General features: G+C 61.3%; 109 protein-coding genes and 1 tRNA gene. 56 read left to right on the top strand and 54 right to left on the bottom strand.

The features are described from left to right. Nucleotides 1-47 precede the first annotated feature (47 nt). Both BB347_RS04165 and BB347_RS04170 read left to right on the top strand, forming a co-directional pair. Entirely contained in the window at nt 48-830 is a 783-nt protein-coding gene (locus tag BB347_RS04165) for an HAD-IIA family hydrolase (protein WP_076578114.1), read from the top strand. A gap of 92 nt (nt 831-922) precedes the next feature. Beyond that, complete coding sequence (locus BB347_RS04170) at nt 923-1162, top strand: glycine zipper 2TM domain-containing protein (RefSeq protein ID WP_076578112.1); 240 nt, start codon at nt 923-925, stop codon at nt 1160-1162. Between the two features lie 311 nt (nt 1163-1473). Here the strand turns inward: BB347_RS04170 and BB347_RS04175 are convergent, their stop codons facing one another. Beyond that, a complete protein-coding gene (locus tag BB347_RS04175; protein WP_076578110.1) occupies nt 1474-1920 on the bottom strand; it encodes an acyl-CoA thioesterase in 447 nt (148 codons plus the stop codon). 350 nt (nt 1921-2270) lie between these two features. Here BB347_RS04175 and BB347_RS04180 point away from each other — a divergent pair, with 350 nt between their 5' ends. The 3 genes from BB347_RS04180 (at nt 2271) to purM (ending at nt 5818) form a co-directional block, all read left to right on the top strand. Further along, complete coding sequence (locus BB347_RS04180; RefSeq protein WP_076578108.1) at nt 2271-4037, top strand: TraB/GumN family protein; 1767 nt, start codon at nt 2271-2273, stop codon at nt 4035-4037. A gap of 17 nt (nt 4038-4054) precedes the next feature. Then, entirely contained in the window at nt 4055-4696 is a 642-nt protein-coding gene (locus tag BB347_RS04185) for a zinc metalloprotease (protein ID WP_076578106.1), read from the top strand. 123 nt (nt 4697-4819) lie between these two features. Continuing rightward, nucleotides 4820-5818, top strand: coding sequence for a phosphoribosylformylglycinamidine cyclo-ligase (gene purM / locus BB347_RS04190; protein ID WP_076578104.1), 999 nt, complete (start codon nt 4820-4822; stop codon nt 5816-5818). A gap of 95 nt (nt 5819-5913) precedes the next feature. Here purM and BB347_RS04195 read toward each other — a convergent pair whose 3' ends face one another. Beyond that, nucleotides 5914-6426 (bottom strand): macro domain-containing protein, encoded by a 513-nt coding sequence (locus tag BB347_RS04195; protein ID WP_076578102.1) that lies wholly within the window; start codon nt 6424-6426, stop codon nt 5914-5916. A 136-nt stretch (nt 6427-6562) separates the two neighbouring features. On the opposite strand from BB347_RS04195, the gene BB347_RS19215 reads away from it, so the two are divergent. Continuing rightward, the gene (locus BB347_RS19215) at nt 6563-6727 is read left to right on the top strand and encodes a hypothetical protein (RefSeq protein WP_168170927.1); all 165 of its coding nucleotides are present in this window, start codon (nt 6563-6565) and stop codon (nt 6725-6727) included. A gap of 129 nt (nt 6728-6856) precedes the next feature. Beyond that, nucleotides 6857-7249 carry a hypothetical protein gene (locus BB347_RS04200; protein WP_076578100.1) on the top strand — a complete coding sequence of 131 codons (393 nt, stop codon included), beginning with the start codon at nt 6857-6859 and terminating at the stop codon, nt 7247-7249. Between the two features lie 150 nt (nt 7250-7399). Here BB347_RS04200 and dpsA read toward each other — a convergent pair whose 3' ends face one another. Further along, a complete protein-coding gene (gene dpsA, locus BB347_RS04205) occupies nt 7400-7945 on the bottom strand; it encodes a DNA starvation/stationary phase protection protein DpsA (RefSeq protein WP_076578098.1) in 546 nt (181 codons plus the stop codon). Nucleotides 7946-8153: 208 nt separating this feature from the next. On the opposite strand from dpsA, the gene BB347_RS04210 reads away from it, so the two are divergent. The 10 genes from BB347_RS04210 to BB347_RS04255 all read left to right on the top strand — a co-directional run bounded on the left by BB347_RS04210 (nt 8154) and on the right by BB347_RS04255 (nt 19494). Next, entirely contained in the window at nt 8154-9623 is a 1470-nt protein-coding gene (locus BB347_RS04210) for an aldehyde dehydrogenase family protein (RefSeq protein WP_076578096.1), read from the top strand. Between the two features lie 111 nt (nt 9624-9734). Beyond that, a complete protein-coding gene (locus tag BB347_RS04215) occupies nt 9735-10916 on the top strand; it encodes a YhjD/YihY/BrkB family envelope integrity protein (protein ID WP_076578095.1) in 1182 nt (393 codons plus the stop codon). A 72-nt stretch (nt 10917-10988) separates the two neighbouring features. Further along, nucleotides 10989-11411 carry a hypothetical protein gene (locus BB347_RS04220; RefSeq protein WP_076578093.1) on the top strand — a complete coding sequence of 141 codons (423 nt, stop codon included), beginning with the start codon at nt 10989-10991 and terminating at the stop codon, nt 11409-11411. A gap of 136 nt (nt 11412-11547) precedes the next feature. Next, on the top strand, nt 11548-12225 hold the full coding sequence (locus tag BB347_RS04225; RefSeq protein ID WP_076578091.1) for a hypothetical protein: 678 nt from the start codon (nt 11548-11550) through the stop codon (nt 12223-12225). 171 nt (nt 12226-12396) lie between these two features. Continuing rightward, a complete protein-coding gene (locus BB347_RS04230; RefSeq protein WP_076578088.1) occupies nt 12397-13764 on the top strand; it encodes a metal ABC transporter solute-binding protein, Zn/Mn family in 1368 nt (455 codons plus the stop codon). 93 nt (nt 13765-13857) lie between these two features. Next, nucleotides 13858-14598 (top strand): metal ABC transporter ATP-binding protein, encoded by a 741-nt coding sequence (locus tag BB347_RS04235; protein WP_076578086.1) that lies wholly within the window; start codon nt 13858-13860, stop codon nt 14596-14598. Beyond that, nucleotides 14598-15608, top strand: a complete 1011-nt coding sequence (locus tag BB347_RS04240) for a metal ABC transporter permease (RefSeq protein WP_076578083.1) — start codon at nt 14598-14600, stop codon at nt 15606-15608. Before BB347_RS04235 ends, BB347_RS04240 begins: the two co-directional genes overlap by 1 nt. Nucleotides 15609-15723: 115 nt before the next feature. Next, a complete protein-coding gene (locus BB347_RS04245; protein WP_076578080.1) occupies nt 15724-17835 on the top strand; it encodes an acetate--CoA ligase family protein in 2112 nt (703 codons plus the stop codon). Further along, nucleotides 17832-19070 (top strand): phosphotransacetylase family protein, encoded by a 1239-nt coding sequence (locus tag BB347_RS04250; RefSeq protein ID WP_076578077.1) that lies wholly within the window; start codon nt 17832-17834, stop codon nt 19068-19070. Before BB347_RS04245 ends, BB347_RS04250 begins: the two co-directional genes overlap by 4 nt. A 130-nt stretch (nt 19071-19200) precedes the next feature. Beyond that, the gene (locus tag BB347_RS04255; protein ID WP_076578074.1) at nt 19201-19494 is read left to right on the top strand and encodes a PRC-barrel domain-containing protein; all 294 of its coding nucleotides are present in this window, start codon (nt 19201-19203) and stop codon (nt 19492-19494) included. Between the two features lie 535 nt (nt 19495-20029). On the opposite strand, the gene BB347_RS04260 is transcribed toward BB347_RS04255, so the two are convergent. After that, nucleotides 20030-21478: a DHH family phosphoesterase gene (locus BB347_RS04260; RefSeq protein WP_076578071.1), complete on the bottom strand. Its 1449-nt coding sequence runs from the start codon at nt 21476-21478 to the stop codon at nt 20030-20032. A gap of 172 nt (nt 21479-21650) precedes the next feature. Between BB347_RS04260 and BB347_RS04265 the strand changes: the two genes are divergently transcribed. Further along, nucleotides 21651-21724: transfer RNA gene (locus BB347_RS04265), tRNA-Lys, on the top strand. A gap of 344 nt (nt 21725-22068) precedes the next feature. On the opposite strand, the gene BB347_RS04270 is transcribed toward BB347_RS04265, so the two are convergent. Beyond that, a complete protein-coding gene (locus BB347_RS04270) occupies nt 22069-23562 on the bottom strand; it encodes a hypothetical protein (protein ID WP_076578068.1) in 1494 nt (497 codons plus the stop codon). 392 nt (nt 23563-23954) lie between these two features. Here BB347_RS04270 and BB347_RS04275 point away from each other — a divergent pair, with 392 nt between their 5' ends. The 5 genes from BB347_RS04275 to BB347_RS04295 all read left to right on the top strand — a co-directional run bounded on the left by BB347_RS04275 (nt 23955) and on the right by BB347_RS04295 (nt 28283). Then, complete coding sequence (locus BB347_RS04275) at nt 23955-24620, top strand: MBL fold metallo-hydrolase (protein ID WP_076580111.1); 666 nt, start codon at nt 23955-23957, stop codon at nt 24618-24620. Between the two features lie 118 nt (nt 24621-24738). Further along, nucleotides 24739-25062 carry a HalOD1 output domain-containing protein gene (locus BB347_RS19220; protein ID WP_076578065.1) on the top strand — a complete coding sequence of 108 codons (324 nt, stop codon included), beginning with the start codon at nt 24739-24741 and terminating at the stop codon, nt 25060-25062. 468 nt (nt 25063-25530) lie between these two features. Beyond that, nucleotides 25531-26199: a helix-turn-helix domain-containing protein gene (locus tag BB347_RS04285; RefSeq protein ID WP_076578062.1), complete on the top strand. Its 669-nt coding sequence runs from the start codon at nt 25531-25533 to the stop codon at nt 26197-26199. A gap of 228 nt (nt 26200-26427) precedes the next feature. After that, nucleotides 26428-27195, top strand: a complete 768-nt coding sequence (locus tag BB347_RS04290) for an enoyl-CoA hydratase/isomerase family protein (RefSeq protein ID WP_076578060.1) — start codon at nt 26428-26430, stop codon at nt 27193-27195. A gap of 95 nt (nt 27196-27290) precedes the next feature. Then, a complete protein-coding gene (locus tag BB347_RS04295) occupies nt 27291-28283 on the top strand; it encodes a hypothetical protein (RefSeq protein WP_077202626.1) in 993 nt (330 codons plus the stop codon). A 138-nt stretch (nt 28284-28421) separates the two neighbouring features. On the opposite strand, the gene BB347_RS04300 is transcribed toward BB347_RS04295, so the two are convergent. The 3 genes from BB347_RS04300 to pyrB form a co-directional block, all read right to left on the bottom strand. Next, entirely contained in the window at nt 28422-29261 is an 840-nt protein-coding gene (locus tag BB347_RS04300; protein WP_076580109.1) for a hypothetical protein, read from the bottom strand. Nucleotides 29262-29679: 418 nt separating this feature from the next. Beyond that, nucleotides 29680-30165, bottom strand: a complete 486-nt coding sequence (gene pyrI / locus BB347_RS04305) for an aspartate carbamoyltransferase regulatory subunit (RefSeq protein ID WP_076580107.1) — start codon at nt 30163-30165, stop codon at nt 29680-29682. Further along, nucleotides 30158-31090, bottom strand: coding sequence for an aspartate carbamoyltransferase (gene pyrB, locus BB347_RS04310; protein WP_076578055.1), 933 nt, complete (start codon nt 31088-31090; stop codon nt 30158-30160). The genes pyrI and pyrB overlap by 8 nt, the downstream gene beginning before the upstream one ends. 232 nt (nt 31091-31322) lie before the next feature. On the opposite strand from pyrB, the gene BB347_RS04315 reads away from it, so the two are divergent. Further along, on the top strand, nt 31323-31949 hold the full coding sequence (locus BB347_RS04315; RefSeq protein ID WP_076578052.1) for an RAD55 family ATPase: 627 nt from the start codon (nt 31323-31325) through the stop codon (nt 31947-31949). Nucleotides 31950-32117: 168 nt separating this feature from the next. Here the strand turns inward: BB347_RS04315 and BB347_RS04320 are convergent, their stop codons facing one another. Further along, entirely contained in the window at nt 32118-33077 is a 960-nt protein-coding gene (locus BB347_RS04320; protein ID WP_076578049.1) for an FKBP-type peptidyl-prolyl cis-trans isomerase, read from the bottom strand. A gap of 93 nt (nt 33078-33170) precedes the next feature. Between BB347_RS04320 and cyaB the strand changes: the two genes are divergently transcribed. Further along, complete coding sequence (gene cyaB, locus BB347_RS04325; protein ID WP_076578047.1) at nt 33171-33716, top strand: class IV adenylate cyclase; 546 nt, start codon at nt 33171-33173, stop codon at nt 33714-33716. 143 nt (nt 33717-33859) lie between these two features. After that, nucleotides 33860-35065 carry a methionine adenosyltransferase gene (locus BB347_RS04330; RefSeq protein ID WP_076578045.1) on the top strand — a complete coding sequence of 402 codons (1206 nt, stop codon included), beginning with the start codon at nt 33860-33862 and terminating at the stop codon, nt 35063-35065. A gap of 55 nt (nt 35066-35120) precedes the next feature. Here BB347_RS04330 and BB347_RS04335 read toward each other — a convergent pair whose 3' ends face one another. Then, nucleotides 35121-35804 (bottom strand): DUF4336 domain-containing protein, encoded by a 684-nt coding sequence (locus tag BB347_RS04335; RefSeq protein ID WP_076578043.1) that lies wholly within the window; start codon nt 35802-35804, stop codon nt 35121-35123. A gap of 223 nt (nt 35805-36027) precedes the next feature. On the opposite strand from BB347_RS04335, the gene BB347_RS04340 reads away from it, so the two are divergent. From BB347_RS04340 to BB347_RS04350, 3 genes are all read left to right on the top strand, one after another. Continuing rightward, entirely contained in the window at nt 36028-37257 is a 1230-nt protein-coding gene (locus BB347_RS04340; RefSeq protein WP_076578041.1) for an MFS transporter, read from the top strand. A gap of 87 nt (nt 37258-37344) precedes the next feature. Then, nucleotides 37345-38523 carry a tRNA sulfurtransferase gene (locus BB347_RS04345; RefSeq protein ID WP_076578039.1) on the top strand — a complete coding sequence of 393 codons (1179 nt, stop codon included), beginning with the start codon at nt 37345-37347 and terminating at the stop codon, nt 38521-38523. Between the two features lie 66 nt (nt 38524-38589). Further along, nucleotides 38590-39186, top strand: a complete 597-nt coding sequence (locus tag BB347_RS04350) for a DUF5804 family protein (protein ID WP_076578037.1) — start codon at nt 38590-38592, stop codon at nt 39184-39186. A 63-nt stretch (nt 39187-39249) separates the two neighbouring features. On the opposite strand, the gene BB347_RS04355 is transcribed toward BB347_RS04350, so the two are convergent. Together BB347_RS04355 and BB347_RS04360 are read right to left on the bottom strand one after the other, a co-directional pair. Beyond that, on the bottom strand, nt 39250-39900 hold the full coding sequence (locus BB347_RS04355; protein WP_076578035.1) for a hypothetical protein: 651 nt from the start codon (nt 39898-39900) through the stop codon (nt 39250-39252). 60 nt (nt 39901-39960) lie between these two features. Then, nucleotides 39961-40944: a PLP-dependent cysteine synthase family protein gene (locus BB347_RS04360; protein WP_076578033.1), complete on the bottom strand. Its 984-nt coding sequence runs from the start codon at nt 40942-40944 to the stop codon at nt 39961-39963. A gap of 343 nt (nt 40945-41287) precedes the next feature. Here BB347_RS04360 and BB347_RS04365 point away from each other — a divergent pair, with 343 nt between their 5' ends. Then, on the top strand, nt 41288-41656 hold the full coding sequence (locus tag BB347_RS04365; protein ID WP_076578031.1) for a thioredoxin domain-containing protein: 369 nt from the start codon (nt 41288-41290) through the stop codon (nt 41654-41656). Nucleotides 41657-41757: 101 nt separating this feature from the next. Here BB347_RS04365 and BB347_RS04370 read toward each other — a convergent pair whose 3' ends face one another. From BB347_RS04370 to BB347_RS04405, 8 genes are all read right to left on the bottom strand, one after another. After that, nucleotides 41758-42573: a hypothetical protein gene (locus BB347_RS04370; protein ID WP_076578029.1), complete on the bottom strand. Its 816-nt coding sequence runs from the start codon at nt 42571-42573 to the stop codon at nt 41758-41760. Beyond that, on the bottom strand, nt 42570-43388 hold the full coding sequence (locus BB347_RS04375) for a WbqC family protein (protein ID WP_083687679.1): 819 nt from the start codon (nt 43386-43388) through the stop codon (nt 42570-42572). Before BB347_RS04375 ends, BB347_RS04370 begins: the two co-directional genes overlap by 4 nt. Before the next feature lie 373 nt (nt 43389-43761). Beyond that, the gene (locus tag BB347_RS04380) at nt 43762-45939 is read right to left on the bottom strand and encodes a thioredoxin domain-containing protein (protein ID WP_076578027.1); all 2178 of its coding nucleotides are present in this window, start codon (nt 45937-45939) and stop codon (nt 43762-43764) included. Nucleotides 45940-46199: 260 nt separating this feature from the next. After that, complete coding sequence (locus tag BB347_RS04385) at nt 46200-46799, bottom strand: HdeD family acid-resistance protein (protein WP_076578025.1); 600 nt, start codon at nt 46797-46799, stop codon at nt 46200-46202. 125 nt (nt 46800-46924) lie between these two features. Beyond that, on the bottom strand, nt 46925-49651 hold the full coding sequence (gene acnA, locus BB347_RS04390; RefSeq protein WP_076578023.1) for an aconitate hydratase AcnA: 2727 nt from the start codon (nt 49649-49651) through the stop codon (nt 46925-46927). A gap of 226 nt (nt 49652-49877) precedes the next feature. After that, a complete protein-coding gene (locus BB347_RS04395; protein ID WP_076578022.1) occupies nt 49878-50435 on the bottom strand; it encodes a dihydrofolate reductase in 558 nt (185 codons plus the stop codon). Continuing rightward, a complete protein-coding gene (gene thyA, locus BB347_RS04400; RefSeq protein WP_076578020.1) occupies nt 50432-51448 on the bottom strand; it encodes a thymidylate synthase in 1017 nt (338 codons plus the stop codon). Before thyA ends, BB347_RS04395 begins: the two co-directional genes overlap by 4 nt. 175 nt (nt 51449-51623) lie before the next feature. Further along, on the bottom strand, nt 51624-51869 hold the full coding sequence (locus tag BB347_RS04405; protein ID WP_076578019.1) for an antitoxin VapB family protein: 246 nt from the start codon (nt 51867-51869) through the stop codon (nt 51624-51626). Between the two features lie 116 nt (nt 51870-51985). On the opposite strand from BB347_RS04405, the gene BB347_RS04410 reads away from it, so the two are divergent. The 3 genes from BB347_RS04410 to purD all read left to right on the top strand — a co-directional run bounded on the left by BB347_RS04410 (nt 51986) and on the right by purD (nt 57733). After that, nucleotides 51986-53653 (top strand): ribonuclease H-like domain-containing protein, encoded by a 1668-nt coding sequence (locus BB347_RS04410; RefSeq protein ID WP_076578017.1) that lies wholly within the window; start codon nt 51986-51988, stop codon nt 53651-53653. Nucleotides 53654-53656: 3 nt separating this feature from the next. Then, entirely contained in the window at nt 53657-56353 is a 2697-nt protein-coding gene (locus BB347_RS04415) for a DEAD/DEAH box helicase (RefSeq protein WP_076578015.1), read from the top strand. Nucleotides 56354-56440: 87 nt separating this feature from the next. After that, the gene (gene purD / locus BB347_RS04420) at nt 56441-57733 is read left to right on the top strand and encodes a phosphoribosylamine--glycine ligase (protein ID WP_076578013.1); all 1293 of its coding nucleotides are present in this window, start codon (nt 56441-56443) and stop codon (nt 57731-57733) included. Nucleotides 57734-57738: 5 nt separating this feature from the next. On the opposite strand, the gene BB347_RS04425 is transcribed toward purD, so the two are convergent. The 5 genes from BB347_RS04425 to BB347_RS04440 form a co-directional block, all read right to left on the bottom strand. Next, nucleotides 57739-58131: a hypothetical protein gene (locus BB347_RS04425; RefSeq protein WP_076580103.1), complete on the bottom strand. Its 393-nt coding sequence runs from the start codon at nt 58129-58131 to the stop codon at nt 57739-57741. An 84-nt stretch (nt 58132-58215) separates the two neighbouring features. Further along, nucleotides 58216-59508, bottom strand: a complete 1293-nt coding sequence (locus BB347_RS04430) for an MgtC/SapB family protein (RefSeq protein ID WP_076578011.1) — start codon at nt 59506-59508, stop codon at nt 58216-58218. Nucleotides 59509-59719: 211 nt separating this feature from the next. Continuing rightward, nucleotides 59720-59995 (bottom strand): PadR family transcriptional regulator, encoded by a 276-nt coding sequence (locus BB347_RS04435; RefSeq protein ID WP_076578009.1) that lies wholly within the window; start codon nt 59993-59995, stop codon nt 59720-59722. A gap of 456 nt (nt 59996-60451) precedes the next feature. After that, a complete protein-coding gene (locus BB347_RS19225) occupies nt 60452-60598 on the bottom strand; it encodes a hypothetical protein (RefSeq protein ID WP_168170928.1) in 147 nt (48 codons plus the stop codon). 454 nt (nt 60599-61052) lie between these two features. Next, entirely contained in the window at nt 61053-61865 is an 813-nt protein-coding gene (locus BB347_RS04440; RefSeq protein WP_076578006.1) for a hypothetical protein, read from the bottom strand. Between the two features lie 272 nt (nt 61866-62137). Here BB347_RS04440 and BB347_RS04445 point away from each other — a divergent pair, with 272 nt between their 5' ends. Together BB347_RS04445 and BB347_RS04450 are read left to right on the top strand one after the other, a co-directional pair. Continuing rightward, nucleotides 62138-63160, top strand: a complete 1023-nt coding sequence (locus BB347_RS04445) for a lysylphosphatidylglycerol synthase transmembrane domain-containing protein (RefSeq protein ID WP_076578004.1) — start codon at nt 62138-62140, stop codon at nt 63158-63160. A 95-nt stretch (nt 63161-63255) separates the two neighbouring features. Then, nucleotides 63256-63981, top strand: a complete 726-nt coding sequence (locus tag BB347_RS04450; protein WP_076578002.1) for a DUF7117 family protein — start codon at nt 63256-63258, stop codon at nt 63979-63981. Between the two features lie 39 nt (nt 63982-64020). Here BB347_RS04450 and BB347_RS04455 read toward each other — a convergent pair whose 3' ends face one another. Continuing rightward, nucleotides 64021-64914: a bifunctional methylenetetrahydrofolate dehydrogenase/methenyltetrahydrofolate cyclohydrolase gene (locus tag BB347_RS04455; protein WP_076578000.1), complete on the bottom strand. Its 894-nt coding sequence runs from the start codon at nt 64912-64914 to the stop codon at nt 64021-64023. A gap of 189 nt (nt 64915-65103) precedes the next feature. On the opposite strand from BB347_RS04455, the gene BB347_RS04460 reads away from it, so the two are divergent. Next, on the top strand, nt 65104-66555 hold the full coding sequence (locus BB347_RS04460) for an APC family permease (RefSeq protein WP_076577998.1): 1452 nt from the start codon (nt 65104-65106) through the stop codon (nt 66553-66555). Between the two features lie 157 nt (nt 66556-66712). Here BB347_RS04460 and glyA read toward each other — a convergent pair whose 3' ends face one another. Continuing rightward, the gene (gene glyA, locus BB347_RS04465; protein WP_076577996.1) at nt 66713-67960 is read right to left on the bottom strand and encodes a serine hydroxymethyltransferase; all 1248 of its coding nucleotides are present in this window, start codon (nt 67958-67960) and stop codon (nt 66713-66715) included. A 225-nt stretch (nt 67961-68185) separates the two neighbouring features. On the opposite strand from glyA, the gene BB347_RS04470 reads away from it, so the two are divergent. The 7 genes from BB347_RS04470 (at nt 68186) to BB347_RS04500 (ending at nt 75270) form a co-directional block, all read left to right on the top strand. Beyond that, nucleotides 68186-70294 carry a hypothetical protein gene (locus tag BB347_RS04470; RefSeq protein ID WP_076577994.1) on the top strand — a complete coding sequence of 703 codons (2109 nt, stop codon included), beginning with the start codon at nt 68186-68188 and terminating at the stop codon, nt 70292-70294. A gap of 390 nt (nt 70295-70684) precedes the next feature. Beyond that, nucleotides 70685-71503: a transcriptional regulator TbsP gene (tbsP, locus tag BB347_RS04475; RefSeq protein WP_076577992.1), complete on the top strand. Its 819-nt coding sequence runs from the start codon at nt 70685-70687 to the stop codon at nt 71501-71503. Nucleotides 71504-71847: 344 nt separating this feature from the next. Beyond that, nucleotides 71848-72552 (top strand): RNase P subunit p30 family protein, encoded by a 705-nt coding sequence (locus tag BB347_RS04480; protein WP_076577990.1) that lies wholly within the window; start codon nt 71848-71850, stop codon nt 72550-72552. Next, nucleotides 72536-73177, top strand: a complete 642-nt coding sequence (locus tag BB347_RS04485) for a class I SAM-dependent methyltransferase (protein WP_076577989.1) — start codon at nt 72536-72538, stop codon at nt 73175-73177. Before BB347_RS04480 ends, BB347_RS04485 begins: the two co-directional genes overlap by 17 nt. Next, on the top strand, nt 73174-73659 hold the full coding sequence (locus tag BB347_RS04490) for an Rpp14/Pop5 family protein (RefSeq protein ID WP_076577987.1): 486 nt from the start codon (nt 73174-73176) through the stop codon (nt 73657-73659). The genes BB347_RS04485 and BB347_RS04490 overlap by 4 nt, the downstream gene beginning before the upstream one ends. A 4-nt stretch (nt 73660-73663) precedes the next feature. After that, entirely contained in the window at nt 73664-74422 is a 759-nt protein-coding gene (gene psmA / locus BB347_RS04495) for an archaeal proteasome endopeptidase complex subunit alpha (protein WP_076577986.1), read from the top strand. 122 nt (nt 74423-74544) lie between these two features. Beyond that, nucleotides 74545-75270 carry a ribosome assembly factor SBDS gene (locus tag BB347_RS04500; protein ID WP_076577984.1) on the top strand — a complete coding sequence of 242 codons (726 nt, stop codon included), beginning with the start codon at nt 74545-74547 and terminating at the stop codon, nt 75268-75270. Nucleotides 75271-75344: 74 nt separating this feature from the next. On the opposite strand, the gene BB347_RS04505 is transcribed toward BB347_RS04500, so the two are convergent. Beyond that, the gene (locus tag BB347_RS04505; RefSeq protein WP_076577983.1) at nt 75345-75659 is read right to left on the bottom strand and encodes an FUN14 domain-containing protein; all 315 of its coding nucleotides are present in this window, start codon (nt 75657-75659) and stop codon (nt 75345-75347) included. Between the two features lie 343 nt (nt 75660-76002). On the opposite strand from BB347_RS04505, the gene hflX reads away from it, so the two are divergent. From hflX to BB347_RS04520, 3 genes are all read left to right on the top strand, one after another. Next, nucleotides 76003-77304, top strand: a complete 1302-nt coding sequence (gene hflX, locus BB347_RS04510; protein WP_076577981.1) for a GTPase HflX — start codon at nt 76003-76005, stop codon at nt 77302-77304. A 90-nt stretch (nt 77305-77394) separates the two neighbouring features. Beyond that, on the top strand, nt 77395-78555 hold the full coding sequence (locus BB347_RS04515; RefSeq protein WP_076577979.1) for a thiolase family protein: 1161 nt from the start codon (nt 77395-77397) through the stop codon (nt 78553-78555). Next, nucleotides 78552-78911, top strand: a complete 360-nt coding sequence (locus BB347_RS04520; RefSeq protein WP_076577978.1) for a nucleic acid-binding protein — start codon at nt 78552-78554, stop codon at nt 78909-78911. The genes BB347_RS04515 and BB347_RS04520 overlap by 4 nt, the downstream gene beginning before the upstream one ends. Here BB347_RS04520 and BB347_RS04525 read toward each other — a convergent pair. Then, the gene (locus tag BB347_RS04525; RefSeq protein ID WP_076577976.1) at nt 78908-79747 is read right to left on the bottom strand and encodes a DUF7547 family protein; all 840 of its coding nucleotides are present in this window, start codon (nt 79745-79747) and stop codon (nt 78908-78910) included. The genes BB347_RS04520 and BB347_RS04525 overlap by 4 nt on opposite strands. A gap of 152 nt (nt 79748-79899) precedes the next feature. On the opposite strand from BB347_RS04525, the gene BB347_RS04530 reads away from it, so the two are divergent. The 3 genes from BB347_RS04530 to BB347_RS04540 all read left to right on the top strand — a co-directional run bounded on the left by BB347_RS04530 (nt 79900) and on the right by BB347_RS04540 (nt 81925). Further along, on the top strand, nt 79900-80562 hold the full coding sequence (locus BB347_RS04530) for a DUF7504 family protein (protein ID WP_076577975.1): 663 nt from the start codon (nt 79900-79902) through the stop codon (nt 80560-80562). Between the two features lie 125 nt (nt 80563-80687). Then, entirely contained in the window at nt 80688-81440 is a 753-nt protein-coding gene (locus BB347_RS04535; RefSeq protein ID WP_076577973.1) for a ribonuclease H-like domain-containing protein, read from the top strand. Nucleotides 81441-81511: 71 nt separating this feature from the next. After that, complete coding sequence (locus BB347_RS04540) at nt 81512-81925, top strand: acyl-CoA thioesterase (RefSeq protein ID WP_076577971.1); 414 nt, start codon at nt 81512-81514, stop codon at nt 81923-81925. Nucleotides 81926-81957: 32 nt separating this feature from the next. Here BB347_RS04540 and BB347_RS04545 read toward each other — a convergent pair whose 3' ends face one another. The 8 genes from BB347_RS04545 to BB347_RS04580 form a co-directional block, all read right to left on the bottom strand. Beyond that, complete coding sequence (locus BB347_RS04545; RefSeq protein WP_076577969.1) at nt 81958-82251, bottom strand: HalOD1 output domain-containing protein; 294 nt, start codon at nt 82249-82251, stop codon at nt 81958-81960. Between the two features lie 349 nt (nt 82252-82600). Continuing rightward, a complete protein-coding gene (locus tag BB347_RS04550) occupies nt 82601-84436 on the bottom strand; it encodes an acetyl-CoA carboxylase biotin carboxylase subunit (protein WP_076577967.1) in 1836 nt (611 codons plus the stop codon). A gap of 320 nt (nt 84437-84756) precedes the next feature. Further along, complete coding sequence (locus BB347_RS04555) at nt 84757-85590, bottom strand: carbon-nitrogen family hydrolase (RefSeq protein ID WP_076577965.1); 834 nt, start codon at nt 85588-85590, stop codon at nt 84757-84759. Nucleotides 85591-85655: 65 nt separating this feature from the next. After that, nucleotides 85656-86102 carry an SRPBCC family protein gene (locus tag BB347_RS04560; RefSeq protein WP_076577963.1) on the bottom strand — a complete coding sequence of 149 codons (447 nt, stop codon included), beginning with the start codon at nt 86100-86102 and terminating at the stop codon, nt 85656-85658. Between the two features lie 89 nt (nt 86103-86191). Continuing rightward, nucleotides 86192-86416 (bottom strand): DUF7123 family protein, encoded by a 225-nt coding sequence (locus tag BB347_RS04565; protein ID WP_076577961.1) that lies wholly within the window; start codon nt 86414-86416, stop codon nt 86192-86194. A gap of 92 nt (nt 86417-86508) precedes the next feature. Then, nucleotides 86509-86697 carry a DUF7525 family protein gene (locus BB347_RS04570; RefSeq protein ID WP_076577959.1) on the bottom strand — a complete coding sequence of 63 codons (189 nt, stop codon included), beginning with the start codon at nt 86695-86697 and terminating at the stop codon, nt 86509-86511. Between the two features lie 131 nt (nt 86698-86828). Further along, on the bottom strand, nt 86829-87197 hold the full coding sequence (locus tag BB347_RS04575; RefSeq protein WP_076577957.1) for a hypothetical protein: 369 nt from the start codon (nt 87195-87197) through the stop codon (nt 86829-86831). A 2-nt stretch (nt 87198-87199) separates the two neighbouring features. After that, complete coding sequence (locus tag BB347_RS04580; RefSeq protein WP_076577955.1) at nt 87200-88744, bottom strand: acyl-CoA carboxylase subunit beta; 1545 nt, start codon at nt 88742-88744, stop codon at nt 87200-87202. Nucleotides 88745-88948: 204 nt separating this feature from the next. On the opposite strand from BB347_RS04580, the gene BB347_RS04585 reads away from it, so the two are divergent. Continuing rightward, nucleotides 88949-90322 carry a sodium-dependent transporter gene (locus BB347_RS04585; RefSeq protein WP_076577953.1) on the top strand — a complete coding sequence of 458 codons (1374 nt, stop codon included), beginning with the start codon at nt 88949-88951 and terminating at the stop codon, nt 90320-90322. An 18-nt stretch (nt 90323-90340) separates the two neighbouring features. Here BB347_RS04585 and BB347_RS04590 read toward each other — a convergent pair whose 3' ends face one another. Further along, on the bottom strand, nt 90341-91060 hold the full coding sequence (locus BB347_RS04590; protein WP_076577950.1) for an SDR family oxidoreductase: 720 nt from the start codon (nt 91058-91060) through the stop codon (nt 90341-90343). Between the two features lie 69 nt (nt 91061-91129). Then, nucleotides 91130-91579 (bottom strand): response regulator, encoded by a 450-nt coding sequence (locus tag BB347_RS04595; RefSeq protein ID WP_076577947.1) that lies wholly within the window; start codon nt 91577-91579, stop codon nt 91130-91132. Nucleotides 91580-91876: 297 nt separating this feature from the next. On the opposite strand from BB347_RS04595, the gene BB347_RS04600 reads away from it, so the two are divergent. Continuing rightward, nucleotides 91877-92536 carry a glycerophosphodiester phosphodiesterase gene (locus tag BB347_RS04600; RefSeq protein ID WP_076577945.1) on the top strand — a complete coding sequence of 220 codons (660 nt, stop codon included), beginning with the start codon at nt 91877-91879 and terminating at the stop codon, nt 92534-92536. Between the two features lie 49 nt (nt 92537-92585). Here the strand turns inward: BB347_RS04600 and BB347_RS04605 are convergent, their stop codons facing one another. The 6 genes from BB347_RS04605 to BB347_RS04630 all read right to left on the bottom strand — a co-directional run bounded on the left by BB347_RS04605 (nt 92586) and on the right by BB347_RS04630 (nt 101930). After that, nucleotides 92586-92990, bottom strand: a complete 405-nt coding sequence (locus tag BB347_RS04605; protein ID WP_076577943.1) for a secondary thiamine-phosphate synthase enzyme YjbQ — start codon at nt 92988-92990, stop codon at nt 92586-92588. 62 nt (nt 92991-93052) lie between these two features. Continuing rightward, nucleotides 93053-94102: a HEAT repeat domain-containing protein gene (locus BB347_RS04610; protein ID WP_076577941.1), complete on the bottom strand. Its 1050-nt coding sequence runs from the start codon at nt 94100-94102 to the stop codon at nt 93053-93055. A gap of 77 nt (nt 94103-94179) precedes the next feature. After that, complete coding sequence (locus tag BB347_RS04615) at nt 94180-96213, bottom strand: SpoVR family protein (protein WP_076577939.1); 2034 nt, start codon at nt 96211-96213, stop codon at nt 94180-94182. Between the two features lie 35 nt (nt 96214-96248). Beyond that, complete coding sequence (locus tag BB347_RS04620) at nt 96249-97580, bottom strand: YeaH/YhbH family protein (RefSeq protein ID WP_076577937.1); 1332 nt, start codon at nt 97578-97580, stop codon at nt 96249-96251. Further along, nucleotides 97571-99856, bottom strand: coding sequence for a PrkA family serine protein kinase (locus tag BB347_RS04625; RefSeq protein WP_076577935.1), 2286 nt, complete (start codon nt 99854-99856; stop codon nt 97571-97573). The genes BB347_RS04620 and BB347_RS04625 overlap by 10 nt, the downstream gene beginning before the upstream one ends. Before the next feature lies 1 nt (nt 99857). Continuing rightward, nucleotides 99858-101930: a PrkA family serine protein kinase gene (locus BB347_RS04630; RefSeq protein ID WP_076577933.1), complete on the bottom strand. Its 2073-nt coding sequence runs from the start codon at nt 101928-101930 to the stop codon at nt 99858-99860. A gap of 608 nt (nt 101931-102538) precedes the next feature. Between BB347_RS04630 and BB347_RS04635 the strand changes: the two genes are divergently transcribed. The 5 genes from BB347_RS04635 (at nt 102539) to BB347_RS04655 (ending at nt 105942) form a co-directional block, all read left to right on the top strand. Next, nucleotides 102539-102961: a DUF5820 family protein gene (locus BB347_RS04635; protein ID WP_076577931.1), complete on the top strand. Its 423-nt coding sequence runs from the start codon at nt 102539-102541 to the stop codon at nt 102959-102961. Between the two features lie 87 nt (nt 102962-103048). Continuing rightward, a complete protein-coding gene (locus BB347_RS04640; RefSeq protein WP_076577929.1) occupies nt 103049-103495 on the top strand; it encodes a UPF0179 family protein in 447 nt (148 codons plus the stop codon). A 161-nt stretch (nt 103496-103656) separates the two neighbouring features. After that, nucleotides 103657-104343, top strand: coding sequence for a PHP domain-containing protein (locus tag BB347_RS04645; RefSeq protein WP_076577927.1), 687 nt, complete (start codon nt 103657-103659; stop codon nt 104341-104343). Continuing rightward, nucleotides 104340-105524 (top strand): asparagine synthase C-terminal domain-containing protein, encoded by a 1185-nt coding sequence (locus BB347_RS04650; protein WP_076577925.1) that lies wholly within the window; start codon nt 104340-104342, stop codon nt 105522-105524. Before BB347_RS04645 ends, BB347_RS04650 begins: the two co-directional genes overlap by 4 nt. Before the next feature lie 160 nt (nt 105525-105684). Then, nucleotides 105685-105942, top strand: coding sequence for an amphi-Trp domain-containing protein (locus tag BB347_RS04655; protein WP_076577923.1), 258 nt, complete (start codon nt 105685-105687; stop codon nt 105940-105942). A gap of 42 nt (nt 105943-105984) precedes the next feature. Here BB347_RS04655 and BB347_RS04660 read toward each other — a convergent pair whose 3' ends face one another. The 9 genes from BB347_RS04660 to BB347_RS04695 form a co-directional block, all read right to left on the bottom strand. Beyond that, nucleotides 105985-107076, bottom strand: coding sequence for an Mrp/NBP35 family ATP-binding protein (locus BB347_RS04660; protein ID WP_076577921.1), 1092 nt, complete (start codon nt 107074-107076; stop codon nt 105985-105987). Between the two features lie 114 nt (nt 107077-107190). Continuing rightward, a complete protein-coding gene (locus BB347_RS04665) occupies nt 107191-107475 on the bottom strand; it encodes a hypothetical protein (RefSeq protein ID WP_076577919.1) in 285 nt (94 codons plus the stop codon). 136 nt (nt 107476-107611) lie between these two features. Then, nucleotides 107612-107950 (bottom strand): hypothetical protein, encoded by a 339-nt coding sequence (locus BB347_RS04670; protein WP_076577917.1) that lies wholly within the window; start codon nt 107948-107950, stop codon nt 107612-107614. Next, the gene (gene nrfD / locus BB347_RS04675; protein WP_076577915.1) at nt 107947-109314 is read right to left on the bottom strand and encodes an NrfD/PsrC family molybdoenzyme membrane anchor subunit; all 1368 of its coding nucleotides are present in this window, start codon (nt 109312-109314) and stop codon (nt 107947-107949) included. Before nrfD ends, BB347_RS04670 begins: the two co-directional genes overlap by 4 nt. Beyond that, a complete protein-coding gene (locus tag BB347_RS04680; RefSeq protein WP_076577913.1) occupies nt 109311-111062 on the bottom strand; it encodes a 4Fe-4S ferredoxin N-terminal domain-containing protein in 1752 nt (583 codons plus the stop codon). Before BB347_RS04680 ends, nrfD begins: the two co-directional genes overlap by 4 nt. 378 nt (nt 111063-111440) lie before the next feature. Then, on the bottom strand, nt 111441-112115 hold the full coding sequence (locus BB347_RS04685) for a helix-turn-helix domain-containing protein (RefSeq protein ID WP_076577911.1): 675 nt from the start codon (nt 112113-112115) through the stop codon (nt 111441-111443). Between the two features lie 97 nt (nt 112116-112212). Beyond that, nucleotides 112213-113127, bottom strand: coding sequence for an alpha/beta fold hydrolase (locus BB347_RS04690; protein WP_076577909.1), 915 nt, complete (start codon nt 113125-113127; stop codon nt 112213-112215). Between the two features lie 44 nt (nt 113128-113171). Further along, entirely contained in the window at nt 113172-113327 is a 156-nt protein-coding gene (locus BB347_RS19770) for a DUF7576 family protein (protein ID WP_449289606.1), read from the bottom strand. A 96-nt stretch (nt 113328-113423) separates the two neighbouring features. After that, nucleotides 113424-114401, bottom strand: a complete 978-nt coding sequence (locus tag BB347_RS04695; RefSeq protein WP_076577907.1) for a transcription initiation factor IIB — start codon at nt 114399-114401, stop codon at nt 113424-113426. Nucleotides 114402-114619 lie beyond the last annotated feature (218 nt).

Consider the following 114619-nt stretch of genomic DNA (forward strand, 5'->3'; position numbering starts at 1 on the left):
GCGTTCCATCCAAACACTCAACTCCGTACTCGGCCTTTACTCGAGGGATGACCGACTACGAGGCGGCGATTCTCGACGTCGACGGAACGATCGTTCGCGGCGACGAGTTGCTCCCGAACGTCGCCGACGGACTCTCCGCGCTCGAGGACGCCGACGTGTCTCGTCTCCTCTTTTCGAACAATCCGACGCGAGCCAGCGGTCACTACGGCGAGATGCTCGCGCCCTACGGAATCGACATCGATCCGGAGTACGTCCTCACCTCAGCGACCGTGTCAGCCGCGTATCTCGAGGAGACGCACCCCGATGAGACCGTCTATCTGGTCGGAAGCGACCGACTCGAGGGGACTCTCGAAGCCACCGCGATCGAGCTGACGGACGACCCCGACGCGGCCGACGTCGTCGTCGGCTCGTTCGACACGGACTTCTCGTTCGGCACGCTCTGGGAGTCGCTCCGGGCGCTCGAGGACGACACCGTTCCGTTCTACGGGACGGACCCGGATACGACGATTCCGATCGAAGACGGCGAGATTCCGGGGTCGGGAGCCATTCTCGCCGCAATGGAGTCCGTCGCGGGCCGCGAACCTGACGCCGTCCTCGGCAAACCATCTCCGATCGCGGCCGACGCAGCACTCGAGCGCCTCGGGTCGGCTCCCGAACGAACGCTCGTGGTCGGCGATCGCCTTGACACCGACATCGAACTGGGCAACCGGGCCGGGATGACGACGGTGCTCGTCGAAACCGGTGTGAGCGACGACGACGACCTCGAGTCGGCGACGACTGAACCGGATTACGTCCTCGAGTCGCTCGCCGAAATCGACGCCATGCTGTAGTGGCCTCGAGTGACGACATTCCCGTGACAACTCGCTCACAATTTGCGATATCAACACTCATTTTTATCAGTGAGACTCACGAATGTCAATGTATGAAAGATCGTCTAACACAGATCGTACGTCGTGCCCGCTACGCTGCGCTCGGAGCCGCTGTCGGCGCTGCACTCGGGTCACTCATCAGTCGAAACGCCGCGAGCACCGGCGGCGCGTTCGGTGCAATGGTCGGTGTAACGGTTTCAGATACCCGAGATTCGGCGAGTGCGCTCCTCGAGGAAGCTCGCGAATCGGAGCTCGGATCGGTGAGCGAAACGAAGACCAACGAAGAGTCCTGAAGTCGGTTTTCACCGTTTGGGGTCGATCGTAGCCACTGTACGTCAGTGAGCACCGAATTGGAATCCGGTTTGGCGATCAGTGTGTTCTCCGTTTCAGTTGGCACTATCATTCGAGACGACCACGACGAATCACGAGTGTCTTCGATTGGAGCAATTCGGACGCACCGATCGGCTTCGACCTCGACTTTGGCCACACCTGGCCGACGACGCCGATTCCGATCGGGGGCCGCATCAAAATCGATCCACGCCGGGAGACGATCCAATTCGAGTGACACGCGGAGACCATCGGAGACGCCGTTCCCGTCAGTCACTCAGGAATCGCCGTTCTCGCCCTCGAGCGCGAGCGTTCGACGCTGTTCACCCTCCTCACTGGATACCGTCAACTCCGGGACGGACGTCGGCTCGTTGTCCTCGTCGATGGCGACGTAGACGAAGTAGGATTCGGTCGTCTGCTCTCGCTCTCGCGTCCGGAGGTCCTCCCGTTCGGTTACCAGTCGAACCTTCACGCTCGAGGTCCCGGCGTCGTAGACGTAGGCCGTGATGAACGCCGTGTCGCCGACCGCGATCGGTCGCTCGAAGTTCATCCGGTTGACGCGAGCGGTGACGCAGTTCTCTCCGGAAAATCGCATCGCGGACATCGCACCCACTTCGTCCATCCACTTCATCACGTTCCCACCGTGGGCCGTCTCGAGCATGTTCGCGTGGTTGGGTTGAACCATTTCGCGATTCTCCACGAGCGTCTCCATGAGATCGGTCATCGCTCGCCCTTGTGCGGGAACGTGAATTACTCTTCTCGTCGACGCCCGCCGGCAACTCGGCTCGAAACGGTGTATTCCGGCCTGGAACCGGCTGGGTGATATCGGGGGCATTCGGCGGTCGAACTGGCCACGATCGGTCGGCTGTAAATAGATCACTGTTGTACACGGAACTGGCCGGAGACGTGACGGAAAGAACGTCTTGGCCCCCTCGAGAAAATCGGTCGTGGGTGGAGGGATCGTCGCTGAGTCGTCGCCGTCCCCTCGTATATACATACAGCAGCAAACGAACCGAATTTATTATTTCTTCTGAGTTCGATACTGGTAAAAGTCCTCACCGAGTTGACCCGCTAATGAGCGATGTAGGCGACGCCGACGTGCCGGACCCCCCGGAGCCATCGGCGGACGAAGAGGGCTCCGTCCACGTTCTCGGGACGGCACACGTTTCACAGGCGAGCGTCGACGAAGTCCACGAAACGGTCGATCGCGAAGAACCAGACGTCGTCGCCGTCGAACTCGACGAGAGTCGCTACCGCCAGATGCAAGGCGGCACACCCGACGACATCGAGGCGAAGGATCTTCTCTCGGGCAATACGGTCTTTCAATTTCTGGCGTACTGGATGCTCTCGTACGTCCAGTCGCGACTCGGCGAGCGCTTCGATATCGAACCCGGGTCGGATATGCGAGCGGCAATCGAGGCTGCCGAACGCAACGAAAGCGGCGTCGCACTCGTCGACCGGGACATTCAGATCACTATCCAGCGCTTCTGGCGACGGTTGTCCATCGTCGAGAAGCTAAAGATGATCGGCGGGTTGGCTCTCGGCGTCACCAACCCACGGACCATCGGACTTGCATTCGGTGCAGCCATCGGTCTCTTCGTCGGCTTCGTCTTCGCTGCGTTTCTCTCACCGCTGTTCGGGCTGGGAGACATGCTATTGCTCGGCATCACCGACGCCGGCACACTCCAGTACGCTGGTGCCCTGATCGGCGGCGGCGTCGGTGGCGCACTCCTCGGAATGCTCTTCTTACCCTCGCTCGGCTCGAGCGACTCGAGTGGTGCGATCGACGGCTTCACGATCCGACTCCTCGCCGGGGTCATCCTCGGGATCGGCGGCTGTCTCGCCCTCGTCGCGACCGAGACGTTCGTCGGTCCGTTCTCGGCGGGTGCCTTCGAGAGCACCGGCACCTACGCGATCCGCGGCACGGTCGGCGTCGTCGCTGGAGTCGGAATCGGCGTTGCAGTCGGTGCACTCCTCGGCATCATTCTCGACGCGCTCAGCGGTGACGTCGAAGACATCGAGGAAGTCGACATCGAGGAGATGACCGACGGCGACGTCGTCAGAGCGATGATGGAAGAGTTCCGCCAGTTCAGTCCACGCGGCGCGAACGCCCTGATCGACGAACGCGACGCCTACATCGCGAATCATCTGCAGAAACTCAAGGCGCAGGGCTACGACGTCGTCGCCGTCGTCGGTGCCGGACACAAAGCCGGTATCGAGCGACACCTCGAGAATCCCTCCGAGATCCCGACACTCGAGTCGATCTCCGGCACCGCGTCTGGCCGTCGGTTCTCACCGCTGAAGATTCTGGGCTACCTGATCATGCTCGGCTTCATCGGGTTCTTCTTCCTGCTCATCATGGCCGGCGTCCAGGACACGTTCCTGTTGCAACTCTTCGGCGCGTGGTTCCTGTTCAACGGCTTCTTCGCGTTCACGCTCGCCAGACTCGCGGGTGCCCGGTGGTCGAGTGCCGGCGTCGGTGGCTCCGTCGCCTGGCTCACCAGCATCAACCCGCTTTTGGCACCCGGTTGGTTCGCGGGCTACGTCGAACTCAAACACCGGCCGGTCAACGTCGGCGACATCCAGCGACTCAACAACATCATCGGCGACACCGAACGGCCACTCGAGGACGCTCTCTCGGAGATGTTCGACGTGCCCCTGTTCCGACTCATCATGATCGTCGCGTTGACCAACATCGGGAGCATGATCGCGACGTTGCTGTTCCCCGTCGCCGTCTTGCCGTGGCTGGCACCCGAAATCGGCGGCGTCGACGCGCTGATGGGCGAACTACTCAACGGCGCAGAGAACACACTCGAGTTGCTTCGGAACCTGTTGACGTGAGTTGACGCGATACGTACATGGATACGAACACCCCCACTCGAACTCGTCGCGAACCGGAGTTGACCTTCTCCAGCAAGGAGTTGTTCGACCTCGCACTCGCCTGGGTCACGCTCTCGGTCGCATTTGCACTATTTATTGAGCCAGTTCATAGTGGAGAAGCAGACATTCAACATTTTGTTCTAATGGTTGGATTGAGTTTTATTACAGTTGGTGTTGCCTTCTTGTTACACGAACTCGCACACAAAATTGTCGCAATAGAACATGGTCAAATAGCAGAATTCCGCGCGGATTATCAAATGCTATTTCTAGCAATTATGATTGCCTTGCTCGGTTTCCTCTTTGCTGCACCCGGTGCGGTTTATCACCGTGGACAGATTACGAAACGCGAAAATGCGATGGTAGCACTCGCAGGCCCGGTCACTAATCACTTGCTTGCGTTAATGTTCCTCCCACTCTTAATCTTCCCAGATCCGCTTCGGACGATTGGTGCAATGGGTGTAACAATCAATCTCTTTCTCGCCGCTTTCAACATGATCCCATTCGGCCCACTCGATGGAAAGTCGGTCTGGAATTGGAATAAAGGAGTCTGCTTACTCGTCTTTATTCCGAGTTTGACATTGGCACTGCTTGCTCTCGTCGAGATAGGTTTGTTCGGTTAAAATGTTTTCTGAGGGGATTCGGCGCCTCCAAACCACCCACAACTACATTCTGAATAAGCTACTAAACGGTTTGATCATCACTGGACCGGTGGTCTTTTGCTCACCCCGAGAGGTCGTTCAGACATGACCGATCCAGCGGACGACGAGAGCGAGGAGGACCGGCTTACGTACGCCGAGACGGGCGTCGACATCGACGCCAGCGAGGACGCGACGGCGGCCTTGCTCGAGGCCTTCGGCAGCGATCTGATGACCGAGTACGCGGGCCTACTCGACATCGGGGACCGATACCTCGCGCTGGCGACCGACGGCGTCGGCACGAAACTCCTCGTCGCCGAAGCGATTGCGGACTTCTCGACGATCGGAATCGACTGCATCGCGATGAACGTCAACGACCTCGTGGCCGCGGGCGTCGAACCCGTTGCCTTCGTCGACTACCTCGCGATCGACGAACCCGACGACGTCCTGACGAACGAGATTGGCGAGGGACTCGCAGTGGGGCTCGAGGAGTCGGGCATGACCCTGCTCGGCGGAGAGACGGCCGTCATGCCCGAAGTCGTCTCCGGATTCGATCTCGCGGGGACCTGCGTCGGCCTCGCCGCGAAAGACGACGTGCTCGAGGGCGAGGCCGAGGTCGGCGACGTTCTCGTCGGTTTCGCCTCGGACGGCATCCACTCGAACGGCCTGACCCTCGCTCGCGAGGCCGTCACCCGGGAGCACGAGTACACCGATCCGTTTCCCCACGCCGGCGACGGTCGTTCGATCGGCGAGGAACTTCTCCGCCCGACGCGGATCTACACGGACCTGCTCGAGGCGATGCACGCTCACGACGTTCGCGCAGCGGCCCACATCACGGGTGGTGGCTGGACCAACCTGCTTCGGATGGGCGAGCGAAAGTACGTCGTCGACGATCCGTTCCCGGCCCAGCCGATCTTCGAGTTCGTCCAGCAGGAAGGCAACGTGAGCGACGAGGAGATGCACCGCACGTTTAACATGGGAACTGGCTTCGTCGTCGCCGTCCCCGAAGACCGTGCTGAGGACATAGTCGCCGAAACCGACGGTCGCATCATCGGTCGCGTCGAATCGGGTTCAGAAGTCGAGATTCGCGGCCTCTCGCTCGAGTAGTGACTCGAGGTCGGACCCAGTGACCAGCACAGCGTATTTGAACGGACGCTCGGACGAAAATCGAACGTGAATCCGTCGACGGCCGACACAACGAGTTACGCTGTCGACCCCGTCTCGCCCGTCGCCCCTCGAATCGTCTCGTACTCCTCGTGACTGTAGGCGATGAGCCGAACGTCCTCGAGCGTCTCCGGCGCGTAGGAACCGATCGTTTCGCCGATGATCTTCGCGCCCTCTTCGAGGTCGAATCCGGCGACGCCACAGCCGAGTGCGGGCAAGACGAGCGACTCACACTCGAGGTCGTCCGCGGTTTCCAAGGTATTTTGCGTCGCGTCGCGGATGCTCGCCTCCGTCGCTCGTCCGTCGCCGTAGTGGGGCATCGCCGCGGCGTGAATTACGTAGTCGGCCTCGAGGTCGTAGGCGTCGGTCACTGCAACCCCACCGAGGTCTACCGGCCCCTTCGCAGTGGCTTCTCGATCGAGTTCGTCGCCCGCTTCGGCGCGAAGCGCACCAGCGACACCCGACCCCATCTCGAGGCTGGTGCCAGCGGCGTTGACGAGCGCGTCGGCTGACTGTGCGGCGATATCACCCTGAACGATCTCGTACTCCATACGCGTGCGTACGTCCTGGGGGACTGTGAATGGACAGCACGTTGAAGCAGCTGAAACAGTCACAATGGGTGATACGCGCTCGAGTGAGCGGCTCGACCAAAACGTTTTTAGATTTAGGCCCACCTAACTTCTCCTGATGGACGTACCCGCCCGAAGGGAGACAGTCGATTCCGACGCCCACGAGGTGCCGGCGGCGATCGTGAGCGCGCACGAGACGCGCCCCGGCAAACTCGTGTTGACCGAACGCGGAAACACCGACGGTTGGATCGCGACCAACCTCGCCGTCACGCTCGAGCGATAGCGCTATTGCCATAGCACTGTCGGCCCTCCACGACCAGAGATGGTGTGGCCGCTCGAGCCGTGAATCTATCTGTGCCGAAACGGACAAGAATCAGAGGGATTTTGCGCTGCTAACGTGGATTGTCTCACTGTGAATCCGACTCGAGAGTCACTCCTGAAGGGCGTCCTCGCCGCGCTCGCGTTTTTTCTGTTCACCGGCGTCGTCACCGGAGTCGTACAGACGCCGCTCTTCGAGCGGATGGTCCCTCGGACACCCCTCGATTACGCGTTTCTCGTTCTCACGTCCCTCCTCGTCGGTGCGTACGTATCTCAGCGAACGATACAGCCTGATTGTGGTAGCGATAGCTGTGCGTACGGCGGTGCACTCGGGGGCTTCCTCGCCGTCGCCTGTCCTCACTGCAACGCGATTCTCGTCGCCCTCTTCAGTTCGTCGTGGTTAGCGACGTACGTCGATCCGATCCGGCCGCTCTTTGGGCTGCTCGCGGTCGGAGCGCTCGGCGGAATTATCTACTATCGTCGCTGAGTCGCGCCGAGTCGCTCTCACGTTCCAGCATATTGCTCGAGCCCTGTATCACCACTCGAGGAACGTACTCGACGGTCGAAAATCGTTAGATCGAAGAAACTACGAACGATCGCTCGAAAAATACCCGCTCGACAGCGCCGTCGTTGTCTGTTACTTCGTCGCTTCTTCGAGGACGAGGGTGTCGTCCTCGAGGTAGTGTTCGAAGTGGTGGCCGTCGTCTTCGAGCGTCACGAGAATCTCACGCAGAATCTCGGCGGTGGCGTAGTCGCCGAGGTTCTCCGCGAGTTCGATGCTGTCGCGCATCGACTCGATGATGTCGCCGTACATCTCGAGGTCGTTCTGGAACATCGTTCGGACGTCGTAGACGTCCTCGCCCTCGAACTCGACGGTCGCTCGCTGTTCTTGGTTCGTCGGGCCGGAGACCGGGACGCCACCGAGGGCCTGTGTGCGCTCGGCGATGACGTCAGCGCCCTCCTCGACGTGTTCGTAGGCCTCCTCGAGGAACTCGTGGAGCGGGAGGAACTCGGCACCCTCGACGACCCAGTGGTGCTTTTTGAGCTGGTGGTACAACACGTAGGAGTTCGCGAGCTCCGTGTTGAGCGCCTCGACGATCTGCTCGGCCTTTTCTTGCTCGAGACGGAGTTCGTTCTCCTCGACGGCGTCTGCACGTTGGCGGACGGTCTTTTGGGTGCTCATCGTATCTATACGATACGCTCGCATCCCACTTAAAGCCTTCCCATGACGAAATAATTTTTTGGGAGGCAAAAACTTTCGTTAGCTCATGCGGCTAACTTTCTTGTATTACCCGTGTTGTGTGCCACCGGACGGACTGGTCGTTGGTCCACCAATGTTATTTTTTCGAGAATGAGTAAACATTTTCTGTGTGGCCGACGTACGTGCTCGTATGGCAACGAGAATCGCACAGCGACGAGAGCAGAGTTACGTCGCCGGAGAGTGGCTCGAGTCCGAAAACACCATTTCGGTTTCGGATCTCGCCGATGGCGGCACCTTCGCGCAGGTCGCCGCTGCCGACCGAGCCGTTGCCGAGGCGGCACTCGAGGCAGCCCACGAAATCAAGCCCGAGCTTCGAGAGACGACGGTCGTCGAACGCGCCCAGTGGTGCGAGGAAATCGCCGCTGGCATTCGTGAGCGCGAGGAGGAACTGACGGAGGTCATCGTCCGCGAAGCTGGGAAGCCGATTTCCTCTGCTCGCGGCGAGGTCGAGCAGGCCGCAACTCGGTTCGATCGAGCCGCGGAAGAGGCCCGCAATATCGTCAGCAAGGGCGAGTATCGCGAGGGCTCGACCGAGGGCCACGAGGGCTGGCAGGCCATCGTGAAACACGAACCGATCGGCTCGGTGTTGTGCATCACGCCCTACAACTACCCGCTGGCGACGACGGCGCTCCAGGTCGCACCCGCGCTCGCGGCCGGCAACAGCGTCGTCCTCAAACCGGCGAGCAAGACGCCTATCTCCGCGGCGATCCTCGCGGCCGTGATCGCCGACGTCGACGGCATTCCAGACGGTGCGTTCAACTTCGTCCCCGGCGAGGCCAGCGAAATCGGTGACGTACTCGCGGGCGACGACCGCATCAACGCAATTGCCATGACCGGCTCCTCGAGCGCCGGGAACCACATCGCCCGCGAGAGCGGGATGGTCAACCTCCACATGGAACTCGGGGGTAACGCGCCGGCTATCGTCTTCGAGGACGCGGACCTCGCGGACGTCGCAGGAAGCTGCGCTAAAGGATCGTTCAAGTACGCCGGCCAGCGCTGCTCGGCTATCTCGCGCGTGATCGCCCACGAGTCGATCCACGACGACCTCGCTGATCTCATCGAGGGCCAGATGGACGCCTGGCAGGCGGGTGACCTCTTCGACGAGGACACGGCTTTCGGCCCCCTCATCAGCGAGGAACAAGCCGACTGGGTCGAAACACTGGTCGACGACGCCGTCGAGAAGGGGGCGGATCTGATTCGCGGCGGCAGCCGTCGCGCTCCCGAGGGCGTGCCGGAGGAACTCGGCGAGCAGTTCTTCGAGCCGACGCTGCTCGCGAACGTTCCCCACGACGCCAGAATCGTCGACGAAGAGCAGTTCGGTCCCGTCGCAGCGATCACCACGTTCGAAGACGAGGACGAGGCGCTCGAGATCGCGAACGGCTCCGACCTCGCACTGGACGCGTCCGTCTTCACGAGCGACCACTCGAGAGCGATGTCCGTTGCAGATCGAGTGGATGCGGGTGCCGTTCGCATCAACGGCCCACCGAGCCACGGACTCGGCGACATTCCCTTCGGCGGGAACAAGGACTCGGGCATCGGCCGGGAGGGCCTCGACGCCTCGATCCACGAGATGATGCGAAAGAAGAGTATCGTCCTCTAACGGCGATTCCGGCGACTCGAGGGGGCCGTTCCCCCGCTCGTTTTTCTCACCGCTTCCCTCGTGGTGGATGCAAGCCGACCTGCTATCGGTATTCAGGCCGATTGGTAGCTCATGTCGAGCGATCTTCGTGACGGTCTCAATTTCGCCAAAACGGTCGTCGAGGGTATTCAAGAGAAGAACGTTCCGTTCATGGCTGCAGGTATCGCTTACCAGGCGTTCATCTCACTCATTCCGTTGCTCGTGCTCGTTTTCTTCTTCGTCACGCTCGCCGGAGACGAACAGTTCGCGGCGCAGGTCACCGAGACGACGGAGGGAGCACTCCCCGAAAGCGGCCAGTTGCTCATCGAAGAGTCGCTCGAGGACTCGCCAGCCACCGCGGGATCGACCGTCATCGGCGTGGTCGTCCTCCTATGGGGGTCGCTGAAGATATTCAGGGGGCTCGATACGGCGTTTTCGGAGATTTACGACTCGACCGCGGAGAGTTCGTTCCTCGACCAGATCCGTGATGCGCTGTTGGTCTTCGGTGCGATCGGTGGCGCGCTCATCGCCGCAACCGCCGCCGGAATCGTGTTCGCGTTCCTGCCCGATATTCCCGGACTTGGACTCTTGCAGTCGCTGTTGCTCGTCGTCGTCCTTACGGGCGCGTTCTACCCGATGTACTACTACTTCCCGGACGTCGACGTGACCAAGCGTGAAGTGATCCCCGGCGTGCTGGTCGCAGCCGTCGGCTGGATGGCCCTCCAATCGCTCTTTCGCGTGTACGTCGCCTTCGCCGCCGAGTCGGAGGGAGCGGGAGCAGTCGGTGCAATTTTACTGTTGCTGACGTGGCTGTACTTCGGCGGCCTGATCTTGCTCTCCGGAGCCGTCGTCAACGCGATCGGAACGGGCTACCTCGAGCCGGGGAGCGACGAAACCGAACAGGGTGCGGACGACTCGAGGGAGCCACTCGAGGGCTCGATCGCAGCGACGGGAAGAGCGCCACTCGGAGCCGAGACGGCGAGTGAGTACGAGTACGACCACCTTCGCGATCGTGCGAACGCGCTCGAGCGCGAGCGAAACCAACTCCGACTCGATCGGGACGCCCAGCGAAAACGACGATACCGTCTCGAGGATCGCGTGCGAGCGCTCGAATCCACGAACCGGGAGCTCGAAGCGACCAACGACCGTCTGCAACGAGCGCTCGAGGAACGCGAGCGGGACGAAACGCGCTCCGGTTGGCAACGCGCGCTTCGGACGGTGACTCGACACGTGCGGACGATCAACGTCGGGTCGGTCGATCGTGGCCGCGAGTGAGGCTCAGAGGATGGATTTGTGCAGTCGGTCGGAGTCGAGACACATTAGTACATCCCGGTCGCATTCGGATCCGTGTCGTATCCGGTTCGAAGCGCTCGCCAGCGAATTCAGGCGGAACACGCCGCGGTCGTGGAGGGAGTCGACCGCGTCGCAACACGGATCGCGGAGCCGTGGGATACCGCGCGAACGACGGATCGCAACGCGGTCGTCGACGGTCTCCACGAGGGTCTCGAGATGGCCGGCGTGCTCGAGTACCTCCCTCGAGTCCTCGTCGATGTCGTGGAGGCAATCGGATGTGAGCTTCGGGCACAGCCGGTCGCCGCCCCACCGTACGTGGTCGTCACGAGTTGTGGCCCGATACTCCGCGCGACGATCGACCCGGGCCGATTGGTCATTCGATTCGATGCGTTCGAAGTCGTCCGCAATTGTGATCCGCGCCAGCCACCGGCGTACCGCCGGCAAGACGGCGTTCGCGTTCACGTGTCACTCGAGTAGGCCCGCGAACTCGTTTTCGTAGGGAGATTCGATCCCCCGAATCAGACGCTGCTATTCACCACTCCGCAATTGTTCCTCGTTATTAATACCGTTACACTCATTACTAATCAGTCGTAACTCTGCGTCGAGAACTAACATGACCACGAATCAACGTTCGACGTCTCGTCGCACACTGCTCGCATCGTCCGGTTCGCTCGCACTCCTCGGCCTCGCCGGCTGCCTGGGCGACGATGACGGCGATGATGGTGACGACGGCGATGACGATGGAGACAACGGAAGCGACGATAACGGCTCCGACCTCGAGGTCGAAGAGTTCCAGTTGCTCGACCGCGATCACGACGAGGACGTCATCGCGTACGTCCACGGCGACCACTGGGACCACGGACCGCTCGTGGTTCCGGAGGGAGACAACGTCTCTCTCGGTGCGCGCATCGAAGACGAAGACGGGGAAGAAATCGACCTCGAGGAAGCGGGTCTCGACCTCGAGGGCGAACTCGTCGGCGATGGGGACGACACCGTTTCGCTCGAATCACACGGCGACCACATCCACGTCGAAGGGGAGGAAGAAGGGTTCGCGGACGTCGTCTTCCAACTCGTCGAGGACGACGAGGTCGTGTACGAAACTCCCGGCGACGACGAACACCCGCTCGAGGTCGAAGTCGGTGACGGGGACCAAGAGTACGTCGACGAGGACGACGACCACGACCATGACGACGACAACGATCACGATGATGACGGCCACGACCATGACGACGACAACGATCACGATGATGACGGCCACGGCCATGACGACGGCCACGATGACGACCACTAACTGAGAGCGGTCGACAGAGCGCGTTTCGGGCAGGTGCCTTCTGCCGCACCGACTTCCGTCGAAACCCGAGACGTCTCTGTGTTACTAATGCACAGGTTCACAGTAGCAGCTGTTATTAATAGTACAGGGAGGAATAATAACGTTTTTATTCACCCGCTGGCACCATTCGGTATGGAACGCACACGTCGATCGGTGCTCCAGGCAGGGGCTGGCGCACTCGCACTCGGCACGCTCGCCGGCTGTCTCAGCGATCCCGTAAGCGGCGAGGCCGACGGTGGGTACGCCTCGTTTTTCGCCCTCTGGGACATGGCATCCGAAATCGGCGGCGACGAACTCGAGTTCGAAAACGCCGTTCCCACGGGGGATATGGGTCACGGGTACGAGCCCTCGAGCGATCTGCAACGCGATATCGCCGATTCGGACGTCTTCGTCTACTTCGAGACCGACGAGTTCGGCTGGGTCGAAGAGTACGTCGTCGACTTCGAACGGGACTACGACCACCTGACCCTGATCGACGCCATGGACGGACTCGAAGATCAGTTCCTCGAGATGGACAGCGACACGGCAGCCGATCAGGAACCCGACAACTTCGACGACGACCCCGAATCGGTTTCGGTGGTCGGATTCGAGCTATTCGAGCGCCGGAGCGGGGAGGAACTCGCGTGGTGGCACAACGACCACTGGCACGGCGGCCTCCCCGACGTCGCCGTCGGCGAGACGCTCGAGGTCGAAGCCGTCGTCGAGGACAGCGAGGGTCGAATCCTCCCCATCGGTTCGAACGAACTCTTCCAACTCGAGGCGACGACCGCCGACGACAGCGAGGGCGAGACCGTCGAAATCGACTCCCAAGGAGATCACGTTATCTTCAGCGGTCTCGAGGAAGACATGTCGCGGGTCGTCTTCGAACTCGTCGCGGACGACGAGGTCGTCTTCGACACGAGCAACGACAACGCGCGACTCGAGGTCGTCGACGAGGTCGAAGATAGCGACGTTCCGGAGATGTACGACCCTCACGTCTGGGTCGATCCGGTTCTGGTCCGTGACATCGTCGGGACGATCAGAGACGGCCTCATCGAGGCCGACCCCGACAACGAAGACGTTTACGAGGAAAACGCCGCAGCGTACATCGACCGGATCGACGACGTTCACGAACAGCTTCAGGGTCTCTTCGAAGATGCTGACCGGGACATCGCCGTCCTCGCCGGCCACGACGCCTTCCAGTACCTCGAGGCTCGCTACGATATCGAGTTGCACACGCCGGTCGGCATCTCACCCGACGACAACGTCTCTCCCAACGATATCAGCGATACGATCGAGATCATCGAAGAGAACGACATCGACACGATCCTCTACGATCCGTTCGACGACATGAGCAACGTCATCGACGAGGCGCTCGCCGAGACCGACGCCGAGGATACCGCGCGGCTCTCGCCACTCGAAGGCACGACCGAGGAGTGGGAAGACGACGGATACGGCTGGGTCGAGCAGATGGAGGAAGTCAACATTCCGGCGCTTCAGGCCGCATTCGGTGCCGACTGATTTGGGCATGATCGGCACAATATTCGTACCGATCTGTCGAGCCAAAGTAGAAGAGATAAACCACTCCGTGCCCGAACACCAAGTGAATTCACCGTGAGTGCAGTCGTCGATATCCAGAACGTGTCGTTCGCGTACGGCGAGAGCGTCGCCGTTCGGGACGTCTCGTTGACGATCGACGAAGGCGACTTTTTGGGACTCATCGGCCCGAACGGCTCCGGGAAGACGACGCTACTTCACCTGATGTTGGGTCTGCACAGCCCAGATAGCGGTTCGATCGAACTCTTCGGCGACCCGGTCGACGAGTTCGAAGCCGGCGAGCGAATCGGCTACGTCTCCCAACAGGCGACCAGTCGCGGCGGAACGATGCCCGTCACCGTCCGCGAAGCCGTGACGATGGGTCGATTCGCCCACGCCGGCTTCGGTCGACTTTCCGACGCCGACGAAAAAATCGTCGACGACGCACTCGAGACGGTCGACATCTCCGACCTCGAGACTCGACGCGTCAACCAGCTCTCGGGCGGCCAACGCCAGCGAGCCTACATCGCCCGGGCGCTCGCCTCCGAGGCGGATCTGCTCGCACTGGACGAACCGACCGTCGGCGTCGACGCCGAGTCTCGAGACGAGTTCTACCAACTGCTCGATTCGCTCAACGACTCGGGAATTACGATCGTCCTGATCGAACACGATATCGGCGTCGTCACGGACCGTGCGGATCATATCGCCTGTATCAATCAGGAACTGTACCACCACGGAGACACGGAATCGTTCGTCGAAAGTGACGCCTTAGCAGCGGCCTACGGCTCGACCGGGCAGGTCGTTCATCACCACCATTGATGGGACCGAGTATTCGCCGTTCCGTCGAGTTCGCGGGTCTCGCCTTGACGGCCGTGTTGGCCGTCGTGATGATCGGATTCGTCACCGTCGAGTCCCTCCGTTCGCTCGCTGTCGGGGAGTTCCTCTACGGGCAGTTTATCACCACCGGCCGGTGGATGGACTACTACCTCGGGACGAACGTCTTCAGCCACGGCTTCATGTGGCGCTCGATGGCGACGACGGTCCTCATCGGCATCATCGCGCCGGTCGTCGGAACGTACCTCGTCCACAGAGAGATGGCCCTGATCGGCGAAACGCTCGCTCACACGGCGTTCGCCGGCGTCGCTATCGGACTGTTGTTCAGTACGACGACGGACTGGGACGGCAGCCTGCTCACCGCGGCGCTCGTCGTCGGTATCCTCGGCGCGCTGGGCGTCCAGTGGCTGGCCGAACGGACGAACACCTACGGCGACGTGCCCATCGCGATCATGCTCACCGGGAGCTTCGCCGTCGGGACGATCATCATCAGCTACGGGCAGGGACTCTCGGGTGTCAGCATCGAGGACTACCTCTTTGGCAGCGCGGCAGCGGTTCCGACGGAAGGCGCTCAACTCGTCGTGGTCCAGACGATCGCCGTCCTCGGCGTGATCGCGATCACGTACAAACAGCTGTTGTTCATCACGTTCGACGAGCAAGCCGCACGCGTCGCTCGCCTCAACGTCACCGGCTACAACACGCTCTTGATCGTGATGACCGCCGTAGTCGTCGTCGGCGCGATGCAGATTCTCGGCGTCATCCTCGTCGCCGCGATGCTCGTCGTTCCGGTTGCGGCCGCCTCACAGCTCGCGAACAGCTTCCGGGAAACGCTCGTCCTCTCGGTCCTGTTCGGCCAGATTTCCGTCATCGTGGGCTACGGACTCTCGGTCCACCAGAGTCTCCCGCCGGGTGGCTCCATCGTCGTCGTCGCGATCGTGGTCTACCTCCTCGCGATCGCCGCCTCGAGTCGTTCTGCGGCGCTGTCGATGCACTGATTGCGTGCGTGTCAGCTGTAGCGATTATCTGTCAGCCGTTTTCTCTCGCCTCGAGTCTGGCACACGCGTGTGTCAGGGTACAGCTTTACTTCGCCGCGAGTTGAGAGACCGTGTGATGGGCCGGCTGTCTGCGCTCTTCGATCCGGAATCCGTTGGTGTCGTCGGGGCGACCGACCGCGAGGGGTCGGTTGGGCGGGCGATCCTCGAGAACCTGCAGGAGACCTACGACGGTGAGATCGTACCCGTCAACCCCTCGCGCGAGCAGGTGCTCGGACTCGAGTGCTATTCCACCGTCACGGCAGCGCCGGCGATCGATCTCGCGGTGCTCGTCGTTCCACCCGACATCGTCCTCGAAGTACTCGATGATCTCGGTGAGACCGACACCCGCGCGGTGGTCGTCGTGACGGCCGGGTTCGCCGAGTCGGGCGAGGAGGGGGCGACGCGCGAACAGCGCCTGTGCGAACGCGCCGAGCGCTACGGTCTCGAGATCGTCGGGCCGAACAGCCTCGGCGTCATGTCGACGGCCAACGGCCTGAACGCCACCTTCGGCCCCGACTCGCCGCGCGAGGGGTCTATTTCGTTTCTGAGCCAATCCGGCGCGTTCGTCACGGCCGTCCTCGAGTGGGCCGACGAGCAACGAATCGGCTTCCATCACGTCGTCTCCCTCGGGAACAAAGCCGACCTCGACGAAACGGACTTCCTCCGAGAGTGGGGCGACGACCCGGGGACAGACGTCATTATCGGCTACCTCGAGGGAATCGACGACGGCACTGCGTTCCTCGAGACTGCGCGTGAAGTGACGGAAGACACGCCGATCGTGCTCGTCAAAGCCGGCCGAACGGACGCCGGTGCGCAGGCCGCCTCCTCGCACACCGGCGCGATCGCCGGCAGCGAACGAGCCTACGAAACCGGCCTCGAGCAAGCCGGCGTGATCCGGGCGCACTCCGTCCAGGAGCTATTCGACTTCGCTCGAGCGCTTTCTGGCCTGCCGGAACCCGACACCGACGGCGTCGCCGTCGTGACGAACGCCGGTGGACCGGGCGTGCTCGCGACCGACGCCGTCGGCGACTCGCGACTCGAGATGGCCTCGCTGAGCGCACAGACGACGGACCGACTGGCGGACGTCTTACCGGAGGAAGCGACCCGGTACAACCCGGTCGACGTGATCGGCGACGCCAACGCGGACCGATTCGGCGACGCGCTCGAGACCGTCCTCGAGGACGACGCCGTCGGTGCGGCGATCGTCGTCAGTGCACCGACGGCAGTTCTGGGATACGACAGACTCGCCGAGACGATCATCGAGAAGCACGAAGATTACGGCAAGCCGATCGTGGCGTGTCTGATGGGCGGCGAGCGCGCGCGGGCCGCAGAGCAGGTCCTCCGCGGGTTCGGCGTGCCGAACTTTTTCGACCCGACTCGAGCGGTGGCCGGACTCGAGGCGCTGACCCGATACCGAGAGATTCGCGAGCGAACGATCGACGAGCCGACGACGTTCGACGTCGACCGCGAGCGCGCACAAAAAGTACTCTCGCGCGCCGAGCGATACAGCGACAATCGCGTCGGCGTCGAGTCGATGGAGTTGCTCGAGGCCTACGGCATACCGACGCCGGCGAGCGAAGTGGTATCGGACCCTGATCGGGCGTCCGAGGTCGCGAGGGCCATCGAGGGCGACGTCGTGATGAAGATCGTGAGTCCCGACGTGTCCCACAAATCCGACATCGGCGGGGTTCGAGTCGGCGTCTCGGACGACGAGGTGGCCAGTGCGTACGAGGATATCGTCGCTCGCGTGCGTACGTACCAGCCCGACGCGACGATTCTCGGCGTCCAGATTCAGGAACTCGTCGAGATGGAAGACAGTACCGAGACAATCGTCGGAATGAACCGCGACCCGCAGTTCGGGCCGCTCGTCGTGTTCGGCCTCGGCGGTATCTTCGTCGAAACGCTCGAGGACACGGCGGTTCGCGTCGCACCGATCGGCGAGTCGGAGGCCCGCGACATGATCGACGAGATTCAGGCGTCGCCGTTGTTGCGCGGCGCTCGCGGACGTGAACCCGCACATATCGACGCCATCACCGAGACGATCCAACGGCTATCCCAGCTAGTCGTCGACTTTCCGTCGATACTCGAACTCGACGTCAACCCGCTGGTCGTCGCTCCGGAGGGTGTACAGGCGATCGATCTCAGCCTCACCGTCGACACAGACCGACTCGAGGGAGACGAGCCATGACTGACACAGACACCGAGACAGACACATCGACAACAGCGAACGATCGAAACTCGACCGAGAGCGAGCGGACTGGAGCCGAACAGCCCGAAACCGGCGATCGCGACGCGAGAGAAGCGGCGAGTGAGAGCGAAGATGACGAGACCGCTCACGAGGTGCGCGAGCGGGAAATGGAGACGATTCTCGTCAGTTCGATCGAATCGGGGATCGGAAAGACCGCGATCACCATCGCACTCGCGGGCATCGCGCGAGATGGCGGTGCACGCGTCGGCTACATGAAGCCGAAGGGAACCCGTCTCGAGAGTAACGTCGGGAAGACGCTGGACGCCGACCCGCTACTCGCACGAGATATCCTGGGGCTCGAGGCGGAACTCCACGACTTAGAGCCCGTCGTCTACTCGCCGACGTTCATCGAACAAACGCTTCGGGGCCGAGAGGACCCCGACGAAATTCACGAGCGAGTCGAGGCGGCGTTCGAGACCGTCTCCGATGGGTGTGATCGACTGTTCGTCGAGGGCGGCGGCGAGTACACCGTCGGCGGGATCGTCGACCTCACCGATCCCGACGTTGCGGATCTCTTCGACGCACGCGTCGTCCTCGTCGCGCCGTACTCGATCCCCGGCGACGTCGACGACGTACTGGCCGCAGCAGACGCCTTCGGAGATCGACTCGCGGGCGTCGTCTTCAACAACGTCGAGAACGCCGCCCACGACACGCTCGAGTCGACCGTGGTCCCGTTCCTCGAGAGCCGCGGAATTCCGGTCTTCGGGATCATGCCCCGCATACAGGTGCTCTCGGGAGTTTCGGTCGACGAACTGGCTTCGGAACTCGGCGCGACGGTACTCGTCGAGGGCGAAGACAGCTACATCGAGCGCTTCAGCGTCGGCGCGATGGGTGCAGACAGCGCGCTTCGATACTTCCGGCGAACGAAAGACGCCGCCGTCATCACCGGCGGTGACCGCGCCGGCATCCACACCGCAGCACTCGAGGCACCCGGCGTCACGTGCTTGATCCTCACCGGTGGCCACCGCCCGTCGAAGACCATCATCGGCGAGGCTGCACAACAGGGGCTCTCGATCCTCTCCGTCCAGACCGACACGCTCACGACGGCCGAACGCGCCGAGAGCATCGTTCGCAGCGGCCGCACGCGCGACGAATCGACCGTCGATCGAATGGAGGACTTGCTCTCCGATCACGTCGACGTCGAATCGATCCTCGAGGGCACCTCGGGCGCGTGACTCGTGAGAAACGCAGGAATCGCGCTCGGCGTGCGTTCGTGTTTCGTTTCACCGAGGACTGGTGTCTCCTCTCGGTCGTCGTGAATGCGTCTGACCAACAATTAAGAGTCCGCCACGCATGAGCCAAGTCATGGACGACACTCCCCAAGAAATTACCTCTCTCGTCGGTCGCGAGGTATACTCGAACAACGGCGTTTTCGTCGGCGAAGTCGAGGATCTTCGTTTGAACGTCGACGGCGAAGCCGTCACCGGACTCGCTCTGGGCCAGCTCAACACCGAACTGTTCACCGACACCGCTCGCGGAACGCAAGGCGTCATCGTTCCCTACCGCTGGGTCCGTGCCGTCGGAGACGTCATCCTGATCAACGATGTCGTCGAGCGCGTCAAACAGCCCGACGAGGAAGAGCAAGAAGTCGTCGCCTAACGTAGTAGTCCACCACCATAGACTGTCGTGTGCCTCTTACGTAGCTTCTGCACTATTGATTATTTCTGCTTCCTGGATGTGTTTCGTGTCTCGCAGGTAGTGACAGTCTTTGTCTATCTGATTGCAATCTCGCAGCTATCTGTGAAGATTACGACGGTACCGTTCCTCGCTAATATTTTAACCTATGTTATGATGAAACCAATATATGCGCGAGAGAGATTGTATAGTTCATTGTTGGCATGGATCGAAAAAGCGTAGTCGAATTCGCAACACTAGTTTCTGGAATAACGTTGGGTATACTCTCCCTCGTGAGTTTCACTGTCAACCATGTGCTCGTTGCAAGCTTCTTTTTGGTCGCAATAGTCTCGGCAGTGCAGTGGAGTTCAGAAACTGCCAGAGATATTTTTGACGAACATCCTGAAGCGTATCACGTGTTACTCGGAGCGATCAGTATGATCGCGATCGTGGGCCTGCTTATTGAAATTCTGTCGCTGAACTGCAATGGTTTGAGCCGAGAAGGTCCACGGAATGCACCTCAGTTTCCGTTCGATCCTTCGCTGCCGTCGACGCCCATCGCGTCGAAGAGCGTCCGTTTGACGGCCTCTTCGGTGAGGTCAAGCAGCGTGTCACGCGTCTCCTCTGAAATCTGGATGCCGGTGAAAATCCCCAGCGGGATTTCGGCGCTGGCCTGCGTCGAGTGGCCCGCCGTCTCGCCCATCTCGCCGTAGGCGTCCTCGAGTACCTTGCCGATGTTGATTCGGATGTCCTTCGAGCGACCCGCGAGGAAGATGGTCTCGTCCGCGATGCCGAAGACGGCAGTCGTGGTGACGCCCTCGAGATCCAGCAGGTGACTCGCGGCCTGGGTGAGCGCCTCGCGGTCGCGGACGAGTCCGGCGTTCGAGACGAGGTGACTACCCTGGACGTCTCGGTTGGTGATCGCCTCGGCAAGCACGTCGAGCGTTTCGGGGGACATCGACGGCGACTCGACTTGTTCTAAGGTGTCGTGGTTGGCGAAGGGGTAGAGATACGCGGCGGCGGTGAGATCCGCGGGGGTAGTGTCGCGTTTGAAATCGAGCGTCTCCGCGCGGATACCGTACAGTAACGCGGTGGCGACCTCCTCGGAGACGTTCATGTCGAACTCCTGTATGTACTTCGTCATTATCGTCGACGTGGAGGACATGTTCGGTCGGATGTCGACGAATTCGGGTTCGTACTCCACTTCGGGTTCGTGGTGGTCGACGACAATGTCGACGTCGAGGTCCATCTCTGCGGACGTCGCGTGATCCACCATGGCTGCCGTATCGTAAATGGCGTGATCGCCGATTTCGTCCCACTGCACCAGATCAATCCCGAGGAGGTTGACGAACGCGCGATTCTCCTGGTGGCCAACGTCACCCAGATAGATGATATCCGATTCGACGCCGAGGTGGGACGCAATCGCCTGCAACGCGGCCGCGCTCGCGATCGAATCCGGGTCGGGGCTGTCCTGCGTGACGATTGCCAAGCGCTCGTCGGTCGTCTCGACCAGCTGGGCGAGTTTCCCCGCGTTGTACTCGAGTTCCCCCGACTCGAGGGCGCGGAGGGCGGATTCGGCGATCACCGACGACGGGTTGATGACGATGTCGGCACCGGCTTCCTCGAGTTCGTCGCCGGAGACGGGATCGCTCGCGCGTGCGACGACGAACTGGGTATCGTCGACGGCGCGGATGTGTTCGACGGCCTGTTTGTTAGATTCGACGTCGGAGGCGAGGATGAGGACGACGTCGCGGTCGGTGACGAAGTCTGCGGTTTCGGGTTCGCTGATGTCTGCCGTGCGAGCGTCGAGGTCCTGATCGCGGAGGGACTCGACGCGGCTTTCGTCACGGTCGATGATCAGGACGTCCTTTCCCTGCTCGACGAGTTCTTCTGCGACGGCGTAGCCGACGCTCCCACATCCCAAGATCGCATAGTCAGAAATCGACGAGATGGTAACCCCCGTACTCATTGAACGTGTGGTGGGACCGACCACACTTAACGCTCCCGAAGATTGTTACCCGATGAAGTGCTCGATCAGTGACGAACAGCGCCGAAAGGTGCGGAGTAGTGTGTGTTCGTCCCTGTCACGACGAGTTCTAAGGGAAACGTATTTCACTCGTCGCAGAAAAGTCGCGGGTACAGGGCCGGTAGCTCAGTTCGGCAGAGCGTCTGACTCTTAATCAGACGGTCGCGTGTTCAAATCGCGCCCGGCCCGTGCAACGAACTGGTGAGCGCAGCGAACCAGAGAGTGAACCGGACGGAAGCGATTTGAATGCAGGGAGGTCGCGCGCAGCGGAGCGAGCACGTCCGACCGTGTGTTCAAATCGCGCCCGGCCCGCTTTTGCCACGAGCAAACTCGCGAGTGGCAAAACGGCCCCGCGGTTTGAAGTAGACGAGTCACAGCCCGGGAAGCGAGCGTAGCGAGCGACCCGGAATGTCTCGGCGTAGTTCATAATCGCGCCCGGCCAGGGTATCGCCACTCGAGCCACGCCGTCTACTAATTTCGTACCAGGCACTCGAGAAACGTCAGGGGGACCTGTTCAGGGGGCGGCGAGACAGTTATCGGTCGTCTCGGACGCCGTCGGGGAGATCGTTGTTCGTCCGGGAGACGGTGCCAGTGCTGTCGAGAATGCGAAGCGAGTAGCCGTCGACATCGACAGTTGCGGTTGTGTCCTCGAGCGTGACGCCGTCTGCGTCGTTGAGGGTGATCGCGGTGTCGGTCGTCTCGAACTCGCTGTCGGTGATGATCGTGTCGGATCCGCGGAGGTCGATCCCGCGTCGGTTGTCCGGCCCGAGTTGCTCGACCTCGAGGCCGACGAACTCACAGCCGTTTCGTTCGCAGAAGATCGCTTCTCGGTTTCGAGCGCCGCTCGCGTCGCCCGTGATGTGGACGTCCTCGAGTTCGACGGCGCCGGCATCGGAGCCGAGGATTCGGACGGCGTTGGCGCTGCCGTTGATGTCGATGTCGACATCGTCGATAGTCGTCGCGCCGGCCGACGGATCGATTCGGACGGCGGCGTTTGGCTCGTCGCCGACGGTGATTTCCGAATTCGTGATCGAGGCGCTGTCGACGGGGTCCATGATTCGAATCGCGTCGCCGTTCGGTTCGGGCACGTCGACGGTGATGTCCTCGAGTTCGTGTTCGCCGTCGTCGAGTCGGATTGCGTGTTGACCGGCGGAGTCGTGTGAGTTTTCGTCGACGACGACGGTTGCGCCCTCGACCCGGCCGGTCGATCCGCTGAGACGGATCGATGCGGTGCCGCTGTTCTGGTAGGTGCCACCGTCGACACCGATTCGGCCGGTTTCGTTCGAGGCGTAGAGTCCGTTGTCCGGGTAGTCACCCAGTCGGCAGTTCTCGAAGATGAGCGAACCGCGGTGGTGTTGGTCGACGGCAAAGCCGGTCGCTCCGCGCCACATGTTCCCGGCGTTTGGCGTCTCGTCGATGTGATCCGCGCCGTCGTCTGCGAAGAAGCAGTAGACGTGACCCTCGCCGTCCGGGTCGGTAATGTTGAACAGTCCTGGTCCCCAGGTGCCGCTGTCGTGGCGACCTTCGACGGTAACATTTCGGACGGAGAGCCCGTCCTCGACCTCAGCACTGATTACGCGAATGCCCGTATCCTCTGCGGTTTGGTCGACGTCGAAGCCCTCGAAGAGGAGGTTTCGTCCCGGATCCTCGTGAGTACCAAGTCGGAAGAGGCGATACTGTGGTCCGTCGAACTCGTAATAAGAAGCCGGGACCAAGGTCGCACCGTGGCCGCTGAAGCCGACGTTCTCGAAGTTAGTGAGGCGCAGTTGTTCGTCCATGTAGTATCGCCCCTCCGGGAACTCGAGAAGAGTATCGTCGCCAACGTGCTCTCGTAATACAGGCGTGATGGACTCGTTCCCCTCGGGGTCCGCGCCGGCTTCGACGACGTCGACGACTGTCTCGTATTGGTCCTCGAGTGCCGTGGCGCTTGACGTCCCGGCGACCGTGAGCGTCCCAAGCCCAACGAGGCAACCCTTTATGTACGACCGTCGATCAATGCTTCGTTTCCGTGAATCGTTTAGAGACACGGCCAGTCCTCACCGTTAACGGTTATTACGTATATCCCAAGTAAAATAATACCAGTCCAGACACAGATTTCAAACGCCATCAAAGTCGCGACCAAAATACTGAAAGTCAGGACAAAGCGAACGTAATTCTATGAAACGCAACGCAAGCAGTTCTTGCCCGGACCGTTGGAAACGACTCAACCGAGGGGCTGGACCCGCCGAGACGGAAACAACAGTTGCGCTCGAACGAAAGAACCGTTTGAGAGACTTTCATGGAATGGTACTATCGGACGCATTCCGCCGCTCGAGGTCGCTCCCGAGGACATTCGAGCAACGGCGTGGATCGATTCACCCGAGCGCGTTACTGGCTGCCGGGAGTATAAGTCAAAACCCGTCGTATGGTCCGCGTGACGATGTCCATCACATACGAGGGAATTACGTTCGAACGGATCGGCCACGCGAGCAAGCGACTCGAGACGGACGATGGAACGGTTATCTACATCGACCCCTGGGAGGAGGTCCTCGAGTCTGAACCGGGAGACGGCGATATCGTCTTCGTCACGCACGACGACTTCGATCACTACGATCCGGCGGGGATCGACGCCGTAGCGAAACCGGATGGGACGGTCGCCGTTTACGAGGCGGTCGACACGAGCGACCTCGAGCGCGATGTCGTCGACTTGCCAGCGGACGGCGAGACGACGGTCGACGGCGTTACCGTCCAGACGGTGCCCGCGTACAACGACCCGGATGGGGAACACGTCGACGACGACGGAAATCCGTTCCACGCCGAAGGCGAAGTGATCGGAATACTCGTCGACCTCGATGGGACCTCCGTCTTCTGTCCGTCGGATACGGACTTCCTCGAGCACCACGAGTCGATCACTGCGGCGGTTTTCATTCCGCCGATTGGTGGGCACTTCACCATGGACCGACACGAAGCGGCGGACTTCGCTCGCAGCGTTGACCCGGAGCTCGTCTTGCCCGAACACTACGATACGTTCGAACCGATCGAGACGGATGCCGAGGCCTTCGCTGCTGAACTCGAGGACGACGACATTCGCGTCGAGTTGTTTTGAAGAAAGATTGAGACACGATTCCTGAGCGCACAACGAAACGAATTACCAGTGACTGAGACGGTCACTGCCCTACGCATTTTGGAACAAGTCTCTTTGAAAGACAATCGCGAATTTGTGTATGGTCTCCCACGATGACCGCCCTCGACTACACGACGACTGCGTAGAGATCCGGACCGTTCGCGAGGACGGTGAATCTGTGACACACATGATTCTGCGAGGACTGGCTCGAAGCAAAAACGTACCCGTGTCACAACTCGATTCGCTCTATGACGACGTCGAAACGGAGTCGGTAGGTGATTTACTCACCCATTCGAGAGAAACTAATTCGAACGTCAGTGTCACGTTTACAACCGACGACCATACCGTCGTTGTCACCAGCGAGGACTGCATCTGTATTCGTGATCCTGATCGAGCAAACTCGCATTTCAGCGAGAAAAACTAGGGCTCTCTCGAGTGGTTCGCTCGCTTTCTTGCCGGGTGCAAGCCCTCCATACCGCGACATCGTACACGCTCTCTGAAGAGACGAGATAGTGGCGAACGAGCGCCTCACAGACCGTATTCGATACGATGATTGTCTCGATAGTCAATATATTGGTGTTCAACCTGTGACAGGAACTTGCACTCGAGTCGGTCTGCCCGTTCTATTGCACAAGTGACGAATACGAGACGCACGCCGTGTGAACGGTAGCTACGTCCACTCAACAGCACCTGCGTTCCACTCAACTTCACTTCCGGTCCATCCGACTACGGACAGCAGTGGTTAGTTCAGACCGATGAACGTATACTGATAGTCCGATGTAAATGACTCCCTATCGTAACCCTTCACGGAGAGTGTAATTCACCGTCATCGCCTCTAATCTCTTTGGAAACGGGGTTATCCGACTCCTCGTTGTATCCTTGATTGAGAATTATGACATCGATCGCAGACATCGAGATTTCGGCAGACGGGACTGGAACAGGTGAATTGTTCGACGCAATTCCATCGCTCACCTGCGAGATGGAACGGGTAATCGCTTCGAGCGGCCACGGACTCTGGCTCTCGGGGCCTTCACAGGAAGCAATCGAGGACGCCCTGACGGAAGCGTCAGGCATCGAAGCGTACACACTCATTTCCGACGATGACGGTCGGTGGCTGTACGATATCCAGTTCAACAACGCTACGACCGACGTCTTCGAGTTGATCCTCGAGGAGCAGGGAACGGTCCTGAGCGCGTCGGCCTCGAGTGGCACGTGGCTGTTGAGCATTCGATTTGCCGACCGGGAGAGCGTCAGTTCGCTCTACGACAGACTCGACGAGGCGGAGATCACGCCGACGATCGTTCGCCTGTTCGACCTCGCAGAGGAGACGCACACGCAGTGTGGACTCACGGCGCGACAGTACGAAACGCTCGTGGCGGCGATCGACCACGGCTACTTCGAAATTCCGCGTGAGGTCTCGATGCAGGAGCTCTCGGAGGAACTCGGCATCTCACACCAGGCCCTCTCGGAGCGACTCCGCCGGGCCTACCGCGCACTCGTTACCTCGGAACTCAACGTCTCCGAGGACGAAACCGTCGCCCCGCCGATGCCATCGGACTGATCGAACCGATTGCGCTGACCACCTGATTACCCAAACGACGACCAATCACCGGCTATCGATGCCGGCTTCACTCGATGTTTTCGCGGCGCAGCGAAGGTAGATCCCGTCGCTCGAGTCGCGACGGGAGCCGACCCCACGAACGAATTTCGATCGTTCGTATTCCGGTTGACGATCCGTATCCGAGACCGAACGGGTACCGTTATGTTCCGTGCCAGACATACCCTGCCTATGCACGTCGAACGCGACGACGGAGTCCGCCGAATTTTCTTCGACCGACCAGCGGCACTCAACGCGATGACGAAAGAGACCGCCGTAAATCTCGCGGAGACGATCGAGGAGACGTCTCCGGACGAGTGTCACGCAATCGTCCTCACGGGAGAAGGTGACGCGTTCAGTGCCGGCGGCGACCTCGAGTCGCTCTCTGACTTTCCGGACACGGCGCGAGACGCGTACGAGTCGGTCTCCGACACCTTCGGCCGCGTCGTTGAGGCAATGCTCGAGTCGAACGTCCCGATACTCGCGAAAGTTAACGGCGATGCAATCGGTGCGGGACTGGCACTCGTCGCCCTCGCAGACATCGCCTACGCGAGCGAGGACGCGACGTTCTCGTGTGCGTTCGTCCGCGTTGGACTCATTCCTGACACCGGCGCCACGTTCATGCTGCCCCACATCGTCGGTCTTCGGGCCGCGAAGAAACTCGCGTTCACCGGCGAGTTTTTCGACGCCGAACGGGCGGCCGACCTCGAGTTGATCAACGAGGCCGTTCCAGCCGACGAACTCAACGAGCGCGTCGAGCAAGACGTCGCTCGGCTTCGAAAGGCACCGACGGCCATCGTCGGCATGATGAAACAGGCGATGCACGAGAACATGACGCGTCACTGGTCGGAAGCTCTCGATTACGAGAATCAACTGCAGGTACAGGCCCGGACGTCGGACGCCCACGAGGAGGGGGTCACGGCGTTCCTCGAAAACCGGGAGCCAGAATTCGACACCTAAGGCGCTGTTACTTACGGACTACTCCGTTAATACTCGAATCGCAAGCCACCGCAAGCACCACCAACTTCCACCGGTTCGCCGTCTAGTCGAGTGTAATGTCTCCAGAATTTACTGACGACGACATCGGCAAGACCGTCGTCAACGCAAACGGCGAGGAAGTCGGCTTGATCGCGGGCATCGAACACGGCACCGCACACGTCGAGCCAGACCCCGGAATCGCAGACACGATCAAAGCGAAACTCGGCTGGGGCGGTGCCGACGACGACACCTATCCACTCCAAGAGAGCTCCGTCGCCGAAGTGACTACCGACGAAATTCGCCTCGAGAGTGATCTCTCGGGGAGCGCCGGCGGCGGAGCGACCAGCGCCGGCGGCGAATCCGACCTCGACGCGGGTGGAACGGACACCACAGAGATGGGGTCCTCGAGCGACCGAGCGGGAGCCGGTGGCGCTGCCGGAGCCAGTGCAGGCTCGGCCGGCGCCGGTACTCAATCGGGTCGAGAAGGGCGAGACGACGATGACGGGTTGATGAGCGATGATGACGATGACGGATTGATGGGTGACGACGATGATGATATGATCGGTGATGACGACGATAGCGGACTCATGGACGACGACGGTGACGACATGATTGGAGACGACGACGATGGATTCCGAGACGATGACGACGGCCTGATGGACGACGATGATAGCGGCGTTAGAGACGACGATGACGGCCTGATGGACGACGATGATGACATGATCGGCGACGATGACGATAGTGGGTTGATGGACGACGACGATGATGACATGATCGGCGACGATGACGAAGGGCTCATGGACGACGATGATGACGACATGATCGGCGACGACGACGACAGCGGACTCATGGACGACGATGATGACGACATGATCGGCGACGACGACGACAGCGGACTCATGAACGACGATGATGACGACATGATCGGCGATGACGACGACAGCGGACTCATGGACGACGATGATGACGACATGATCGGCGATGACGACGAAGGGCTCATGGACGACGATGACGACGACGACCTCATCGGTGACGACGATGACGACGTCGACAGTCGAGATACCCGATAACCGCGATTTCCACCGACTCGAGTCACGATGGCGGTGATTCGGCTGGTCATTTCGGTTTTTCGAACGAGAGTACGCGAACCGAAAACCCTCCCTGGAGACACCGAGTAAACGGGTAGTGCCAGCACCGCTCGAGTCCGTTCAGGATTCAGAATTCGGATCGCCGTGTGTCACGCCGTCGCGCTCGTCGGCACGCATCCGCCTCAGTGTCGCTCGAGCGTTGCTCGCTTCGTAGCCGAAGAACACGTCGTTGCCGTACTCGCTTGCAACCTCCGTGGCGTGGACCAAATTGTCGATATCGATGTTGATCGCGTACAGTTCGATGCTGAAGGTCGTCTCGAGTGCGCTCTCGAAGCCACGAGCGATGGTCTCGAGCCAGTAGGTCGTCTCGTAGGCCATGTCGTACAGCGGGACGACGAACTCGTCGACGTGTTCCTCGAGGGCCTCGAGATCGATCCCCGCCCGTTCGTAAAGATGACCTGGGTACGGATCGGGATAGACGGTCATGTAGACGCGACCAGGGATTCGCTCGACGGCTTCCTCGACGAACTCGGTGATAACGTTCGCTCGCCACTCGTATCGATCCTCGAAACGGCTGTTCTCGAAGGACTGTTCGCAGACGCCACAGCGACAGTACTCGGCGCGCGGAAAGCCGATATCGTCGAGTCTGACGTCCTCGTTCGCCTCGACGCAGTCGTCGATGATCTCGAACAAGCCCTCGCGGTAGTCCTCGCGAGACGGGCAGACGTAGGCCCAATCGAAGTACGTCCGGTCTCGAGTGGCCGGGCGACCGAGGTCGTCGACGGGAACGAGTGAGGGGTCGGCGTCCGCCGCAGCGTTGTCACCGAAACACGACACCATGTTCACGCCGTTCTCGATCGGTTCGGCCGACCGGCCGGTCACGTCCTTGACTTCGTAGAACCCCCGGTCGAACTCGGGCCAGTTGACTTCGTCTTCGTTCCGCGTGACGACGCCGTACATAGTGAACGGTTCGTCGCCGACGCCGTAAGCCGTTCGGAACGCACCGTGTTCACCGCACCAATCAGTACCGTGTTGGCAGGATTTGTACACGCGAGTAGCGATACAACTCGGCGATCGAGACGCCGAAAAATGACGGTTGTCGGGGACTATTCGACCGGTTCGTACTCGACTTCTTCGATCTCGACGTCGGAAGAGCCACCGAGGACGACCTTCCAGAGAACGGCGATGACGAACAGGGCGAGCAGGAGTTTAACTGTACGAGACATGTACATCTCCACGTTCTTTTGATAGCTACTTAGCTATTCTGGACAGTTCTCTCGAGGTGAAAAAAGTCTCAGTAACGAGACCATTCGTGTAGATCACCACGGATCACCGAAAGACGACGGATAGAAACGGGACTCGTGTGCGCCAGTGGCGTTCAGGTGTCGATTAACGAGGCGATTCCGGTGCGGACGATCGTCTCGCAGTACGCACATCTGACTCCATCCTCGAGCACGTCGAACGTGGACGTAACCGGTTCGTCGCCGGTCGTAATACACTCCGAATTTGGACACGAGAGGACACCTTCAACGAGTTCCGGGCGATCGACGCGGTGTTTTTCGATCACGTCGTAATCCCGAACGATGTTGATCGTCGACTCGGGGGCGATCAGCGAGAGCACGTCCACTTCGTCCTGGCTAAGCTCTCGCCCTTCGACTTTGACGATGTCTTTTCGCGCGAGCCGATCCGAGGGGACGTTCATTCCGATCGAAAGCTCCTCACCCTCGCTGCCGTCGATGCCGAGAATCGCCAGCACGTTCAGCGCCTGCCCGCCGCGGACGTGATCGATGACGGTTCCGCTTCGAATCTTACTGACGCGCAACTGGTGGTCGCCGCCTGTCTCGCCGCCACCGTCGTTACTCATCGAGATCACCCCCATCCGCGAGCAACAGATCCAGCAACGCCATCCGAACCGGTACCCCGTTGTGCGCCTGATCGAAGTACGCCGCGTGAGCCGTATCGTCGATCTCGGGTGCGATCTCGTCGACGCGGGGAAGCGGATGCATCACCGTCAGGTCGTCCGCTGCTGCCTCGAGCGTCTCGAGGTCGATCTGGTACTCGCCCGCGACCTTCTGGTACTCGGATTCGTCGGGGAAGCGTTCGCGCTGGATTCGGGTGACGTAGAGGACGTCGAGCGAGGGCAATACCTCCTCGAGTGTCTCGTGTTCGCGGATTCCCGGACCGTCGTCGGATTGATGAAGGTCGTAGACGACTTCGCGGGGCAATTGGAGGCTCTCCGGGCTGATGAAGTGCTGGCGCGCGTCGAAGTTCGTCAGCGCGTGGGCCAGCGAGTGAACCGTCCGGCCGTACTTCAGGTCACCCATGATTCCGATCGTCAGGTCGTCCAATCCGGCGTTCTCGCGGATCGTGTAGAGATCGAGCATCGTCTGCGTCGGGTGATGCCCCGCGCCGTCGCCGGCGTTCAACAGCGGCACGTCGACGAACTCGCTGGCCATCGTCGCCGCCCCTTGACGAGGATGGCGCAAGACGAGCGCGTCCGCGTAGCCTTCGATGACGCGGACCGTATCGGCGAGCGTCTCGCCTTTCTTGACGCTCGAGGATTCGATCGAACCCATGTCGACGACGTCGCCGCCGAGGCGTTTCATAGCGGTTTCGAAGCTCATCTTCGTCCGCGTACTCGGCTCGAAAAAGAGCAAGCCGAGCAACGTGTTCGCGTGTCGATCGGCGACCGCCGACGGGTCGGCATCGATCTCGGCCGCCCGATCGAGGACCGTCTCGATGTCCGCCCGCGAGAGTTGTTTGCTCGTGATGAGGTGATCGTGGCGCATTCGTTCGTGTTAGCTCTTGGCGTCCCCTTGAATCTCCCCATTCGACGTCGCGTATTGCCGAGCGAAAACAAACGATACGCGATCGGAAAGGTCAGCCAGTACCGAACCGATAGTGACGGGAAAACACCCGTAGTGGCGCCCGCAGAGACGGGGTGCTACACACACCTCGTTTCCAGTGAATGTACTGAAGCCAAAGAGTTATGCGGGCGCTGGGGTAAGTACGCGCAATTGCATGGCGGGTCGGCTGGAGACTGGAATCGACGTGTTGGATCGGAAACTCGAGGGTGGGTTACCGACAGGGTGTGTCGTCGCCTACACTGCCGAGCCAGCGAGCCAGTCGGAACTCCTCTTGTACGAACTCACGGCCGCCCGCGGGACCCTGTACCTCTCGACCGAACGCTCCGACGAGGCAGTCGATCGAGCAATCGAGGCCTCACCGTCATCAGTCGGCAGTCCGACCGTTCGACACGTCACCAGCGAAGACCCACTCGAGGAGGCGACCCAGTTGATCGGCGCATTGCCCGACGGCGCGAATCTCATCGTCGACACGATGGACCTCCTCGAGCGAGCCGACCCGACCGAGTACGTCACCTTTCTCAACGAACTCAAGACGCAGATGATCGAGACCGGTTCGATCGCCATCTTACACTGTCTCAAAGGGAACGACGTCCCTAACAGTCGGCCACGGACACTCCACGCCGCGGACGCCGTCTTCGACTTGCGAACGAAAATTGCGGGAACGGAACTCGAAAATCATCTCACGATTCCAAAATTCCGCGAGGGCAAACAGCCGACCGAAGCGATCAAACTCGAACTCGTCGAAGAAGTCGCGATCGACACGAGCCGAGATATTGCGTAACTCGCTCGAGACGGGACGCGAGTCGATTCGGGTCTCACAGCGATACTCGCTCGCGTCGCGCTAAACGACGGGTCACGTGCGTCGTCCTCCTCGAGCACACGCGGTGCTGAGTGAGGTGGTCCGGTAAAAATGCGTTCGTCGACAAATGCCGTTTAGTACCGAGTGACGTTACTCTTCTGCGCCTTCGAGTTCTTCGACGATTTCGTCGGCGTCGACGTCGGCGTCCTCGAGGGCCTCCTCGATGTCGCCGCCGCCCATGCCGCCCATACCGCCCATCATGCCGCCCATTCCGCCCATACCCATGCCGTCGATGACTTCCTGGACGATGACGCGGTCAACACCGATCTGGTCGATGACCTGCTGACCGATCTGTTGTTTGCCCATCATCCACTGCTGGTTCATGGTCATCTGTGGCGTGGCCTCGAGGTAGAGCGTCTCCTTCTCGACGACTTCCGTCTCGAATTCCGGTTCGGCGTCTTCGTCCTCGTCTTCGTCGGGTTCGACAGGGACCTCCTCTTCGACTTCGTCGGTCTCGATCCAGAGGTCCGGTTCCATGCCGAGGAACATCTCGAACAGGCCGGAAGCCTGCTGTTCTCTGTCGTCGACTTCCTCGAGAATCTCGTACTCGTACTCGACGTCTTCACCCGCGAGCGGGTGGTTGAAGTCGACGCGAGCACGACCGCCGATGATCGTGCTGATGTAGCCCTGCTGACCGTCGACTTGCACGTTCGCGCCGGGGTAGCGGTCGTCCTCGTCGATCTTGTCGGCGCTAACCGTCTGGACGTCGTCGGGATCGTACTCGCCGAATGCCTCTTCGGCGTCGATCGTCACGGTGCCGGAGTCGCCGGCTTCGCTGCCGGTGAGGGCCTCCTCGACGCCTTCGAAGATGTGCCCTTCACCGATAACGATCGTTCGGGGCTTGAACTCCTGGCCCTGATCGTCGACGCCTTCTTCTTCGGCGACCTCGGGATCCGTCGTGTCGACGAGTTGCTCGTCCTCGACGGTGTATGCGGTGTAGTCGATCTGGACGAAGTCGCCCGCTTGAAGCCCGTCCTGAGCGTCTTCGTCTGCTGTTTCGTCAACGTCATCGGCCTGCTCCTCGAGTTCGGCCTCCTGATCCTCGGTCATACGTTGTACGTCCCGCCGTCTACATTTAAGGGACACGTTTTCGCGCGGGCACGGAGCGACCGATACTTACTCTCGGTGCTCGTGGCCTCGAGTATGTACGAAGTCGAAGTGAAGGTTCCCGCCGACCTCGAGCCCGTTCGGACCCGACTCGAGGCACTCGAGGCGACGCGGGAGGGGACGCTCGTCCAGCGAGATACGTACTACGACGCGCCACACCGGACCTTCGCCGAAACCGACGAAGCGCTGCGAATCCGTCGAGAGTCGAACGCCGAATCGGGCACAGACGAGACGCGAGTGACCTACAAGGGGCCCCTGCTCGACGACGAATCCAAGAGTCGCGAGGAGTTCGAAACGGGCGTTGGGAACGACGACACGTTCGATTCGATTCTCACGAACCTCGGGTTCGAACCCGCCGCGACGGTTCACAAGGAACGCGAGCGGTTCGAACTCGAGGGATTCACAGTTACGCTTGACTCGGTCGTCGATGTCGGCGAGTACGTGGAAGTCGAGGCCGAAGTCGAGGACGAAGCCGACCTCGCGTCGGCCCGCGAAGCGGTGTACGCGGTGCTCGAGCGACTCGAACTCGATCCGGACGAACAGATTCGAACGTCGTATCTGGGGCTGTTGCTCGAGGCGTGAGGAATCGACGCACAAATACGCGTAACAGAGCTCAGAAAGGGGCCAGAGACGCCCGATTTCGCTCAGCACTATAACCTGCAAGCATTTTTCGAACCGATTCTGTTTCCGCAAGTTATAGAACCACGCTTCGCTAACTCCGGGGTATGAGCGAGCGGAACATTCGGATCGAGCCAATCGACCGTCGAGCAGTCGAAGACCAGGACGTCGAGATCGTCGAGCGAAAGGGAATCGGGCACCCCGATTCCATCTGTGACGGCATCGCCGAAGCCGTCGCCGGAGCGTTGGCCCGCGAGTACTTAGATCGCGTCGGCGAAGTGCTTCACTTCAACACCGACGAGACGCAACTCGTCGCGGGCGAAGCCGCACCCGCATTCGGCGGCGGCGAGGTCGTCGACCCCATCTACCTCCTGATCGTCGGCCGCGCGACCAAACACTACGAAGGCCAGACGATCCCGGCCGAGACCATCGCGCTCAAAGCCGCTCGAGCGTACCTCGAGTCCGAGATCCCCCACCTCACCTACGGCGAGGACATTGTCGTCGACGTCAAACTCGGCGAGGGAAGCGGTGACCTGCAGGAGGTCTTCGGAGAAGACGAAGTGAGCGTCCCGATGGCCAACGACACGAGTTTCGGCGTCGGCCACGCCCCGCTCAGTGAAACCGAACAGATCGTGCTCGAGGCCGAGGCCCGGCTGAACGGCGAGTTCGCCGACGAAAACCCGTATCTCGGCACCGACGTGAAGCTGATGGGCAAGCGCGAGGGCGACGAGATCGACGTCACCGTCGCGGCGGCGATGATCGACGAGCACATCGCGGACATCGACGCGTACGCGGAGGCCGTCGAGTCCGTCCGGGAGTTCGTCGAGGACGTGGCGAGCGAGCACACCGACCGGTCGGTGGACGTGCACGTCAACACGGCCGACGACTACGAACAAGGCTCGATTTATCTGACCGTCACCGGCACCTCTGCCGAGCAAGGCGACGACGGCTCCGTTGGTCGGGGCAACCGCGCGAACGGCCTCATCACGCCGAATCGCTCGATGTCGATGGAAGCCACGAGCGGCAAGAACCCGGTCAACCACATCGGGAAGATCTACAACCTGCTCTCGACTGAGATCGCAGAACAGGTCGTCGACGAGGTCGACGGCATCCGCGACCTGCGCGTCCGCCTTCTCTCACAGATCGGCCGACCGATCGACGAACCCCACGTCGCCGACATTCACATCGTCACCGACGACGGCGTCGAACTCGGCGACGTCGAGGACGATGTCGAAGCCATCGTCGACGACGAACTCGCCAACGTCACCGACATCACTCGCCGCGTGATCGACGGCGAACTCTCGACGTTCTAAGGCCTCCCCTCGAGTCGCGATGCGTTTTGAACCGACGCGAGTAACCAGCGAAGACCTACTCGAGCAGCCAGCCGTAGCCCTCGATAACGGCCGATTTGCCCCCAGTCTCGACGATCGTTCCGTGCCCGGGAATAACACGATCGAAGTCCCACGCGAGGACGTCCCGTATCGATCGTCGGAAGGTCGCCTCGTTCGCGATCGTCGCGCGCAATTCGATCGGCGGGCTCACACGCCTGTACATTCGCAGGGCTCGAGCGACGAGACGGGTTTTCAGCGGGTGATGCTCGTCGATGTGAAACCCGATGTCACCGAGAATGGCTGTTCGACTCGGTCGGTGAAAGTACGCCACTTCGGTGAGCCAGCGGTGTCCGGACACGACAACCTGATCGATATCCATTCCCCAGCGCGGATCAGGAGTGTCACCGAGAACTTGGTCGAAACGCAGGTCCGATCGTCTCGCTGGAAGGCCGGGCGCAGCCAGTAGTTCGACGTCGGGATAGGCTGCCCTGTACTGTTCCATGTACAGGTGGCCGTGGAGTTTGCTCGCCGGGGCGACGAACCGAACCTCGCCGAGGTCCGCGAGCGCCGCTCGCAACTTCGGCGTCAATCTGGCCGGCGACTGGACGAAGAGGCCGCCACTCGAGAGCTTCATCACGGACATGATCCGACCGATTTCGACGCCGAAGAATTGCAGCGGCTCCTCGTACGTCCAGAGCCGTTCACCTCGCTTCGTCAACATATTCCGAGTGGTCACTGGCGGAGACGATAAACTACACGGTGGCTCCAGTACGATGGTCGAACGACGGGTGCGCTCCACCAGGACGAGGTATCTCCGTATCGTGCTCGTGACTGTCCAAATCGCACCAAAATGGGGATCTCCGCTTCCAACAGACCCATTACGCGAACGCTCGTGATACACTGATACCACGTTTCGACCCGGCGAACCTCGAGAGCGATCGTCAGTGTCCCTTCCATCTGCCAGTTCGAATCGGATCGTCCTCGCCGTCGTCGCGAGTACCTTCTTCGTCGGGTTCGGCGGCGGCGTCATCTTTCCTATTTTGCCGAACCTCGGCGAGGTGCTGGGCATTTCGGCGTTCATGGTCGGGCTCATCCTGAGCGCGAACCGGTTCACGCGACTCGTCGCGAACGCGCCGGCCGGCGTGCTCGTCGATCGAATCGGCACGCGAAAACCGTTCGTCGTCGGGCTGGCGATCGAAGGCGTCGCGACGTTCATGTACGTCGTCGCGATCGTCTCGCCGATGCCGGAGGTCTGGTTCATGGTCGCCAGAATCCTCTGGGGAATCGGCAGTGCGCTCGTCTTCGCGACGGCGTACACGATCACCGCCGACGTCAGCGAGGCCGACTCGAGGGGAACGAGTATGGGAATCGTCCGCGCAGGCATCACGTTCGGCTTCCCCGCGGGGCTCGTGCTGGGCGGTGTCGTCAGTGATCTCTGGACGAATACGACGGCGTTCGTCCTCGCAGCCGCATTTGCCGCCCTGGCGAGCGTCATCGCCTATTTGATCGTCCCCGAGACGCACGTGGAGTCCGAGCAGGATTCGGTCAAACCGTGGGACGTGGACACGAGCATGCCCACGGTCACGATCGGGCTCGTCAACTTCGGACTCTACTTCGCGTACATCGGCGTCCTCTTTTCGACGCTGGTGCTCTTGCTCGACGCGCGAGCGATCTCGATCTTCGGCCTCGACGCGCAGGGCTCCTCGGGCATGCTCATGGCCATCACGGTTCTCTCGGGTGCGGTGTTCACGCTTGGCGGCGGCTACCTGAGCGATACGGTCGGTGCGCGCGTTCCCGTCATGATCGCATTTTTGACCACCTCGTGTCTCGGCTTCGCCGTTCTCGCCTTCGGCTCGAGCTTCGAGGTGATGGTCTTCGCGTGTCTGCTGATCGGCGCGGGTCAGGGCGGGGTCGGCGGCCCGCTGACGGCCCTCCTCGCGGACCTGACGCCCGACGAGCGCGTCGGCCGCGCCATGGGGACGAACAACGTCCTCGGAGACGTGGGCGGTGGACTCGGACCGCTCGTTTCGCTCCCTCTCGTCGAGTCGATCGGCTTCCAGATTATCTACGGCGTCAGCGCGATCGTCCCGATGCTCGCCGGCGCGGTGCTCGTCGTCGGCATCTACGCCCACACGGGCCGGGTGAGTCCGACGATTAGCGAATCGACTGGATAAGGGCGGTCGTCTGCCTCGACTATCCGCTCGTCCGCTCGAGGCCCGTCCTCGTAACCCCCTTATAGCTCGGCCCAACTATCCACGTCCATGCACCCGCCGGGAGCCGATACCGTCCTCATCCGTCACGGGGACGTCAACACCAAGAGCAACACCGTCAAGCGGTACATGGAGGAGATCCTCGTCGAGAACCTCGAGGCGCTCCTCGCCGAGCGCTCGATCCCCGGCGAGGTCGAACGCCGGTGGAACCGCCCGCTGATCCACACGACCGAAGACGCCGTGGAAGAGGCGACTGCGGCCGCGGCCGACACCTTCGGCGTCGTCTCGGCGAGCCCGGTGGCAACCGTCAGCACCGAAAAGGAATCAATTATCGAGATTCTCGAGGAAACGGCGCGCGAGCACTACACCGGCGGCGCGTTCGCGGTCGACGCCCGCCGCTCGGACAAGACGCTGCCCTACGAGAGCGAGGATCTCGCTCGAGCGGGCGGCACGGCCATCTGGGAGGCCGTCGAAGACGAGTTCGAACCCGAGGTGAACCTCGACGACCCCGACATCACGTTCGGGGTCGAGGTCCGCGAGGACTTCGCGTTCGTCTACCTCGAGAAAGTGCCCGGCCCGGGCGGGCTTCCACTCGGCGCACAAGAACCCGTCGTCGCGCTAGTCAGCGGCGGCATCGACTCGCCGGTCGCCGCCTACGAGTTCATGAAACGCGGTAGCCCGGTCATTCCGACCTACGTCGACCTCGGAGACTACGGCGGCATCGACCACGAGGCTCGCGCGATGGAGACGGTTCGCCTGCTCTCGGACTACGCGCCGAACTTCGACATGCAAGTCTACAAGATCCCCGGCGGCGAGACGGTCGACGTGCTCGTCAACGAGATGGAGCAGGGTCGAATGCTCTCGCTCCGACGATTCTTCTACCGTGCCGCAGAGACGCTCGCCGAACGCGTCGACGCGAACGGCATCGTTACCGGCGAAGCGGCCGGACAGAAATCCAGTCAGACCGTCCGTAACCTGGGCGTCACCAGTCGGGCGAGCAGGCTGCCGATTCACCGCCCGCTCCTCACGCTCGACAAACAAGAAATCGTCGCGAAGGCCCGAGAAATCGGCACCTACTCCGACTCCACGATCGACGCCGGGTGCAACCGCGTGGCCCCCGACCGCGTCGAGACGAACGCCCGCCTCGAGCCACTGCTGGCGGCCGAGCCAGACGACTTACTCGAGCGTGCAAAAGCGGCTGCGCGAGAGGCCGAACTGGTCGAACCCTGACGGCGAGGATCGCGTGCGTCGGCAGGAGCGAAACCCACATTACGCAGTCGAACCGATGCACAGTCAGTGACGCGCGTCTGTCTCATCGGGACGGCCGACTGCAATCTCCAGTACGAACTCCTCTCCCGAGAGACCTCTCGAGACGCCCTCGCGACGTACGATCTCGAGCGGCCGTTCGAGAACTCGATCGCGCTGCGAACCGTCAGCATCGGCGCTGCCGTCTCGCTGTTGAACGACCTGAACTGGTATCTCACCCGATTCGTGGACGTGGCACTCGTTCAAGAACCGAGCGTCAGCGACGACGAGTGGCTCTCGCGCTCGCTCGCCACCGACCTCCGAAACGGCACCCTCGAGCCCCGCGAAACCGACAAGTTCTGTACAGTCTACGGCCTCGAGCGCGTCGGTTCTGAGCCCGAAAGTGATGCGGAACGCGGCGGTGAGCAGCCCTTTGACGGAGCAGAACGCGAGCACGTGGGCGAGGGGGACGACGTCGACGGTGCGGACGCAGACTCGAGCGACTCACCCGGAACCGTCCCCACCCAGTGGCGACTCGTCGAGCCGCTGTACGTGCGCAGAACCGACGGAGAGTTGCCGGAGTACGACCTCCGCGACGTCGAGGAAACGCTGGTCGTTCGCCTGACGGAGAGCGAGCACGCGCCGTAGGGACGCGGTAAAATTCGATCTCTCGAGAGAGACTGGCCCAGCCTCTGGAAGGGGAGTCAACCCTCAGTACTCGGGGTCGAGGTCGTGCTCGTCGCCGTCGGCGTCCGTGATCGTCACCGACGCGCTGGCGATCGGTTCGCCGTCGAGCGAGGCCCGAACGAGGTGGCCGACGGAAACGATCTGCTGTGCACACGCCACATCGTCTTCCTCCTCGGATTCGACGGTCGCCTCGAGGACGAGCTCCGATTCGTCCTCGTCGATCGACTTCTCCTCGAGCGTCATCGTGTAACAGAGGTTCGGCCCCAGCGCTTCGATAGCGGTCAGCACCGACGTGTCGAAGTCGATCCCGTCGACGAGGTCGGCGACGTCGCCGTCCTCGAGTTGGTGGTCCTCGAGCCAATCGTCGAGTTCGTCGGTGGTGTCGAGGATCGTCGCGGTGGGTTCGGACGGCGGGTCGGAGTGGGCGAACGAGACGGACTCGAGCGGTTCCCCGTTCTCAGACGAGTCGTCGGAGTCGTCGGAATCGTCAGTGTCACCGTCGTCAGTGTCGCCATCGTTCCCGTTTCCGCCACCGCTTTCACTCCCACTTCCGGGATCGTCATCCGTTCCGGTATCGTCGTCCGATCCGGAGTTCATCTCGTCGAGACAGCCGGCGGAGAGGGCGACGAGGCTTGCGGTACCGTACAGGACGGTTCGTCGTGAACGACGTGTCATCACCCGAACGTACTCACCGACGTATCAAATGAATGTGGCAAGCTAAAATGATTTTTGTCGTTACGAGTCGAGGTCGAACAGCCCCGTCGAGAGGTAGCGCTCGCCGCTGTCCCAGAAGACGGTGACGACGAGCGGGCAGTCGGCCTTCTCGCCGCCGTCGGGTTCGGGCGCGGCCACCGATTCGTCGAACTCGCTTGGCGGCTCCGGACACTCGAGGCCCGGATCGGCGATTTCGCGAGCGATTCGCTGTGCGACGAGACTCGTCGCGCCACTGGATTGGCCCACGAGCAGCCCTTCCTCGCGAGCCAGCCGCCGACACTCGTCTTCCGCGTCCTCGAGTCGAACCGTTTCGACGCGGTCGACGAGGTCGCGGTCAAGATTGTCGCTCACGAAGCCGGGACCCATTCCCTGGAAGTCGTCGTCGCCGGACTCGCCGGTCGAGAGAACGGCGTTTCGATCCGGTTCGACGGCGATTATCTCCATCTCGGGGAACTCCTCGCGAAGCCTGCGGCCGGTGCCCGAAAGCGTGCCGCCGGTGCCGACGCCGGCGACGAACGCGTCGATCGCTCGCTCGCCGACCTGTTCGACGATCTCCTCGCCGGTCGTTCGGTAGTGTGCCTCCGGGTTGGCCGGGTTCTCGAATTGGCCCAACTGGATCGCCCCGTCTTCGACGAGTTCGTCGGCACGCTCGCGGGCGGCTTCCATGTTGCCGTCGACGAGTTCTAGCTCGGCACCGTAGGCGGCCATGATCTGCTGGCGCTCCGTCGATTTATCTGCGGGCATGACGATCGTCAGGTCGTACTCTCGAGCGGCACAGACCAACGCGAGGCCGATTCCGGTGTTCCCGCTGGTCGGTTCGACGAGCCAATCGCCGGGTTCGATAGCTCCCTCGCGTTCGGCCGTGCGGATCATCTGGAGCGCCGGCCGATCCTTGGCCGAGCCGCCGGGGTTGAAGGATTCGACCTTCGTCGCGACGGTCGCTCCCTCCGGCGAGTCGACCTGGACGAGCGGCGAGCCGATCGTGTCCAGGATGCTCCCTTTCATTGACCCTCCGTAGCAGGCCGAGCCATAAACCGCTGCTGGACACAGGCAGGACCTGCCGGCTAGTCGGAGAACGGTAGTTTTGCTGTGTCTCGAGACCGACAACTGCCTCGAAAGCCTCCGGTTCGGTCCCACCCGTGGGGTGAGATGGTCCGTTATCGAGCGGTGGGTGGATAGGGATCGGTGAGCTGATTGGTTGTCAGTCAGTGCACACCTGATCGCCAGACGGTTCGGCTATCAGTGTGTGAGACTTTCAGTTGGCATTATTTGAGTGAATATAGGTGGAGGTCGGTAGGGACCTGCCAGAAACATCGTCGTTAAGCCATCGGAGCAGTAACCCGTGTGTATGAGTCTCGAGACATTGCGACCGAATCCGACGTGGGACGAGGCGTCGTACCAGGATGCCGTCGACACGCTCACCGCACACGACGACCTCGTCTACAAGGTCTGGGGTGGCGACTGGTGTAAGGACTGCCGAAAGCTCCTGCCGAATCTCGGCGCTGCACTCGAGGCAGCGGAGGTCCCCGATGAGCGGATCGAGGAGTACGCCCTCGACGAGGACAAGCAGGGCGAGGGCGTCGAGGAGTACGATATCGAGTACATTCCGACGGTCGTCGTCGAAACCACGGACGGCGATGAAGTGATCCGGTTCGTCGAGTCCGAGGACCTTCCGCCGGCCGTCTGGCTCGCGACCCAACTCGAAGCACAGCGATAGAACGTCCGAGGGCCTGGCTATTTCTGCGTGGATCACCAATCAGAGCGACGCTCCACGCTGTGACGACCGCGTGACCTAACGGTGGGAGAATCGAGTGGTGGCTAGCTCAGCTGTGAGTGCTCGAGTCGCGTCGCCAACGACGGATAGATCGCGACGAGTTCGTCGTACACGGCCTCGTTCGTCACGTCGAATTTCTCGGCGACGGCGTCCAGTCGATCGATCGGCTGAACGTGTTCGTGACCCCACCAGACGGGGTGAGTCAACAGCTGAAACGAGTCGGCGTCGGACACGGCCCGTACCGAATCGATCGGCGGCCCCTCTCGCCATCGGCCTCCCGAGTCTGAGATATACGCCGAGAGGAGTTCCGAACTGTAGGCGTTGACCATTCCGCTAATCGTGGGTGGCCCGCCGAGGAGTTGCTCCGCTGGCCGATGAAACGACATCGATTCGACTGGGCCGACACCCACTGCCTCGAGACGCGACCGTGCTTCGTCGATCGTCGCCCGTTCAGCCGGTCCGAGCCCCCCCTCACGACTGGCAGTCCGTTCAGCCCGGTCGCGTGTAGTGCGAATTCCAAGATCGCAGTGCAAGCCGATCTCGTGACCGAGCGCTTGAATCTCGAGGAGAATGTCTCGCTGCGCCTCGAGATCGTACAGTGGTGATCTGGGAAAGACCATGTACGTCGTCGAGATACCCAGTTCGTGCTCGACGTAGGCTAACTCGAGTGCCTCCTCGAGACAGACGTCGACATCGTGACGGACGAACGCGGTCCGTGATGCGTTCGACCGGGACTCTGGGTACGCAGAGAGCGTGCGGAGATCGAATCGAGTCTCGAGCGTGTCGATTAGCTGTCGGTAGTAGTCGTAACTGAAATCCTCGCTCCACTCGACGTTTTGGATGTGGTCCGTTCGACTCATGGGTCGTCCAGTTGTGCAAGGAGTTCGGCGGTCTCCGCTGTGCCAACGTTCAGGAGCGGATCGACGATGGACAACTGCGGGACGAACTCGTCGAATCGCTGCTCGTAGCGGGGATGGGTCACCGACTGATACTCGAGTGAAATATCGGCGTCCTCGAATCGATCGTGCTCGAGGTACGAGCGCGCGCCGGTGCCCGAGAAGTACCGATCTGCGTCCACTTCCTCGCAGAGACGAACGATCCGGTCCGTTTTCGACGCGTCAACATCGAGTTCCGACGAGCGGACGAACGTACACTCGAGATCGAGGTGATCTGCAATCGTCCGAACGAGGTGAATATTCAGCTCACACAGCGAGTCCCACGACTGCGCATAGACGTCGTCGAAGATCGGCCACCACTCTTCGAACGCCGACGCTTTGCCGTAATTCTGCCTGAGACTCTTTCGGTGCGTGTCCCGCCAATCGTCGTTCGCGATGTCAACGCTCGAGATTTCGCCACTCGATCCGGCGACGGGGACGGTGAGCCACGACCAGCCGTCCGGCGTCTTGATCTTGTTCCGGTTGATCCAGGAACTGGACGTGTATTCTACGTCGTCGAGGAAGACGAACACGTCGCTCGTCTGGATCTTGTGGAAGTAGCCGAGCCACGGCAGGTAGTTTGGCTGGTGAATCGCGACTGTGCGTTCACGTTGACGACCACTGCCTGTCGAGTGCGTCGCGGATTCGGATTCTGTCGGCGCTGACGATGACTCCGGACGTGTGGAGCGATTCGCTGGCCGTTCGTCTCGATCGAGAGACTGTCGGTTCAGATCAGTCATCGTATTGGTTCCTCACGCTGTTCTACTTGCGCAGGGTGGCAGTCGTTGCGTTCCACAGCGACCGCGCCGTTCAACGCCGTTGCCACGAAGCGGGGATTCATCGAAATTCAGCTGAATAACACTCATCAGGTAGTATTGTTAATCGCCGCTAACCAGACGGTAGCACGTAAATAATTTGCAGATATTCAGCGATGTGAGTACGTCTACCCGTTCGCTTCTGAAGAGCTATCCGAGACGGACACAACACGAGTAAGTCTGTGCAGGTACGACGCCAGCGTAGAACAGTCGACGTCCTGTGGAGCCCGTATCGAGAAACTCGACGTGAGACAATTCACCTCGAGTGTGAGCACACTCGAGTGAAGGTGAAAGGCCGTTAGAAGGGGCTTTCCGGTTCGTCGGAACCGTTCTCAGTCGACTCAGCGTTCAGTTCGCTCTCGCCGAGCCACTCGAGTGCGTCCTCAACGTCGTGCGTCGGCGGCGAGCACGTCCGGTCCCGGCAGACGTACAGCGTGGGTTCGTCGTCACGGGCCGTTCGACCGGCCCAGATCGGCGGTTCTTCCGAAAGGTCGAGCCGTTCGAGCCACGCCTCGAGTCCGTCTTCGGCCGGCGGTCGACGCGCGAACAGTCGATCCGGATGGTACGATTCCGCGAATCGGTCGCGCCACTCCTCGGGAAGTTCGTCGGCTGCGACCGTGACCTCGAGTGCACCCGCCTCGAGTCGATCCGCCGCGAGACAGAGCGAGGCGTGCTGGAGGGCGTTCGCTTCGATTCGGTTCGCGTGGGTCTCGAGGACCGTCGATGCAATCGTTTCGAAGTCCTCGCGGGCGAAGCTATCGAGGGCGAGCAGCGTCTCGACGGCCACCCCGGTCGCCGAGGGCGTCGACTGATCGTCCAGTTCCTGTGGGCGCGTGACGAGCGACTCGCCGCTCTCGGGCGTAAAGTACAGCGTCCCGCGGGCTTCATCCCAGAACTCGGTCTCGATGGTTCGGGCGAGTTCGAGGGCGAACGCGAGGTGCTCGACGGCCCCGGTCGCTTCGTAACACCGCAGTGCCCCCCGCGCGAGAAAGGCGTAATCCTCGAGGTAGCCGTCGACGGCGACGTCTCCGTCCTTGTATCGCCGCGCGAGCCGGCCCTCGTCCTCGTCCCAGAGTTGCTCTCGGACGAACTCGAGGGCGTCGACGGCTAATTCGGCGTACTCGTCGTCTCCGAGCACGAGGGCGGCCTCCGCACAGGTATCGATCAGCATGCCGTTCCAACTCGCGAGGACCTTCTCGTCCCGATTGGGGCGCGGGCGGGACTCTCGGACTTCAAACAGCTGTTCGCGGGCGGTCTCGAGTCGCTGCTCGACGTCACGTTCCTCGAGGGCGTACTCCTCGGCGAGGTTGGCAATCGAACGAACCCGGTTCGGCTGGTTCGTCCCTTCGAAATTCCCCGACTCCGTGATGTCGTATCGGTCACAGAAGAGGTCTGCCGTTTTCTCGTCGGAGACGGCGTCGTGAACTTCTGCCGGCGTCCAGACGTAGAACGCACCTTCCTCGCGCTCGCCCGTCTCCGGATCCTCGCTCTGGGCGTCGAGCGTACTGAAGAAGCCGCCCTCCTCGTGAGTCAGCTCTCGGTCGACGAACTCGAGGGTCTCCTCGACGATTTCGGCGTAACGCTCCTCGCCGGTCAGTTGATACCCCGCGAGGAACGCGCGCGGAATCGACGCGTTGTCGTAGAGCATCTTCTCGAAGTGCGGAACCGTCCAGTCCTCGTCGACGCAGTAGCGGTGGAACCCGCCGCCGACGTGGTCGTAGAGCCCGCCTTCGGCCATCGCGTCGAGCGATTCCTCGAGCACCTCGAGATACTGTTCTCGGCCAGTTCGATCGTACGCGCGAGCGAGGACGTGGAGGCGAGACGGTTGTGGAAATTTCGGCCCGCCGGAGCCAAAACCGCCGTGCTGGCGGTCGGCACTCCTGAGCGCAGCGTCTGCTGCTGTCCTCAACACCTCACTCGAGGGCGGGTCGGCTGCAGCAACGGAGTCGGGGGTCTCCTCGAGTCGGTCTTTCGCCGCGTCGGTCCACTGTTGTGCGCGGTTTTCGACCTCGTCTCGGTCCTGTTCCCACGAGGTCGTAAGCTGCTCGAGCACGTCGAGAAAGCCCGGTTGGCCGCGTTTCGCTTCCTTCGGGAAGTACGTCCCGATGTAGAAGGGCTTTCCCTGTGGCGTGAGCCACGCGGAGAGGGGCCAGCCGCCACGTCCGGTGACGAGTTGGGCGACGGTCATGTAGATGCTATCGACGTCCGGGCGCTCCTCGCGGTCGACTTTGATCGGGACGAACTCCTCGTTGAGGACCTCGGCGACGTCCTCGTCCGCGAAGCTCTCCTCTTCCATGACGTGACACCAGTGACACGCCGAGTAGCCGATCGAGAGGAAGATCGGCACGTCGTGCTCGCGAGCCGTCTCGAGTGCCTGTTCGTCCCACGGCTGCCAGTTGACGGGGTTGTCGGCGTGCTGGCGCAGATAGGGACTCTCCTCCTCGTCCAGACGATTTCGCCGGGTAGGCGTGCTCATGTAACGGGATACAGCCTCCCGGCCTAAAAGCCCCGCGTCGAAACGCGACGACCGAGTAGGGTGTGCTTGAATTCCCGACGGACCACTGGGACGGACGCGATACGACGGTCGTACTGACCGTTTTACGCGTGGGCGGCGGGAATCGGACGAAAATCACAGATGCCGATGTCGATTCTGAACTCCGTCGAACCCGTCGGAAAGACGATGAACCCTCGCTCGAGTGACGCACTGACGGCGTCGAAAAATGAACGATGTTGGTCTCAGGTCCGTGGAGAGTCGGCGACGTCTCTCTCGAGGCCTCTCGCGGCTCGTCGGCCAGTCATGGAGACGAGGACCATCGAGAACCCCGTCACGAGCAAGCTCACGCCGAGGAGCACTCCGATCGCCCACGTCGCGTCGGCGGGGAAACCCGCCCAGAGCAGGCCCGCGAGGACGAGCGAAATGATCCCGCTGACTGCGACGTATGCCATTCCGTCGTGGCCTCGCATTCGAACGCTCGCCGCGAGTTCGGTCAGCCCGTCGACGACCAGAAAGGCGATGACCAAGAGCGTGAGCGTCGCGAGACCGACGATCGGGTTCACGAGCAAGAGGAGTCCCGCGACGACTGCGACGCCAGCGAGGACGACCTGCCAGAGCGTTCCGCTCCAGCCGCGATTCGCGTGTGCGGTAATCGCGTGTGCGATACCACTCGCGACGAGTAGCGCCCCGAGAAGGTAGGTTATCGACAGGCCCGTCACGAACGGGAACGCGATCGCGAGGATGCCGAGGAGTGCGATGACGCCACCGGTGATTCCGACCAGTTGCCAGTCCACGTCGAGTGGGAACGGATCGACGGCTGACTCGTTGGGTGTAGATTCCATGGCTCTCGTCTCGTATGAACGACACGAGCGGCTATATACGTCGCTGACAATTTTTCCGTCAATCAGCGCCGTAGACCAGTCCACGGGCGCGAAAATGGGAGAATCAGGAGATTGCCGTTCGGTCGTTACTCCGTCAGCATGCGTCGAAGCACGAGGTGGAGCACGCCCCCGTTCTCGACGTACTCGACTGCAGCAGGCGTACCGACCTGCGCGGTCACGTCGAACTCGGTCGTCTCGCCGTCGCCAGCCTCGGCGACGACGGTGAGTTCGGCGTTCGGCTCGAGGCCGTCGTCGAGGCCGCGAATCTCGAACGTCTCCGAGCCGTCGAGGCCGAGTTCCTCCCAGCCGTCGCCGTCCTCGAACTGCAGGGGCAAGACGCCCATCCCGAGGAGGTTGTCACGGTAGATCCGTTCGTAGCTCTTGCCGATCGTCGCGCGGACGCCGAGCAGGTCGGTTCCCTTCGCCGCCCAGTCGCGACTCGAGCCGGTGCCGAGTTCGTCGCCGGCCATGACGACGAGTGGGGTGTCGTCCTCGCGGTAGCGCTCGGAGGCCTCGAAGACGGTGGTTTCCTCGTCCGTCGGGTGGTGGATGGTGTACCCACCCTCCTTGCCCTCGAGTAACTGGTTCTCGATGCGGACGTTCGCGAAGGTGCCACGCATCATGACCTCGTGGTTGCCCCGACGGGAGCCGTAGGTGTTGAACTCGTAGGCTTCGACGCCGCGCTCTGCGAGCCACTGGCCGGCGGGCAGGTCCTCGCTGAACGGCCCTGCCGGACTGATGTGATCGGTCGTGACGGTGTCACCGAGCATGAGCAATCCGCGTGCACCTTCGATGTTCTCCACGCCGGGTTCCTCGAGCGGGAAGTCCTGGAAGAACGGCGGCTCGCGGATGTACGTCGACTCGTCGTCCCAGTCGTAAACGTCGCCCGTCGGCGCGTCGAGTGCCTCCCAGCGCTCGTCGCCCTCGAAGACGCTCGCGTACTTCTCCTCGAACAGTTCGGCGGAGACGTTCTCGTGGATCGTCTCCCGAACCTCTTCTGGGTCCGGCCAGACGTCCTCGAGGTAGACCTCCTCGCCGTCGTCGTTCGTGCCGATCGGCTCGTTTTCGAGGTCGATGTCCATCTTGCCCGCGAGACCGTAGGCGACGACCAGCGGCGGGCTGGCCAGGTAGTTCGCGCGGATATTCGGGTGAATTCGGGCCTCGAAATTGCGGTTGCCCGAGAGGACGCTGGTCGTCCAGAGATCGTGCTCGTCGATGGCAGCCTCGATCGGCTCGGCGAGCGGGCCAGTGTTACCGATACAGGTCGTACAGCCGTAGCCGACGACGTGGTAGCCCAGTTCCTCGAGGTCCTCGAGGAGATCAGCCTGTTTGAGGTACTCCGTGACGACCTTGCTGCCGGGTGCCAGGCTGGTTTTAACGTACTCCGGGATCTCGAGTCCCTGCTCGGCTGCATTACGCGCGAGCAGGCCCGCGGCGACCATCACCGACGGGTTCGAGGTGTTCGTACAGCTCGTAATCGCACTGACGAGAACGGAGCCGTGACCGATCTCGACGTCGGTGCCGTCCTCGAGCGTGACGGGAACCTTTTCGTCGAGTCCGGGCTGTTCTTTCTCGACGAGTCCGCCGTCGCTCTCTGCGGCTCCGGAGTCGATCACACCCTCTTCGGCGAGCAGCGTCGGGAAGTGCTCGTCGAGATCGCCCATCGGGATGCGGGCGTGGGGCTTCTTGTGGCCCGCGAGGCTGGGTTCGACGGAGCCCAGATCGAACTCGACTGTCTCGGTGAACTCGGGGTCGTGGTCGCCAAAGAGTCCCTGAGCCTCGAGGTACTCGCGGACGAGGTCGATGTGGTCCTCGTCGCGACCAGTGAGCTCGAGGTAGTCGAGCGTCTTCTCGTCGACGGGGAACATCGAGATCGTACAGCCGTGTTCAGGCGACATGTTCGAGATGGTCGCGCGGTCGGCGACGGAAAGCTGGGAGACGCCCTCGCCGTAGAACTCGACGAATTTGTCGACGACGCCAACCTGGCGGAGCTTCTCGGTGATGTGAAGCACGAGGTCCGTCGCGGTTGCGCCCTCGGGGAGTTCGCCCGTGAGCTCGACGCCGACGACCTCGGGCAGCGTCATCGTGATGGGCTGGCCCAGGAGGGCGGCTTCGGCTTCGATCCCGCCGACACCCCAGCCGACGACACCGATGCCGTTGATCATCGGCGTGTGGCTGTCGGTGCCGACGAGGGTGTCGGGCAGGAGCCACTGTTCGCCGTCTTCTTCGCGTGCGTGGACGACTTCACCGAGGTGCTCTAAGTTGACCTGGTGAACGATCCCGGTCCCCGGCGGGACGACGTTGAAGCCGTCGAAGGCCTGTTCGGCCCACTTGATCGCGCGATAGCGTTCCTCGTTTCGCTCGTACTCGAGTTCGACGTTCTGTTCGTAGGCGTCTTCGCTCCCGAAGTAGTCGACCTGGACGGAGTGGTCGATGACGAGGTCACAGGGGACTTCGGGTTCGACGACCGAGGGATCCTTTCCGGCCCGATCCGCGGCCGAGCGGAGGGCGGCGAGGTCGACGACCGCCGGAACGCCGGTCAGGTCCTGCAGGACGACGCGGGAAGGCTGGAAGGGCACCTCGACGTCCGGCACGTCCGGTTCCCAGGACGCTGCGTTTTCGACGTCCTGTGCAGAAATCGTGTCGCCGTCTGCGTTTCGGAGGACCGCTTCGAGTAGCACGCGAATACTCACCGGCAGTGTCTCGAGGTCACAGAGTCCCTGTTCCTCGAGTACGGTGAGGTCGGCCATCTTGTACGTCTCGCCGTCGTGGTCGAACTCCCGGATTGCATCCGAGAACTCATCGATTGCCATACAGTGACTTCGGGGCGGGGGGTTTTGAATCTCCCGAGAACTCCCTGTAGGGCGCAGTTACGCCCAATATTTGTCGTATATTGGTATGTGATTATATGGATGGTTCGCCAATATCACGCGAACGCCGACAGACAACGAACGGGAATAGACACCCTGTCGATAATACAGCGAGTTGTTATCGGTAATATAAACTGCATGTCGAACGTGTGTTTCTACTTCGACGACGTTACTCGCGACGCACGTACTCGAGAAACGAAAACTCGTCGTGGGCGTCACGCGAGCGTTCCTCCCACCCACCGTCTCGATCCCACTCTGGGAACACGGTATCGCCGACGGGGTCGTCGTGCACTTCGGTGACGACGAGTCGATCGAGGGCGGGCAGGAACTGTTCGTAGACGGTTGCCCCACCCGCGACGAAAATGCGGTCGGTGCCGTCGTGGTGTTCGTCGGCCGCTCGCTCGGCTTTCTCGAGCGCCTCTCGAAGATCGTTCGCGACGACGGCGCTCCCGTCGTCGGGCGTCTCGAGGTCCCGACTCGTCAACACGACCGTCGTTCGGCCGGGAAGGGGCTCACCGAGTGCCTCGAGAATCCCCTCGTAGGTGACCCGACCCATGATGACCGGGTGAGCCATCGTCGCCTCCTTGAAGTGGGCGAGATCCTCGGGGATGTGCCAGGGCATGTCGCCGTCTTTGCCGATAACGCCGTTTTCGGCGACGGCGACGATTCCGACGAGTTCGCGGTCGGTCTCGAGGTCCGTCTCGGCCGTCGACTCTGTCGCCGTCATTCTGCCACTGCGAACTCGATGCCGTCGTGGGAGTCGTACCCCTCGAGCGTGACGTCTTCGTAGCGCAGTTCGTCGATCGAAACGTCACTCACCTCGAGCGTCGGTCGCTCGAGTGGCTCGCGGGCGAGTTGCTCGAGCATGCCGGGCACGTGATCGAGGCGTTCGTCACCCTCGGCCTCGGCGGGGGCCTCGGACTCGAGCCACGTCGCGACCTCGCGGTACTCCTCGCGGTCGTCGACCGCGGCGAGTTTGGACTGGAGGTTCTCGAGGTTGTCTCCGTACCACTCCCCTCGAGCGCCTCGTCCACAGTAGACGTGCGCGTCGACGACCGTGTGGGCGAACGAGCCGGGTTCGAAGCCGGTTTCCTGTGCGATAACCTTCGTGAGCAGGGCGTACGCCGCAATATTGAACGGAACGCCGAGTGCGATGTCCCCCGAGCGCTGGGTCAGGTGGCAGTTCAACCGATCACCTTGCACGTTGAAGACGAACGAGTAGTGACACGGCGGCAGCGTCGAGACGGCCGCGTTGGCCGGATGCCACGCGTTGACGACGAGTCGCCGGGAGTTCGGCGAATCGGAGAGCGTGTCGATCACGTACTGCAACTGGTCGAACGTCCGGGTGCCGTCGGCCTCTTCGGTGACCCACCGGTGGCTCTCGTCGGGCCAGGACTCACCCTCGAGTCGGTTCGATTCCTCCGGGACGGGGAACCGTCGCCAGAAGCGCCCGTACGCGGTGTCGAGTTTGCCTTCCTCGTCGGCCCACGCGTCCCAGATCTTCGTCTCCTCGCGTAGCGTTCGGATGTGTTCCTCGCCGGAGAGATACCAGCAGACCTCGTGGAGCATGGAGTCCCAGCGGTAGCCGTCCATTTGTTTGGTCGTCAAGAGCGGGTACCCCTCCTGAAGATCGACCTCGTAGTGCTCGCTGAACGAAGAAATCGTGTCGACGCCGGTGCGATTGGGTTTGTACGCCCCCTCGCTCAGAGCCGCGTCGACGAGATCAAGGTACTGTTGCATTATCCACCCATTTTGGCCCCTCGTTCTTTAGCGTTGACTTCCACGTATCGACGTGACAAACTATCGTCGGGTCTGATTTTATTGCTGGAACTCACGGACGCAATATCAATTAAGAGAGCTGTTCGTTGTTAACTCCCGTCTGACTCCGATCCGAGAAGAACGTCTGTATCGGCAATCACGGGTCCATTCGACCGGTACATCGATCGAGGTACTCACGCGATTTGTCTTCCTGTTCTTGAATTGCATCACGCATTTCGTCGACTTCGTCTTCTGTAAAGGTTCCCGTGAGATCAAGCAGCGACCGTTTGCCCGCCAGACGTTCGACCACCTCAGAGAACGACTCTCCAGATTGCTTGTGACTTTTGAGTTTCCTGTACGCATCTTCGGTAAGCCTAATAGTTCGATACTCGGTATCACCCATCACACATCTCTGTGCAGTTTCCGCTTAAATATTCCTCCAATTACACATAACCGGTTCCGATCACTTTCACTTCGCTGTCCAAACCCTCTTTATTCCCGCGGGCGTCCCGACGAGCGATGACCGCTCGAGTCGGTGTCACCGTCCTCGCCCTCCCACCGTCGGCACTCGAGAACCGACCCGTCGCGACGCTCGAGGACCTCGCGAGCACCCGCGAGCCGGACGCCGTCTGGGTGCTCGGCCCGTCTCGAGAACCGCAGGCGTTCGCCCGCGCCAGGAGCGTCTTCGAGGTGGCAGTGTTCCACCCGCCACTCGAGACGACCGGCGATGGGCCACTTCAGCGACAGCCACTCGAGGGGGGCGAGAACGAGGCTATCGAGGAGCGTGACGCGCTCGATCTCACCGTCGCACCGAGTCTGCGAGCCATGGACGCCGATCGAGAGACCGCCTCGAGCACGCTCGCCCGCAGATCCGTGGACGCAGATAGTCCGCCGCTCATCTGTGACGACGTGACGACGACCGTTCGACCGACGGCACTCGCGGCCGAACTCGAGGGCGCGAAAACGCTGGCATCGGTCGCGCCGACGGGGGCCGTAACGACCGTACTGACCGGCAGCGAACCGGCCGGGTACGACGCCCTCTGGCACCTCGAGGCCGAGTCCGGATCGGTTCGAGCCGTCGACCACGACCCGATCGGTACCGTCGATCCACTGGATTCGGAGTCAGTTTCGGTTCGCGTTCGGGGAGCGGGGCCTGCGGAGGGGTACGGCGAGAGTCGTTCGATCGCGACGCTGAAACTGGACGCGAACGGGGTTTCGTCCGTCGACACCGACGACGTGACCGATTTCGGTCTCGAGTCAGTCTCCGGAATCGGCCCGAAAACGGCCACCAGACTCGCTGAGCGAGGGGTAACGACGCGGACGGGCTTGCTCGAGGCCTCCCTCGAGACGCTTGCGTCGCTCTCGGGCGTCGGTGCCGAACGCGCCCGGACGATGCACCGGCACGCGCGGGTGCTCGAGACCGGCGAGGCGCGCCGGCTGACCGACGAGTCGCTGCCGGGAGAGCACTGGTCGACGCCCCCGCTGTGTCTCGATATCGAGACCGACGGCCTCTCGCCGACGATTCTCTGGCAGATCGGCGTCTACGACCCCGCGGCCGACGAGTATCGCGCGTTCGTCGAACGCGAGGACCCCTCCGATCCGGGACCGGTGCTCGAGGCCTTTTGTGACTGGCTGCTCGGCGTCCATCCGAATCGCGCGCTGCTCACGTGGAACGGCTGGGGGTTCGACTACCGGCACCTCACCTCGTTCGTCGCGAAGCACGCCCCGTACTACGCCGAAGAGTGGGAATCCATCCCGAAGTTCGACCTCTACTGGTGGGCCGCGAAGAACGAGCACGCGTTGCTCCCCGGCCGGACGAACGAACTCGGGGTCGTCGCGGACGCGATGGGCTTCGACGGCGCGAAGACCGGCCTCGACGGGGCGCAAACTGCCGCTGCCTACCAGCGATTCATGCGAACCGGGGAGCCACTCGAGTGGGAACGCCACGAAGCCTACTGCGAGGACGATTGCCGGGCGCTCTGGCACGTCTACGAGCGCCTGCAGGATGCGCCTCGAGACGATGGGGCTTCTGCGGACGAGTCGACCACCGCCCCGGTGACTCGAGACCCAGCGACTCGAGACGCGAGTCGTGCGGACTCGAGTGAGGGTGGATCCGACTCGAGTTCAGCTGCCACGGCGACGACAGAGGCGGACGAAACCGAGCAAAGCGGCTTGAGTGATTTCTAATCCATGAGCGACCAACGACAGTCGCGTTCTGCGGTCCCGGTCACCGGCGACGAGCTGGTCGAAACCTTCCCCGGCTCGCCCGGCAGTGCGACCATCCTCGAGCGCCCGGGCCGAGACGCGACGCGAGTCCCGAGCGAGAACGTCCTCCGAGCCGCCCTCGCCGACTCGCTCGAGCACGACCTCTACTCCCATCAGGCTCGCGCGCTCGAGGCGCTCGCACGCGAGGAACACGTCTGCATCGCGACGAGCACCTCCTCGGGAAAGACTCGCGTCTACGCGCTCCAAATCGCACGAAACTACCTCGAGGCGCAGGCTCGAGGCGAGGAGTCGACGGCGTACCTGCTCTATCCGACGAAAGCCCTCTCGCGCGATCAAGAGGCCAGTTTGAACGACCTCTTCGAGGAACTCGGCCTCGACATCACTGTCTCCGTCTACGACGGCGACACCGAACGCGGGACGAATCGCAAACGAATTCGCGAGGAGGCGGACGTCATCATCACGAACTTCGCCGGCGTGAACACGTACCTCGCCGACCACGACCGCTGGGCGCGGTTTCTCGGCGCGTGCGATCTCCTCGTCATCGACGAATCACACACTTACACGGGCGTCCACGGCATGCACGTCGCCTGGATCGTGCGGCGGCTCAAACGTGTGCTTTCGTACTACGGGGCTACACCCCAGTACGTGCTCACAAGCGCGACGATCGGCAACCCCGGCGAGCATTCGCGGGCGCTGATCGACGAATCGGTCACCGTCGTCGACGAGGACGGCTCTCCGCGCGGACCGCGGGATCTGGTCCTCTGGAATCCGCCGCCGCGGACTCGAGACGACACGGCCGACGAACGCGACGAGTGGCGCGACGGCGACGAGAACGTCGCCGATCACGCTGCGAGTGACGGCGAGGATGGCATCCTCGAGCGCCTGCCCGCCACCGTCGAAGCGCCGCGCGTCTTCTCACACCTCACCTATCACGACGCGCAGTCGCTGTTGTTCACCCCCTCGAGAAAGCTCGCCGAACTCTCCATCAAACGCGCCACGAAGTATCGTCACGACCGGCAGCGATACTACGCGAATCCTGACCGAGGGAGCGCGCTCGAACCCTACCACGCGGGCCACTCGCGGCGCAAACGCCACGGGACGGAACACCAGCTCAAGACGGGCGTCCTCGACGGCGTCGCCTCGACGAACGCCCTCGAGTTGGGAATCGATATCGGCGAGATGGACGCGACCGTGCAACTCGGTTACCCCGGCCAGCGTCAGTCGTTCTGGCAGCAAATCGGTCGGGCGGGTCGGGGCGAGAATCGAGCGCTCTCCGTCCTCGTCGCCGAGCACCGCACGCTCGATCAGTACGTCGTGAACACGCCGGAGTACCTCCTCGAGAACGACGTCGAGGACGCCGTCGTCGACGTCGACAACGACGCGGTTTTCGCCCAGCACCTGCGTTGTGCTGCCAGTGAACTCGCGCTCGGGGAACGCGATATCGACTCCCTCGCCGAGCGCGAGCGACTCGAGCGAGCCGTCGAGATGTGGCGACGAGCGGGCCAACTACAGGGCCACCTCGAGACGGGCGTCTCCTACGTCGGCCCGCCGCGGCCCCAGCGATCGATTTCGCTGTACGCGACGACCGGCAAGGAGTACGAGGTCGCACTCGAGGAGGGATACGACGGCGACGCCGACCCGGAGATGGAGCCGTTGGCGAAAGAACGGGTGCTGCGGGACTTCCACGAAGGCGCGGTTCGGTTGCACCAGGGCCGACAATACGAGGTAACCGCCGTCGACCACGACTCGCCACAGCCGTCGGTGACGCTTCGGCCCACGAACGCGGACTACTACACGCGCACGCAAACCGACGTAACCGTGCTCGACGCGGTCTCCGAAGAGTCTCGAGAAATCGGCGACTTCACGCTCCACTTCGGGCGCGGGCGAGTGCTCGTTTACCACGGCACCTACGACAAGGTCGCCATCCACGGCGGACAGAAAGAAGAGCAAGCGATTCCGACCGACAACCCGCCCCTGTCGATGGACACGCAACTGTGCTGGCTCGAGGTGCCCCAGGCCGTCGAGGACGCCCTCGTCGAGAAGTACCGCGACTTCTCGATTCCCGAACTCGAGGGCGGCTTCGCGGGCACGGCCCACCTCGGCTACGCGGGCGGCCTCCACGCCGCAGAGCACGCGACGATCGGCGTCGCGCCCCTCGAGTTGATGGTCGACAAACGGGATCTGGGCGGCCTCGCGACGCTGACGATCGATTCCCACCTGGACCCCGACGGGGAGTCGGGTGAAGATGAACGACGCGAGAGACGAGCAACGGAGGAGGACGCACCGAAGAACATCGCCGCGGCCGAGGCCACCGTCCGCGAGATCGCGATGGGCCTCGAGCACCAACCGGCGAGCGGCTGGTTCATCTACGACGGCATCGAAGGCGGCCTCGGCTTCGCTCGAGCCATCTACGAGAACTACGAGGCCGTCGCCGAACGCGCACGGGATCTCATCGCCGACTGCGACTGCGGCAACGTCGGCGGCTGTCCCGCCTGCGTGATGGACGAGCAGTGTGGCAACGACAATCAGCCCCTCCACCGCGGCGCGGCAGTCGACGTACTCGATCAACTGCTCGGGAACGCGGATACCGAGACGCTCGAGGAACACGCGTCCGAGGAGGGCCACGGCGGAGACCGACGGCCACCGTTATTTTACGCGTGAGTCTCAGCGTCGGGTACTCATATCCGTGCATAGGTTCGACTCGAGAAAAGAGCAACACTTACAGGTTCGTGCGTTCCGCTATCGACCATGCCAGAGACCGTGCTCCTGATCGGCGGCGGCGGTCGCGAACACGCCATCGCCCGCGCGCTCGACGACAGTGAGGCCGACCTCTACGCCTGCGCCGGGAATCGAAATCCCGGCATCGCCCGTATCGCGAGCGAGTTCGAAACGCTCGAGACGACCAATCCGAAGGCCGTCGTCGAGTTCGCCGAGGAAATCGGCGCGACGATCGCCGTTATCGGTCCCGAAGGCCCGCTCGAGGCCGGTGTCGCCGACGAACTCGAGGCCGCCGGCATCTACGCCTTCGGCCCGAAGCAGTCGGACGCCCGCATCGAGACGGACAAGGCGTTCCAGCGCCGGTTCATGGACGAACACGACATTCCCGGCTGCCCGGACTTCGAGACGTTCGACGACATGGACGCAGCCTGCGAGTTCGTCGACGAGTACGACGGCGACCTCGCGATCAAACCCGCTGGCCTCACTGGCGGGAAGGGTGTGAAGGTCATCGGCGATCAGGTGACGCCAGAGGAGGGCAAAGCGTACATTCGGGAGTCGGGGTACGACCGGATCGTCCTCGAGGAGCGACTGATCGGCGAGGAGGTCACGATTCAGGCGTTCGTGGCCAACGGCGAGTTCCGGACCGCACCCGCCGTCCAAGATCACAAGCGCGCGTACGAAGGAGACGAGGGGCCGAACACCGGCGGCATGGGCAGTTACTCCGCGGCGACGAACGAACTGCCGTTTATGACCGACGACGACTACGAGACGGCCGTCTCGATCATCGAGGCGACCGTCGACGCCCTCGAGGACTACCGTGGTATTCTCTACGGGCAGTTCATGCTCACCAGCGGGGGCCCGAAAGTCATCGAGTTCAACGCCCGCTTTGGCGACCCCGAGGCGATGAACACCCTCCCCGTCCTCGAGACCGACTTCCTGGACGTCTTGATCGCGGCTCGAGACGGCGACGCGCCGCCGGAACTCGAGTTCGGCGGGCAGGCGACGGTCTGTAAGTACGCCGTCCCGGACGGGTATCCAACGGACCCGGAGGCCGGTGCGAAGGTACAGATCGACGAAGAGAGCGCCGGAGACGCGTATCTGTTCTACGCGAGTGTGGATGAACGCGACGACGGCATCTACACGACGACCTCGCGTTCGTTCGCCGTCGTCGGACTGGCGGACTCGATTACCGAGGCCGAAGCAATCGCCGAAGACGCCCTCGCGGTTGCCGGGGACGACGGATTACACATGCGCCACGACATCGGTAAACCCGACCTCGTCCAGCAGCGAATCGACCACATGGACGAACTCCGAAGCGAGTAATCGTCTCAGCCTCCTGCTTGTTGGCCGTACTCGTCGTCGTACTCGTCGAACTCCTCAGAGAACTCCTCGGAATCCTCTGGAATCGACGACTCCACATCCGATCGGACGTCGGACAAATCGACGTTCGAACGCAGTTCGTCCGTATCGATCGCCTCCTCGAGCGTCCCGACGTTGGTCACCGCCTGGATCCCGTTCTGATCGATCGCGCGTTCGATTTGTTCTGCATCGATCGCCGCACCGATCGAGTCCTCGTCGGCCTCGGCCGCCCCACGGAGCGCTCTCCGGACGGCAAGGTACCCGACAAGGACGATCCCGCCCGATGCAACTGCCCCCGGAAGGCCGTAGCGTTTGTACCCGAACGTCACCGCCTTTTTGCCGACCGTTAGTGCCCCAATCATCATCCACGATACTCGTGTCGAAGCGATAAGACGCCGAGGCTTTCGTATGACGACGTAACGCGCGACGGATCGCGACGTTTCGTCTCAAACAACGATTACGAGAGACGCGAGCGCACCCCCCAGTAAGAGCATCCCGCTGTAGGTTGCCACCTGCCTACGAAAGTTCGTGTTCGTCGACGTCGCTGCGAGTAGCGCCTTGACGACGATACTCGAGACCGTGGCGAGGAGGATAGCGATCGTCGCTTCGGTCGCCCCGAGTTGGCCACCACGATAGAGGACGACCGCCGAGGTGGTCGCTCCGGCACTCGAGACGAACCCGCTCGCGACGGCAGTTGCGTAGAACCCAAGCGTGCCGAACCAGGTTTCGGCCAGCGAACCGAAGACGAGCACCACGAGGAAGACGGCACCGAACGCGAGCGAGTTCTTCAGCGAGAACGGACTCTCGAGTTCGATCGGACCGGATTCACGCCAGTCTGCAGTCATCGCGGCGATGGCGAACGCGAGCACGATAACTGCACCGAGCGGAATAATTGACTCGAACAGGATCGCCGTCTCACCGCCCATCGTAAATCCCACGGCGATAGCGAGATTACGCGACGCCATCGCCGCGTTCGCGAGGAGAATCGCTGCGACAGCGTACGACGCGGCATCGGGGCGCTGTCGGACGTGATCGAGCATCGTCCCGACGACTGCCGTCGAGGACGCTAACCCGCCGAAAAACCCCGTGACAGCGATTCCACGGCCGCCGTACGTCGAGACGATCGCGTAGTTGACGATACCGATCCCGGCGACTGCGACGACCATGAGCCAGATGACCTGTGGCTCGAGTGGAATCGTGAGACCGGCGATTTCGGGCGTCCACTCCGCCGGGAGGAGCGGATAGACGACGAACGCCAAAATAGCGAACTCGGTCGTCGAGCGCATTTCCTCTCTGGAGAGCCCCCACGCGAACTCGTGGAGTTCTCGTTTGAGCACGAGCAACAGCGACGAGAGGACGGCGACGGCGACGGCTTCGACGACGAAGTCGGCTGCGACCAGTGCACCAACTCCGTACGCGACGAGCATCGAGACCGACGTCGTGAGTGACAACCCGGCGTTTTCCTCGCTCAGTAGCCCCTGAATTGCGAGCATGATTCCCTGGACGATGACGAGGATGCCTCCGAGGACGAGCAACCCTTCACCGAGTTGTGTCTCCGTCGCGAGCAGCGTAAAGACTGCTCCGAGCAAGCTAATGAGTGAGAACGTGCGAATACCCGCCGATTTCTGAGACCACTCTCGCTCCAAGCCGAGGAACATACCGAGTGCGCCGGCGAGCGCCAGCCGAACGACTGTCTCCTCGAGTGGCGCTTCGACGAGTTGTAACGTCACCTCGTTCACTAGCGGTGGTTCACCACGAGTCCATATATGTACGGTGGCGAAACGAGCACCGCCACCTCTCGAGAAGTGCAATCCGACACCAACTATATGCCAGCGTTCGTCCCGTCAGTCCGTTCGAATCGGAGTAACCCTCGAACGAACCGTCGCTGAACGACCCCACGCGAAAAACGACGGCATCGATAGCGATCCCCGACCCTGACCGACCGACGTCCTATAGTTCGACGTACTGTCCTTCCCAGTCACGACGCGCCTCGAGTTCGCGCCGGCCGCGTCGAGTGAGCGTGTAGAAGTTCGTTCGTCGATCACGCCGGCCTTTCTCTACGAGGCCCTTGTCGACGAGCGTGTCGAGATTCGGATATAATCGACCGTGATGGATCTCCTTCTCGTAATACTGCTCGAGTTCTTCTTTAATTGCCAGTCCGTGGGGTTCCTCCTCGCCAGCGATGACGTACAGCAAGTCACGCTGAAATCCTGTCAGGTCGTACATTGGGTAAGTACCACTTGCACTTACTGTCGAATTTTAATAAGGCTATCGGGTTGTTTCGACTGAAACAGCACTATTACAGACGAATGTTGCCATTTTCGATTTAGCCAAATGATAACGGCGGTGATGAATCGACACCGGAGGATAGGTAACGCTCGATTCATGTTTAGTGTCCGGGTAGATATTTTCCGTATTATTATACTATCGCGTAGCGAATAAACTCCGTCTACGGAGACGATACTGCGTTACTAAAAAGCAATGTTTTGACTGAGTGAATTGTATCGAAACAGGAAAGCAGATCGCGTGGCGGAAAAATGCCACGCGAGTGCTTGCCGCCCTGAATTGGTCCCCGCTGACGCTTCGGCCCTCCAAGCGAAGCGTCAGGTGAACGATTTTGCCGAGTGTACTTAAAGGTAACGACACCGGGCGGAGCGATGATACGTTCAGATTCGATGACAATCAGATGTGTTCTTCCTCGAGAACCCAGCCAATCGCGCGTTTGTAGTACGTGAACATCTCTCTAACACCCTCGTGGTTCATCTCCTCGCTCTCGAGGTGTTCGGTGAGAAACTCGTATTGCTCCCGGATTTCTTCTTCGTCTCGCATACGTCACACTACGGACGCGACACGGAAAAAAGCCCTCGCGTTCGCTCGCCCAGACCGTGACAGCAATCTCGAGTGTATCCGGAGCTGGCCAGTATGTGACTCGTCACGCATCGTGTCGTCACAAGGATGGTGACGGTTTTAGGAGTCAGTCATCGATTTGTTCGTGAAACGGTTCGCGCGGTTGACGCTCGTCGGCAGACGACAGTACAATCTGACACGGGATACGACAACGGCCGAAAAAACGAACACGTCCGTGTGACTCGAGTGAAGTAACACTGAATGAGCGAAGCCAGTACCGTTTCTTCCCGGGAGTCACTAACGTCAGTTCGACTCGAGGGAGTGACAGATGGATCTCACATGCGTGGGTTTGGACCGGTAAAAACGTCTGTCACGGGCGTTTGACTGACGGGAAAACACCACGAGGTGATGTCTTTCTGAGCCGACTCAGTGTGACCTAGAGTGCGTCGTCTTCGTCACCGTCGTCTGCCGCATCGTCTTCGTCGTCATCCATCATATCGTCGTCGTCCATCTCGTCGTCTTCGTCGTCATCCTCGTCTGCGGCGGCATCGTCGTCTTCGGCTTCTTCACCCAGCGTCAGCGTGACCTCTTCGTCGTCGCCGTCGATTTCGACGTCGTCTTCGGCTTCTTCGCCTTCGTACTCAGCGGTCACCGTGTACTCGCCGTCCTCGAGGTCGTCGAATTCGACCTCACCGTCTTCGTCGGTTTCCTCCTCGAGTGGGAACTCCTCGTCTTCGTCGTCCTCATCGTCGTCTTCGTCCTCGTCCTCGTCGTCATCGAGGAGATCATCGTCATCTTCGTCTTCGTCCTCGTCGTCTTCGTCCTCATCCTCGTCTGCGGCCGGATCGTCGTCTTCCTGAATCGACGCGTCGGTTTCGGCTTCTTCCGGATCGTCGTCTTCCTCGTCGTCATCGAGGAGATCGTCGTCGTCTTCCTCTTCCTCTTCCTCTTCCTCTTCGTCTTCGTCCTCATCGTCGTCCATGAGGTCGTCGTCGGCCTCCTCGAGTTCGACGGTCGCGCCTTCGACGGGTTCACCGTCGTCCTCGACGGTTACCGTGAGCGCATACGTTTCGTCACCGTTGTCGTCTTCGTCGTCCGTATCGTCTTCTGTCGCCGGATCTTCCTCTTCTTCGGCTCCGTCGTCATCATCGTCACCGTTTCCATCGTCAGCACAGCCGGCGAGGACGAGTGCACTTGCGGTACCTGCTGCGGCCACGAACTTACGTCGGTTCAGTTCTGAATCGGACATATCTCTGGATAGGACGTTCCCGTTGGTTTCAGTGCGGCCTGCAACTGCCGCCTGTTAATCACGTATTGAACATCCTCCAAGATGGTGTGACCGTCACCCCGGAAAACTGTTTTTTCGGTAATTGCCGATAGAGCGACACATCGGGCCGTTACCGCGGCTTTTCGATTACCCTCTATTCCTCCCGGAGTTTTTCCTTTCTCTACTGGACAGTAATAAACATAATGGCCACTAAATTCATAAAATAGTTGTATGGTTGGCGCGTTGGTACGTACGTGAAGCGTCGAATGGCCCTCGGATTCGTGTTCGCCCTTACCCTCCTCGCCCTCCTCGTCTATTTCGTTGGCAGCCAGGGAATCGTCGACGAGTTGTCCGGCGCCGACGTTCGACTGCTCGGTTTGGGATTCCTCTCTGGGTTACTCGCACTCACGTTCCGTGGTATGGTGTGGGAGCGATTTATCACACTAGTCGACACGACGATGTCCCGGCGAGTGATCTGCGGGGTCTTTCTCAGCGCGATGTTCATCAAATACGCAACGCCGTACGGCCAAGTGACGACAGAACCGTTCGTCGCCTACCTGGTCGCTCGCAACGGAGAGATGGCTTACGAAGATGGACTCGCGAGTATCCTCTCTGCAGACCTCTTGAACTACGTTCCCTACTACACGTTCGGCTTCCTCGGCCTCACGATAATCACCGTTTCCGGTGCCCTCAGTAACGGAATGGTCGCGCAGTTCACAGCCTTTGGTGTGTTGTTCGTCGTCGTGACGTCGGTCGTCCTCACCGTCGTTCGCCGACCGTCGCTCGTCTACAGAATCGTGCTTAGGTTCGCTGGCATCGTCCGTGTCGCCACCGGGCGGTTCACGGACCGATTCACCACGCAACTCTCGGAGGTGACCATCCGAGAGCGCCTCGATCGGTTCTACACGACCGTCGAGACGATCACGACCAACAGACGCACGCTCGTCGTCGCGACGATCTACGCCCACCTCGGGATGGCGTTCTTGATGCTCCCCGTCTACATCGGCGCGATGGCACTTGGCCATCAACTATCGTTACCCGTCGTCGCCATCGTCGTCGCACTCGGCAAACTGGGAACCGTCGTTCCGGCACCCGGTGGAACGGGTGGTGTCGAAGCAATCGTCACCGCCGGACTCACGACCCTCGGTCAACTCGACCCGGCAGCGGCGTTCACCATCGCACTCATCTACCGGCTCTGTACGTACTGGCTCACGATCGGTGTCGGTGGGATCTCGACCGCAAGCCTAATCGTTCGAGACTCATATGCGAGTCACTGACTGCGACATCCGCTGTCCGCACTATCAGACACGCTCGAGTGAGACGTAACCGAGACTCCGGTGTGGTTTTTGGGCTCCCGGACGTACGTCTCGCTATGAAAGTACGGGGCGAGCGCGAGTGCACTGACTGTGGAACCCGGTGGTCGTACTACGAAACCGGCGAGATCGATTGCCCGTCGTGTGGAAGTCTCCACAGCGTCGGCATAAACGAACGTGCCGAACACACCGACCTCGAGGTGACGTTCGACCTCACGGGGGTTCGAAACGACCTCGACGAACACTCGAGCGACGACGTCGCAGACCGGGCGAGCGAGGAGTGTCGCGAGTACGTTCGTCGACGCGGCTTCATCGACGGTGGATCGCTGCGTGATCTGGACGACACGTACCTGAGCGCATTCGAGTTACTCCACGTCTCCGACATCGTCTCTCGAGACTTTCGCCTCGAGGAACGGGAGGAACTCTACTTCCTCTCCTTACTTCGCGACGCCGATCAGGGTGACCGCCCACCGGCAGCCGAAATTCCGCCGTCGCTTCGCAGCGCTCGCGGACTCGCCTACGCGACCGCCGTCGACGAATACCGCCGAGACGTTCGAACCTGGGTCGACAACGATACCCTCACGAGTACCGAACGGGCCACCCTCGAGACGCTCGACGATCACGTCACGCGTGTCCGGATGCTCGATGGCGACGTCGCACCGGAACGAGCAGATCAACTGGTCGACGCCACACGCGACCTCGCGAGCGGACTCCGTGGGGACGAACAGGCCGTCGTACGGGCGCAGGATCGACTCGAGACACTCGAGTTCGACGACGCCGTCTAGATATGGAGAGTAACCGCTCCGTAGAGGAGGGAGCGTCGGTCAGGGAAGCGACACGTCGATCTCTTCTTGGAGGCTCGCCGCTTTAACCGTATTATACAGTAACATCGCGCGCGTCATCGGACCGACACCGCCGGGGACGGGCGTGATCGCGCTGGCGCGTTCTTCCGTGCTCTCGAAGTCGACGTCACCGACGAGTTCGTATCCCTTCTCGGTGTCTGCTTCGACGCGATTGACACCGACGTCGATGACGACAGTGTCTTCGCTGATCATCGAGCCGTCGATCAGTTCGGGAACGCCGACGGCGGCGACGACGATATCCGCGTTGCGGGTCTTCTCACCGAGGTCGTCGGTTCGGGAGTGACAGACTGTCACCGTTGCGTTGCCGTCCTCAGCCTTCTGGATCAAGAGGTTCGCGAGTGGCTTGCCGACGATATCCGATCGACCGACGATCGTGACGTCTTTGCCTTCGATGTCGACGTCAGCCGACTCGAGGAGTTTCTGGACGCCGTGGGGCGTACACGGACGGAATCGAGCGTCGCCGGCGACGAGACGGCCGACATTCTCGGGGTGGAAGCCATCGACGTCTTTTGCTGGATCGACGCGACGGATGACCTCTCTGTAGTCGACGTGGTCTGGAACGGGTGCTTGGACGATGTATCCGTGAACGGCCGGGTCCTCGTTGAGGTTGCCAATAGTCTCGTAGAGTGCCGAAGGCGGTGCATCGCCCTCGACGTCGACGTGAACGCTCTCGATGCCGACTTCCTCGCAGTCGCGTTGTTTCATGTTCACGTAGGTCTGGCTGGCGGGATCGTCGCCCATCAGTACCGTCGCTAATCCCGGTCGTGCGCCCGCGTCGGCCAGTGTTTCGATTGCACCCGTCAACTCCTCACGAATCTCGCTCGCGACAGCGTTGCCGTCGATGATCTCGGTCATTACTCGAGTGGGCGGCCGCGAGGCTATTCAACCCTCGGGTTCGTGCCCAGAATCGCCATGTCCGCTGGCCACACTATCCACGGATGTGGATATCGTGTCGGTAATACGCCCGAATGATACGCAGTGGTATCGTCTGTTTCAATAGGTAGGTTGAAGGCAGATGGCATGCCATGTAGTAGCATATCATCAATGGCTACTGACGATTTTAAACTGATTACCGAAACGGTGGGACCAATCGCGGCGGTGGCATTGCTCATTGGGACGGCAGTCGGAATGAGTATCTTCATCGTCCCGACACAGATGGCCGCCGTCGCTGGACCCAGTATCGTCCTGGCGATCTTACTCTCGGTAGTGCCGATGGTACTGGGAATGTTGTTGTTGTTACAACTCGGTGGTGCAATCCCAGTCGCCGGTGGCGCGTACGTCTACGCCTCGAGGCTCGTCGGGCCGTACTGGGGATTCCTCGGTGTTGCAGTTCCGGTGTTGTCGGTGTGGGCGTACCTGCTGTTCGCGGCGCTTGGCTTCGCCGAGTACGTCCCGGTCTTCGTCGAGTTGCCGACGCTAGTATCCGTCTACCTCCTGCTCGGAGCGTTTCTGGTGTTCAACTACGTCGGCGTTCGTCTCGCCGCGAACATCCAGATCGTTCTCGTCTGTCTGTTGATCGCGGCGATGATCACGTTCGTCGTCGGCGGCTTCACGTCCTTCGATACCGCGAACTTCGAACCGATGTTCCCCGCCGGTGAAGGCGAACCGTACGCCGACGGATACGCCCCCTTCTTCCTGGCAGCCGTGACGCTGTATATTCCGTTCCAGGGCTTCGCGATGATCATCGAGATCGGCGAGGAACTCGAGAACCCGGCGAAGAACATCCCGCGCGTCCTCGCAGCCGGGATGGCACTCGTGGCAGTGTTGACGATTGCCGTCATCATCGCCCTGGTCGGTGCCGTCCCGTGGGAAGCGATCGCCCAAGACGGTGAGGCCGTCGACGGTGGTATCGCGGCCGTCAGTGAAGGAATCTTACCCGGCTGGGCGATCGCGTTCGTCGCGATCGGCGCCCTCGTTGCGGCCGCGACGACGACCAACACGCTCTACACGTCCTACTCGCGGACGATCATGCGCGCGGCCCGTGACGACGTCATTCCCGAATTCTTCGCCGGGATCGACGATCGGTTCGGAACGCCAAACCGTGCGCTGTTGTTACTCGGGCTCCCCCCGTTACTCGCCGCCCCCCTTATGGGCCCCTTCGGGGCGATTCTCACCGTCGACGTGTTGGACTGGCTCGTGACCGTCACGGTCACCGGAATTTTCATCAGCTTCATGATTAGCGGAGTCGCGCTGTGGAATCTCCCGAAAATTTTCCCGGATCGGTACAAGTACTCGTTCTACCGACTCCCGATGCCGGTGCTCAAAGTCGTCGCCGTCGGCAACGTCGTCGTCTCCGCGGTGTTCATGGTGTTCGTCGCACTGGGCGCACCGTCGGCACTGGTGCTCCAGTTCGGCTGGATTCTGGTAATGTCGTTGTTGTACGTCTACCGAATTCGGACGTACGGCGACGAGGACGAAGACCTCCGCGAAAAGATGTCACTCCTGCACAAACACGAGTCGATCGGTGCCGACTCGAGCGACTCGAGCGACGACTGAGGGAGAACACTCACGTATCCACCAAACGGTCGCCCGCTATGGAAACTGGTGTGAGTACTCGGTGGAACCGCTGGATGCCCGCGGCAAGTGGGCCGGGACAACGAGTAGCGGAAAAAAGCGACGCGACCGAACGCTGATGATCGACCGAATCGACTACTTACTCGTACAGCGGATTCGCGCCACAGAGGTCCTCAACTTCGCTCCGAACGTCTTCGATGACGGCTTCGTCTTCGGGGGCATCGATGACGCGGGAGATCAACTCACCGACTTTGCGACAGTCGTCTTCGTCGAAACCGCGAGTCGTCAGTGCGGGCGTGCCCGCGCGGATACCCGATGGGTCGAACGCCGAGCGCGTCTCGCCGGGAACCGTGTTCCCGTTGAGGACGATTCCGGCGTCCTCGAGCGCTTCCTCCGCGTCGCCGCCGCTCGTGTCGGGGTGGCTCTCGCGGAGGTCGACGAGGACGAGGTGGTTGTCCGTTCCCTCTGAGACGAGCGAGAAACCGTTCTCGACGAGACGCTCGCCGAGGGCCTTCGCGTTGGCGACCGTCTGATCGGCGTACGCCTCGAACTCGGGCTCGAGGGCCTCTTTGAAGCCAACAGCCTTCCCGGCGACGTTGTGCATGAGCGGCCCGCCCTGTCCGCCGGGGAAGACGGCGGCGTCGATGTCGTCGGCGTACTCCTCGTCGCACATGACGATGCCGCCGCGACCGGCGCGAATGGTCTTGTGGGTCGAACCGGTGACGAAGTCGGCGGTGCCGACCGGCGAGGAGTGAACGCCCGCAGCGACGAGACCGGTGATGTGAGCGATGTCGGCGAGGTGGAGTGCGTCGACGCTGTCTGCGGCCTCCTGAATGCGCCCCCACTCGATCTCGCGCGGGTACGCGGAGTACCCCGAGACGATGATGTCCGGCTCGAACTCCTCGGCCTGTTCTGCGAGCCCCTCGTAGTCGACGTAGCCCGTCTCGGCGTCGACTTCGTACTGCTCGACGTCGTAGAGTTGCCCGACGAAGTTCGCCGGATGGCCGTGACTGAGGTGTCCGCCGTGGGTCAGATCCAGCGAGAGGATCTTGTCGCCGGGCTCTAACATCGCGAAGTAGACGGCCTGGTTGGCCTGGGTGCCCGAGTGGGGCTGGACGTTGACGTGCTCGGCGCCGAAGAGCTCTTTCGCACGGTCGATGGCAAGTTGCTCGACCTCGTCGGCATACTCGCAGCCGCCGTAGTACCGGGAACCGGGATAGCCCTCGGCGTACTTGTTCGTCAGCGCACTTCCCTGCGCGTCGATAACCGCCTGACTGGCGTGGTTCTCGCTCGCGATCATCTGCAGGGACGATCGCTGGCGTTCGACCTCACCCTCGAGTGCATCTGCCACGGCGGGATCGACCTCCCGTACGTGCTCGTGTTCCATGTCCGATGTGCCGGCTGGCGAGTGTATAAGTGTACCCGTCTTCGGCAAGTGGGGCCACTACTTGGCCTCCAGAACAGCGGTTCGGTCACGATCCAATCGAAAGAGGCGTGGTCGGGTATTAACCGCTCAAATTCCTCATTTCCGACGTTTCACGATCGTAATGGCAGATATTGTCGTGACACACCCGATACAACTAACTTTGCAGAGAAACATTCAGCGAACCGAATGATAGAGTGGGCGATGGGCGATAATACGCTCCGTGTGACGGACGCCGACAACACCGAACTGTCGGTACACGGTGAGACGCTCGTCGTCGACGGCCCAGGTCCGGACATCCCGCGCCCCGTCGACGAGACGGTCGTCGTTACGACGGACGAACTGCGATTCCCCCACGCCGTTACCTACGCGTGTTCACTCAGCACAACAGCGCAACACGAACTCGATCCGGACGGCACCCCGCTGTCGCTCGCCCCCGACGAGTACGTCGTCGATATCGACGCCGAGATCAAAACGTACCTTCGATTCTCCGGCAGTGCGACCATTTCGAAGGCCGGTGGCTACGAAGAAACCGTCGTTACCTTTCCCGAACGGACCCGCGTCATCGTCGGCTTTCGGAGTCGTCACGAACTTCCGACGGAGACGATTACCGTCCCCGACTCGCCGACCGAACTTGCAACTGCGATTTCCCACCTCGCTACAGCACACAAAACCGACAGCCCGGATCGCACGTACCCGACACTTCGAGGCCACCCACCGCTCCTCGAGCGCGGCAACCACCTCGAAATTCCCGACACCGTCCGCGAGAAGCGTATCGACACCGGTATCGAACTCCTCGTACCAGCCGACTACGAGACGCTCTACGTGATCGCACCCCTCGCCTACTATCTTCAGGCGACGATCGTCCCGTTCGATGCCCGCGGAACCGAATCGAACGAACCGACGCTTCGTTCGACCGACGGGTCGATCGAAACGCAACTCTCATCGATGCCCAAACTCGAGCGAGACGTCGAACAGTTGCTCCGAAAGGCGTTTTTCCTCGATTGCCTCGTCCGGAACGTCGGTCTCCACGGTACCGATCTGGCCGAACTCAACGTCATCGACGCGCTCGGAGTCGACGCACAGGGGCTCTACGATGCCCCGCCACGGGAACGACTCGCCGCGTACCTCGACGTTCCCTACGCTGCAATCGAACACCGACTCCCGGATTGGCACCTCTCGACGTACGTCGCCCCGACGTACGATACTGTCGAGGCCCTCCCGTTCCTGCTCGATCGGATGAGCATGATCTACATGCCACAGACATCCGAACTCGAGGGGAAAGAACTCGTCGAACGATCGCTCGAGGACTTCTACCGCGCCGGTCGTTCTCCCGAAAACGCGGACACCAGGGGTGCAATGAACGGTGCCGTCGCGTCCGTCGATATCGTCAAACCCGACCTCAAAACAGGTCGCGTCCACGGATGGCTCGCCGACGGTGTTCCAATCGACGTCTTCAACACGACACCGGAGGCCTACCACAATCGACTCGAGTACATCGAAGGCCCGAGTTCGACGACGTCGATCTGTATCGTGTTGAACGATCCCGAGATGGCCTGCGAACACGATGACGTCGCCAGTATCTACCGGCAACGATCGTCGGAGCTCTCGATGGACGTCACCGTCCTCGAATCGCTTACGTCGAGCGAACTCGCCCGTGTGTTCGAAGCCGACCACGACTTCGTCCACTACATCGGCCACTGTGAAACCGATGGACTTCGCTGTACGGACGGCTCGCTCTCGACCTCGAATGTGGACGAATCAAACGCACAGACCTTCTTCCTCAACGCGTGTGGCTCCTACTACGAAGGGGTCGATCTGATCGAAAACGGCAGCGTGGCCGGTGCAGTAACGTTTCAAGAAGTTCTGAACGAACACGCGGTCAAAGTGGGCTCGATGTTCGCCAAACTGCTCGTCCACGGATTCAGTTTCGAACGCGCGCTTCGCCTCGCACGCAGACGAATCATGATGGGCAAAGACTACGCCGTCGTCGGCGACGGAACTCACTCACTTGTCCACGGTGAAAACCAGCTTCCGATTACGATCACTCTCGAGGCACTCGACGGTGAACCCTCGAGGTACTTCGTGACGTTCGATTGTTACTCGACACGAGCAACGGGGTCGTACTACTACCCCCACACCGAAGAAAACGAGTTTGCGTACCTCAGCGGGACACAGTCGAACATGACGCTCACCTCGAGTGAGGTTGCAACGGTCCTCAAGGAAACAGACGCGTCGGTAATTTACGACGGCGACGTCTACTGGTCGAACGATATCTGGTCGCACTTTGTCCAGTAAGCAGCTTAGGGACCACCGTACGTACTGACACGCTTTGCACTCACTAGCGGGAACCGACGCGCATCAGCCGTTGACCCCCAACGATACAACTTCCGACCAATCGACGAACACTGTTCGTAGCTAGCACCCATACGAGCCAACAGTACTACGGTAGCATATATAATTATTATCCACAATACAATGACGATGACAATGCCGAAGGAAAGACTGTAACACGGAACGTCCTATCTAGACAATTGGTTAACAAGTATCGGACTTCCATCCGGATTTGATCGGGAAATTGACGATATCTGAGACAAAACTTACCGGTGTCCCGTCGCGATTGGATGTTCTGGTGGTCAAACGGCCACCAAAATTAAGTAACATCCGTTCGTTTACTTCTGTATAGTCATGGCCTCGAATTTACTCAACCACCAGATTGACGATATCCTCGAATCTGTTCTCGAGGATGCATCTGGGGACGTATACATGGTTAATCCGTCCGCAGATGCGATCGAAGAGTTCGTTTCCGTCGCGACCGCATTCGACGGCGAGTTGCCGTCGGTTCACATGCTCGCAGACGAGCGAACACTCAAAGATGTGATGGGCGACTTCATCATCGCCTCGAACGCTGCCGACCTCATCAGCGAGGACGCACTCGCACTTCGCACGCTCGAGCAAGCACCCGAAAACTCGCTTTTGAGCACCGACGAACGCGTCATCGCGATCGTTCACGCCGGCGACCGCGTCGGCGGCCTCGTCACCGACGAAGAGAGCTTCGTCGCCGACACGTACGACACGTACGCCGGCCGCTGGGAGGACGCCACCCAGTTCAACCTCCGGACGCCACCGATCACGGACGTCCAGGAGACCCTCGCCGACGAGATCAGTCCCGAGGCAGAGGAAGATTTCACCTCGATCCTCAACTCGCTCGAGACCGCCCGCGGCGACGGCGACGGCCTCGACGAAGTAACCATTTCGCTGCTCGTCGCGGCGAAGAACGAGGCCCTGCTGTACGACATCAGCAAGTGGGGTGAAGACGTCGGCATCGCGTCCAAAGCAACGTTCAGCCGAACCAAGACCAAACTCGAGGACATGGGTCTCATCGACACCGAGAAGGTTCCGATCGACGTCGGTCGCCCGCGACTGCGCCTGACGATCGGCGACGATCGACTCCGCGAGGCGGACAACGGTCAGCTCGCGACGGTCGCGCAGTCGATTCTCAACTAAAACATTTTACTCTGCGTTCTGACGACCTGACGACAGCATCGCTGTCGCACAGGGCGTCGTCACTCGGTAAAATGTTTATAAAAAGCACTCCTTCTTCTGTTTCGTTCACGACGCGGCTCACGGCTTCGCCGTTCGCTTGGTCGCGGCGCTACGCGCCGCGCACTCCACATCAGTCGTCGGCCCGCTCGCTCACCCTTCGGGTTCGCTCGCGGTCGTCTTCGGATAACAACCTGCCCTTCCCCGGGTCGCACGCTCGCCACATTCCGGCGAGCGTGCTCTCGGCCGGCTGTTTTTGTCCGATGGATGGCGCAATGCCCAAGTTGTCGCCGTGAGACGACTCGAGTATGTACGAGGCCGTCCACGCCCATCCCGACGGAGAGAGCACGGTCGCCAGACTCGCGAAGACGGCGGCCGATTACGGCTTCGAGGGCGTGGTCGTGCGCAACCACCACGATTCGCGTGGAGAGTACGACGCCGAGGAAATCCGCGAGGCGTACGACGTCGACGTCGTGACGGGCCTCGAGATACGAGCCGACTCCCCCGAACAGGCCGGGGGGTCGGTTGGAAATTATCGAACGGAACAGACGATCCTCGCGGTTCACGGCGGTTCGAACGCGATGAACCGGTTCGCGGTGGAAACGGACAAGGTCGACGTTCTCGCTCATCCGATGGCCGGCGGTGGTGACGTCAATCACGTGATCGTGAAAGCTGCCGTCGAGAACGGCGTTCGCCTCGAGTTCGACCTCTCGGGGGTGCTCCGACGAAGCGGCGGTAGACGAGTGCGAGCGATTCAGTCGCTGCAGAAACTCGAGGAGATCGTCGACTACTACGACGCGCCGTACGTCGTCAGTGGTGATCCCCGATCGCACCTCGAGATGCGCGCCCCGCGCGAACTCGCTGCGCTGGGCGAGGAGTTGGGCTTCTCGAGTGAGTTTATCGAAGCGGGGCTCGCCGAGTGGGGCCACCTCGCCGAACGAAACCGAGCGATTCGCTCCGAGTCGTTCATTGAGCCGGGCGTCGAACGGGGGAGATATGACGAAGAGTCCTGAGGAACACGCCGCGAGGTTCGACGAAAAGGCGGCGAGTTACGACGAGTCGAAATCACCCGAGTATCGGACGTGTGCGGACCTCGTGGTCGAACACGCGAATCCGAGCGAGGACGATATCGTTCTCGATCTCGGCACTGGAACCGGCGCGATCGCCCTCTCGCTCGCAGCCGACGCGAAGCGCGTCGTCGGTCGGGACATCAGCGAAGCGATGATGGACGAGGCCAGAGCCAAGGCCGACGAGCGTGGACTCGAGAACGTCTCATTTGGCCACGGGACCTTCCGTGAACCCGACTACGACGGCGAGGTCGACGTACTCACCTCGAATTACGCCCTCCATCACCTCTCGGATGTAGAGAAACGCGAGGCGATCGCGACGATCGCCGCCCTCGAGCCCCGGACGTTCGTCCTCGGTGACGTGATGTTCTTCGGCGAACCGGATCCGGACGAGCCGTACTACTCGCCGGAGGTCGACGATCCGGCGACCGTCGGCGTCCTCGCGGACGCCTTCACCGACGCCGGTTTCTCGCTCACCGCAGTCGAACAGGTCCACGAACAAGTCGGCGTCCTAGTTGCGGAACGGGCGACGACCCGAGCGGACGACACTGACGCTCTCGATTCCGCATGAAACACCTGCCAAAACACCTCCAGCCGCGCTGGCGTTATCTCGCGATCGAACTCGAGAGTTGGCCGGACGTTTCGATCGATCGGCGGGCGTTCCAACGCGAGTGTTGGTACGCGGCCCAGAATTTACTGGGGGATCCGGGCAGCGCTCGAGCCGATATGACGGTCGTCAGGTTCGAATTTGGCGATGGAACGGGCACAGCGATCGTTCGCGTCCGCCGCGGTGAGACTGAACCTGGGCGGGCAGCGGTCGCCTGTATCGACGAGATAGACGGTTCTCCGGTCGGAATTCGGGTCTGTGGTATCAGTGGCACGATCCGTGCCGCTGAAGAAAACTATTTAGGTCGACGCGGGCAAGATTCCGAAGAGAGAAACGTCGTGTTCGGGAACGAGGAGCGAGTCGCCGTTGTGCGCGATGGATCTACAGACGTGCGACTCGATGAGACGTTCACGGGTGCGACAGACCTCGATTACGATTTAGCGTGATACTATGCAGGGACAACAACAACAGCAGGCGTACGACCGAGGCATCACGATCTTCTCGCCCGACGGCCGACTATACCAGGTCGAGTACGCTCGCGAGGCGGTCAAGCGAGGAACAGCAAGCATCGGCGTCCGAACGAGCGACGGCGTCGTACTGGCCGTCGACAAACGAGTTCCCTCTCCGCTGCTCGAGGACTCGAGCGTCGAGAAAATTCACAAGGCTGACAACCACGTCGGCATCGCCAGCGCCGGCCACGTCGCCGACGCTCGCCAGCTCATCGACTTCGCGCGCCGACAGACGCAGGTCAACCAGCTACGCTACGGCGAGCCAATCGGCGTGGAGACGCTGACAAAGGAAGTCACCGATCACATCCAACAGTACACCCAGGTCGGCGGTGCCCGTCCGTTCGGCGTCGCCCTAATCGTCGGCGGGATCGACAACGGCGAGCCGCGTCTGTTCGAAACCGACCCGTCCGGGACCCCCTACGAGTGGAAGGCCCTCGCCGTCGGTGCAGACCGCGGCGACTTACAGGAGTACCTCGAGGAGAACTACGACGAAGAAGCGGATCTCGACGGTGGCATCGGACTCGCACTCGACGCGCTCGCCTCGGTCAACGAGGGATCGCTCCTGCCGAACGAGGTCGGCCTCGCGACGGTCGACGTCGAAACGGAGTCCTTCGAGCAGTTCGACTACGACAAGATCGAATCTCACCTCGAGGAAAACGACCTCCTCGACGACGGTGAGGACGACGAAGACGCAGAGTAATCGAGACAACTCACCGCGGACGTCGCTTGCAGTTTCGAGTCTCGTTTTTCGCGGGTTCGTGCGTCTATCTCCGCCGAGTGATCAGGAAAAGCTCTTTTACCCGTCCGACGGAACTCACAGGTATGATATCGCTCGACGAGGCGGTGACGGCGCAACTCGAGTCCCACGGGGCGCGCTTCGAAGTGTTAGTCGATCCTGACGCGGCACTCGAAATTAAACGGGGCGAGTTCGACGACGACCTCGAGGACGTGATCGCTGCAGAGGACGTGTTCGAAAACGCCTCACGAGGAGACCGACCTGCCGAGGACGATCTCGAGACGGTCTTCGAGACGACCGACCCGCTCGAGATCATCCCGGAAGTGATCAAGCAGGGTGAGATCCAGATCACGGCCGAACAGCGTCGGGAGATGCAAGAACAAAAGCGCAAGCAACTGATCAACACGATCGCACGAAACGCGGTCAATCCACAGATGGACAACGCGCCCCATCCCCCAGAACGGATCGAGAACGCCCTCGAGGAGGCTGGCTTCACGGTCGATCCGATGGAACCGGTCGAACAGCAAGTCGACGAGGCCCTGGACGCGTTACGTCCCGTCATCCCGATTCGCTTCGAAGAGGTGACCATCGCCGTCCAGATCCCCGCGGAGTACGCCGGGAGCGCACAGGCGAAGGTTCGTTCCTTCGGCGATCTCGAGCGCGAAGAGTGGCAACCCGACGGCTCGTGGATCGGGGCCATCACGTTCCCAGCGGGCATGCAAAACGACTTCTACGATGTCGTCAACGAACACTCAAGTGGCGAAGCAGAAACCGAACTCGTCAAGGACAAAGACGACCTCCAGACTCGGTGAATACGCTACGAACTCGCTGAGGGAGGGTCTCACGCCCGAAACGAGACGTGACTCTCAGCGAGTGGCCTCTTTCGCTACCCTCGGTGGAACCCGATCAAAAACCCGCTCGTGAACCCGGCCCCGACCGAAAGCATCGAGAGGACCGACTCGAGCCAGTGAATTTCCGCTTGTGCTCGTTCCTGCGTTTCGACAAGGCCCGCTGAGAGACGGTTCCAGTCGACGGCGACGATATCCTGTGACTCGAGATATCGAAACGCCATCAACTGAATGCCGATAATAATGGCGACGAGGGTGGCAACCTGCTTCGTCGCAAATCCGAGAACCGCACCGATAATCGCACCTCCGGCAAACTCCAGGCCGAGCGTCGACGGATCGATATCTACAACCACGGTTTCACATATGTGCCAATGACAATTACTGTTGTGGTTGAAACCGACGCCGTCCCCCATTTCTGACGGCAAATGGGACGCGCATTTCACCGATTGGACGACTCGTGAGTGTGACTTGAGCATGGGATTCAAGACGCTCGGACACGTATTCACGCGTATGGTCAGCATTCGTCCAACGGAGGTGTTCGCCCGACATCGTTTCGAGTGACGGCCAGCGGATGTCTCGATCGATACGTCGAGACGAACGGTGGGCTAGCGAAGGATCGTCGTCGTCCGGAGAGCCCCACGTCTCGCGAACGGACGGACACGAGTCCGAATCGACTACGACACATTCGAGGTTTGTATGAAGGCTATTATCGCGAAACGCGTCGATTCCGGCGTCGCGGATACGAGCGAAATCCGGGACCTTGCAGCCGCAGCAGGGTACACTGTCGTCGGCGAAGTCACCCAATCGCGACGGGCCGATCCCGCGTTGCAACTGGGTGAGGGGAAAGCCGAAACGCTCGCCGAGCTCGTCGACGAGACCGAGGCGACGACGGTTATCTTCGACAATCGACTCGGCCCCTATCAGACGTACAATCTGGGACAGCTCTTCGATGCGGGAGTCGAGGTCATCGACCGGTTCACGCTCATCCTCGAGATTTTCGGCCAGCGAGCCCAGACGCGCAAGGCACAGCTTCAGGTCGAACTCGCGGAACTCCGATACGAACTCCCTCGAGCCGAGGCGAAAACCAGCCTCGCCAAACGGGACGAGCACCCCGGATTCATGGGTCTGGGAGAGTACGACGAGAGCCGCGAACAGGACATCAAAGACCAGATCAGCCGGATCAACGACGAACTCGAGCAGATCGAACAGACCGAACAGCATCGGCGAGAACGCCGACGCGACTCCGGGTTCGATCTGGTCGCTCTCGCCGGCTACACAAACGCCGGCAAATCGACCCTCTTGCGCCGACTCGCGGACGACCTCACCGTCGAAGAAAACGAGGGACTCCACCCGGACCTCGAGGCGACGGCCGAATCGCAGGATAACCTGTTCACCACGCTGGGGACGACGACCCGACGTGCAGCGATCGAACCGCGTGATGTCCTCGTGACCGACACGGTTGGGTTCATCAGCGATCTGCCCCACTGGCTGGTCGAATCGTTCAAGTCGACGCTGGACTCGGTCTACCGTGCGGACCTGGTCTTGCTCGTCGTCGACGTTAGCGAAGATGTCGACGAGATTCACGAGAAACTCGTCACCAGCCACGACACACTCTACGAACGCAACGAGGCACCGATCGTCACGGTGTTGAACAAGATCGACAAAGTCGACGAGGACGAACTCGCCGAAAAGCGTGAGGCGCTCTCGTCGCTCGCCCCGAATCCGGTTGCCGTCAGCGGGAAGACGGGAGCGAACGTCGACGCCCTCCTCGAGCGAATCGACGACGAATTGCCGGAGTGGCGTGAAGAGCGCCTGTTGCTTCCGATGACGGACGAGACGATGAGCGTCGTGTCGTGGATTCACGATAACGGCCACGTCGACGACGTGACGTACGGTGACGAAGACGTCGTCATCACGTTCGAAGCGAGACCCGCGATGATCGAGCAGGCACGATCACGTGCGAGCGAGTTGGGGACGACGACGGCTGAATCGGTGTAGTCTCCCGACAGCCGTCCGTTGAAGCCCTCGCAACGACGAACACTGTCGGGATCCCCACCTTATAAATCGTTGACCGGTGACCAGTAGCGTATGGAACGTGTTGCAATTATCGGTGCCTCGATGACGCAGTTCGGCCAACGCGAGGGAGAGTGGATCATGGACCTCCTCGCGGAAGCCGGCGAGGAGTGTCTCGAGGATTCGGGTGTCGACGCCTCGGCGGTCGATCACCTGTACGTCTCGAACATGGCGAGTGGGGAATTCGAAGGACAGACCGGCGTTCCGAACGCGCTGGCCCACGACCTCGATGCGATGCCGGCATACACACAACGTGTCGATCAGACGAGTTCCAGCGGCGGTGCAGGTATCTACGCCGCCTGGCAGTCCGTCGCAAGCGGCGCGAGCGAGATGACGCTGCTCGTCGGCGGCGAGAAGATGACCCATCGGACGACTGGCGAAGCAACCGACGTCATCGCCTCGCTCACGCACCCAGTCGAGTACAAACACGGCGTCACGCTCCCCTCGTTTGCGGGGTTGACCGCCCGACACTACCTCGAGCGCTTCGATGCCCCGCGTGAGAGTCTCGGAAAAGTAGCCGCCAAGAACCATCGAAACGGCGTCGACAACCCACACGCGCAGTTCCAGAAGGAAGTCGACCTCGAGACGATCCTCGAGTCGCCGGTCGTCGCCGATCCGCTTCGACTGTACGACTTCTGTCCGATCACGGATGGCTCGGCGGCGCTCATGTGCTGTCCCGAATCCGTCGCCCAGGAGTACACCGACACCTACGCCGTTATTTCGGGCATCGACGGCGCGACGGACACCCACGTCGTCCACGAACGCGAGGATCCGACCGTAATGGGCGGCGTCGTCGAGAGCGGCAACGGAGCCTACGAGATGAGCGGCCTCGAGCCGGACGATATCGACGTCGCAGAACTCCACGACATGTTCACCATTCTCGAGTTCCTCCAGATGGAGGGACTCGGCTTCGCCGAGCACGGCGAGGCGTGGAAACTCGTCGAGGAGGGATACACCGAGCGAGACACGGGCGAGTTGCCGGTCAACACCTCCGGTGGTCTCAAATCGAAGGGGCACCCGCTGGGTGCAAGCGGCGTCGCACAAGGGGTCGAGATTTACGAACAACTGGTCGGCGAGGCAGGGCCACGGCAGGTCGACGCCGAGGCCGGACTCTGTTGTAACGTCGGCGGGTTTGGCAACTGTGTGATCACGACGATCATGGAGGCAGCACAATGACGATGGAAGCCTACGAGTACGACGACGGCACGATTCGCTACCCCGGTCATCCTCGAGGACCGGGTGGGACCGAACCGGTCGACACGGTAGACCTCAGCGAGTACACCGCAGAAGTGATCACGTGGACGACGAGTACGGCAACGCCACCGGGCGTCCGCGAGCCGAATCATCTCGCAATCGTCGAATTCGACGTCGAGGGAGAATCCGTCCGAGCGATCGGTCAGGTGACGACCGGCGATATCGAAACTGGCGACGAGGTAAAACCGGTGTACGTCGAGAAACTGCGCGACCCCGATGCTGGCATTCGCGAGCCAGAAAGCCAGGAGTGGGACGGGTATCGGTTCGAGCCGGTCTAACTGTCCTCGCCGGTATCGTCTCCCGCTCCCGGAGAATCGTCACGAGTCGGGTCCGATCCGTTGTCACCGTTCGTCTCGTCCGTCCCGTCCGTTTCGCTCGCTTCGCCTGTATCGCCAGTCTCACCGACCTCACCCGAGCGATTCTCGTGGGAACCAACATCGGCACCCACATCCGGGTTGGAATCGGCATCCGAATCCTCCTCGCCGTAGCGATCTTTCAGCGTCTCGAGTTCGGCGTCGACGTCGACGTGTGACTGTGGATCGCCCCGAGTGTCGCTTTCGTCACCGATATCGGACGAGTCGACGGTTCCGTCTTCGATGTCGATGCGAATCGGGTCCGAGCGCTCCGCAGAACGGTCGACATCGTCGCCGAGACGCTGCAACCTTCCGTCGAGATCGTCGCGCAGCGCTCGAGCCTCGGATAACAAGTCGGTGACTCGGTCGTCCTCGACGGCGTCTTCGTCGGCTGTCGCTCGCTGGAGTTGCGTCAGAATGGTATCGAGTTGTGAGAGCGTCGTTCGTCTGAGCGCATTCGCGCGATCTCCCGCGGCGTCGGTCGCAGTCGACGTCCGGTCTCGCACGTCTCGTTCGGTGCGCGCGAGTTTGAGCGTCCGCTGAAACCCCTCGAGCGCGCGGACGCTCGTCTCGAGGGCAACGATCGCTGCCGGGATCGCAATCTCGTCCGTAAACCGAAGGAGCTCTCGTGGGGTCGGCGGCCGCGGGCGCGGTCGCAGTCGAGGACCGTCGGTGTTCGCCTCGAGTTCCGTTCGAAGGTCGTCGATCGTTCGTGTGAGTTCACGAACGGCATCGATCAGTTCGTCGTTGGAGTCGCTCATACGACTCCTACGGGTGCCTCAATGAAAAGTTCGGCCGGTAGCCGGTGGACTCGAAAGTAGTCCGTCGAACTCACGATTGTCAGTGAAACACAAGGATACGATCAGTACGAGACAGAAAACTTATCAGTATATCGCAATCTCTGTATGACGGAATGGATGGTGAACCAATCGATGGTGTGTCATCGGAGGCGAGTTTCGGACAGACGCTCGCAAAACTCAAACGAAACGGTAGCAATATTCTGATCGTCGGCACGGATGCGTCCGAACTCCACACGACCCTCTGTCGTCGGTTGTGTGGCGGCGTCGATGCACCCTCGCGATATCGACTCACTATCACCGATTCAGATTCGACGACGAAACCGTGTGCTCACTCGAGTATCGACGCGCCAGATCACACCCGTACGATCGACGTGACAGCGGCCACACCGTCGACACGGGTAGGTGGCGACACCTCCGACCAGACACCGCTCAAAACGCTCGGTCTCGAGAGTAACGATGCGATCGAGGAACTCGAAGAGCGTGCGGACGGGTTCGAACCCGCCTCGCTTCGCGTCTGTCTCGATTGCCTCCAGCGGTTATTCGACGCACAGCCACGAGACGACGTGTTTCAGTTCCTCCACCTGCTCACCGCTCGAGTCGATTACTATAACGGGATGGGCCACTATCACCTCCCACTCGAGCGCACCGACGAACTGGTTCGTCTCCTCGAGCCACTGTTCGACGTGCTCGTCGAAATCCGCTCTCGGCGCGGAACGGACGAACATCGCTGGCAGTTTCGAGACGACGGAACGACGACCGAGTGGCTAGCCTTTTGAGCCGTCAAACGCTCACAGGAGATCCAGTCTCACCGGTCGATACCGCCAGTCTCTCGAGACGGTCGAGATAACGGTCCCGGCGTCGATCCAATCAATTTTAGTTTACGCGGCGCCCCGAAACGGGTGTGCGAATCGAGAACAGTTTCATTCCCGTTCGCGGGGTTGGGGAAACCACCGAACGTCGTCTCTGGGAGCACGGGATCACCCACTGGGACGAGTTCGATGGGAGCGTCGTCGGCGAGACGCTCGCCGACCGGATCTCTTCGTTTATCGACGACGGTCGTCGCCACCTCGAGCGCGGTGACGTTTCGGTATTCGCCGACGCCATGCCGGCAGCTAGCCGCTGGCGCTGTTACGAAAACGTCCGCGAGGAGACCTGCTTTCTGGACATCGAAACGACCGGACTCGACGCGAGTTGTAACGACGTGACGACCGTCAGCCTTCACCAGGGCGGTGAGACGAAGACGTTCGTTCAGGGACGAGATTTGACGAGTCAGCGTCTCGAGACCGAACTCGAGGAAGCGGCGCTGCTGGCGACGTTCAACGGTCAGCGCTTCGACGTGCCGTTTCTCGAGACCTGCTACGACATCGACGTCACGACGCCCCACGTCGACCTCATGTACCCCTGTAAGACGCTCGGACTCGATGGCGGGTTGAAAGCGATCGAGCGAGAACTCGGAATCGACCGCGACATGCCAGACCTCACGGGCCGTGACGCCGTCCGCCTCTGGCACGAGTACGAACGCGGCGACGACGCCGCACTCGAGCGTCTCGTCGAGTACAACCGGGCAGATACGCGAAACATGAAGCCGCTGATGGAAATCGTCACGACGCAACTCCATCAATCCGTCTTCGAATCGGTCTGTGACGCAGAATAACTCGCGACGATCGATGACAATACGGGTGGGACACGTAGCTATACGGTGTCCGCGTTCGTTAGCTGGCATCGATGACCGACGATCCCGACGACCTGTACTCCTACGAAACCGACATCGACGTGCGTCTCCGTGACATCGATTTCATGGGCCACGTAAATAACGCTGTTTACGCCACGTTCCTCGAAGAAGCGAGAGAAGCGTACTTCGTCGACGTTATCGGCGTTTCACTGCCAGATATCGGAACCGTTCTCGCCACGATGACGATCGACTACGTCAGGGCAATCGAAGCCGACGACAGGGTTACCGTCTCGATGGGTGTCACCGACCTCGGTACCTCGAGCCTAACGATCGGATACGAGATTCGTGCCGAAGGAGAGACTGCCGCTACGGCAGAGACAGTTCAGGTCCTCGTCGATCGAGAAACTGGCGAGTCGAAGTCACTCCCCGACGAATGGCGAACACGAATCGACGCGACACGCGAGTGAGTGTCGACTCGAGGCCCACGCGCCAAACGGGCTTACTGATCGGTGTTCGATTGCTCGCGAACGTCGACATCCCCGTCGCTCGATACCGTGACGTGATACCCACAGAACGGGAACTCGACGCGACCCGCTGCTCGAGGAGTTCCATCCGTTCGCGGGGTGAAAATTGCATCGAGCGCCTCCGGATTGATGGCTTCGTACAACGCTTCGTACTCTGGAGGTTCGATATCCATCGGATCGACACCCTCTCGTTCGGCAACAGCGGCGATTACGTCGAAACTGATCGAGCGTGTCGCAGTGGTATCCGAGGCGTCAGCTGAGAGTAGCATTGGCCAGACTCTTACAGTCATCGGGCATAAATCCTCTGGCCTCAGCCAGCCCTTGTTGGACACTATTGTTCAGCACGGCTCAGTTCTGTCCGACAGTGTATTTTTTCGACTTCAATATTGTTGTGATAGTAGGACACTCAGCAGGTGAATCGTCCGCTTCGTTCGAATTGTTTCAGCGTCACGGACTACCGTCGAGAGGAAACGGTCCTAACTCGTCTACGAAAGCAGTCATTGACTCGTTTATGTAACCGGAAAATGGGGTGGCAGAAAGGACACTCTCAAAAATACAGGTCGGGAGAGCAAAACGTCCACCGTCGAACGCTCGAGGACTATTCGGAATCGATCTTCCCTATTCGAGGACGACGAGCGTATCGCCCATATCGACGCTCTGTTCTTCCTCGACGGCGATTTCGGTTACGGTGCCGCCCTTCGAGGCCACGATGTCGTTTTCCATCTTCATCGCCTCGAGAACGACGAGCACGTCGCCAGCGGCGACTTCGTCTCCCGCTTCGACGGCGACATCGAGAATCGTTCCCTGCATCTCTGCGTCGACGGTTTCACCGTCGCCCTCGAGGTCACTGCTATCGCTCGAGCCGCCTGCTGGCTGTGGCGGTTCGGCGCGGCCACCGTCGACGTCAACGTCGCCGGCCGGAATCGCCGGGGCACCGTGCTCTGCGAGTTCGACTTCGAATCGTTTGCCGTTGACTTCGACGGTGAACTCGCGTTCGACGGCCTCTTCGTCCTCACTCGAGCCGTCGCCGACGTCTCCGCCCCACTGCTCTTGGGCCTCCTCGATTCGACTCTCCTCGAGTTCTTCGTCGAGGTACTTCGTCGTGTGCGTGCTCTCGACGAACTCCTCGTCGGTGAGCATGAGTCGGTGGAACGGGATGATCGTTGGAATGCCATCGATTTCGTACTCACCTAACGCGCGCAGTGAGCGGTCGATACACTCCTCGCGGTCTTCGCCCCAGACGATGAGCTTCGCGATCATCGAGTCGTAGTCCGTGACGAGGTCGTCGCCCTGTCGGAGGGCGTCGTCCATCCGGACGCCGACTCCGCCCGGCGGATCGTACGTCTCTAACGTGCCGCCGGTCGCAGGAGCGAAGTCCTCGGCCGCGTTCTCCGCGTTGATCCGGAACTCGATCGCGTGACCGTCGATCTCGACCTCGTCTTGCTCGAAATCGATTTCTTCGCCGGCAGCGATTCGAATCTGGCGTTTGACAATGTCGATGCCGGTGATTTCCTCGGTGACGGTGTGCTCGACTTGAATTCGCGTGTTGACCTCGAGGAAGTAGAAGTTTGCGTCGGGGCCAAGCGGTTCGTCGGGACTGCGTCCGGACTCTTCTTCCACGAGGAATTCGACGGTGCCGGCGTTGGTGTACTCCGCCGCAGAAACCCCGCGGCGAGCGGCCTCGCCGATCTTCTCGCGCAGTTCGTCGGAGAGCGCAGCGGAGGGGCCTTCTTCGATAACCTTCTGATGGCGGCGCTGGAGCGAACAGTCACGCTCGCCGAGGTGACGAACGTTGCCGTCGTGGTCGGCGACGATTTGGACTTCGATGTGACGAGGGTTCTCGAGGTAGCGCTCGAGGTAGACCGAATCGTTGTCGAAGTAGGCCTCACCCTCGCGCTGGGCGCTTTCGAGTTGGTCTTCGACTTCGCTCTCGTTCCAGACGACTTTCATCCCGCGTCCGCCACCGCCACCTTCGGCTTTGATCGCGATCGGGTAGCCGTGTTCCTCGCCGAAGGCGGTGACCTCCTCGGGTTCGGTGACGGGATCCGTCGTTCCGGGGACGATCGGCACGTCTGCCTCGTTCATAATCGTCCGCGCTTTGGTCTTCTCACCGAGTGCTTCCATGGCGTCACTCGCAGGACCGATCCAGGTAATACCGTCGGCAGCCTCGACTTTGCTCGCGAATTCGGCGTTCTCCGCGAGGAAGCCGTAGCCGGGGTGGATCGCATCGGCATCGGCTCGCCGTGCGGCGTCGATAACCGCCTCGTGATCGAGGTACGAATCGGCCGCTCGAGCCGGACCGACGTTGTACGCTTCGTCGGCGAAGCGGACGTGTCCCGACTCCGAATCGGCGTCGGAGTAGATCGCGACGGTCCCGATATTCAACTCCTCACAGGCTCGCATCACTCGAACAGCGATTTCCCCGCGGTTCGCTACGAGAACCTTCCTGAACATTCCTGTCAAAACACACGCGAAGCCACTACGTTACTTTTTCGCAACGGGCTGGCCGATGGTACTTTTCGCAATTTCTGCGAGATCGACCGTCTGACCCGGATAGCCAGCGACTCGACAGCAACGAAAGAGGAGTGAATTCGAGGTGGGACGGAGACGAGACACGCTCGAGTCCCGGGATTCGAGCGTGTGTCGGGCCGGAGACGCGCTCTGCCGGTCGTGACGTGAAAAGCGCCTGTAACCGGCAGGTCGGACAATTGAGTCCCTGAAATAAAAATTCAGTGATCGACGTCGCCGTTCTGGAAGTGACGAACGCGGTACAGTTACAGTCGCCGGTCTTGAAGTGCGGGAAACTCCGCTCGAACCTGCCCGACGTGCTCGAGATCCAACTCCGCAAGAACGAGCGCTGGCTCATCACCACTCGAGGCTAGCGTCGTCCCCCACGGGTCGTAGACGGTCGACCGCCCGAGCAGGGTCGCGTCGGCGTCTTCAAAGTGGCCCGAGCCGTTGATCGTCGCGAGGAAGCATTGATTCTCGATCGCGCGAGCGCGTGAAAGCGTTTGCCAGTGCTCGAGGCGCGGATACGGCCACGCGCTCGGGACGAGCACTAATTCTGCGCCGGCATCGACGAGTCGACGATAGAGGGCCGGAAAGCGGAGATCGTAACAGGTCGTCGTTCCGATAGTGACCCCGCTAACGGTTGCCGTCTCGATGCGCTCACCCGGAACGAGTAGCTCGGATTCGGCCGACTCGTACCCAAAGAGGTGGTGTTTCCGGTAGATCAGTTGACGATCACCGTTCGAATCGAACAGCACCGCCGTGTTTGCAAACCCCTCGTCTGCCGGCGTCTCGACGGTCGCCGTCGCCTCGAGGTCTTCGACGATACTCCCCGCGAGCACGGCGACGCCGTGTTCGGCCGCTGCCTCTCGAATGCGAGCGAGCGTCGTGCCGTCGATCGGTTCCGCGAGGTCGGCGTAGCTGTCGAACGCGAAGTACCCGACGTTGAACAGCTCCGGCAGTGCAACCAAATCTGCACCACGCGAAGCCCCACGCGAGATGGCCTCGAGGGCGCGTTCGACGTTCGCGTCGACAGCGGTCGGTTCGACGTCGATCTGGGCGAGTGCGAGCGTAAACGGTGTGGTCGGAGTCGGTGTCATCGTGTGTGGTCTGTCGTCGAGTGGTGTCTATCGGGAGTGGTACCTGATTCGTCGAGGGAGCGTCGTCAGTCGCCCCCTGAGTTGGTCGCCCGGAGGTCGTCCGCGAGGGCGACACGCAAGTTCTCGAGTTCGTCGTCGAGATTTCGTTCGAAGAACGTCTCCACGCCAGGGAGTTTGCCATCGACGACGAACGAATTCTCTAGGCGGGTGCCGTCGGCTGTGTCGACGATTTCGTGCGTCCCGCTGACGTCCATCACCTTCGATCTGCCGACGAACTCGACGTACGTCGGTGGGTCACGCGCCACGTCTTCGGTTTCGACGGTGATCGTTTTCCGAACGAACGGAATCGGTAATTCGACGTGCCAGGTTACTTCTTTGCCGGCGGGATCGGTCGCGGTGTACTCGTGGACGACACTGATCGCCTGTGCGCGATTCTCTGGGTCAGCGATAAATGCCCAGACACGTTCGGGTGGCGCCGAAACCTCGAACGATCGATCGACCCGTACTGTCATGGCCCTAACTCCGGGAGTCACTGGTAAAAAGACCGTGGACCGAACGTCACGTTACTCCACCAACACAACGACCCAGTTCCAATCGGTGGTTAACTAATCGTCACTCTCCACGTTGTCGAGCGAGCGCGACCCCACTTTTCGATGTCGACCTCGTCCGCCTTTTCCGCGAGGTGAGGGAGGCGGGAACCGACCTGCTTCGATGACAGCCCAATCGCTTCCGCGATATTCTTCGCCCGGAAGTACTGTTCACCTCGAGTCGCACTCTCCCGGAGGTACGAGAGGATTTCTTGCTCTTCGTTGGAGTAGTCGGTCATCGTCCGTAGGGGGGTTTAGGACATCGTCGCTCTTAACTTTTGTAGCCCGATTCGGAACGTACGCCGGTATTGAACGACGTCTCGCCTGGCGATTAGTCCCAGTAGAGGTGAATGCCAACGACTGCCAGCGCGCTAAAGAGCATCGCTGCGGCGAATCCCCAGGCTGCGGTCATGTCCGGGGCTCCGGTGAACATCAACAACGCACCAATCGCTGCAACTGCGCTGAGTGCAAACGCCAGTCCAACACCCATGTCCGTCGAAGATTCGGTTTGCGTGGCCATGTTCGGGGGTTGTGGACGGTGTCTCTTAAGCGCACTCATTGTGCGTCAGGTCCACACGCACGCGGACGCTGCTCGAGGGAGAGTTGCTTCGGTAAAATCGATCGCTCGAAAGCCAATCCCACCGTCGTTCGTTAGAATCGATCCGTTCGGCCCGCGGCCGCCCACGGATCGGTTGGGCTTTCGCGTGGCACTCTGACGGTCCGCTGTTGTCGGTCCCGAATCCGGCCGGCGAACGACCAGCGTTTTCCGTCCCACGTCTCTTCGCTCTCGGACGCTGCCGCGGCAATCGCGAGCGCGTGATCGTGAACGTGTGCGCCGATTGCCGCGACGATTGCGGCCGCTTCTTCGTCGCTCGCATCCGCGGGGAGGTCGATATCGTACGCCGGTTGCGATGGAGTCTCGACGGTGGCACCGTCGGTTTCCCCTGCTGTCGAGTGCGTTGCCGATTCGAGACCATCTTGTGGGCCGTCGAGTTCGACGTTCGACTGGTGTGTCGTCATGCTTACAGCGGGATGTTTCCGTGTTTCTTGTCCGGATTCGACTCGCGTTTCGTCTCGAGCATCTCGAGGTCGTCGATCAGGCGCGGACGGGTTTCGGTCGGCACGATGACGTCGTCGAGGAAGCCCTTGTCCGTCGCCGTGTACGGATTGGCGAACTCTTCGCGGTACTCTTCGATGAGTTCGTCTCTGAGTTCCTCGGGGTTGTCGGACTCGGCGAGTTCCTTGCGATAGAGGATGTTGACCGCACCCTGTGGCCCCATGACGGCGATTTCGGCGGTCGGCCAGGCGTAGTTAACGTCGGCACCGAGGTTCTTCGAGGCCATGACGCAGTAGGCACCGCCGTAGGCTTTCCGGGTAATGACCGTCAGCAGTGGGACGGTTGCCTCCGCAAACGCGTAGAGCAGTTTCGCACCGTGGCGGATGATGCCCCGATGTTCCTGATCGGTTCCGGGCATGTAGCCGGGCACGTCGACGAACGTGACGATCGGAATGTTGAACGAATCACAGAAGCGAACGAATCGCGAGCCCTTCATCGAGGCGTCGACGGTGAGCGTTCCGGCGTTCACTCGAGGCTGGTTGGCGACGAGACCGACGGAACGGCCATCGAGTCGACCGAATCCGACGACGAGTTCTTTCGCGAAGTTGTCCGCGACTTCGAAGAACGAGCCTTCGTCGACGACGCTGTCGATGACGTCGACCATGTCGTAGGGCTTCTGTGGGCTGGGTGGAACGATCGATTTCAGCTCCTCGTCACGTCGGTCCGGGTCGTCCCACGGTTCGACGCGAGGTGGATCCTCGACGTTGTTCTGTGGCAGATACGAGAGCAACCGCTTGATATCGTCGAGGGCCTGTTCTTCGCTTTCACAGGCGAATTGGGCGACGCCGGTCTTCCCGGAGTGGGTCATCGCGCCGCCGAGTTCCTCGTGCGTGACCTCCTCACCGGTGACGGTTTGGGTGACGCCGGGCCCGGTGATGTACATGTGGCTCGTGTCTTTCACCATGAAGATGAAGTCGGTGATCGCCGGGGAGTAGACGGCACCGCCGGCACACGGACCCATCGTCGCGGAAATCTGGGGAATAACGCCGCTCGCTTCCTGATTTCGGCGGAAGATTTCGGTGTAGCCAGCGAGGCTCTTGACACCCTCCTGGATGCGGGCCCCAGCGGAGTCGTTGAGCCCGATGACGGGTGCGCCGACTTCCATCGCCATGTCCATGACCTTACAGACCTTCTCGGCGAACACCTCGCCGAGCGAGCCGCCGAAGACGGTGAAGTCGTGAGCGAAGACGAACACCGTCTGTCCGTTGACTTCGCCGTATCCCGTCACCACACCGTCGCCGGGAACTTTCTTCTCTTCCATCCCGAACTGGCTGGTCTGGTGGGTCCGAAGCTGATCGAACTCCGTAAACGTCCCCTCGTCGAGGAAGTAGTCGATCCGCTCGCGGGCGGTCATCTTGCCCTTGTCGTGTTGTTTCTCGATTCGGTCCTCTCCGCCACCCAGACGGGCTTCTTCGCGTAGCTCCTCGAGTTCCGCAATGCGATCTTCCATCGTCACGGTCGATGCACCCCTGCGTGGTTCATATATTCTCGTGCGAGAACCTACTGGAAAAGGATTCCGCAACACCATCACAATTAATAACCATCCACGAGGCAAATGGTGGAACGACCGACAGCAATTATAAATAGACGCTCGTTATCTCGAGAGGTAATACCGTAGAAAGTTATATATAACACCCCTCTCAATGGGCAAGACATGGCTCAACGAGAGACATGGGCAACAAGAACAGGCTTCATTCTCGCCGCGGTGGGGAGCGCGGTAGGGTTAGGAAACATTTGGCGATTCCCGTTCGTAACGGGTGAAGGTGGGGGGGCGGCGTTCCTCGTCGTCTACCTGCTGTTTATCGCACTGGTCGGATTCCCCGCAATTCTGGCCGAGTTCGTCGTCGGTCGGAGAACCGAACGAAATCCGGTCGGCGCATTACTCGAGTACGGTGGAAATGCATGGAAGTATGTCGGCGGAATCTTCATCGTAACCGGATTCGTTATTCTGTCGTACTACAGCGTAATCGCGGGCTGGTTTATTCGCTACGCCGGTGAAGGCTTGCGCGGCAGCTACGCCGACCACATTGCGTCGTACGATGGCGATCCGGAGCTGATGTTCGACACGCTGGCGGTCGGTCTCGACGCCTTCATTTTGCATACGGTGTTCATGGTGTTGACGGTCGGTATCGTCGCATTAGGAATCCGGAAAGGAATCGAACTCGCGGTGAAAGTCATGGTTCCGGCGATCATCGTTCTCCTGCTTGGGTTGGCGGTGTGGGCCTACACGCTACCTGGCGCTGGTGGTGGATACGAGTACTACCTCTCACCTGATTTCGGCGTCATCGCCGACAACTGGGTCGAACTCTTGCCGGCTGCCGCCGGACAGGCATTCTTCACCCTCTCTCTCGGGATGGGTGTGATGATCACGTACGCGTCGTACCTCGGGAAAGATCGAAACCTCGCCAAAGACGGCGGGATGATCATCGGCTTCGACACTGGTATCGCATTCCTCACCGGACTCGTCGTCTTCCCGATCATGTGGGCCGGCGATCTGACCGATCCAGGTGAAGGTGGACCCGGTGAAATTTTCGTCGCATTGACCCAGGCGTTCGCGGAAATTTCCGGCGGACAGTTCCTGGGACTGCTGTTCTTCGCAACGGTCGCAATCGCCGCGCTCTCGAGTGCGATTTCGCTGCTCGAGGTCGTTACGTCCTATGCGATCGACGAGTACGGTGTCGAACGGTGGAAGGCGGCGGCAGGTATGGGTGGGGCCATCTATCTCCTCGGAGTTCCAGTTACCTACGATCTTGTTTTCCTGGACCTGCTCGACTTGTTCGCTGACGCCATCCTGCTCGTGTTCGGTGCACTCATGCTGTCGATCCTGGTTGGGTGGATCGCCCCGCAGATGGCCGTGGACGAACTCGAAAAAGGAATCGGTGAACTCGGATCGATCGGGACGCTTTGGATCTGGGCTATCCGTGTCCCGATCATTATCGTCCTTGTCGTGTCGCTGTACCTCGGTATCGTCGACTACGTCGACTTCCTGACCGGGGACTTCGCGGGCTGGATCGACGAAAACCTGTAGGCGATCTAGCTGTATTTTTTAGGCCGCTCCGTACACTGGCACAGCAGCGCCACTCGTCACCGACGCCCCGTCGCTACAGAGAAATGCCATCACGTCGGCGATGTCCGACGGATCGACCCACTCGTCGTGGTCCGAGTCCGACATCATCTCGCGGTTCATCGGCGTGTCGATTACGCTCGGCATCACGGCATTCGCGCGAACGGTTCCCGTGTTCTCCTCGGCGATGGTTTCGGTGAGCAGCCGAATGCCGGCTTTCGTAATTCGGTAGGGGCCGTCCCCTTCGCCACCCTCGAGCGACGAACGCGCACTGACGCTGACGATCGATCCCTCGGTCTCCTGGAGATGTGGCAATGCGTGTTTCGACGCCAGAAACGCCGTCTGTAGGTTGACGTTCACGAGCAGTTCGAACTCCTCGAGGTCGGTGTCCTCGATCGGATCGCCACCGCGCCAGGTGCCGGCGATGTTGAGCAAGTGGTCGATCCGGCCGTGATCGTCGACGATGTCGGAGACGAGGCGCTCGACGTCGGCTTCGTCGGTGAGATCGCCCTCGTAGAAGTGGACGTCGTCGGTGATCTCGAGGTGACTGTCTTCACCGTCGGGGGCGACGACATCGACGGCACAGACGGTCGCCCCCGCGTCATCGAATCGCTCGACGACAGCACTACCGAGTGCACCGCTCGCACCCGTCACGATTGCGACCCGCTCGTCGAAGTCGACTGAAAACTCGGACGGAGCCATACGCTCGCTTCCACGACCACGATAATGATTGCTCGGGTGGTCGCCGGTCGCGTCGAAGCGCCACGCCGATTACGGACTCATCGGGGGGAGTGCAGCCTGTTCGAACCAAAAGTGAGCGAGTGCTTCGACCATCTCCGTGTATTCGGTCGGATCCGTCGGCTTTGTCAAGTAGGCGTTCGCGGCGAGTTCGTAACTTTCGACGATGTCTTCCGTCGTGTCGGAACTCGTGAGAACGACAACCGGAATGCGAGCGAGTAGCGACTCGTCCGCCAACGCCTCGAGTACCTCGAGCCCACCCATTCGAGGCAAATTGAGATCTAACAGAACGATATCGGGAAGCGATTCCGTGTCTGACCGGTTTCGTCTCGAGAGGAACTGGAGTGCCTCGTCGCCGTCGATCGCGACGTGCGTCGTTGTCTCGATCGAAAGCTGGACCAGCGCTTCCTTCGTCAGCCGAACATCCCCCGGATTGTCTTCGACGAGCAAGATTTCGACCACGTCCTCGGTTCGACTAGTCATATATACCCCCACCCGACGTCGCGCCTTCCTGACCCAATAGAGACCATTCGATCCGTAACTGAACCCTACTATATGTGGCACCCATTTAAGAGTGGCTACTACAACGTTTGGGTCGAAATCGAGCCTGGTTGGTACAAGCGGCTAAGCAGCTGAAAGTCCTGAATTCGTCTCAAGCGAGCGATGCGGATTTGAGCGGTCCCGCCGATACCGACCGTGACTCGAGACCGTGCTCAGAAAGTGCGGTGTAACTGTCACGATGCGAGACACTGAAATCGGTCGCCGTCGTTGTGCCAGTGAATGCGTTTGATCGCACATCGAGGATTTGCCGCGACGGCTCCGGAAAATACGATCGCCGCGATTCAATCTGCGGCCGAGTGCGCGGATGCAGTCGAGTTCGACGTTCGTCGGTGTGGGTCGGGAGAACTCGTCGTCATCCACGACGAGACGATCGATCGGGTTACCGGCGGCGTCGGCGCGGTCGCCGACCAGTCACTCGAGGAACTCAAAACCCAGACCGTCCTCGAGTCCGGCGAGCGCGTGCCGACGCTCGAGGAACTCCTCGAGGCGTTGCCCTCGCGCGTCGAAGTCAACCTCGAGATGAAAGAACTCGACATCGCGGCCGACGTCCTCGAGGCGATCGAATCGGTCGACAATCGCGTCGTGACGACCTCGTTTTTGGCACCGGAGCTTCGAGCAATTCGCGAACTCGACCGCGAGCAGCCGACGGGCTTGCTGGCCAGTCGCCGCCTCGAAACCCCTGTCACGACCGCGATCGAACTGGACTGTGACGTCATCGGTGCGAACTACTGGCGGTGTCTCACGACCACCATCGTTCCGCGAGCGAAGGCGGTCGACCTCGAGGTTCACGCGTGGTCGCTCGAGCGCCGGACTACGGCAACACTCCTCGAGTTTCGCGGCGTCGATTGCGTCTCGGCAGACCGCCCGATTCGCGTCTGAGGCGGGCATCCGTGTGACGGACCATCGCTTGGAGGTGAGATCGATGCTGTCACTTCGCGTGAGGCGTTAGCGCGACCGTGAGCGAACGCGTCCGCGGGCCGTCACACTCGACGAACAGGATTGACTGCCAGGTGCCGAGAACGAGGTCGCCGTTTTCGACGGGAATCGTCACGTCCGGCCCGATCATCGCCGCCCGCAGATGAGAATCTGCGTTCCCGTCGAGTCGGTCGTGAGCGTGGCCCTCGTCAGGAACGAGGTCGCGCAGAAAGTCTTCGATGTCTTCTCGCAATCGCGGTTCGTTCTCCTGGACGAGGAGTCCGGCCGTCGTGTGCGCGACGAACGCCGTGACCGTCCCGGACTCGAGGTCGTCTGGGACGACGCTCGCGATCTGATCGGTCACGTCGACCGTCGTCAATCGAGCGTCGGTCTCGATAGTGATCGTCTCGATACCCATACGCGAGACCACGCGACGGACACCCTATCCAGTTTCGCTCCCCGCGTCGACCGACGATCGTTTCAGGAGAGTCGCTCGAGTGCCCACTCGGCCCGTTCGCGGACACTCGGTTCCGGGTCGTCGTGTGCTAATGTCTCGAGTCGATCACTCGCAGTTTCGACGCGACCGTAGCCGAGTGCGACGCACGCGTTCGATCGGACGCGCTCGTGATCGGTGGCGAGTGCGCCGATCAGTGGATCGCGTGCGTTCTCGGGAATGACGTTCGTCTCCATCGCGACGCGAGCGAAGACGACGGCCGCGTTCGCCCGTGTCTGTGGATCAGTCGAGTCGAGTGCACCCACGAGCGCGGGTGAGGGTGGCGTGACAGCAGTCGGAGAGTGGGTGGCGACGTCAGCCAGACAGCCGATCGCGTTTCGTCTGAGCGCATCCACGTCGTGGTCGAGGAGCGGAGTCGTCTCCTCGAGAAGCGACTCGAAACTCGAGTCGTTCGCGTTCGATTCACACGCCGGTGCTAGCTGGCCCGCGCGTGCGAGTCGACCGAATACCGGGAGGATCTGCGTACCGGTTGCTTCCGGGTCCGCCTCGAGGGCATCCAGGAGTACCGGGACCGCTCGTGTGGTTGCAACCGGGTTCGAGTGAGAAACGTGCCGTACCAGACGGAGCCCCCACTCGTCGTATCCGGGTCGCTCGTCGATCACGTCGGCTATCGATGCCACGTAGTCGGAGACAGTCGCTGGCTGTTCGCGTGCTACCGCCTCGAGACAGCGAAGCACCTCCCCCGTCGCGGACGCGGTCGGGTGCTCGCCGGCGAAGGTAACGAGTTCCTCGACGGACGGTGCGACGTCTGCTGGGAACTCCGCTGCGAGTTCGGCGAGACAGTACGCGACCGTCTCGTGGTACTCGAGTGGGTCTTGCTCGAGGAGTGCTCTGAGTTTCGGGACCGTCGGGACGCAGGCGCGGGGTTCGTCCGCAATCGTCTCCCGAATTGTCTCGACGGCGACGCGCTGTTCGGCCGGATCGCGTCTATCTAGCTGTGCGAGAACGGCCGGCACGTCGAACGGCGAGCCAGTGGCTTGTCGTTGGTCGAGCGATCCGACCCCTTCCCCATCCATGCTGTTCTCAGTATTGGTAATTAGGGTCAAAAGCGTTCCGAGTGTTTACTGCGAGCCCATGGACGTGAAAATATCCGCTACGCGAGCCACTCGTCCGGTTTCGTATCGTAGTCGACGTCGTCTGCAGCGAGATGATCGACTTCCTCCCAGGGGAGGTCTTCGACGGTTACCTCCTCGCCGTCGTAGCGAAGCAACTTCCCACGCTCTTCCGGTTCCGGCTCTCGGTTCCGTCGTTTCGCCACTTCGACGTCGTGTTCGTTGACCTCCTTGACGATCGTCTGCAAGTTCACCGGACGCCCCCACAGCTCGAATATCCGCTTGAGGGTTTCTCGAGCCTTCCCGAGGTCGAGCATCACGCCGTTGTACTGGTGGCCGAGGAGCAGTTCGTTCGCGTTGTTGTAGTTGCCGTCGTAGACCGCGATGGTCGGCTTGCCGAAGTTGGTGAACTGCAACAGGAGCTTCTTCTTGACGTCATCGGCGGCGTCGCTCGCGACGTGGTACTGCCCGGTCGCCTTCGAGTGTTCGTACGTGAAGTAGTTGTTCTCCGTGATGAACTCCTCCGTGAGGAATTCGTCGAGGAACGTCACGTCGTTGTGGCTCTCGCGAATGTCGTACATCCGATTCCAGCCGGCCGAGAAGTCGACGTCCGCGAGCGCCTCCTCGACGGACTCGTAGCGGGCGTCGTCGAAGAGGTAGCGGCCGATCTGTTCCACGTCGTTCTGACTGACTCGAGTCAGAAAGCCGCGGTGTTGGCGCTTGAGCAGCGAGTAGTGGCGTCGGGCCAACCCCTCGGTGGTGAGCACCTTCCAGGGATAGCGCTCGACGTCGATTTCGCCCGCCCGTGCAGCCTCGAGGGCCTCGTGGTCGACGTAGTCGTCCGGCACGTCCGCGAGGTCCTCGAGCGTCTCCGGCGTGATCGTCGCGAGCGCAGCGGGTGGCTCGAGCGCGGCCCGGACCTCGTCGAAATCGACGACGTCCATCAGGTTTCGCCACGAGATACCCTCGATTCGAAGGAGGTGCTCGAGCACCTCGCGTCGGTTCGTTCGGTTCTCGACGTACTCCCAGAGTTCCATCCCGAGGCTGTAGGGATTGAGCCCGCCCGAGGACAACACCTTCGCCATGTGATCGGCGTAGTTGAGGAACTCGTCGTCGCCGGCGAAGCCCTCGTCGGTCATCATCGTCGACTCCCAGTAGGCCGCCCACCCCTCGTTCATCACCTTCGTCATCTTCTGGGCGGCGAAATAGTACGCCTCGGCGCGCATCATATCCAGGATGTCGCGTTGCCACTCGGTCATCTCGAGGGCGCGACCCGCCTCGTCGTCGTACTGTTTCCCGTGTTCGCGCACGAACGCGAGCACGTCCTTCTGGGGCTCTTCGGGGAACGTCACGGACTCTTCGCCCGCCTCGAGTTTCTCGAGCCACTCCTCGTCGAACACCTCACCTTTGATTTCCTCGGAGAGGTCGAGTTCGGCCACCTTCTCCGCGAGGTCGTCGTCGAGGTCCTCGAGGTCGTCCGCCGGTCCGTCCACCTCGAGTCGCCGCACGAAGACCTGGTGTTGGTCGATGTTGTCCTCGAGTGAGAGACAGTGGTCGATCCACTTCTCGACTTCCGCGCGGTCGATGTCGGGATCGGCCATGTACTCGTCGATGGCTCGCGCGTGACGGGCCAACATCCCCGCGGCGTTGACCTGCTCGTCCGTCCGGCCGCTGGTGAACAGCCCGAACCACTCGTTGTTCGCGAAGAAATCGGAGTGGGCTTCGACGTGGGTGATGACGGCCTTCTGATCCGCAACTGTGTTCGACTCCTGGAGGAACGCGTGGGCCGGGTTGTCGTTGTTGACGATTTCGAAGGCCTTGCCGCCCCCGTACTGGCCTTGCTTTTGCTGGCGGTCGTACTGCATTCCCCAGCGCCAGTGTGGGTACCGATTCTGGAACCCGCCGTAGGCGATGAGTTCGTTCATCTCGTCGTAGTCGATGATCCAGTACTTGACCGGATACGGCTCGAGGCCGAGTTTCTCGGCCAAGTTTCTGGCTTCCGAAACCGGTTCCTCGAGGTCACTTGCGATCGCCTGTTTGCGGAAGCGATCCGCGTTGGAGTTTGTCTTACTCATGGACACCACCGTGGTTGTGTCGTGCGAGTCCGCTCTCAGTCATCGTCCTCACTCTCCGTCGAGAGAATCTCGTAAATCGCGTCGGTGACGTCGTCTTTGCTGTTGACGTACGCCACCGCGACGTCGTCGGCGTCGGTGCCGAAGTGTCGCTCGAGTTCCTCGGCGTGGGTCGCGTTGATCGCGTTGCCCGAGGGCTGGGTCTCGACGTACGCGTGGAGGTTCGCGTCGATTTCCTCCATCAGCGGAATAACTCGCTCTCCCGTGTCGTTACTCGAGTTCTCGGAGTCGCCAGCGGCGAAGACGTAGCGATTCCAGTCGCTCCAGGGGTACTCCGCTAAGAGCTCGTCCGCGAGTTCGTACGCGCTCGAGATTTTCGTGCCGCCGCCGCTTCTGATGCCGAAGAAGTCGTCGCGCTCGACGGCCCAGGCCTCGGCGTCGTGGGCGATGTAGACGAACTCGGCGTTGTCGTACTTCCCCTGGAGGTACCAATCCAGCGGCGTGAACGTTCGCTCGACGAGTTCGCGTTTCTTCTCGCGCATCGAGCCCGAAACGTCGCGGATGTTGACGACGACGACGTTCTTCTCTTTCTCCTCGATGATCTCGGGGTAGCGGTAGCGTTCGTCCTCGCGTCGGAACGGGACGTGCTTGATCCCTTCACGGCGAATCTTCTGCTGGACGCTCTCGCGCTCGACGTTTTCCTCGACCTCCTCGATGGAGGCCCACGTCCCGCGCTCCTCGTCGGGAATTTCGCTGTGGGCCTCTTCGATCCAGGCCATCGAGACGGGGAGGCTTTCGCCGCGAGCCCACTCGAAGACCGCTCGAGGCGTGATTCCCTCGACCTTGCAAACCTCCCGGAGGAACTCCTCGTCGAAGTCCATCGCGAGTTTGCGCTTGAGGCCCTCCTTGAACATCCGCTCGAAGTCGAGCGTGCTGTCGGGACCCGTTCGGGTCATGTCGGTGAAGGGCCCTTCCTTCTCCTCGACGACGGTTTTCCCCTTCGGATCCAGATCGAGACCTAGTTCCTCGTCGAGTTCCTGTGCGAACTCCTCGGGATCCATCTCGTAGTACTCGTGGTCGCTTCCCTCCTCGCCGGGTTCGCCGTCGTCACCGTCGCCGTCGCCGTCGCCCGGTTGTGGCTGTGGCTGGCCGACCGGCTGGCCCACGTCGGGCGTGTCACCGTCGCCCTGGCCGATACCGCCCTTGTCGAATTGGTCGTACTCGAATTCGGGCAGCGAGACGATTTTCACCGGAATCTGGATCGACTCCTTCCCACCGGCGAGGTCGCCGTACTGGATGAAATCGGCCAGATCTTCGCGGCGCTTTTCGCCCACTTCACGGAATCGCTCGAGGTCGTCTCTCAGTCCCATCGGTAGCTCACCTGTCCCATAACGTGTCTGCTGGTCAACTCGGCTGACGCCGGGGAGTACGCGAACTGGTCGACCATCGTCTCGATCGTTTGGGCTTTGATCGCAGCCGTCTCCGTCCCGCTCGGCGGATCGTCCCACTGACGCGGGTCGAAGTCCTCGAAGGTTCGGCGCACGTCCTCCCAGTCGTGGCTCTCGAGGACCGAGTTGATCACCGGAATCGCCGTGAGATCGACGTCCTCGACGGCGAAGTCCTCGTCGCGGTGCTCCCAGGCGTGTCGATTGAGCGACGTGATGACCTTCTCGCGGCGGAAGTTTCGAACGCTCTCTCGCGGCAAGTTCCCCTCGTATTCGGCCTCCGAGAACCGACCGAGGTGTTCGATCTCGAAGAGTTTCATCTTCAGCGGATCGGGTTCGACGCGTTCGCCGCGGTCGTTGTGCAGGGGTTCGTCGGTCTCCCAGGCGTAGACCTGTTCGACGTACTCGGCGACGGTCTCCTCGTCGACGCGCTTTTCGAACATGATCGCCTCGATGACGTCGCTCTCCTGTCGGTCGAAGATGTAGTTTTTCACCGGCACGATTCGGTTTTCGAACTCCGAACGCTCGCCCGTCGAGAAAACGGGTGCGTCGGAGAGCCCCTCCGCCATCGTGTTCAACACGTCTCGAGGCATGACGACGTTCTCGACGGGGAATTCGGGATGGTGACGGTCACGTTCGGTCTGGACGAGTTCGGCGAGGGTATCCCTCGTGTAGGTGACGGGAATCCCGTGCTCGCCGTCGTGGTTGTCGTCGTCGAACTCGAAGTCATCTTTCTCGCGACGGGTATCGCCCTCCTGAAGGTACCCCTGATCGTAGATCAACGCCTTGTCGACCAGGTCGAGGCCGTTGGGCAAGTTCTCCTCGTCGAGTCGCGTCGCTACCGCGTAGAGGGCGGCCGCCTCGATGGCGTGCGGCGCGAACTCCTCGGTTCGTGTCTGCCCGTCCTGATCTCTGAGCGTCACCGTCACGGGTTCCCGGATTCGGTCCTCGAGTTCGTCGTAGCTCTCTGCGTCCCAGATTTCGGTCTCGTTGGTCAACTCGCGGTGGATGAGTTCACACTCGAGGCTGAGGTTCGTCAGGTAGCCGAACTGGTGTTTGTCGAGACGGCGTTTGAGCGCTTTGAGTGGGTCCATCCCGTTTCTGTCGGCGTGTTGGTTGAGTTGGGCCTCGAGGTCGGGATTCGAGATGATGACCATCTGCGTGTCGACGTCCATTCCGATCCCCTTGTCCAGTTTGACCGACTGTTCGTCGGGTACGTTCAACAGTTTCTGGAGCAAATCGGCGTGTTGGGCCGCGTCCTCGACGATCGTCAGTACGCCGTTGCCCTGCGAGAGGACGCCGTCGTAGCTAAAGGCCTGCGGGTTCTTTCGCCCGCGCGAGTCGAGTTCCTGGACCATGCCGTGCATCCACGAACCGACGAGTCGCTCCTTCGGCTGCCCCTCGTCTTCGGAGTGGAGGACGCCGACGCCTTGGCCCACGTCGACGACGTAGTTTTTCACCCGGAGGTGATCGTCGTCGGTGATCGCGGAGAACAGGGCGTCTTCACCCGCGCGCCGGTAGCGTTCCTCGAGGTAGTCGTAGGCCTCTCGAGAGAACGGATCGAGGGCGGTGTCGACGCGGATCGGAACGTGGTCCTCGATTCGTTCGTTCAGGTCCGCGAGGAGATCGGCTCGGATCTCCTCGGGGAACACCGACAGCGGGTGCGCCTGCACGGGGCTTTCGTACCAGTACTGCTCGTCGCCAGCCGCCGTGTCGCCGCCGTAGCTCAGTCCGCGGTCGCCGGCCTCGCCCGAGACGACGTTCCACTCGACCGTGTATCGACGACCTTCGGGCGTCTTCGAGTACTCTCGGAGACCGTTGACCAGACACCGCTTGAGTTCGGATTTTCCGGTCGCGGTCGGTCCCTCGAACCAGATGATCTTCTCGTCTTTCGCCCGGCCGGCCGCGATCGATCTCAGGTCGTCGACGAACCGGTTGAGTACCTCGGTGTTCCCGAGGATGGCGTGCTCGCCGTCGTTGTGGGGATCGTCGAAGAAACGGTAGCGCTCCTTCTCTTCGCCCTCCTCGACGACGGTTCGCGTGCCCGCGGCTTCGATCGCCTCGAGCAGGTACTTCGACGCGTGGGAGGCGATCGTCGGGTTCTCGAAGATTCGATCGACGTACGCCGCGAGACCCATCGGCTCCTCGTAGGTCTCTTCTAACGTGCGGTCGGCCTCGGTGACGTAGTCGTTTCCGGTCATGTTAGTCTTCCATCTCTGCTTTGGCGACCTCCGCGCCGGCGAACTCGAGCACTTCCTTCGCGCCGCCCTCGGAGTAGCCCTGTTCGATCAGGGCGTCGATCCACGCCGACCGCTCGTCGTCGTCGAACTCGTTGGCGCTCACCAGCGCGGAGAAGTTGATGTTGTGCTTCTTGTCCTCCCAGAGCTTGCGCTCGAGTGCGCGGCGCAGGCGCTCGTTGTCCTGCGGGTTGAAGGCCTCGCCCTCGCGAGCCCGGCGGGAAACCCAGTTCGAAACCTCCTGGCGGAAGTCTTCCTTTCGGTCTTCCGGCACGTCGAGTTTCTCCTCGACGCTTCGGAGGAAGGTCTCGTCGGGTTCTTGCTCGCGACCCGTCAGGCTGTCTTCGATCGTGTCGTCGTCGATGTAGGCCATCACGTGGTCCATGTACTTCTCGCCCTGGCGCTGGATCTCGTCGATGTCGTAGGCCAGCGCGTGGCGAACGTCCTCGATGGCTCGCTCCTTGTACTCCTCGCGAACCGTCTCGAGGTAGCGGTAGTACTGCTCGAAGTTCTCCTCGGGAATCGACCCGTGGTGCTCCAAGTTCTCCTCGAAGAAGTTGAACACCGTGAGTGGCGAGAGGAAGCCCCGGCTGCGGTGTTTGGAGTCCATGATCGCCTCGGCGATTTCGTCCCCGATGAACCGGGGCGAGACGCCGACCATTCCCTCGCCGATTTCGGCCTTTTGCTCGGCTTCTTCGCGCAGCTTCTTGCTGTCGATGTCGTCGCCCTCGTCGATTTCGCCGTTGTAGGCTTTCGCCTTCGAGAGCAGGTCGACCGTCTCGGTGTCGGGCTCTTCCACCCGCGTGAGGACGCCGAAGAGACCCGCCATCTCGAGGGTGTGTGGCTCGACGTTGATGTCCGGGACGTCGGCGTTGTTCAGCATCTTCTCGTAGATACTGGCCTCGTCCTCGTAGCTGAGGACGTACGGGAAGTCGATCCGCTTGGTGCGGTCGTTGAACGCCTCCATCTTTTCGTCGCCCTTCTTGTCTTTGTACTCGGGCATGTTCGTTCGCCCGACGATCACCTGGTCGATGTCGATCCGGGGGTTGTTCTTCGGCTTGATCGTCTGCTCTTGCGTGGCGTGCAGGAAGTCGTAGAGGAACTCCCGTTGAAGCTTCAGCAACTCCTCGCCGCTGAAGATGCCTCGGTTCGCGTTACAGAACGCCCCCGAGTAATCGAACGCGCGCGGGTCGCTTTCCCCGTAGATGGCGATCTTCGAGTAGTTGACGTCGCCCGTCAGTTCCGTCTCGTCCTGGTTCTTCTTGTCCTTTGGCTCGAACGTCTCGAGGCCCTGTCGTTTGTTCTCGTCGGCGACGAGGCGGACGATCTCGACGTGGTTCTCGAGAACCTGCTTTAGGTCGTCGTCGTAGTAGGCCAACAGCCGGTCCATGTAGAACTCGCTCTCGGGGTCGAGCGCCTGCTCGTTCTGGATGGTGTAGGGCGCATCGAGTCGTTCGTTCAGATCGTCGATCACCCGCTGGCGTTGCTCGAGTGGCAAGAGGACGAGTGGGTCCTGATTCATCGGCGAACGGACGACGTCGTCGGCGGGGTCTTGATCGACGATGACGTCACAGAGGTTCGTCCACCGGAAGGTGTACATTCGACCCGCTTCGCGAAGCGTGTAGTCTTCGAAGTACTTGCGGACCTGCTTGTCGAAGTGGGACTTCCCGGAGCCGACGGGGCCGAGTAATAGCTTGATTCGGCGCTCGGGACCCAATCGACGGGCGCCCGATTTGACTTTGTTCACGAACTCGTGAATCGAGTGGTGGATGACGTTCCCGTAGAACGTGTTCTCACCGTCGCCCAGTGGATCTTCGCTGGCGAGTTGGTACTCGACGACACCCTCGGTCTCGTCGTACGTCGTGCCGTAGTAGTCGAACATGTCCGCGACCCGCTGGTGAGCGTTCCGAGTGATCTGTGGATCGTCGTAACACTCCTCGAGGTACCAATCGAAGGGCTTGGTTTCCCGCAGGTCTTCGGGCATCGATTCCTTGTAATCCGTGCTGAGCGTCTCGAGTGTCTCGATATCGCCGGTCATGGTATCATTGCCAGTTGTTCTCTCCCCCGTCTGCATCGGCTCTCCTCGCGCCGAGTGCTCGGAGTCGGTAGCGGTTGCCATCGGTTTCGACGGAACCAATTCGTCCGGGTCCGCTCGGTCGCCTCACCGGCGACAGCACATCGCGTCCGTTCTCTACTCGCTCCTCGAGCGACGTGGGCTGGGAGCGGGGAGCACTGCACTGAGGGGCTACCGTGTCGTGTCATGTGTTTTCTCGTACCACTCGACATCGCACACGAAGCACGTGTTGCTTCGAACGACGCTGCGTCGGGGACGAGCGCAGAGTGGATCGGTCCGGTGAGCGGATACCGATAGTATTTAATGAGTGAGTAATCTAGGTACTTAGCTTTGGCCCCAAAAGGTATTTACCAGAATAACTTTCCCTACCGGTAGTGGTGAATTATACCGCATTTTCTGCCACCATACGGACAGTTAGCCAATTCGGCGAATAAGTTATCTCCCTGCAACTGCCGGAGTCGGTCGCGCGCGCTCGACGCGACCGCTGTCGTCGGTGCCGGCGCTCACGACTCGAGGACTGGTGTTCACGACTCGACGACGAGAATTTAGGCGGGGCGCACGTACGGCCACTAATGACGAACTCGCCATCGGCGGAAGACGCAGAGACGCCACTCGCGTCACTCCCTTCCGAGTGGAACGTCTGGAATCGGGGGGACGACGGCCGACTCGTCCTCGCGTACCGACCGGACGTGTTCAACGGCGACGACTTTCCGCCGGCCTGCCTCCCGACGCTGTACCTCACCCACGGCGCACGGACCCGACGCCCTGGAACCAACCCGGCCAATCACGCCGACGACGATTGGTACGTTACCCTCTACCTCGAGCCCGACGTCTCGGCGACGACGGAACGATTCGCGAACAGAGACGACGCCCTCGAGCACACGCTCGAACTCGCCACGAAATTCGACGCCGGAGCCGTCGACTATCGCGAGTTGTATCAGGTCCCTCGAGAGACGTACTTCGAGCGGTTAGACGAACTCGTCGACGAAGGGTAGGACGCCGACTGGAGGAGTCGGGTGGGGAGTTGATCGGTTCCAGCGAAGGACGTGAGTCTTAACCGCCACCACCACCAACGACGACGTATGTCGACCGTTACCCTCCTCGGGACCCGCCTCGCCGAGCCGGGAACCGAATTCGTCTATCACGGCGAAGCCGATGGCTGTGCGGGCTGTCCGTACCGAAGCCAGTGTTTGAACCTCCAGCCGGAGACGAAATACCGCGTCACGGCCATCCGAGAGAACGCACAGACTCTGGAGTGTGCGATGCACGACGGAGGCGTTCGCGCCGTCGAGGTCGAACCCGCGTCGGTCCGCGCAACCATCCCATCCAAAGGGGCATTCGCCGGCAGCAAGGCGAGTCTCTCCGGCCCCTGTCCGTACGTCGAGTGTCCCTCCCACGAGTTCTGTGAACCCGACGGTCTCGAGTTCGACGAGGAGTACCGGATCAAAGAAATTCACGGCGACGCACCACACGACGTCTGCCATCTCGACCGATCGCTCGAGTTAGTCGAACTCGAGACGGACGAGTAATCTCGTCACTCGTCTCCCGCCGAATCCAATCGACTCGGTGGTGATTCTCGAGCACAACTCCCTCGTGATACAGCCGAGACGACCATCCTGTCGGTAGCGCGAGCGACCGTTCGCGTACCGAGGTGCTTTTGATCGCTCCGCCCGAATCGTGGAACATACACGTGCTGTCGGTTGAACTCCACGCTCACTCGTCGCTGTCGTACGACGGCCGAGACTCGGTCGAACTGATCTTAGAACAGGCCGAAGCCGTGGGTCTCGACGCGATCGCAGTGACCGACCACGACGAAATCGACGCCAGCCTCGACGCCGCCGAACGGGCCCCCGAGTACGGCCTGGTCGGCATCCCCGCCATGGAAATTTCGAGCAAAGCGGGCCACATCCTCGGCTTCGGGCTCGAGGAAGCCGTCCCCCCCGGCCTCTCCTACGAAACCACGCTCGAGGCCATCTGGGAACAGGATGGACTCGCCGTTATTCCCCACCCATTCCAGGAGTCCCGCCACGGTGTGATCGCCCGCGTCACGCGCGATCAACTCGCCAAGGGCGATGCGATCGAGGTCTACAACTCTCGGTTGCTCACCGGCCGAGCAAATCGACAGGCCGAACGCTTCGCGAACACGCGAGACATGCCGATGACGGCGGGCAGTGACGCCCACATCAGCGAAATGGTCGGCCAGGCCGTCACCCGCGTCGACGCCGATGAACGCTCCGCCGACGCGATACTCGAGGCGATCCGTGAGGGGGAAACGACCGTCGAAGGCAAACGCACGCCGTGGCACATCAGCTTCCGACAGGCCGCCGGCGGCGTCACCCGACGCGTTCGAAACTCGGTGTTGGGACTGTTCCAATGAGCGACCGCGCAAGCGACACCGAGACGATCCGCGGTGCCACCAGCGAAACGGTTCGGGCGGCGCTCTCGAGCGGTGACGCCCTCCCCGGAACGACCGGTTTCGCCGGCGAACTCGAGGGAACGCTCGTTCGAGACGTGCTCGGACGCGAGCCGTTGTACCTCGAGTCTGCATCCTCCCGTACAAACTCGATGCCTACGGTAGAGTCCTCAGCAGAGACCTCGACAAAATGGGCATTCAATCCCACGACACTCGAGGATCCGACGCTTCTTCCGGCAGGGTCGACACTCGCGCTCGAGGACCCGGATGCAACTCCAGAACAGCGCTTTTGTCTCCCCAATCCGACACCCGAATCGGATCACTCGAGCGCGCTCACACGACTCGAGACGGCGATCGAAACCGCGGCTGACGCCGTCGACACCGACGACAGAGACGTCGCCGTCGCGTTTTCCGGTGGCGTCGATTCGGCGCTCGTCGCCGCCGTGCTCGATGCGCCGCTGTACGTCGTCGGCTTTCCCGACAGCCACGACGTCGAGGCGGCTCGAAGCGCTGCTCGAGCGATGGGACGGGACCTCACCGTCGTCGAACTCGAGCCTGCGGACCTCGAGCGCGCTGTCCCCGAGGTCGCTCGAGCGACGGGACGGACGAACGCGATGGACGTTCAGATCGCCCTGCCGTTGTACCTCGTCGGCGAGCGCGTCGCCGCCGACGGCTTCGACGCCCTCGCCGTCGGCCAGGGTGCCGACGAGTTGTTCGGCGGCTACGAGAAAGTCGTCCGACTCGATCATCGCGTCGAGGCGAACACGGTTCGGGGTGCCGTCCGCGAGGGGATCCAGACGTTGCCGACACAGCTTCCACGAGACGTTCACGCCATCGAAGCGACCGGACTCGAGCCCGTCGCCCCCTTGTTACACGACACCGTCGTCGACGCCGCCCTTCGGCTTCCGGACGAACTACTCGCGGACGAAACCGAACGCAAGCGGGCCCTCCGTCTCGTCTCCAGATCGAACCTCCCCGAAGACGTCGTCGACCGCAAGAAAAAGGCCGTTCAGTACGGTAGTCTCGTCGCTCGAGAACTCGATCGCCTCGCCAGACAGGCCGGCTACAAACGGCGCATCGACGACCACGTCGGGAAGTACATTCGGTCGCTACTCGAGAGCGAACCTGACCCGCCGAAAGCGTAGCCCCGATTTCGGATCAGCGAGCACGATTCAAACACGCTCTCCGTTCGACGGCGACCAGTCTCTCGGGTCCTGATACCTCGTTTCGACAGCGATTACGATCGACGCCCGGCCTGCCGATTCGCAGCCAATCTATTTATGTTCACTCGGTGGCCGTTTGGCCATGGCAGAGAAAACCAACACGAAGGAGGATGTCTCACGGGAACGAGCGGCCGACCTCGTTCAGGAACTCGCTCGAGAACTCCGACGTGATGGCACGGCCAACGTTCGCGTCGGAAACAAGACGCTGACGCTCACACCGGCACCGGAACTCGAGTACAAGATCGAAGTCGAAGAGCGCTCGCCGATGCTCGGTGGACCGCGCGAAGAAGTAACGGTCACGCTCGAGTGGGAAGTCGACGAAGAACCGTCAACCGAGTAATTCGACGGCGCACGCGCCGTAGTGTGGGTGTGAGTTATCCACTCAGTCTTTCGTTTCGGTCGGGAGCTGATTTGTCGGCCCCCCTTCGACGTTGTCGGCGACCGTCTGGCGATTCGTCGCGCCGATTTGATCTGCGACGTCGGCAACGAGGTCTTCGACCGTCTCCTGAACCTGACTCTCCTCGTCTTTCACGAGCGCGCCCTGGCTTCCATCGGCACCGAAATCCGGGTGGATCGGAATCTGGCCGAGCAACGGCACGTCGTACTTGTCGACGATCGTCTGTGCGCCGTCGGTACCGAAGAGTCCGTGCTGGTCGTCACACGACGGACAGATGAACGAACTCATGTTCTCGACGATGCCCAACACCGGCGTGTCGTGTTTGTTGAACATCTGAATCCCTTTCCGGGTGTCCTCGAGGGCCATCTCCTGTGGCGTCGTCACGACGACTGCACCCGTCACCGGCATCGACTGGAGGAGGTTCAACGTCGCGTCGCCCGTTCCCGGCGGCAAGTCGACGATAAGATAATCGAGACGACCCCACTCGACGCCCTCCAGGAACTTCAGCATGAACTTGTTGACCATCGGCCCACGGAGGATCGCCGGATCGTCTTCGTCTTCCATCATCATCCCCATACTAATGACTCGGACGCCGTCCGATCGTGGCGGGACGATGTCCTCACTCGGCGTCACGCCGGGATCGCTCTCGGGCGGCAGAATCTTCGGAATGTTCGGGCCGTGAATGTCCGCGTCGAGCAACCCGACCATCGCCCCCCGTTTCTCGAGTCCAGCGGCAATGTTCGCGGCGACCGTCGTCTTGCCGACGCCACCCTTCCCAGAGGCGACGGCGATAACGTTCCGAACTCGTGGGAGAACTTGATCGTCGAATCCGTGTTCCTCGCCGACGTGTGCACGCAGGTCGGCCTCGAGTCCGGCCTCGTCACACACCTCTCGAATTCGATTGCCGAGTTCCATCTCGGAGGGGGCATACGGCGCGTTCATCGCCAACTCGATCCGGGCGGTTTCGTCCTCGATTTGGACGTCGTTGACCAATCCGTGCGAGACGATATCCCCGCCGAGGTCCGGGTCTTCGATCCCCTCGAGTTCGATCTGAAGTTCGTGTTCTGTAATACTCATAGTGCGTTAGGTGCGTTATCAGTGCATAAGGGGTCGGAATGGGATACGTGTGATGGTTCGAGAGTTGCCGGCAAACCGCTCGACGGGTGCGTGAAACGTCGATCGTCCGTCGCCTCAGATACTCGGCACACCACCGTAGAAGATGATCCCGATGAGTACCGTCATGACGAGCATCGAGACCCACATACTCGTTGCGATGCCGACGAGATACGTGACGCCGAGCAACCCGACTTTCGTGTCTCGCGGAGCGCCCGTGAACCAGGCGATGATCATGACGTAAATCGGCAGTAAGACGACGCCGAAAATGATGTACGTCCCCTCGTTTGGAAAGCCGGTCCACCCGTCGGTCCCCTCGAAGCCGTGATAGAGGATCGTCGCGAGCGTGTCAGCCAGAGTCATAGTCTGGGTTTGCGCCCCGGTCGGGTCGTGGTTTCCCCTGGGTGTGCATGGATGTCATGGGAAAGTCGGGGCTCGCGGGGCAGCGTCCATCGAGCGCGAAAAAAGTCGAGAACCGGTCAACGGGCGGCCCGTCCGGTTAGAACAGGAACCCGAAGATCGGGATGGAGTCGGTCGGACCGTGGGAGCCGAGCGGTTCCGGAAGCCCGCCGAAGAACAGGACTCCGATGATCACGGTCAGGATGAACATCCCGATCCACATCTGTGCGGCGATGCCGATGAGATAGGACACGCCGAGCAGTCCCGTCTTCGTGTCTCGAGGTTCGCTGACGAACCACGAAATGACCATCACGTAGATGGGAACCAACACGACGCCGAAGATCAGGTAGGTCCCGACGTTCGGGAATCCGGTTACTCCTTCGGTACCACTGTAGCCGTGGTAGAGCGGTTCTGCGAGTGTGGCTGCGAGTGCGCTCATGCTTTCACCTCTGGTTCAGTTGCGGCTTCGTCTGCTTCCTCGTGGCCGTGTCCGTGATCGCCACGCAGGTGTTCGACGGCGTGGAGTTCGACGACGGGAACGACCTTAGAGACGACGAGGAAGATCAACGTGACCATCCCGATCGTGCCGACCAGCGAGAGCCACTCGATCGCGCTCGGGAAGTACTCCCCGGGCGTGTTCGCGTAGATCTCGAACTCTGGGTGAAGGAAGCCTTCGACGACGAAGATCATCTTCTCACCGAGCGTGCCCATGAGCACGGCGACGGAGGCGACGATCGCTCGCGCCTTCGTGAACAGCGACGGTCGAATCGCCTGTGCGAAGATGAAGATGAGCGTCCCGAAGACGAGGGCCATCGACCCGAGGTACATCCAGTGGCCGATCGTCGCTTCCTGAGCGACTTCCGTGCTCACCGGTGCGGCGAAGAGGCCAGTGACGTTCTGCTGAAGCTGGAGCCAGACGAACAGTAGGCAGAAGAAACCCAGCCACAGGAGCAGCCCGCGGAAGACGTCGTCGGTCATGATGTGATCCCAGTCGTACGCGCGTCGGAAGGCGTAGGCGACGATGATCACGCCACTGATCGCCGAGGTCAGTGCGATCGTCAGGAACTGTGGTCCCTGCACGGCGCCGAACCAGGCTGGCATACCGGGCAACACTGCGAACAGCCACGGAATCACACCGCCGTGGAGCAGCAGTGGTGCCATGATGATGATCGCGAGTGCGAGCCACCAAACCATCCGCTCGACGACCTCGTCTTCGTCCTCGGTGTAGCCGAGGGTCAAGACGTTGTAGACCGGCGAGAGATAGCCTGGAAGGTCATCTCGCAGCCGCGTGATGTCGTAGCGAAGCGTCAGTGCGAGGTAGGTCGCCGTCAACACGAAGTAAGCCGTGATGACGGTCACGTCCCACACCAGCGGCGAGTTGTTGACCGTGATGTGGTAGTGGCCGAGGATGCTCGTGACCATCCGATCCGGGCGTCCCATGTGGACCATAATGTAGAAGCCAGCCGCGGAGAGGCCGGCGATGGTCAGCAATTCGGCGAGGCGGGCGACCGGCATGTATCGATCCATGCCGAGCAGTCGGACCGCAGCGGAGAGGATGATCCCGCCGTGAGCGATCCCGACCCACCAGATGAACGCGCCGATGTACAGTCCCCAGGTCGCACCGCCGCCGGTCCCCCAGTCGGAGAGGCCGGTAACCGACATCCCGACGTAGAGCTGGTAGACCCAGGCGACGAGAAACGCACCGAGTGCCAGGGCACAGACACCGAAGAGGATGAAGAACTTCTTCGAGAAGTTGTCGATCGGACGAAGGATGTCCGCTTCGGATGGCGTCTTCGTGCTCATAGGGACACCCCAGCGTCACCGACCGTCTCGTCGTCGAGGATTTCCTTGCGGTTGTCGACCAGATCGACGCGGTCGCCGTCTGCTCGCTGGTAAGAGACGTTCCCGTAGTCGGATTGCTCCTCGGGATCCTCACTCTGTTCGGCGTTCGGTCCGGGTTCGTTACCCAGGTAGATGATGTTCGGGTTGGTCCCCATGTCCTCGAGCAAGCGGAAGCTCGAGGCAGGGGTGCCAGCGTACTGTTCGATGAGGCTCTGTGCAGCGCCTTCGTCTGGGCCATCGAACTCGTCTTGCGCTTCGTCCTCTTCTTCCTCGTCGGCTTCGTCTTCGTCCTCGTCTGCACCGTTTTCGTCGTCTTCCTCGTCGTCTTCTTCAGGTGCATCTGCGAGGTCGAGTTCCGAGAGGACCTCTTGGCTCTCGAGATCCAGTCCGTGGTCGGCAATGATCTCGAGCGCAGCGGCGACGAACTCCTCGTTCTGTGCGAGGTAGTCCTCGCCGCCACCGAGTTCGTCCTCGGCGGTGATCTCGAGTGCGAGCAAGAGTGCGAGGCCTTCCTCGTCGTCTTCTACGGCACCGAGACCCTGGAAGTCGTAGGCGTCGAGAACCGCGTCGAGGTCCTCGTCTTCGCCGTCGAGGGCGTCTTCGAGTTCCTCGAGTTCCTCCTCGACGTCGGCTTCGTCCGGAGCGAAGTCCGTGAGCGTCCGACCGCGACTCGGGTTGTCGGCGTAGATTTGTGGGTCGCTCGTCTCGTCGTTCATATTGCCGAAGTGGATGGCGTCCTGCGGGCAGGTTTCCTCACAGGCTGTGGTGCCAACCATCTCGTCGCCCATACCGCCGTCCTGGCGGGTTGGGCACATCGTACACTTGCTCATCGTTCCGCGTGGTGCACGACTGTCGACCCACCGATCCTCGGAGGTCATGTGATCGGAATCCATGTCCTCGTGGTCTTCGGCGATTTCGTCCGTCGAGATGTCGGGTTCGTTCCACTGGAAGTAGTTGACGCCGTAGGGACACGCGACCTGACAGTATCGACAGCCGATACAGACGTCGTAGTCCGTCAGCACGAGGCCGTCGGAGTCACGGGTGTGTCGTGCCGTGGTCGGACAGACCTTCTCACAGGGTGCGTCGGTGCAGTGTTGACACGGACGGACGAGCAGGTTGTTGCTCGTGTCTGGGGTGCCCTCTGGTTCGTCGTACTCGAGGACGTACATCCAGTTGACACCCTGATCGAGGTTGTTCTCCTCGGCACAGGCAGACATACAAGAGAGACAGCCGTCACACTGCTCGAGGTCGATGGTCATTCCCATCTGGACGTCGTCGCCATCTCCGCCGGCGTCGTCGCCTTCCTGGGAGATACCTAGGCTGGGTTCGCTGTCGTCGACGGTGCCCCACGCACCGAGACCGACGGCAGCGGCACCGACGCCCATCTTCTTCATGACGTCGCGGCGACCCTCCTCGCCGTCGTCGTCGAAGGCCGAGAGCATTCGGGCTACTCCGCCCTTCCCTTCTTCCTGAGCAGCCTCGTAGGCTTCCTCAGTCGGGCGGTCGTCGACGCCGAATTCGTCCATCACGTCGTCGTGATACATTTCGTGGAATTCGGCTTCAGACAGTTCGCCCTTGGTGACGCGCATTGCGTCCTGGGCCATTTGCATACCGAGATCGGAGTCGTACTCGGTGTCGTCGAGCATTCCTTCGAGCTCAGTCTCCCACTCTTGTCCGAGCGGGTGGAAAGATTCGTCGTCCGTGCTCATTTCGGTAGCACACCTCTGGACGAGAATCCGCTCGTTGCGAAGTAATAACACGCCGACACGTAGTTGAATACGGTCATCTGTGGATCCTCTACTACCGGACTCACAACTAGATCAGGTTCAAATATAGACTCGATTTCCATCGGGTGAGAATGGACGCGAAGATGTTCGTGCCTTTATTAGGGAGGTAGACCGTTTTCCCTGAATTGGCCAGCACGTGTTCCTTCATATCATGGACCAGGGGGCGACCGAGATCCCTCGTCTATCGCCCGACAACTGCGTCGGAGTTTCTTATCGTCCAGCGTGGTACGCCGTGTCAACTTCCAAAACTACTCGTGAGGTGGACGTGATTCGAACGAACCCGCGCGGTTGCTCGCCGATTCAGCGGGTGGCGAAGTGTTCTTCCAGTTCATCATCGGCATCACTCTGTGAAACGTCGTCGACGAACCGTTTGATGATCGAGCCTTCTGCCCGGTGAAGTGTTTCGCTACACGTCGATTTCGCGATGCCCAGATGTGCTGCGAGTTCCGTCAGGGAACTCCGGCGTGGCGTATCGTAGTATCCCTCTTCGACGGCGGTGACGACGATCTCGAGTTGGCGCTCGGAGAGGAGTTGGCTCTCGTGGAGGCGCTCGTGGACCTCGTCGATTCGATAGTCGACCGGCGAGTACTCGAGTTGCTCGGCGAGTCCAGCGAGATGGTCTCGCGTTCCGGTCACCTCGATCGTCGTTTCACCGTCGACGATCTCGAGCGGGAACTCGAGGGGGAGTTCCGACCCTCCCGAGGAGAAGGGGGCGAGTGACTCAGCCGTCTCGACGTGAACGGTCGCCTCGTTGTCTCGACGCTGGAGGAGGGTAAACGCCGTAATCTGTGGATGCTCACGCACGTCCTCGAGTACCTGAGAACGGTTCGACTCGGTTATCCGGACGAGCGCGAACCCACTCTCGGCGTCGCCGAGTGCCGCAAGCACCTGGAAGGTCGCCTCCGGATACGCCGTCGAGAGCTGGCCTATCCAGTTGCGTTCTGGCATCGTAATCGTGAGTATCGCCTGAGCCATGCGAGCGTCTCTTCTCGATCGTAGCCTCGCTCCGTCCGAATAGACACTGGCTATTCCCACCCGTTGGGAACGGCCGACGACAAGATGGCGAACGGGCTCACCGGTCATCATCGAACCACTCGAGAAGATGCGTGTTCAAGCGCTCCGGGCGTTCGTGTTGTACCCAGTGACTCGTCTCCGGCCACAACTCGAGGCGACTCGTCTCACACCGGAGGTCCGCGTCGATCGCCAGTGCAGTCGTCAGCGCGACGTCGTCAGTTCCCCAGACGACGAGCGTCGGTGGCGAAACCGGTTCTCGATCCAGACCAGGGGGATACCGTAGCGCCGCCCGATACCAGTTCAGCATCGACGTGAGCGCGCCGGGTCGTCTCCAGGCCGACCGATAGCTTTCGAGTTCGTCGTCCGTGAACGTTCCAGTTGGCGCCATGGACGTGAGCGCTCGCTCGAGGATCGTGAAGTCTCTCGCGCGACAAACGAGTTCCGGGAGGGTCGGGAGTTGGAACCAGCCGGCGTACCAGCTTCGTCGAAGCTGTTCCGGGTTCGAGCGCAGGTGCTCTCTGAACACCGTCGGGTGGGGCGCGTTGACGATCGCGAGTCGATCGACCGCCGATGGAAACCGCTGGGCGAGATTCCACGCGACGACGCCGCCCCAGTCGTGGCCGACGACGAACGCGCTGTCGCGACCCTCGTTTTCGATCAACGAACGGACGTCTCGAGTACATTCCTCGAGTCGATACGGGCGCACGCCGTCGGGTTTCTCGCTCAGATTGTATCCGCGCTGATCGGGAACGAGAATCCGAAAGCCCGCCTCAACGAGGGCCTCGAGTTGGTGGCGCCACCCGTACCAGTACTCCGGAAAGCCGTGCAGTAATACGACGAGTGGGTCCGTCTCTTCGCCAGCCACGACCACGTGCAACTGGACGTCGTTGACCGTTCGGACGGTCGATTCCGCGTCGATGGACGATCGGAGGGCCGTTCCCGTCTCGGAACCGAGAGACGAATTCGTCACCATAGCGCGACTCTAACACCAAAGCGCGTGATAGCTCCGTGGGGTCGTTACGTCCAGACGCGAAGACATTCGCTCGAGCAAAAGTGGAGGTCGATTTGCTCACCGGGGGAGTCCGTCACGTGCGTCCGAAGCGTGTACGCGACTGCTGTCGCCGAACAGTTGTCACAGCTCATAGCAGAGTTATTTGTTTCGATGATATTCACTATGGAGTGACTATACGAGCAACGAGACGGGTAAAGTCGTACTAACCGCGGGAAATGTGATCTTGAAACGCGAGCGCCCCGGGAGCCGCCACTCGATTACGCCGGCGTCGCCTCTTCGGCCTCGAGCAACTCGTGATACCGGTTGCGGATGGTTACTTCCGAGATGCTCGCGACTTCGCTGACGTCGTTTTGCGTGACCTTCTCGTTAGTGAGTAAGGCGGCGGCGTAGACGGCGGCGGCGGCGAGGCCGACCGGTGACTTGCCGCTGTGAATCCCCTGACCCTTCGCCGTCGACAGGAGTCCGCGAGCGCGTCGTTCGGTTTCGTCAGAGAGCTCGAGGTCGCTCGCGAATCGGGGGACGTAGTGTTCGGGGTCCGCCGGTTCGATCTCGAGACCGAGTTCTCTGGCGACGTAGCGATACGTTCGGGCGACCTCGTCTTTCTCGACGCGGCTGACGGCCGAGATTTCGTCGAGGCTGCGGGGCGTCCCGGCCTGTCGGGCAGCTGCGTACAGCGAGGCCGTCGCGACGCCTTCGATCGAGCGACCGGGGAGGAGATCCTCGTCGAGCGCGCGCCGATAGATGACGCTGGCGGTCTCGCGGACGTTCTTCGGGAGACCGAGCGCGGAGGCCATCCGGTCGATCTCGCCCAGCGCCTGCTTGAGGTTGCGCTCCTTGGAGTCGCGCGTTCGGAAGCGCTCGTTCCAGGTGCGCAGCCGTTGCATCTTCTGGCGCTGGCGACTCGAGAGCGAGCGGCCGTAGGCGTCTTTGTCCTGCCAGCCGATGTTGGTCGAGAGGCCCTGGTCGTGCATCATGTTCGTCGTCGGCGCACCCACGCGGGACTTCTCGTCCTTCTCGGCGGCGTCGAATGCGCGCCACTCGGGTCCGCGGTCTATTTCACCTTCGTCGACGACGAGGCCACAGTCGCGACAGACGGTCTCGGCGTGTTCGGCGTCGGAGACGAGTCGGCCGTCACACTCCGGACAGCGCTCTCGCGTCGAGGATTGCTCCTCGGAGTCCGTCGACTCGTGCTGGCGTCGCTCACCGCTCCGCGTTCGAATGGTGGAGTCAGTCATTGTGTTGTCACATTTTCACGACGCTCACTGGAAAACGTGCTATCGTAGGGAAACCCAACGAATCCTCATCACTTAAATTCTTCGATAGTACAGTGAGATGAACTGGCGAGTGCAAGGTGGTGATATCGGAATACCTCGGGAACACACGTTCTGCAGACAATCAGTCTGTCTCGATTGACACACTCGCCGAGTGATACGAGGCGAGACTCGAGTGTGCG

This window comes from Natronorubrum daqingense (assembly GCF_001971705.1).
GTDB lineage: Archaea > Halobacteriota > Halobacteria > Halobacteriales > Natrialbaceae > Natronorubrum > Natronorubrum daqingense.

Coding starts and splice junctions, on each gene's coding strand:
- BB347_RS04165 (WP_076578114.1), top strand. CDS start 48: ATGACCGACTACGAGGCGGCGATTCTCGACGTCGACGGAACGATCGTT.
- BB347_RS04170 (WP_076578112.1), top strand. CDS start 923: ATGAAAGATCGTCTAACACAGATCGTACGTCGTGCCCGCTACGCTGCG.
- BB347_RS04175 (WP_076578110.1), bottom strand. CDS start 1,920: ATGACCGATCTCATGGAGACGCTCGTGGAGAATCGCGAAATGGTTCAA.
- BB347_RS04180 (WP_076578108.1), top strand. CDS start 2,271: ATGAGCGATGTAGGCGACGCCGACGTGCCGGACCCCCCGGAGCCATCG.
- BB347_RS04185 (WP_076578106.1), top strand. CDS start 4,055: ATGGATACGAACACCCCCACTCGAACTCGTCGCGAACCGGAGTTGACC.
- purM (WP_076578104.1), top strand. CDS start 4,820: ATGACCGATCCAGCGGACGACGAGAGCGAGGAGGACCGGCTTACGTAC.
- BB347_RS04195 (WP_076578102.1), bottom strand. CDS start 6,426: ATGGAGTACGAGATCGTTCAGGGTGATATCGCCGCACAGTCAGCCGAC.
- BB347_RS19215 (WP_168170927.1), top strand. CDS start 6,563: ATGGACGTACCCGCCCGAAGGGAGACAGTCGATTCCGACGCCCACGAG.
- dpsA (WP_076578098.1), bottom strand. CDS start 7,945: ATGAGCACCCAAAAGACCGTCCGCCAACGTGCAGACGCCGTCGAGGAG.
- BB347_RS04210 (WP_076578096.1), top strand. CDS start 8,154: ATGGCAACGAGAATCGCACAGCGACGAGAGCAGAGTTACGTCGCCGGA.
- BB347_RS04215 (WP_076578095.1), top strand. CDS start 9,735: ATGTCGAGCGATCTTCGTGACGGTCTCAATTTCGCCAAAACGGTCGTC.
- BB347_RS04225 (WP_076578091.1), top strand. CDS start 11,548: ATGACCACGAATCAACGTTCGACGTCTCGTCGCACACTGCTCGCATCG.
- BB347_RS04230 (WP_076578088.1), top strand. CDS start 12,397: ATGGAACGCACACGTCGATCGGTGCTCCAGGCAGGGGCTGGCGCACTC.
- BB347_RS04240 (WP_076578083.1), top strand. CDS start 14,598: ATGGGACCGAGTATTCGCCGTTCCGTCGAGTTCGCGGGTCTCGCCTTG.
- BB347_RS04245 (WP_076578080.1), top strand. CDS start 15,724: ATGGGCCGGCTGTCTGCGCTCTTCGATCCGGAATCCGTTGGTGTCGTC.
- BB347_RS04250 (WP_076578077.1), top strand. CDS start 17,832: ATGACTGACACAGACACCGAGACAGACACATCGACAACAGCGAACGAT.
- BB347_RS04255 (WP_076578074.1), top strand. CDS start 19,201: ATGGACGACACTCCCCAAGAAATTACCTCTCTCGTCGGTCGCGAGGTA.
- BB347_RS04260 (WP_076578071.1), bottom strand. CDS start 21,478: ATGAGTACGGGGGTTACCATCTCGTCGATTTCTGACTATGCGATCTTG.
- BB347_RS04275 (WP_076580111.1), top strand. CDS start 23,955: ATGTCCATCACATACGAGGGAATTACGTTCGAACGGATCGGCCACGCG.
- BB347_RS19220 (WP_076578065.1), top strand. CDS start 24,739: ATGGTCTCCCACGATGACCGCCCTCGACTACACGACGACTGCGTAGAG.
- BB347_RS04285 (WP_076578062.1), top strand. CDS start 25,531: ATGACATCGATCGCAGACATCGAGATTTCGGCAGACGGGACTGGAACA.
- BB347_RS04290 (WP_076578060.1), top strand. CDS start 26,428: ATGCACGTCGAACGCGACGACGGAGTCCGCCGAATTTTCTTCGACCGA.
- BB347_RS04295 (WP_077202626.1), top strand. CDS start 27,291: ATGTCTCCAGAATTTACTGACGACGACATCGGCAAGACCGTCGTCAAC.
- BB347_RS04300 (WP_076580109.1), bottom strand. CDS start 29,261: ATGTACGGCGTCGTCACGCGGAACGAAGACGAAGTCAACTGGCCCGAG.
- pyrI (WP_076580107.1), bottom strand. CDS start 30,165: ATGAGTAACGACGGTGGCGGCGAGACAGGCGGCGACCACCAGTTGCGC.
- pyrB (WP_076578055.1), bottom strand. CDS start 31,090: ATGCGCCACGATCACCTCATCACGAGCAAACAACTCTCGCGGGCGGAC.
- BB347_RS04315 (WP_076578052.1), top strand. CDS start 31,323: ATGGCGGGTCGGCTGGAGACTGGAATCGACGTGTTGGATCGGAAACTC.
- BB347_RS04320 (WP_076578049.1), bottom strand. CDS start 33,077: ATGACCGAGGATCAGGAGGCCGAACTCGAGGAGCAGGCCGATGACGTT.
- cyaB (WP_076578047.1), top strand. CDS start 33,171: ATGTACGAAGTCGAAGTGAAGGTTCCCGCCGACCTCGAGCCCGTTCGG.
- BB347_RS04330 (WP_076578045.1), top strand. CDS start 33,860: ATGAGCGAGCGGAACATTCGGATCGAGCCAATCGACCGTCGAGCAGTC.
- BB347_RS04335 (WP_076578043.1), bottom strand. CDS start 35,804: ATGTTGACGAAGCGAGGTGAACGGCTCTGGACGTACGAGGAGCCGCTG.
- BB347_RS04345 (WP_076578039.1), top strand. CDS start 37,345: ATGCACCCGCCGGGAGCCGATACCGTCCTCATCCGTCACGGGGACGTC.
- BB347_RS04355 (WP_076578035.1), bottom strand. CDS start 39,900: ATGACACGTCGTTCACGACGAACCGTCCTGTACGGTACCGCAAGCCTC.
- BB347_RS04360 (WP_076578033.1), bottom strand. CDS start 40,944: ATGAAAGGGAGCATCCTGGACACGATCGGCTCGCCGCTCGTCCAGGTC.
- BB347_RS04365 (WP_076578031.1), top strand. CDS start 41,288: ATGAGTCTCGAGACATTGCGACCGAATCCGACGTGGGACGAGGCGTCG.
- BB347_RS04370 (WP_076578029.1), bottom strand. CDS start 42,573: ATGAGTCGAACGGACCACATCCAAAACGTCGAGTGGAGCGAGGATTTC.
- BB347_RS04375 (WP_083687679.1), bottom strand. CDS start 43,388: ATGACTGATCTGAACCGACAGTCTCTCGATCGAGACGAACGGCCAGCG.
- BB347_RS04380 (WP_076578027.1), bottom strand. CDS start 45,939: ATGAGCACGCCTACCCGGCGAAATCGTCTGGACGAGGAGGAGAGTCCC.
- BB347_RS04385 (WP_076578025.1), bottom strand. CDS start 46,799: ATGGAATCTACACCCAACGAGTCAGCCGTCGATCCGTTCCCACTCGAC.
- acnA (WP_076578023.1), bottom strand. CDS start 49,651: ATGGCAATCGATGAGTTCTCGGATGCAATCCGGGAGTTCGACCACGAC.
- BB347_RS04395 (WP_076578022.1), bottom strand. CDS start 50,435: ATGACGGCGACAGAGTCGACGGCCGAGACGGACCTCGAGACCGACCGC.
- thyA (WP_076578020.1), bottom strand. CDS start 51,448: ATGCAACAGTACCTTGATCTCGTCGACGCGGCTCTGAGCGAGGGGGCG.
- BB347_RS04405 (WP_076578019.1), bottom strand. CDS start 51,869: ATGGGTGATACCGAGTATCGAACTATTAGGCTTACCGAAGATGCGTAC.
- BB347_RS04410 (WP_076578017.1), top strand. CDS start 51,986: ATGACCGCTCGAGTCGGTGTCACCGTCCTCGCCCTCCCACCGTCGGCA.
- BB347_RS04415 (WP_076578015.1), top strand. CDS start 53,657: ATGAGCGACCAACGACAGTCGCGTTCTGCGGTCCCGGTCACCGGCGAC.
- purD (WP_076578013.1), top strand. CDS start 56,441: ATGCCAGAGACCGTGCTCCTGATCGGCGGCGGCGGTCGCGAACACGCC.
- BB347_RS04425 (WP_076580103.1), bottom strand. CDS start 58,131: ATGATTGGGGCACTAACGGTCGGCAAAAAGGCGGTGACGTTCGGGTAC.
- BB347_RS04435 (WP_076578009.1), bottom strand. CDS start 59,995: ATGTACGACCTGACAGGATTTCAGCGTGACTTGCTGTACGTCATCGCT.
- BB347_RS19225 (WP_168170928.1), bottom strand. CDS start 60,598: ATGCGAGACGAAGAAGAAATCCGGGAGCAATACGAGTTTCTCACCGAA.
- BB347_RS04440 (WP_076578006.1), bottom strand. CDS start 61,865: ATGTCCGATTCAGAACTGAACCGACGTAAGTTCGTGGCCGCAGCAGGT.
- BB347_RS04450 (WP_076578002.1), top strand. CDS start 63,256: ATGAAAGTACGGGGCGAGCGCGAGTGCACTGACTGTGGAACCCGGTGG.
- BB347_RS04455 (WP_076578000.1), bottom strand. CDS start 64,914: ATGACCGAGATCATCGACGGCAACGCTGTCGCGAGCGAGATTCGTGAG.
- BB347_RS04460 (WP_076577998.1), top strand. CDS start 65,104: ATGGCTACTGACGATTTTAAACTGATTACCGAAACGGTGGGACCAATC.
- glyA (WP_076577996.1), bottom strand. CDS start 67,960: ATGGAACACGAGCACGTACGGGAGGTCGATCCCGCCGTGGCAGATGCA.
- BB347_RS04470 (WP_076577994.1), top strand. CDS start 68,186: ATGATAGAGTGGGCGATGGGCGATAATACGCTCCGTGTGACGGACGCC.
- tbsP (WP_076577992.1), top strand. CDS start 70,685: ATGGCCTCGAATTTACTCAACCACCAGATTGACGATATCCTCGAATCT.
- BB347_RS04480 (WP_076577990.1), top strand. CDS start 71,848: ATGTACGAGGCCGTCCACGCCCATCCCGACGGAGAGAGCACGGTCGCC.
- BB347_RS04485 (WP_076577989.1), top strand. CDS start 72,536: ATGACGAAGAGTCCTGAGGAACACGCCGCGAGGTTCGACGAAAAGGCG.
- BB347_RS04490 (WP_076577987.1), top strand. CDS start 73,174: ATGAAACACCTGCCAAAACACCTCCAGCCGCGCTGGCGTTATCTCGCG.
- psmA (WP_076577986.1), top strand. CDS start 73,664: ATGCAGGGACAACAACAACAGCAGGCGTACGACCGAGGCATCACGATC.
- BB347_RS04500 (WP_076577984.1), top strand. CDS start 74,545: ATGATATCGCTCGACGAGGCGGTGACGGCGCAACTCGAGTCCCACGGG.
- hflX (WP_076577981.1), top strand. CDS start 76,003: ATGAAGGCTATTATCGCGAAACGCGTCGATTCCGGCGTCGCGGATACG.
- BB347_RS04515 (WP_076577979.1), top strand. CDS start 77,395: ATGGAACGTGTTGCAATTATCGGTGCCTCGATGACGCAGTTCGGCCAA.
- BB347_RS04520 (WP_076577978.1), top strand. CDS start 78,552: ATGACGATGGAAGCCTACGAGTACGACGACGGCACGATTCGCTACCCC.
- BB347_RS04525 (WP_076577976.1), bottom strand. CDS start 79,747: ATGAGCGACTCCAACGACGAACTGATCGATGCCGTTCGTGAACTCACA.
- BB347_RS04530 (WP_076577975.1), top strand. CDS start 79,900: ATGGATGGTGAACCAATCGATGGTGTGTCATCGGAGGCGAGTTTCGGA.
- BB347_RS04540 (WP_076577971.1), top strand. CDS start 81,512: ATGACCGACGATCCCGACGACCTGTACTCCTACGAAACCGACATCGAC.
- BB347_RS04545 (WP_076577969.1), bottom strand. CDS start 82,251: ATGCTACTCTCAGCTGACGCCTCGGATACCACTGCGACACGCTCGATC.
- BB347_RS04550 (WP_076577967.1), bottom strand. CDS start 84,436: ATGTTCAGGAAGGTTCTCGTAGCGAACCGCGGGGAAATCGCTGTTCGA.
- BB347_RS04555 (WP_076577965.1), bottom strand. CDS start 85,590: ATGACACCGACTCCGACCACACCGTTTACGCTCGCACTCGCCCAGATC.
- BB347_RS04560 (WP_076577963.1), bottom strand. CDS start 86,102: ATGACAGTACGGGTCGATCGATCGTTCGAGGTTTCGGCGCCACCCGAA.
- BB347_RS04565 (WP_076577961.1), bottom strand. CDS start 86,416: ATGACCGACTACTCCAACGAAGAGCAAGAAATCCTCTCGTACCTCCGG.
- BB347_RS04570 (WP_076577959.1), bottom strand. CDS start 86,697: ATGGCCACGCAAACCGAATCTTCGACGGACATGGGTGTTGGACTGGCG.
- BB347_RS04575 (WP_076577957.1), bottom strand. CDS start 87,197: ATGACGACACACCAGTCGAACGTCGAACTCGACGGCCCACAAGATGGT.
- BB347_RS04580 (WP_076577955.1), bottom strand. CDS start 88,744: ATGGAAGATCGCATTGCGGAACTCGAGGAGCTACGCGAAGAAGCCCGT.
- BB347_RS04585 (WP_076577953.1), top strand. CDS start 88,949: ATGGCTCAACGAGAGACATGGGCAACAAGAACAGGCTTCATTCTCGCC.
- BB347_RS04590 (WP_076577950.1), bottom strand. CDS start 91,060: ATGGCTCCGTCCGAGTTTTCAGTCGACTTCGACGAGCGGGTCGCAATC.
- BB347_RS04595 (WP_076577947.1), bottom strand. CDS start 91,579: ATGACTAGTCGAACCGAGGACGTGGTCGAAATCTTGCTCGTCGAAGAC.
- BB347_RS04600 (WP_076577945.1), top strand. CDS start 91,877: ATGCGTTTGATCGCACATCGAGGATTTGCCGCGACGGCTCCGGAAAAT.
- BB347_RS04605 (WP_076577943.1), bottom strand. CDS start 92,990: ATGGGTATCGAGACGATCACTATCGAGACCGACGCTCGATTGACGACG.
- BB347_RS04610 (WP_076577941.1), bottom strand. CDS start 94,102: ATGGATGGGGAAGGGGTCGGATCGCTCGACCAACGACAAGCCACTGGC.
- BB347_RS04615 (WP_076577939.1), bottom strand. CDS start 96,213: ATGAGTAAGACAAACTCCAACGCGGATCGCTTCCGCAAACAGGCGATC.
- BB347_RS04620 (WP_076577937.1), bottom strand. CDS start 97,580: ATGGGACTGAGAGACGACCTCGAGCGATTCCGTGAAGTGGGCGAAAAG.
- BB347_RS04625 (WP_076577935.1), bottom strand. CDS start 99,856: ATGACCGGAAACGACTACGTCACCGAGGCCGACCGCACGTTAGAAGAG.
- BB347_RS04630 (WP_076577933.1), bottom strand. CDS start 101,930: ATGACCGGCGATATCGAGACACTCGAGACGCTCAGCACGGATTACAAG.
- BB347_RS04635 (WP_076577931.1), top strand. CDS start 102,539: ATGACGAACTCGCCATCGGCGGAAGACGCAGAGACGCCACTCGCGTCA.
- BB347_RS04640 (WP_076577929.1), top strand. CDS start 103,049: ATGTCGACCGTTACCCTCCTCGGGACCCGCCTCGCCGAGCCGGGAACC.
- BB347_RS04650 (WP_076577925.1), top strand. CDS start 104,340: ATGAGCGACCGCGCAAGCGACACCGAGACGATCCGCGGTGCCACCAGC.
- BB347_RS04655 (WP_076577923.1), top strand. CDS start 105,685: ATGGCAGAGAAAACCAACACGAAGGAGGATGTCTCACGGGAACGAGCG.
- BB347_RS04660 (WP_076577921.1), bottom strand. CDS start 107,076: ATGAGTATTACAGAACACGAACTTCAGATCGAACTCGAGGGGATCGAA.
- BB347_RS04665 (WP_076577919.1), bottom strand. CDS start 107,475: ATGACTCTGGCTGACACGCTCGCGACGATCCTCTATCACGGCTTCGAG.
- BB347_RS04670 (WP_076577917.1), bottom strand. CDS start 107,950: ATGAGCGCACTCGCAGCCACACTCGCAGAACCGCTCTACCACGGCTAC.
- nrfD (WP_076577915.1), bottom strand. CDS start 109,314: ATGAGCACGAAGACGCCATCCGAAGCGGACATCCTTCGTCCGATCGAC.
- BB347_RS04680 (WP_076577913.1), bottom strand. CDS start 111,062: ATGAGCACGGACGACGAATCTTTCCACCCGCTCGGACAAGAGTGGGAG.
- BB347_RS04685 (WP_076577911.1), bottom strand. CDS start 112,115: ATGGCTCAGGCGATACTCACGATTACGATGCCAGAACGCAACTGGATA.
- BB347_RS04690 (WP_076577909.1), bottom strand. CDS start 113,127: ATGGTGACGAATTCGTCTCTCGGTTCCGAGACGGGAACGGCCCTCCGA.
- BB347_RS04695 (WP_076577907.1), bottom strand. CDS start 114,401: ATGACTGACTCCACCATTCGAACGCGGAGCGGTGAGCGACGCCAGCAC.